The 115,343-nt window shown below is 35.4% G+C and carries 129 protein-coding genes, 2 tRNA genes and 1 pseudogene (2 of these 132 running past the window's edge); 117 read left to right on the top strand and 15 right to left on the bottom strand.

What is annotated here, in order from left to right; all coding sequences use genetic code 11:
* Positions 1 to 444, top strand: the final stretch of a protein-coding gene (gene tsaD / locus PGC14_RS07730; protein ID WP_271628580.1) for a tRNA (adenosine(37)-N6)-threonylcarbamoyltransferase complex transferase subunit TsaD. 567 nt of this gene lie to the left of the window's left edge; the window shows 444 of its 1,011 coding nt (coding positions 568–1,011); the start codon falls outside the window, past its left edge; the stop codon is at positions 442 to 444.
* 12 nt (positions 445 to 456) lie between these two features.
* Here the strand turns inward: tsaD and PGC14_RS07725 are convergent, their stop codons facing one another.
* Entirely contained in the window at positions 457 to 1,509 is a 1,053-nt protein-coding gene (locus tag PGC14_RS07725) for an HD-GYP domain-containing protein (protein WP_271628579.1), read from the bottom strand.
* A 254-nt stretch (positions 1,510 to 1,763) separates the two neighbouring features.
* Between PGC14_RS07725 and fusA the strand changes: the two genes are divergently transcribed.
* Positions 1,764 to 3,848: an elongation factor G gene (fusA, locus tag PGC14_RS07720; protein WP_271628578.1), complete on the top strand. Its 2,085-nt coding sequence runs from the start codon at positions 1,764 to 1,766 to the stop codon at positions 3,846 to 3,848.
* A gap of 126 nt (positions 3,849 to 3,974) precedes the next feature.
* Entirely contained in the window at positions 3,975 to 4,271 is a 297-nt protein-coding gene (locus PGC14_RS07715) for a zinc-ribbon domain containing protein (protein ID WP_011917876.1), read from the top strand.
* Between the two features lie 42 nt (positions 4,272 to 4,313).
* Here the strand turns inward: PGC14_RS07715 and PGC14_RS07710 are convergent, their stop codons facing one another.
* Positions 4,314 to 5,288 (bottom strand): polysaccharide deacetylase family protein, encoded by a 975-nt coding sequence (locus tag PGC14_RS07710; protein ID WP_271628577.1) that lies wholly within the window; start codon positions 5,286 to 5,288, stop codon positions 4,314 to 4,316.
* A 169-nt stretch (positions 5,289 to 5,457) separates the two neighbouring features.
* On the opposite strand from PGC14_RS07710, the gene PGC14_RS07705 reads away from it, so the two are divergent.
* Genes PGC14_RS07705 through PGC14_RS07690 form a run of 4 tightly spaced genes read left to right on the top strand, consistent with a single transcriptional unit; the run spans position 5,458 to position 9,975 of the window.
* The gene (locus PGC14_RS07705; protein WP_011917874.1) at positions 5,458 to 5,916 is read left to right on the top strand and encodes a CtsR family transcriptional regulator; all 459 of its coding nucleotides are present in this window, start codon (positions 5,458 to 5,460) and stop codon (positions 5,914 to 5,916) included.
* Between the two features lie 43 nt (positions 5,917 to 5,959).
* A complete protein-coding gene (locus tag PGC14_RS07700) occupies positions 5,960 to 6,472 on the top strand; it encodes a UvrB/UvrC motif-containing protein (protein ID WP_307742510.1) in 513 nt (170 codons plus the stop codon).
* Between the two features lie 8 nt (positions 6,473 to 6,480).
* Complete coding sequence (locus PGC14_RS07695; protein ID WP_039764728.1) at positions 6,481 to 7,467, top strand: protein arginine kinase; 987 nt, start codon at positions 6,481 to 6,483, stop codon at positions 7,465 to 7,467.
* 15 nt (positions 7,468 to 7,482) lie between these two features.
* On the top strand, positions 7,483 to 9,975 hold the full coding sequence (locus PGC14_RS07690; RefSeq protein WP_271628575.1) for an ATP-dependent Clp protease ATP-binding subunit: 2,493 nt from the start codon (positions 7,483 to 7,485) through the stop codon (positions 9,973 to 9,975).
* Between the two features lie 93 nt (positions 9,976 to 10,068).
* Here the strand turns inward: PGC14_RS07690 and PGC14_RS07685 are convergent, their stop codons facing one another.
* The 4 genes from PGC14_RS07685 to PGC14_RS07670 form a co-directional block, all read right to left on the bottom strand.
* Positions 10,069 to 11,316 carry a 6-phosphofructokinase gene (locus PGC14_RS07685; protein WP_271628574.1) on the bottom strand — a complete coding sequence of 416 codons (1,248 nt, stop codon included), beginning with the start codon at positions 11,314 to 11,316 and terminating at the stop codon, positions 10,069 to 10,071.
* A gap of 65 nt (positions 11,317 to 11,381) precedes the next feature.
* Positions 11,382 to 13,139, bottom strand: coding sequence for an Rqc2 family fibronectin-binding protein (locus PGC14_RS07680; RefSeq protein ID WP_039764736.1), 1,758 nt, complete (start codon positions 13,137 to 13,139; stop codon positions 11,382 to 11,384).
* Between the two features lie 2 nt (positions 13,140 to 13,141).
* A complete protein-coding gene (locus tag PGC14_RS07675) occupies positions 13,142 to 14,530 on the bottom strand; it encodes an O-antigen ligase family protein (RefSeq protein ID WP_039764738.1) in 1,389 nt (462 codons plus the stop codon).
* 550 nt (positions 14,531 to 15,080) lie between these two features.
* Positions 15,081 to 15,599 carry a DUF4330 domain-containing protein gene (locus PGC14_RS07670; RefSeq protein ID WP_039764742.1) on the bottom strand — a complete coding sequence of 173 codons (519 nt, stop codon included), beginning with the start codon at positions 15,597 to 15,599 and terminating at the stop codon, positions 15,081 to 15,083.
* Between the two features lie 160 nt (positions 15,600 to 15,759).
* Between PGC14_RS07670 and PGC14_RS07665 the strand changes: the two genes are divergently transcribed.
* The 24 genes from PGC14_RS07665 (at position 15,760) to PGC14_RS07550 (ending at position 41,579) form a co-directional block, all read left to right on the top strand.
* The gene (locus PGC14_RS07665; protein WP_039764745.1) at positions 15,760 to 16,926 is read left to right on the top strand and encodes a glycosyltransferase; all 1,167 of its coding nucleotides are present in this window, start codon (positions 15,760 to 15,762) and stop codon (positions 16,924 to 16,926) included.
* Positions 16,919 to 18,199, top strand: coding sequence for a nucleotide sugar dehydrogenase (locus PGC14_RS07660; protein WP_307742509.1), 1,281 nt, complete (start codon positions 16,919 to 16,921; stop codon positions 18,197 to 18,199). The genes PGC14_RS07665 and PGC14_RS07660 overlap by 8 nt, the downstream gene beginning before the upstream one ends.
* A gap of 302 nt (positions 18,200 to 18,501) precedes the next feature.
* Complete coding sequence (gene rpsB / locus PGC14_RS07655; protein ID WP_039764748.1) at positions 18,502 to 19,269, top strand: 30S ribosomal protein S2; 768 nt, start codon at positions 18,502 to 18,504, stop codon at positions 19,267 to 19,269.
* 43 nt (positions 19,270 to 19,312) lie between these two features.
* Positions 19,313 to 19,927, top strand: a complete 615-nt coding sequence (gene tsf / locus PGC14_RS07650) for a translation elongation factor Ts (RefSeq protein ID WP_271628572.1) — start codon at positions 19,313 to 19,315, stop codon at positions 19,925 to 19,927.
* A gap of 129 nt (positions 19,928 to 20,056) precedes the next feature.
* Positions 20,057 to 20,776, top strand: coding sequence for a UMP kinase (pyrH, locus tag PGC14_RS07645; RefSeq protein ID WP_039764752.1), 720 nt, complete (start codon positions 20,057 to 20,059; stop codon positions 20,774 to 20,776).
* A gap of 1 nt (position 20,777) precedes the next feature.
* Positions 20,778 to 21,332 carry a ribosome recycling factor gene (frr, locus tag PGC14_RS07640; protein ID WP_011917860.1) on the top strand — a complete coding sequence of 185 codons (555 nt, stop codon included), beginning with the start codon at positions 20,778 to 20,780 and terminating at the stop codon, positions 21,330 to 21,332.
* A gap of 98 nt (positions 21,333 to 21,430) precedes the next feature.
* The gene (locus PGC14_RS07635; protein ID WP_271628571.1) at positions 21,431 to 22,177 is read left to right on the top strand and encodes an isoprenyl transferase; all 747 of its coding nucleotides are present in this window, start codon (positions 21,431 to 21,433) and stop codon (positions 22,175 to 22,177) included.
* Positions 22,178 to 22,194: 17 nt separating this feature from the next.
* Positions 22,195 to 22,980, top strand: coding sequence for a phosphatidate cytidylyltransferase (locus tag PGC14_RS07630; RefSeq protein WP_039764754.1), 786 nt, complete (start codon positions 22,195 to 22,197; stop codon positions 22,978 to 22,980).
* 27 nt (positions 22,981 to 23,007) lie between these two features.
* Positions 23,008 to 24,174: a 1-deoxy-D-xylulose-5-phosphate reductoisomerase gene (locus PGC14_RS07625; protein WP_271628570.1), complete on the top strand. Its 1,167-nt coding sequence runs from the start codon at positions 23,008 to 23,010 to the stop codon at positions 24,172 to 24,174.
* A complete protein-coding gene (gene rseP / locus PGC14_RS07620; RefSeq protein ID WP_271628569.1) occupies positions 24,171 to 25,223 on the top strand; it encodes an RIP metalloprotease RseP in 1,053 nt (350 codons plus the stop codon). The genes PGC14_RS07625 and rseP overlap by 4 nt, the downstream gene beginning before the upstream one ends.
* Complete coding sequence (gene ispG / locus PGC14_RS07615; RefSeq protein ID WP_039764758.1) at positions 25,220 to 26,272, top strand: flavodoxin-dependent (E)-4-hydroxy-3-methylbut-2-enyl-diphosphate synthase; 1,053 nt, start codon at positions 25,220 to 25,222, stop codon at positions 26,270 to 26,272. Before rseP ends, ispG begins: the two co-directional genes overlap by 4 nt.
* A 9-nt stretch (positions 26,273 to 26,281) precedes the next feature.
* Positions 26,282 to 26,950 carry a glycosyltransferase family 2 protein gene (locus tag PGC14_RS07610; protein ID WP_039764760.1) on the top strand — a complete coding sequence of 223 codons (669 nt, stop codon included), beginning with the start codon at positions 26,282 to 26,284 and terminating at the stop codon, positions 26,948 to 26,950.
* Complete coding sequence (locus PGC14_RS07605) at positions 26,947 to 31,155, top strand: PolC-type DNA polymerase III (RefSeq protein ID WP_271628568.1); 4,209 nt, start codon at positions 26,947 to 26,949, stop codon at positions 31,153 to 31,155. Before PGC14_RS07610 ends, PGC14_RS07605 begins: the two co-directional genes overlap by 4 nt.
* Positions 31,156 to 31,186: 31 nt before the next feature.
* On the top strand, positions 31,187 to 31,822 hold the full coding sequence (locus PGC14_RS07600; protein WP_271628567.1) for a thiamine diphosphokinase: 636 nt from the start codon (positions 31,187 to 31,189) through the stop codon (positions 31,820 to 31,822).
* 63 nt (positions 31,823 to 31,885) lie between these two features.
* Complete coding sequence (locus PGC14_RS07595) at positions 31,886 to 32,161, top strand: GlsB/YeaQ/YmgE family stress response membrane protein (protein ID WP_011917851.1); 276 nt, start codon at positions 31,886 to 31,888, stop codon at positions 32,159 to 32,161.
* A 197-nt stretch (positions 32,162 to 32,358) separates the two neighbouring features.
* Positions 32,359 to 33,471, top strand: a complete 1,113-nt coding sequence (locus PGC14_RS07590) for an ABC transporter ATP-binding protein (RefSeq protein WP_011917850.1) — start codon at positions 32,359 to 32,361, stop codon at positions 33,469 to 33,471.
* Between the two features lie 135 nt (positions 33,472 to 33,606).
* Positions 33,607 to 34,701 (top strand): PucR family transcriptional regulator, encoded by a 1,095-nt coding sequence (locus tag PGC14_RS07585; protein WP_271628566.1) that lies wholly within the window; start codon positions 33,607 to 33,609, stop codon positions 34,699 to 34,701.
* A 22-nt stretch (positions 34,702 to 34,723) separates the two neighbouring features.
* Complete coding sequence (gene ftsE / locus PGC14_RS07580) at positions 34,724 to 35,443, top strand: cell division ATP-binding protein FtsE (protein WP_039764770.1); 720 nt, start codon at positions 34,724 to 34,726, stop codon at positions 35,441 to 35,443.
* Positions 35,400 to 36,284, top strand: coding sequence for a permease-like cell division protein FtsX (ftsX, locus tag PGC14_RS07575; protein WP_271628565.1), 885 nt, complete (start codon positions 35,400 to 35,402; stop codon positions 36,282 to 36,284). The genes ftsE and ftsX overlap by 44 nt, the downstream gene beginning before the upstream one ends.
* Positions 36,285 to 36,320: 36 nt before the next feature.
* Positions 36,321 to 37,460 (top strand): murein hydrolase activator EnvC family protein, encoded by a 1,140-nt coding sequence (locus PGC14_RS07570; RefSeq protein WP_307742486.1) that lies wholly within the window; start codon positions 36,321 to 36,323, stop codon positions 37,458 to 37,460.
* 15 nt (positions 37,461 to 37,475) lie between these two features.
* Complete coding sequence (locus PGC14_RS07565) at positions 37,476 to 38,654, top strand: S41 family peptidase (protein ID WP_271628563.1); 1,179 nt, start codon at positions 37,476 to 37,478, stop codon at positions 38,652 to 38,654.
* A 20-nt stretch (positions 38,655 to 38,674) separates the two neighbouring features.
* A complete protein-coding gene (locus PGC14_RS07560; protein ID WP_271628562.1) occupies positions 38,675 to 39,967 on the top strand; it encodes a PDZ domain-containing protein in 1,293 nt (430 codons plus the stop codon).
* Between the two features lie 219 nt (positions 39,968 to 40,186).
* The gene (locus PGC14_RS07555) at positions 40,187 to 40,975 is read left to right on the top strand and encodes a hypothetical protein (RefSeq protein ID WP_039764775.1); all 789 of its coding nucleotides are present in this window, start codon (positions 40,187 to 40,189) and stop codon (positions 40,973 to 40,975) included.
* Positions 40,976 to 41,012: 37 nt separating this feature from the next.
* Positions 41,013 to 41,579: a hypothetical protein gene (locus PGC14_RS07550; protein ID WP_039764776.1), complete on the top strand. Its 567-nt coding sequence runs from the start codon at positions 41,013 to 41,015 to the stop codon at positions 41,577 to 41,579.
* A 66-nt stretch (positions 41,580 to 41,645) separates the two neighbouring features.
* On the opposite strand, the gene PGC14_RS07545 is transcribed toward PGC14_RS07550, so the two are convergent.
* Positions 41,646 to 41,906: a hypothetical protein gene (locus PGC14_RS07545; RefSeq protein WP_039764778.1), complete on the bottom strand. Its 261-nt coding sequence runs from the start codon at positions 41,904 to 41,906 to the stop codon at positions 41,646 to 41,648.
* Between the two features lie 164 nt (positions 41,907 to 42,070).
* On the opposite strand from PGC14_RS07545, the gene PGC14_RS07540 reads away from it, so the two are divergent.
* On the top strand, positions 42,071 to 42,988 hold the full coding sequence (locus PGC14_RS07540) for a M23 family metallopeptidase (protein ID WP_271628561.1): 918 nt from the start codon (positions 42,071 to 42,073) through the stop codon (positions 42,986 to 42,988).
* 37 nt (positions 42,989 to 43,025) lie between these two features.
* Here PGC14_RS07540 and PGC14_RS07535 read toward each other — a convergent pair whose 3' ends face one another.
* Positions 43,026 to 44,138, bottom strand: coding sequence for an MGDG synthase family glycosyltransferase (locus PGC14_RS07535; RefSeq protein ID WP_271628560.1), 1,113 nt, complete (start codon positions 44,136 to 44,138; stop codon positions 43,026 to 43,028).
* 127 nt (positions 44,139 to 44,265) lie between these two features.
* Here PGC14_RS07535 and PGC14_RS07530 point away from each other — a divergent pair, with 127 nt between their 5' ends.
* The 32 genes from PGC14_RS07530 to PGC14_RS07375 all read left to right on the top strand — a co-directional run bounded on the left by PGC14_RS07530 (position 44,266) and on the right by PGC14_RS07375 (position 73,049).
* Positions 44,266 to 44,823, top strand: a complete 558-nt coding sequence (locus PGC14_RS07530) for a cell wall hydrolase (protein ID WP_011917840.1) — start codon at positions 44,266 to 44,268, stop codon at positions 44,821 to 44,823.
* A 55-nt stretch (positions 44,824 to 44,878) separates the two neighbouring features.
* Positions 44,879 to 46,279 (top strand): germination protein YpeB, encoded by a 1,401-nt coding sequence (gene ypeB, locus PGC14_RS07525; RefSeq protein ID WP_271628559.1) that lies wholly within the window; start codon positions 44,879 to 44,881, stop codon positions 46,277 to 46,279.
* A 79-nt stretch (positions 46,280 to 46,358) separates the two neighbouring features.
* Entirely contained in the window at positions 46,359 to 46,532 is a 174-nt protein-coding gene (locus tag PGC14_RS07520) for a small, acid-soluble spore protein, alpha/beta type (protein ID WP_011917838.1), read from the top strand.
* A 134-nt stretch (positions 46,533 to 46,666) separates the two neighbouring features.
* Positions 46,667 to 47,650: a GPR endopeptidase gene (gpr, locus tag PGC14_RS07515; RefSeq protein WP_271628558.1), complete on the top strand. Its 984-nt coding sequence runs from the start codon at positions 46,667 to 46,669 to the stop codon at positions 47,648 to 47,650.
* Positions 47,651 to 47,742: 92 nt separating this feature from the next.
* On the top strand, positions 47,743 to 48,882 hold the full coding sequence (gene spoIIP / locus PGC14_RS07510; RefSeq protein ID WP_271628557.1) for a stage II sporulation protein P: 1,140 nt from the start codon (positions 47,743 to 47,745) through the stop codon (positions 48,880 to 48,882).
* Positions 48,879 to 49,202 (top strand): hypothetical protein, encoded by a 324-nt coding sequence (locus tag PGC14_RS07505; RefSeq protein WP_271628556.1) that lies wholly within the window; start codon positions 48,879 to 48,881, stop codon positions 49,200 to 49,202. Before spoIIP ends, PGC14_RS07505 begins: the two co-directional genes overlap by 4 nt.
* Positions 49,203 to 49,255: 53 nt before the next feature.
* A complete protein-coding gene (locus tag PGC14_RS07500) occupies positions 49,256 to 49,819 on the top strand; it encodes a hypothetical protein (RefSeq protein WP_271628555.1) in 564 nt (187 codons plus the stop codon).
* 43 nt (positions 49,820 to 49,862) lie between these two features.
* A complete protein-coding gene (gene xerD, locus PGC14_RS07495; protein WP_039764254.1) occupies positions 49,863 to 50,738 on the top strand; it encodes a site-specific tyrosine recombinase XerD in 876 nt (291 codons plus the stop codon).
* 76 nt (positions 50,739 to 50,814) lie between these two features.
* On the top strand, positions 50,815 to 52,155 hold the full coding sequence (locus PGC14_RS07490; protein WP_271628554.1) for a MurT ligase domain-containing protein: 1,341 nt from the start codon (positions 50,815 to 50,817) through the stop codon (positions 52,153 to 52,155).
* A 20-nt stretch (positions 52,156 to 52,175) separates the two neighbouring features.
* Positions 52,176 to 52,889: a type 1 glutamine amidotransferase gene (locus PGC14_RS07485; protein ID WP_083931420.1), complete on the top strand. Its 714-nt coding sequence runs from the start codon at positions 52,176 to 52,178 to the stop codon at positions 52,887 to 52,889.
* A 183-nt stretch (positions 52,890 to 53,072) separates the two neighbouring features.
* The gene (locus tag PGC14_RS07480) at positions 53,073 to 54,095 is read left to right on the top strand and encodes a BMP family lipoprotein (RefSeq protein WP_271629869.1); all 1,023 of its coding nucleotides are present in this window, start codon (positions 53,073 to 53,075) and stop codon (positions 54,093 to 54,095) included.
* 104 nt (positions 54,096 to 54,199) lie between these two features.
* Positions 54,200 to 54,934 (top strand): S-methyl-5'-thioadenosine phosphorylase, encoded by a 735-nt coding sequence (locus PGC14_RS07475; RefSeq protein WP_271628553.1) that lies wholly within the window; start codon positions 54,200 to 54,202, stop codon positions 54,932 to 54,934.
* A 19-nt stretch (positions 54,935 to 54,953) separates the two neighbouring features.
* Positions 54,954 to 56,465, top strand: a complete 1,512-nt coding sequence (locus tag PGC14_RS07470) for an ABC transporter ATP-binding protein (protein ID WP_271628552.1) — start codon at positions 54,954 to 54,956, stop codon at positions 56,463 to 56,465.
* Between the two features lie 7 nt (positions 56,466 to 56,472).
* The gene (locus tag PGC14_RS07465; protein WP_271629868.1) at positions 56,473 to 57,546 is read left to right on the top strand and encodes an ABC transporter permease; all 1,074 of its coding nucleotides are present in this window, start codon (positions 56,473 to 56,475) and stop codon (positions 57,544 to 57,546) included.
* Position 57,547: 1 nt separating this feature from the next.
* Positions 57,548 to 58,477, top strand: a complete 930-nt coding sequence (locus PGC14_RS07460) for an ABC transporter permease (protein WP_039764259.1) — start codon at positions 57,548 to 57,550, stop codon at positions 58,475 to 58,477.
* A 20-nt stretch (positions 58,478 to 58,497) separates the two neighbouring features.
* Complete coding sequence (locus PGC14_RS07455) at positions 58,498 to 59,229, top strand: GntR family transcriptional regulator (protein ID WP_271628551.1); 732 nt, start codon at positions 58,498 to 58,500, stop codon at positions 59,227 to 59,229.
* A gap of 4 nt (positions 59,230 to 59,233) precedes the next feature.
* Positions 59,234 to 59,641 (top strand): cytidine deaminase, encoded by a 408-nt coding sequence (gene cdd / locus PGC14_RS07450; RefSeq protein WP_011917824.1) that lies wholly within the window; start codon positions 59,234 to 59,236, stop codon positions 59,639 to 59,641.
* A gap of 39 nt (positions 59,642 to 59,680) precedes the next feature.
* A complete protein-coding gene (locus tag PGC14_RS07445) occupies positions 59,681 to 59,851 on the top strand; it encodes a XapX domain-containing protein (protein WP_011917823.1) in 171 nt (56 codons plus the stop codon).
* A gap of 33 nt (positions 59,852 to 59,884) precedes the next feature.
* Positions 59,885 to 61,210, top strand: a complete 1,326-nt coding sequence (locus tag PGC14_RS07440) for a pyrimidine-nucleoside phosphorylase (protein ID WP_011917822.1) — start codon at positions 59,885 to 59,887, stop codon at positions 61,208 to 61,210.
* 23 nt (positions 61,211 to 61,233) lie between these two features.
* A complete protein-coding gene (deoC, locus tag PGC14_RS07435) occupies positions 61,234 to 61,896 on the top strand; it encodes a deoxyribose-phosphate aldolase (RefSeq protein ID WP_271628550.1) in 663 nt (220 codons plus the stop codon).
* A 38-nt stretch (positions 61,897 to 61,934) separates the two neighbouring features.
* Entirely contained in the window at positions 61,935 to 63,104 is a 1,170-nt protein-coding gene (locus tag PGC14_RS07430; protein WP_271628549.1) for a phosphopentomutase, read from the top strand.
* A 37-nt stretch (positions 63,105 to 63,141) separates the two neighbouring features.
* Positions 63,142 to 63,957, top strand: a complete 816-nt coding sequence (locus PGC14_RS07425) for a purine-nucleoside phosphorylase (RefSeq protein WP_271628548.1) — start codon at positions 63,142 to 63,144, stop codon at positions 63,955 to 63,957.
* A 124-nt stretch (positions 63,958 to 64,081) separates the two neighbouring features.
* A complete protein-coding gene (locus tag PGC14_RS07420) occupies positions 64,082 to 64,435 on the top strand; it encodes a response regulator (protein WP_127352164.1) in 354 nt (117 codons plus the stop codon).
* 16 nt (positions 64,436 to 64,451) lie between these two features.
* Positions 64,452 to 66,374 carry a chemotaxis protein CheA gene (locus PGC14_RS07415; protein WP_271628547.1) on the top strand — a complete coding sequence of 641 codons (1,923 nt, stop codon included), beginning with the start codon at positions 64,452 to 64,454 and terminating at the stop codon, positions 66,372 to 66,374.
* Positions 66,375 to 66,378: 4 nt separating this feature from the next.
* Complete coding sequence (locus tag PGC14_RS07410; protein ID WP_127351531.1) at positions 66,379 to 66,861, top strand: chemotaxis protein CheW; 483 nt, start codon at positions 66,379 to 66,381, stop codon at positions 66,859 to 66,861.
* 25 nt (positions 66,862 to 66,886) lie between these two features.
* Entirely contained in the window at positions 66,887 to 68,437 is a 1,551-nt protein-coding gene (locus tag PGC14_RS07405) for a methyl-accepting chemotaxis protein (protein ID WP_271628546.1), read from the top strand.
* A gap of 157 nt (positions 68,438 to 68,594) precedes the next feature.
* The gene (locus tag PGC14_RS07400) at positions 68,595 to 69,149 is read left to right on the top strand and encodes an ECF transporter S component (RefSeq protein ID WP_271628545.1); all 555 of its coding nucleotides are present in this window, start codon (positions 68,595 to 68,597) and stop codon (positions 69,147 to 69,149) included.
* Positions 69,146 to 69,898, top strand: a complete 753-nt coding sequence (locus tag PGC14_RS07395; protein ID WP_271628544.1) for a DUF6873 family GME fold protein — start codon at positions 69,146 to 69,148, stop codon at positions 69,896 to 69,898. Before PGC14_RS07400 ends, PGC14_RS07395 begins: the two co-directional genes overlap by 4 nt.
* A gap of 88 nt (positions 69,899 to 69,986) precedes the next feature.
* Positions 69,987 to 70,880 (top strand): putative sporulation protein YtxC, encoded by an 894-nt coding sequence (gene ytxC, locus PGC14_RS07390; RefSeq protein ID WP_271628543.1) that lies wholly within the window; start codon positions 69,987 to 69,989, stop codon positions 70,878 to 70,880.
* A gap of 99 nt (positions 70,881 to 70,979) precedes the next feature.
* Complete coding sequence (locus PGC14_RS07385; protein WP_039764275.1) at positions 70,980 to 71,282, top strand: YerC/YecD family TrpR-related protein; 303 nt, start codon at positions 70,980 to 70,982, stop codon at positions 71,280 to 71,282.
* Between the two features lie 6 nt (positions 71,283 to 71,288).
* On the top strand, positions 71,289 to 72,404 hold the full coding sequence (locus PGC14_RS07380; RefSeq protein ID WP_307742485.1) for a class I SAM-dependent RNA methyltransferase: 1,116 nt from the start codon (positions 71,289 to 71,291) through the stop codon (positions 72,402 to 72,404).
* 48 nt (positions 72,405 to 72,452) lie between these two features.
* Positions 72,453 to 73,049 (top strand): tropomyosin, encoded by a 597-nt coding sequence (locus PGC14_RS07375; protein ID WP_271628541.1) that lies wholly within the window; start codon positions 72,453 to 72,455, stop codon positions 73,047 to 73,049.
* Between the two features lie 79 nt (positions 73,050 to 73,128).
* Here PGC14_RS07375 and PGC14_RS07370 read toward each other — a convergent pair whose 3' ends face one another.
* Positions 73,129 to 75,003, bottom strand: coding sequence for a hypothetical protein (locus PGC14_RS07370; RefSeq protein WP_271628540.1), 1,875 nt, complete (start codon positions 75,001 to 75,003; stop codon positions 73,129 to 73,131).
* Between the two features lie 23 nt (positions 75,004 to 75,026).
* A complete protein-coding gene (locus PGC14_RS07365) occupies positions 75,027 to 76,139 on the bottom strand; it encodes a S1C family serine protease (RefSeq protein ID WP_011917811.1) in 1,113 nt (370 codons plus the stop codon).
* 221 nt (positions 76,140 to 76,360) lie between these two features.
* Between PGC14_RS07365 and PGC14_RS07360 the strand changes: the two genes are divergently transcribed.
* From PGC14_RS07360 to PGC14_RS07335, 6 genes are all read left to right on the top strand, one after another.
* Positions 76,361 to 76,564, top strand: coding sequence for a 4Fe-4S binding protein (locus PGC14_RS07360; RefSeq protein ID WP_039764279.1), 204 nt, complete (start codon positions 76,361 to 76,363; stop codon positions 76,562 to 76,564).
* A 9-nt stretch (positions 76,565 to 76,573) separates the two neighbouring features.
* Complete coding sequence (locus PGC14_RS07355; RefSeq protein WP_011917809.1) at positions 76,574 to 76,831, top strand: metal-sensitive transcriptional regulator; 258 nt, start codon at positions 76,574 to 76,576, stop codon at positions 76,829 to 76,831.
* A gap of 194 nt (positions 76,832 to 77,025) precedes the next feature.
* On the top strand, positions 77,026 to 77,250 hold the full coding sequence (locus PGC14_RS07350; protein WP_011917808.1) for a sulfurtransferase TusA family protein: 225 nt from the start codon (positions 77,026 to 77,028) through the stop codon (positions 77,248 to 77,250).
* A gap of 12 nt (positions 77,251 to 77,262) precedes the next feature.
* Positions 77,263 to 77,739 carry a DsrE/DsrF/DrsH-like family protein gene (locus PGC14_RS07345; protein ID WP_011917807.1) on the top strand — a complete coding sequence of 159 codons (477 nt, stop codon included), beginning with the start codon at positions 77,263 to 77,265 and terminating at the stop codon, positions 77,737 to 77,739.
* Positions 77,740 to 77,866: 127 nt separating this feature from the next.
* On the top strand, positions 77,867 to 79,477 hold the full coding sequence (locus tag PGC14_RS07340) for a B12-binding domain-containing radical SAM protein (protein WP_039764281.1): 1,611 nt from the start codon (positions 77,867 to 77,869) through the stop codon (positions 79,475 to 79,477).
* A gap of 20 nt (positions 79,478 to 79,497) precedes the next feature.
* Positions 79,498 to 79,698 carry a DUF6485 family protein gene (locus PGC14_RS07335; RefSeq protein WP_011917805.1) on the top strand — a complete coding sequence of 67 codons (201 nt, stop codon included), beginning with the start codon at positions 79,498 to 79,500 and terminating at the stop codon, positions 79,696 to 79,698.
* Between the two features lie 57 nt (positions 79,699 to 79,755).
* On the opposite strand, the gene PGC14_RS07330 is transcribed toward PGC14_RS07335, so the two are convergent.
* Positions 79,756 to 80,970: an Nramp family divalent metal transporter gene (locus PGC14_RS07330; protein WP_011917804.1), complete on the bottom strand. Its 1,215-nt coding sequence runs from the start codon at positions 80,968 to 80,970 to the stop codon at positions 79,756 to 79,758.
* 209 nt (positions 80,971 to 81,179) lie between these two features.
* Here PGC14_RS07330 and PGC14_RS07325 point away from each other — a divergent pair, with 209 nt between their 5' ends.
* Complete coding sequence (locus PGC14_RS07325) at positions 81,180 to 82,607, top strand: aminopeptidase (RefSeq protein ID WP_271628539.1); 1,428 nt, start codon at positions 81,180 to 81,182, stop codon at positions 82,605 to 82,607.
* 86 nt (positions 82,608 to 82,693) lie between these two features.
* Here the strand turns inward: PGC14_RS07325 and PGC14_RS07320 are convergent, their stop codons facing one another.
* Both PGC14_RS07320 and PGC14_RS07315 read right to left on the bottom strand, forming a co-directional pair.
* Complete coding sequence (locus tag PGC14_RS07320; protein WP_011917802.1) at positions 82,694 to 83,851, bottom strand: MFS transporter; 1,158 nt, start codon at positions 83,849 to 83,851, stop codon at positions 82,694 to 82,696.
* Positions 83,852 to 84,202: 351 nt separating this feature from the next.
* Positions 84,203 to 85,594, bottom strand: a complete 1,392-nt coding sequence (locus PGC14_RS07315) for a phosphoglucomutase/phosphomannomutase family protein (protein ID WP_011917799.1) — start codon at positions 85,592 to 85,594, stop codon at positions 84,203 to 84,205.
* A gap of 160 nt (positions 85,595 to 85,754) precedes the next feature.
* Between PGC14_RS07315 and PGC14_RS07310 the strand changes: the two genes are divergently transcribed.
* Together PGC14_RS07310 and PGC14_RS07305 are read left to right on the top strand one after the other, a co-directional pair.
* Entirely contained in the window at positions 85,755 to 86,459 is a 705-nt protein-coding gene (locus tag PGC14_RS07310; protein WP_039764286.1) for a response regulator transcription factor, read from the top strand.
* The gene (locus tag PGC14_RS07305) at positions 86,443 to 87,810 is read left to right on the top strand and encodes a sensor histidine kinase (protein WP_271628538.1); all 1,368 of its coding nucleotides are present in this window, start codon (positions 86,443 to 86,445) and stop codon (positions 87,808 to 87,810) included. Before PGC14_RS07310 ends, PGC14_RS07305 begins: the two co-directional genes overlap by 17 nt.
* A 13-nt stretch (positions 87,811 to 87,823) precedes the next feature.
* Here PGC14_RS07305 and PGC14_RS07300 read toward each other — a convergent pair whose 3' ends face one another.
* A complete protein-coding gene (locus tag PGC14_RS07300) occupies positions 87,824 to 89,002 on the bottom strand; it encodes an HD-GYP domain-containing protein (protein ID WP_127351549.1) in 1,179 nt (392 codons plus the stop codon).
* A 215-nt stretch (positions 89,003 to 89,217) separates the two neighbouring features.
* Between PGC14_RS07300 and PGC14_RS07295 the strand changes: the two genes are divergently transcribed.
* From PGC14_RS07295 to mnmA, 41 genes are all read left to right on the top strand, one after another.
* A complete protein-coding gene (locus PGC14_RS07295; protein ID WP_011917795.1) occupies positions 89,218 to 89,724 on the top strand; it encodes a ferritin-like domain-containing protein in 507 nt (168 codons plus the stop codon).
* 59 nt (positions 89,725 to 89,783) lie between these two features.
* A complete protein-coding gene (locus tag PGC14_RS07290; protein ID WP_011917794.1) occupies positions 89,784 to 89,945 on the top strand; it encodes a hypothetical protein in 162 nt (53 codons plus the stop codon).
* A 331-nt stretch (positions 89,946 to 90,276) separates the two neighbouring features.
* Complete coding sequence (gene rpsJ / locus PGC14_RS07285) at positions 90,277 to 90,597, top strand: 30S ribosomal protein S10 (RefSeq protein WP_011917792.1); 321 nt, start codon at positions 90,277 to 90,279, stop codon at positions 90,595 to 90,597.
* Positions 90,598 to 90,601: 4 nt separating this feature from the next.
* Positions 90,602 to 91,234, top strand: coding sequence for a 50S ribosomal protein L3 (gene rplC / locus PGC14_RS07280; RefSeq protein WP_039764288.1), 633 nt, complete (start codon positions 90,602 to 90,604; stop codon positions 91,232 to 91,234).
* 29 nt (positions 91,235 to 91,263) lie between these two features.
* Positions 91,264 to 91,890: a 50S ribosomal protein L4 gene (gene rplD / locus PGC14_RS07275; protein WP_039764290.1), complete on the top strand. Its 627-nt coding sequence runs from the start codon at positions 91,264 to 91,266 to the stop codon at positions 91,888 to 91,890.
* 1 nt (position 91,891) lies between these two features.
* On the top strand, positions 91,892 to 92,182 hold the full coding sequence (gene rplW, locus PGC14_RS07270; RefSeq protein WP_011917789.1) for a 50S ribosomal protein L23: 291 nt from the start codon (positions 91,892 to 91,894) through the stop codon (positions 92,180 to 92,182).
* Between the two features lie 34 nt (positions 92,183 to 92,216).
* Complete coding sequence (gene rplB / locus PGC14_RS07265) at positions 92,217 to 93,047, top strand: 50S ribosomal protein L2 (protein ID WP_271628537.1); 831 nt, start codon at positions 92,217 to 92,219, stop codon at positions 93,045 to 93,047.
* A 35-nt stretch (positions 93,048 to 93,082) separates the two neighbouring features.
* Positions 93,083 to 93,367 (top strand): 30S ribosomal protein S19, encoded by a 285-nt coding sequence (gene rpsS, locus PGC14_RS07260; RefSeq protein WP_011917787.1) that lies wholly within the window; start codon positions 93,083 to 93,085, stop codon positions 93,365 to 93,367.
* Positions 93,368 to 93,423: 56 nt separating this feature from the next.
* Positions 93,424 to 93,792: a 50S ribosomal protein L22 gene (rplV, locus tag PGC14_RS07255; protein ID WP_011917786.1), complete on the top strand. Its 369-nt coding sequence runs from the start codon at positions 93,424 to 93,426 to the stop codon at positions 93,790 to 93,792.
* Between the two features lie 22 nt (positions 93,793 to 93,814).
* On the top strand, positions 93,815 to 94,483 hold the full coding sequence (gene rpsC, locus PGC14_RS07250) for a 30S ribosomal protein S3 (protein ID WP_011917785.1): 669 nt from the start codon (positions 93,815 to 93,817) through the stop codon (positions 94,481 to 94,483).
* Positions 94,483 to 94,926: a 50S ribosomal protein L16 gene (gene rplP, locus PGC14_RS07245; RefSeq protein WP_039764296.1), complete on the top strand. Its 444-nt coding sequence runs from the start codon at positions 94,483 to 94,485 to the stop codon at positions 94,924 to 94,926. The genes rpsC and rplP overlap by 1 nt, the downstream gene beginning before the upstream one ends.
* The gene (gene rpmC, locus PGC14_RS07240; RefSeq protein WP_011917783.1) at positions 94,913 to 95,131 is read left to right on the top strand and encodes a 50S ribosomal protein L29; all 219 of its coding nucleotides are present in this window, start codon (positions 94,913 to 94,915) and stop codon (positions 95,129 to 95,131) included. Before rplP ends, rpmC begins: the two co-directional genes overlap by 14 nt.
* A gap of 25 nt (positions 95,132 to 95,156) precedes the next feature.
* Positions 95,157 to 95,417, top strand: a complete 261-nt coding sequence (gene rpsQ / locus PGC14_RS07235) for a 30S ribosomal protein S17 (RefSeq protein WP_039764298.1) — start codon at positions 95,157 to 95,159, stop codon at positions 95,415 to 95,417.
* A gap of 42 nt (positions 95,418 to 95,459) precedes the next feature.
* On the top strand, positions 95,460 to 95,828 hold the full coding sequence (gene rplN, locus PGC14_RS07230; RefSeq protein ID WP_011917781.1) for a 50S ribosomal protein L14: 369 nt from the start codon (positions 95,460 to 95,462) through the stop codon (positions 95,826 to 95,828).
* A 20-nt stretch (positions 95,829 to 95,848) separates the two neighbouring features.
* Complete coding sequence (rplX, locus tag PGC14_RS07225; protein WP_011917780.1) at positions 95,849 to 96,181, top strand: 50S ribosomal protein L24; 333 nt, start codon at positions 95,849 to 95,851, stop codon at positions 96,179 to 96,181.
* 27 nt (positions 96,182 to 96,208) lie between these two features.
* Positions 96,209 to 96,751 (top strand): 50S ribosomal protein L5, encoded by a 543-nt coding sequence (gene rplE, locus PGC14_RS07220; RefSeq protein WP_011917779.1) that lies wholly within the window; start codon positions 96,209 to 96,211, stop codon positions 96,749 to 96,751.
* Between the two features lie 26 nt (positions 96,752 to 96,777).
* Entirely contained in the window at positions 96,778 to 96,963 is a 186-nt protein-coding gene (locus PGC14_RS07215; RefSeq protein ID WP_011917778.1) for a type Z 30S ribosomal protein S14, read from the top strand.
* A 26-nt stretch (positions 96,964 to 96,989) separates the two neighbouring features.
* Entirely contained in the window at positions 96,990 to 97,388 is a 399-nt protein-coding gene (gene rpsH / locus PGC14_RS07210; RefSeq protein WP_011917777.1) for a 30S ribosomal protein S8, read from the top strand.
* A 33-nt stretch (positions 97,389 to 97,421) separates the two neighbouring features.
* Positions 97,422 to 97,970 (top strand): 50S ribosomal protein L6, encoded by a 549-nt coding sequence (rplF, locus tag PGC14_RS07205; protein ID WP_011917776.1) that lies wholly within the window; start codon positions 97,422 to 97,424, stop codon positions 97,968 to 97,970.
* A 16-nt stretch (positions 97,971 to 97,986) separates the two neighbouring features.
* Positions 97,987 to 98,355, top strand: coding sequence for a 50S ribosomal protein L18 (gene rplR, locus PGC14_RS07200; protein WP_039764309.1), 369 nt, complete (start codon positions 97,987 to 97,989; stop codon positions 98,353 to 98,355).
* 20 nt (positions 98,356 to 98,375) lie between these two features.
* Positions 98,376 to 98,882: a 30S ribosomal protein S5 gene (gene rpsE / locus PGC14_RS07195; protein ID WP_039764310.1), complete on the top strand. Its 507-nt coding sequence runs from the start codon at positions 98,376 to 98,378 to the stop codon at positions 98,880 to 98,882.
* A 17-nt stretch (positions 98,883 to 98,899) separates the two neighbouring features.
* Complete coding sequence (gene rplO, locus PGC14_RS07190) at positions 98,900 to 99,343, top strand: 50S ribosomal protein L15 (protein WP_039764311.1); 444 nt, start codon at positions 98,900 to 98,902, stop codon at positions 99,341 to 99,343.
* 1 nt (position 99,344) lies between these two features.
* Positions 99,345 to 100,652: a preprotein translocase subunit SecY gene (gene secY / locus PGC14_RS07185; protein ID WP_039764312.1), complete on the top strand. Its 1,308-nt coding sequence runs from the start codon at positions 99,345 to 99,347 to the stop codon at positions 100,650 to 100,652.
* 38 nt (positions 100,653 to 100,690) lie between these two features.
* A complete protein-coding gene (locus tag PGC14_RS07180) occupies positions 100,691 to 101,338 on the top strand; it encodes an adenylate kinase (RefSeq protein ID WP_271628536.1) in 648 nt (215 codons plus the stop codon).
* 17 nt (positions 101,339 to 101,355) lie between these two features.
* Complete coding sequence (gene map, locus PGC14_RS07175; RefSeq protein WP_271628535.1) at positions 101,356 to 102,099, top strand: type I methionyl aminopeptidase; 744 nt, start codon at positions 101,356 to 101,358, stop codon at positions 102,097 to 102,099.
* A gap of 12 nt (positions 102,100 to 102,111) precedes the next feature.
* Positions 102,112 to 102,381, top strand: a complete 270-nt coding sequence (locus tag PGC14_RS07170) for a KOW domain-containing RNA-binding protein (protein ID WP_011917769.1) — start codon at positions 102,112 to 102,114, stop codon at positions 102,379 to 102,381.
* A 14-nt stretch (positions 102,382 to 102,395) separates the two neighbouring features.
* Positions 102,396 to 102,614, top strand: coding sequence for a translation initiation factor IF-1 (infA, locus tag PGC14_RS07165; protein WP_011917768.1), 219 nt, complete (start codon positions 102,396 to 102,398; stop codon positions 102,612 to 102,614).
* 27 nt (positions 102,615 to 102,641) lie between these two features.
* A complete protein-coding gene (gene rpmJ / locus PGC14_RS07160; protein ID WP_011917767.1) occupies positions 102,642 to 102,755 on the top strand; it encodes a 50S ribosomal protein L36 in 114 nt (37 codons plus the stop codon).
* Positions 102,756 to 102,778: 23 nt separating this feature from the next.
* Positions 102,779 to 103,153 carry a 30S ribosomal protein S13 gene (gene rpsM / locus PGC14_RS07155; RefSeq protein WP_011917766.1) on the top strand — a complete coding sequence of 125 codons (375 nt, stop codon included), beginning with the start codon at positions 102,779 to 102,781 and terminating at the stop codon, positions 103,151 to 103,153.
* 19 nt (positions 103,154 to 103,172) lie between these two features.
* Complete coding sequence (gene rpsK, locus PGC14_RS07150) at positions 103,173 to 103,565, top strand: 30S ribosomal protein S11 (RefSeq protein WP_011917765.1); 393 nt, start codon at positions 103,173 to 103,175, stop codon at positions 103,563 to 103,565.
* A gap of 23 nt (positions 103,566 to 103,588) precedes the next feature.
* Positions 103,589 to 104,215, top strand: coding sequence for a 30S ribosomal protein S4 (gene rpsD / locus PGC14_RS07145; protein WP_127351555.1), 627 nt, complete (start codon positions 103,589 to 103,591; stop codon positions 104,213 to 104,215).
* 57 nt (positions 104,216 to 104,272) lie between these two features.
* Positions 104,273 to 105,247, top strand: coding sequence for a DNA-directed RNA polymerase subunit alpha (locus tag PGC14_RS07140; RefSeq protein ID WP_039764316.1), 975 nt, complete (start codon positions 104,273 to 104,275; stop codon positions 105,245 to 105,247).
* Positions 105,244 to 105,585, top strand: coding sequence for a 50S ribosomal protein L17 (gene rplQ, locus PGC14_RS07135; RefSeq protein WP_011917762.1), 342 nt, complete (start codon positions 105,244 to 105,246; stop codon positions 105,583 to 105,585). The genes PGC14_RS07140 and rplQ overlap by 4 nt, the downstream gene beginning before the upstream one ends.
* A gap of 150 nt (positions 105,586 to 105,735) precedes the next feature.
* Positions 105,736 to 105,809, top strand: a tRNA-Gln gene (locus tag PGC14_RS07130).
* A 4-nt stretch (positions 105,810 to 105,813) separates the two neighbouring features.
* Positions 105,814 to 105,889: transfer RNA gene (locus PGC14_RS07125), tRNA-Glu, on the top strand.
* A 262-nt stretch (positions 105,890 to 106,151) separates the two neighbouring features.
* Positions 106,152 to 106,391 carry a type II toxin-antitoxin system Phd/YefM family antitoxin gene (locus PGC14_RS07120; protein ID WP_039764317.1) on the top strand — a complete coding sequence of 80 codons (240 nt, stop codon included), beginning with the start codon at positions 106,152 to 106,154 and terminating at the stop codon, positions 106,389 to 106,391.
* Positions 106,375 to 106,752, top strand: coding sequence for a type II toxin-antitoxin system VapC family toxin (locus PGC14_RS07115; protein WP_051109287.1), 378 nt, complete (start codon positions 106,375 to 106,377; stop codon positions 106,750 to 106,752). Before PGC14_RS07120 ends, PGC14_RS07115 begins: the two co-directional genes overlap by 17 nt.
* 250 nt (positions 106,753 to 107,002) lie before the next feature.
* Positions 107,003 to 107,455, top strand: a complete 453-nt coding sequence (locus PGC14_RS07110; protein WP_011917759.1) for an RrF2 family transcriptional regulator — start codon at positions 107,003 to 107,005, stop codon at positions 107,453 to 107,455.
* Between the two features lie 64 nt (positions 107,456 to 107,519).
* Complete coding sequence (gene nifS / locus PGC14_RS07105) at positions 107,520 to 108,704, top strand: cysteine desulfurase NifS (protein ID WP_039764319.1); 1,185 nt, start codon at positions 107,520 to 107,522, stop codon at positions 108,702 to 108,704.
* Positions 108,705 to 108,706: 2 nt separating this feature from the next.
* Positions 108,707 to 109,090, top strand: coding sequence for a Fe-S cluster assembly scaffold protein NifU (gene nifU, locus PGC14_RS07100; RefSeq protein WP_039764320.1), 384 nt, complete (start codon positions 108,707 to 108,709; stop codon positions 109,088 to 109,090).
* A 24-nt stretch (positions 109,091 to 109,114) separates the two neighbouring features.
* Positions 109,115 to 110,200, top strand: a complete 1,086-nt coding sequence (mnmA, locus tag PGC14_RS07095; protein ID WP_039764321.1) for a tRNA 2-thiouridine(34) synthase MnmA — start codon at positions 109,115 to 109,117, stop codon at positions 110,198 to 110,200.
* A 4-nt stretch (positions 110,201 to 110,204) separates the two neighbouring features.
* Here the strand turns inward: mnmA and PGC14_RS07090 are convergent, their stop codons facing one another.
* A complete protein-coding gene (locus PGC14_RS07090; RefSeq protein WP_039764322.1) occupies positions 110,205 to 111,005 on the bottom strand; it encodes a histidinol-phosphatase HisJ family protein in 801 nt (266 codons plus the stop codon).
* A 131-nt stretch (positions 111,006 to 111,136) separates the two neighbouring features.
* Between PGC14_RS07090 and PGC14_RS07085 the strand changes: the two genes are divergently transcribed.
* The 3 genes and pseudogenes from PGC14_RS07085 to PGC14_RS13485 form a co-directional block, all read left to right on the top strand.
* The gene (locus tag PGC14_RS07085) at positions 111,137 to 112,321 is read left to right on the top strand and encodes a CCA tRNA nucleotidyltransferase (RefSeq protein ID WP_039764323.1); all 1,185 of its coding nucleotides are present in this window, start codon (positions 111,137 to 111,139) and stop codon (positions 112,319 to 112,321) included.
* 30 nt (positions 112,322 to 112,351) lie between these two features.
* The gene (locus tag PGC14_RS07080; RefSeq protein ID WP_271628534.1) at positions 112,352 to 113,371 is read left to right on the top strand and encodes a 2-oxoacid:acceptor oxidoreductase family protein; all 1,020 of its coding nucleotides are present in this window, start codon (positions 112,352 to 112,354) and stop codon (positions 113,369 to 113,371) included.
* A pseudogene (locus PGC14_RS13485) lies at positions 113,368 to 115,343 on the top strand (thiamine pyrophosphate-dependent enzyme); it runs 233 nt beyond the window's last position. Before PGC14_RS07080 ends, PGC14_RS13485 begins: the two are co-directional and overlap by 4 nt.

Here is a 115,343-nt window from a genome sequence, read left to right as displayed (position 1 = left end):
GGAGATGAAGAAAAATATAAGTACCCTTTAGCTGATGTGGGAGGGTACAATTTTAGCTTTAGCGGGCTAAAATCTGCTGTTATAAACCATGTGCATACTTTAAACCAGCGTAGAGAGAATTTTAAGGTAGAGGATGTAGCAGCATCATTCCAAAAGGCAGTGGTTGACACTTTGGTAGAAAAGACAATAAAGCTTTCTCTTGAATCAAACATAAAAAGAGTTGCAATTGCAGGTGGAGTTGCTGCTAACTCAAAACTCAGGGAAGAACTTTCAAAAAGATGTAGTGAGCATCAAATAGAATTTTACGTCCCTGATTTTAAGTACTGTACAGACAATGCAGCGATGATAGCCTCTGCAGGGTATTTTAAATTGATAAAAGGACAGACCTCAAGCTATACCACAAATGCAGTACCTTATATCAGTCTTGTTAGCAAAAAGGAATAAAAAAAGATTGTATTAGTAATTTATAACATCAATAATCTCTCTCTTTTGGTCCTGGGCAAGGTCTATGTAGTATGGGGTGAGTACTGGTGGGCCTTCCTTTCGTGCAACCACTTTTACAATAGGCCTTGTTTTATTGAATGGATTTTCTTCATACACGATTGCAATTTCACCTGTGTTAAGAACAACAAAACATCCAACAGGGTATTTCACAACCATCTTCAAAAACTTTTGTACAATCTCTTTGTCAAACTGAACTCCTGCATATTTTAAAAGGTAATCAGCTGCTTTAGTGGGCACCACCTTTTTCTTGTAAACTCTGTCAGCTGTAAGAGCATCATACACATCTGCAATTGCTATAATTCTTGCAAAAATAGGAATCTTATCACCTTTTAATTTTAGTGGATAGCCTGACCCGTCAAGCCTTTCGTGGTGTAAAAGTGCTACTTCTGCAATCTCTTCTGAAATCCCTTCCATATTTTTGACCATTTGATATCCATAAATAGTGTGCTTTTTCATTTCTTCAAACTCTTCATCTGTAAGTTTTGCCGGTTTATTCAGAATTTCTGGAGGAATCTTCATCTTACCAAAATCATGTAGCAAAGCTGCTAAGGCTAAATCTTCTATCTTTTTTCTCTCAAAACCTAAAAGCTTTCCTATTATTGCAGAAAAGATGCTAACATCTACTGAATGAAAATATGTATAATTATCAACATCTCTAAATCCAACGATCTTCAAAAATACATCCTCTTCTTGAATTATCTCGGCAACAATATCATTAACAATCTCACGAGCAACAAAGGGGTCAACAATTTCACCTGTCTTTGCTGAGACCATCAAATCTTGAATTGCAATAAATGTTTCATGATAAATAATCTCTTCCTTTACGTAATTTTTTGTTATTTCATCTTCAACATAAACACTGTCAATATTGTATTCCTTTAGTTTTTCAATAAATGAGGGCTTTATGATAAATCCTTCGGGGAGCAAAAGTTTGCCATTTTCAGTAAACACATCTCTTGCAAGCTTCATACCTTCTTGCAATTCATCAATTGTGACTTTTCTCATCTTTTTTACTACTCCTTTTCAGTATTTTATTGATGCAAATCAAGATGTTTCTAATTAAAATTTTACAGAAATACTTTTATTTAATCAACAGTGTTTTTGTATAGTATTTTAAAATTTGTTTTGTTTAAAGCATTGTACTTTTTCAAAAATGTCTATGAGAATATCAAGTTTAAAAAGGATTTTCGTTTTTGATGTAGAATATCTTATTAATATCTACAAATTTCTCATAGTCAAAATTCAAGGGGGAATGTAATATGAAAGAATATGCTCCGCAGTATATTAAAAATGTAGTTTTACTTGGACACGGCGGAGATGGAAAGACAATTCTGACAGACAGCATGCTTTTTAATGCAAAGTGTATTGACCGAATTGGCAGAACAGAAGACGGTACAACCACTTCTGACTTTGACCCTGAGGAGATAAAAAGACGAATCTCTATTTCAATGACAGTTGAGCCACTTGAGTGGGGAGATTACAAAGTAAATGTGCTTGACACGCCAGGTTATTTTGACTTCGTGGGTGAGGTTTGTGAAGCTATACATGTGGCAGAGTCTGCAGTTTTGGTAATTGGTGCAAAAACAGGTGTGCAAGTTGGTGCAGAAAAAGGATGGGAGTTTGCAGAAAACAAAAAGTTGCCAGTTTTAATTTTTGTAAATAAGATGGATGAAGAGAATGCTGATTTTGAAAAGGTACTAAAAAAGATTGGTGATGTTTTGACTCTAAAGGCAATTCCAATTCAGTATCCAATAATTGAAAATGGAAAATTTGTGGGCTTTGTAGACATCATTTCAAAAAAGGCATATGTGTATGAGAACAACTCCGCAAAGGAAGTTCCAATTCCGAGCGGGTTGATTAATAGAGTTGAGGAGCTCAGAAATAATTTAATAGAGGCGTCTGTAGAAAACGATGAAGAGCTTATGGAAAAGTATTTTTCAGGTGAGGAGATTTCAACAGATGAAATTTTCAGGGGATTGAAGCTGGGTGTACTTTCAAGATCAGTATTTCCAGTCATGTGTGGCTCAGCTTTGAAAAATTTGGGAGTTAAAGAGCTTTTAGATGCAATTGTGAGACTTCTTCCTTCTTCAGCAGAAAAAGAATTCAAGGTAAAAGATGTAAAAAACAATAGTGAAATTGTGTTAAAACCAGACACAAGTTTGCCAGCTTGTGCATTTGTGTTTAAAACAGTTGCTGATCCATTTGTTGGCAGAATTACATTTCTCAAGGTTTTAACGGGGACCCTCAGACCTGATATGACCCTTTACAATACCTCATCAGACAGACAAGAAAAGATTTCTCAGCTTTTTATTATAAGAGGCAAAAAACAAATACCAACTGCAGAGCTGAAAGCAGGTGATATAGGAGTTGTGACAAAGCTGCAATCTACGCTTACAAATAGTACTTTGTGTGACCCATCCAAGTTACTCCAAGTTGAGACAATTGAATTTCCACGTCCATGGCTTATGCTTGCAATTGAACCAAAGGCAAAGGGCGATGAAGAGAAGATTTCAAATGGGCTTCATAGGTTGATGGAGGAAGATTTGACATTTAAAATAGAAAAAAACAATGAAACAGGCCAGAATATCATATACGGAATTGGCGAGCTTCACATTGATGTGATTGTAAATAAGCTAAAAAATAAATTTGGTGTATCTGTTGTATTGTCTGAGCCAAAAGTGCCATATAGAGAGACCATCAGAAAAAAGGTTAAAAGTGAAGGAAAGTACAAAAAACAAACAGGTGGGCATGGTCAGTACGGACATGTATTTATTGAATTTGAGCCAAGTCCGGTAGAAGATTTAGTGTTTGAGGAAAAGATCTTTGGTGGAGCCGTGCCAAAACAGTATATACCAGCTGTTGAAAAAGGATTGAGAGAATGTATTAAAAAGGGTGTTTTAGCAGGTTATCCTGTCATGAACCTCAAAGCAACACTTGTTGATGGTTCATACCATCCAGTTGACTCCTCAGAGCTTGCCTTCAAGGTTGCGACCTCTCTTGCGTACAAGAAAGGATTGGCACAGGCAAACCCAGTGCTTCTTGAGCCTATCATGAATGTCAAAGTTGTTGTACCAGAAAGTTACACAGGCGACATAATGGGAGATTTGAACAGGCGAAGAGGGAGAGTTTTAGGAATGGAGCCTGTCGATAAGAACATGGAAAAGATAGAGGCAGAGGTACCGCTTGCTGAGATGTTCAAGTATGCCACAGATTTGAGGTCTATGACACAGGGCAGAGGCTGGTTTACAATGGAGTTTGTAAGATATGAAGAGGTGCCAAGCCATATTGCTCAGAAAGTAATTGAGGCAGCAAAAGCTCAAATGACCGAGGAAGAAGAGGAGTAAAAAATTTTTTCAATTTGCTATTTACAAATAGAGAAAATGGGGTTATAATTAAAAAGACGTTGGTTGTTCAGGGTGAACAATAGACGTCAGAAAAATCTAAATCCATGAAGTGAGGGGAATTTTAGAATGTATCAAGACAAGGTATTAGTTTGCAAGGATTGCGGAAGAGAGTTTGTGTTCACAGCAGGTGAACAAGAATTTTATGCGCAAAAAGGGTTCAAGAACGAACCAACAAGATGCAAAGAGTGCAGAGACCAGAGAAAGGCTATGCAAAGAAGAGAAGGTAGACAAGAAAGAAGACGTGAACTTTACGATGCAGTTTGCAGCGCATGTGGAAAAGAGACAAAGGTTCCGTTCAAGCCAAGAAATGACAGACCCATATACTGCAGTGATTGCTTTTCTAAGATAAGAGCAACAAGGTAAAATTGCTGCAGGTTAAAATAAAATGGGGCTAAATAAGCCGCATCAGTGTAACGATGCGGCTTTTGTTTTTGTTTTAAATTGCAAAGGTTTTGGCATTTTGTCTACTGTTTCAAACACATAACCCTGAGATTTTAAAGTTTTTATTATATAGGGCAAAGCTTCAATGACATTTTTCTTTGTAGGACTGTCGTGCATAAGAAGCACTATTTGATTTTTATTCTTTATACTTGCAAAAGTCATTTTGATTATATCTTTATAAGTGAGTTTTTCATGATTCTTTGATGAATCACCGGTTATAGCATTCCAGTCAATGTATATTACCTTGTTTTTGTCAAAAAACTTTTTTATTTGAGGTGATACCTTGTTTAAAGACCCGCCAGGGAATCTATAATATTTTGGCATTATCCCTGTAATTTGATATATCACATCTTGGGCTTTATTAAAGTCGTCAGCAAAATTTTTGAAACTTTTGTAAATTACTTTATACTTGTGCGAGTACGAATGATTGCCAATTAGATGGCCTTTTTGATAAATTTGCTTGAGAAAATTTGGATATTTTACACAGTTGTATCCAACAACAAAGAAAGTAGCTTTTATACCTTCTTTTTCTAAAATCTCAAGAATCTTAGGTGTCTCAGATGATGGTCCGTCATCTATTGTTAGGTATATAACCTTTTTAGAGATGTTTTTAATATTTGATGTATCATGTAGATCTAATACCGGACTAAAAGGTTTAGTTGTCTCATAAACTGATCTGGTTACTGGCTCTAGAAATTTTTGTGCTTTGCTTTTATTTGTATTGCTTACCTCATTTAAATTTTTTGATATAATATTAAAGGGCTGAATCTTAAAATTTTTTTGAGCAAGAGAAGATGGAGGGGCAGTTTTTTCAGCATTGTGATGGCTTTTTAAAATCACACTTGTGAGTATTTGCTCAGTTTTTATAGCTACAGATGTTACCAGGGCAATTGCAAGTAAAGTAAGCAAGATCACTGCCAAGATTTTTTTGAGTTTCAACGGCTTGATGGTCCTTTCTTTTTAGTATTTTATACAAGACATTATAATATATTTATCACATTTTAACAACAAGAAATATCTTGCATTTCAAAAGAAAATATATTAAAATATAATTGCAAGGTCAAAGATAGTCAAAGTCAACACGGGTCTTAAGACGGGGGAGGTTTTTATGCCAAGACTGTCCGATATCATTGAGGAATTTATAAAGCAGCTAATTGAAAAAAAAGATGGTGAGGTTGAGATTCAGAGAAATGAGCTTGCAAACTTTTTCAACTGTGCACCGTCACAGATAAACTATGTTCTTTCAACACGTTTTACAATCGAAAGAGGATATTATATAGAAAGCAAGCGCGGTGGTGGCGGTTCAATACGTATAGTAAAGATAAAGTTTGAAAATAGTTCAAATCTGCTTGAGAATATCCTAAATAACATAAATTCTCCTGTTACTCAGCATCAAGCAAACGAAATTATTGAGTGCTTGTTGGAAAACGGTGCTATAACTCAGAGAGAAGCAAATTTGATGAAAGCAGCGCTGAATGACAAGTCTCTACCCATAAATCAACCTTTGAAAGATACTTTAAGGATGTTAATTTTAAAAGCTATGATAATTTCTCTTATGAATGGGTAATATTTATAAGTAGAGGTTTTCGTAAAGGATGGTGAGTTTTATAATGCTTTGCGAAAATTGCGGCAAGCGACCAGCAACTGTTCACTATACGCAGATTATAAACGGCGTTAAGACAGAGATGCATCTTTGTGAGGTATGTGCAAAGCAAAAAGGCACCATAGAATTTGATACACCTTTTTCGGTTACTAACTTTTTAGCCGGAATTTTAGAACCAGCTTTTGGCAGTCAGGTAATAAAACCTTCTTTTGAGATACAAATTACATGCAAGGGTTGTGGCATGACTTTTGAAGAATTTAAACGAACAGGTAGATTTGGCTGTGCAATGTGTTATAACTCTTTTTCAGAAAAACTCTATCCTATTTTCAGAAGAATCCATGGCAATACAAAGCATGTTGGAAAGATTCCCACTAAGATGGGTGAAAATATTGCAATCAAAAGGGAGATTGACAAGCTTAAGATAGAGTTAAATATAGCTATAAAAAATGAAGAGTTTGAGAAGGCCGCAGAGATTAGAGACAAGATAAGAGAACTTGAGAAGAAACTTGCTCGGGAGTGATTTGTAAAATGGACGAAGTTGTTGTAACAAGTAGAATTCGACTTGCAAGAAATCTTTCAGATGTTCCCTTTACTATAAAAATGAACGATTATGATGCTGGTCTTGTAATAGATAGGGTAAGAGATGTGATTTCAAGAAATAAGCAATACAAATTTGATTTTTATGAAATAAGAAAATTGCCGCTTTTAAAAAGACAGGTTTTGATTGAAAAACACTTAATATCACCTGCTTTGGTCTCGTCAAAGATAAAAAGTGCTGTTGCAATTGACCAGAATGAAAATATAAGCATCATGATAAACGAAGAAGACCATTTAAGAATCCAGGTGTTGTACAGAGGACAGAACATCCAGATGGCCTGGGAGGATGCAAATAGGATTGATGACTTTTTAGAAGAGCATCTTCCATATGCTTATGACGAAACATGGGGATATCTTACATCCTGTCCCACCAATGTTGGAACAGGACTGAGAGCGTCTTTCATGCTTCATCTTCCGGCACTTACCCTTCTTGGCTATATGAAAGAAATCATTGAGACAATAACGAAACTTGGTATTGCTGTAAGAGGTTTTTATGGTGAGGGAAGTGAGGTTGTAGGGAATCTTTATCAGATTTCGAACCAGATTACATTAGGGCAGCCAGAAGAGGACATTATTGCAAATGTTATTTCAATCACAAACCAGATAATTGAGCAAGAACGTCAAGCAAGACTAAAACTTTTGAATGAGAACAGAGCATTTATCGAAGATAAGGTATACAGGTCTTTTGGAATTTTGAAATATGCGAGAAATATCTCATCGAACGAGGCACTAAAATTAATCTCAGATGTGAGAATGGGCATCAGTATGGGTATTATAAAAGAGGTTACAATTGATAAGATAGATGTGCTTCTTAACTTGATTCAACCAGCTATGATACAAGACTATTTTGGAAGGGAAATGACACCCGAGGAAAGGGACATAAAAAGAGCAGAGCTTATAAGAAAAATTTTAGACTGAAGGAGGTTTTAAAAAATGTTCCAAGGAAGATTTACAGAAAGAGCAGAAAAGGCGATAATGCTTGCGCAGCAATCTGCTGCCGAGCTTGGTCATAACTACGTTGGGACAGAACATCTACTTTTGGGATTGATTAGAGAAGGTGGCGGTATTGCGGCAAGAGTTTTGCAAAGCCAGGGTGTTACTGAAGAAAAGGTGATTGACGAGATAGAAGAGCTAATTGGCAGAGGTGATTATCAGCTTCCGCAGCCGCCAACAGGATTTACACCCAGGACAAAGAGGGTGTTTGAAATTGCGTTTATGGAAGCACGAAGGCTTGGCAGCACATATATTAGCACAGAACACATTTTGCTTGCTATTATGCGCGAGGGCGAAAGTGTTGCTGTTAGAATATTAATGGATTTGGGTGTCGACCCACAAAAATTGTTTGAAGAAATCATGAAACTTTTGAACGAGGATGCTAAAAATATGGGTGGGGTATCGCCTCAACAGCAGATAAATTTCCAAACCCAAAATACACCTACGTTGAATCAATTTAGCAGGGATTTGACACAGCTTGCACTTGAGGGTAAGATTGATCCTGTTATTGGACGTGAAAAAGAAATAGAAAGAGTTATCCAGATTTTGTCGAGAAGGACAAAAAACAACCCATGTTTAATTGGTGAGCCCGGTGTTGGTAAAACAGCAATAGTTGAAGGGCTTGCCCAAAAGATTGTCGAAGGAAATGTTCCGGAACTTTTGAGAAACAAAAGGGTTGTTGCTTTGGATCTTTCTGCAATGGTTGCAGGGTCAAAGTTCAGAGGCGAATTTGAAGAAAGGCTAAAAAAGGCAATGGAAGAGGTTAGAAAAGCAGGAAATGTTATTCTCTTTATTGATGAGATGCATACTATCATTGGTGCTGGTGCGGCAGAAGGGGCAATTGACGCATCAAATATTTTAAAACCAGCTCTTGCACGTGGTGAGATTCAAGTAATTGGTGCAACAACGCTTGACGAGTACAGAAAACATATAGAAAAAGATGCAGCTTTAGAGAGAAGATTCCAACCCATCTTGGTTGGTGAGCCAACACCAGAAGAGACTGTACAAATACTAAAAGGACTTCGCGACAAATATGAAGCTCATCATGGTGTGAAGATAACAGATGAGGCTATAAAAGCTGCTGTTGATCTTTCTACAAAGTATATTACGGACAGATACTTACCAGACAAGGCAATAGACCTTATTGATGAGGCCGCATCGCGTGTGAGACTTAAAATGTACACACTTCCGCCTCATGTAAAAGAGCATGAAGAGAAGATTGAAAAGCTTGAGAAGGAAAAAGAAGAGGCAATCAGGCTTCAAGAATATGAAAAAGCAGCAAAGATAAGAGACGAAATTATAAAACTTCGCCAAGAACTTGAAAAGGTTAAGAATTCGTGGACTAACGATCAGCAAAAGGCTCAGCCAATTGTGACTGAAAATGATATTGCGTACATTGTCGCAAGCTGGACAGGTATTCCTGTTAACAAGCTCACAGAAGATGAATCTGAAAGACTGTTGAAATTAGAAGAGGTTTTACACAAACGTGTGGTTGGGCAGGATGAAGCTGTAAGAGCTGTTGCAAGAGCGATAAGGCGTGGAAGAGTTGGTCTGAAAGACCCAAAAAGACCAATTGGTTCGTTTATATTCTTAGGTCCAACCGGTGTTGGTAAGACAGAGCTTTGTCGTGCGCTTGCTGAAGCATTGTTTGGAACAGAGGATGCTCTTATTCGAATTGACATGTCAGAATATATGGAAAAATTCAATGTATCAAAGTTAATTGGTTCTCCCCCTGGATATGTTGGATATGAAGAAGGTGGACAGCTTACAGAAAAGGTTAGAAGAAGACCATACTCGGTTGTCCTGTTTGACGAAATAGAGAAAGCTCACCCTGATGTTTTTAACCTCCTTTTGCAAATACTTGACGATGGTAGACTTACCGACTCTCAGGGCAGGACTGTAAGTTTTAGAAACACAGTAATTATTATGACATCAAACATTGGTGCACAGCTTATTACAAATCCGAAAAAGTTAGGATTTTCAACATCCGAGGACGAAAAACAGAGAACATATGAGCAGATAAAAGAAAGTGTTATGGGTGAGCTGAAGAAGACTTTCAGACCAGAGTTTTTGAACAGAATAGACGAAATTATAGTATTCCATCCATTGGATGAGGAAGATGTCAAAAAGATAGTTGAAATCTTGCTCAACAACTTAAAAGAAAGAATTAAATCAAGCGAGTATTATGCAGAATTTACACCTGCGCTTGTTGATGCAATAGCTAAGAAAGGGTTTGATCCGCTATTTGGTGCAAGGCCACTTAAAAGAGCTATCCAGACCATGGTAGAAGACAAGATTTCAGAAGCTATTTTAGAAGGGCAGATAAAACAAGGGGATGAGTTTATAGTTGATTATGTAGATGACAAGACTGTAATAACCAAAAAAGAGAAAAGCAGCAGCTCTGAAACCACTCAAATAGAACAAGCAAAGTAGAGAGTTAAATAAAAAAAATGGGTGCACCTCGGTGATATTTCCCGAGGTAGCACCCTTTTGTTTTTTTATTTCAATTTAGTACTTTTTCAAAGTTTATACAACCTTTTTTGGCACCATTATCTTTCTGAGCTTTGCATATCGAGGAAGTCCCTTTTCAAATTTGATTTCAACCTCGCCTTCGATTAGAGGCTGGATGTAATTGAGAACTTCTTCTTTTACATAGTTTCCGTCATGAGAAATCCATGCAAGAGGTACTAATTTCTCTGCGTTTGCAACTTTATAAAGCTCTACAAGTTCTGTTGAACTGGAATATGGACTATCACTGTCACGCTTAATTGCAACCATGTATCCACTTGCACCTTCAACTGCATATTTTACAGCCATTCTTCCAACCATGTATGCCTCTTCAACATCAGTCTTTGACATGATATGAGCTGCACTTCTCTGCAGAACATTGAACTGGATTGCTTTTACTCTCTTTTCCACTTCTTCACGGATTATGTTTTCTAAAACAAACGCTGCACCACCAAGTTGTACATGCCCAAATGCGTCTATTCCAAACTTGTGGCTCATGTCAGCAATGTACTTTCCATCTTTGTCCTTGATACCCTCTGATACTACAATTGTAATTTTCCCTGTCTTCTTGTGTATATTTCTGACATCATCTAAGAACTTGTCAACAGAAAACGGTACTTCAGGTAGGTAAATAAGGTCAGGTGCACCAATATCTTTCGCAGCCAAGGCTGATGCAGCAGCAAGCCACCCGGCATTTCTTCCCATTACTTCAATTATTGTAACAATATTTGTTGGATATACAACAGCATCTCTTGCTATTTCCATGACAGACGTTGCAATGTACTTTGCAGCACTACCAAAGCCAGGGCAGTGGTCTGTCATGACAAGGTCGTTGTCAATTGTCTTCGGAATTCCTATTATGCATATATCATAACCAATCTTTTTTGCATAGCGTGTGAGCTTGTCAGCAGTATCCATTGAATCATTTCCACCAATGTAAAAGAAATACCTTATATTGTGTGCTTCAAAAACATTAAAAATCTTAACATAGTCTTTTTCATCGTGCTCAAAAGGCTTTAGCTGATATCGACAAGAACCCAAGGCCGATGAAGGTGTAGTTTTTAAAAGCTTTAACTCTTCAGGGTCCTCCATTCTGAGGTCGTAGAGTTCCTCATCAATAAGACCAATTATCCCATTTTTTGCACCATAAATAGCCCTTATTGGATGTTGCTTCATCGCTTCTTCAATTACACCTAAAAGCGAGGCATTGATAACAGCAGTTGGTCCCCCCGATTGCGCTATTACACAATTTCCCTCTTTTGGCATTTTAGATCCCTCCCGCTTTTGTTAAATTTTCAGTTTATCTTAATGTTAAAAATTGAAGCCGTTTCTCATTCTACTTTTTTAAAGTCATCTATGTCTGTAGGTGAATCCACAATTATAGTCTTAAAGTTCTCGTATATAACAAACCCTGGTTTTGATTTGGGCGGTTTTCTAACATACTTTACATAAGTATAGTCAACAGCTACCTTGGTTGAGTTTTTCGCTTTACTAAAATACGCAGCAAGTAGTGCAGCTTCCAGCAAAGTCCTATCAGGCACGCTTCTGTTGTTTGTTCTGATTATGACATGTGAACCTGGGATTTTTTGGGTATGGAGCCAGATATCATTGCTTGATGCAAATCTTAATGTGAGATAATCGTTTTGGATATTGTTTCTTCCTACATAGATGTCAAAACCATCTGAGCTGACAAAATGATGAGGATTTGGTTTTTTGGAATCTTTCTTTTTTTCATTTTTCTTAGCATCTGGCTGGGTTTTTACATATCCTTCCTTTTCCAACTCCTCTTCAACACTCAAAAGGTCTTCCATCTCTACACTTTTTTCAAGCAAAGCTTCTAAGCTATACAAAAATTCCAGTTCAGTTTCAATCTCTGATATTTCAGCTTTAGCGTATTCTTCAGCTTTCTTTAATTTGTTATAAAGTTTATAATACCTCTCTGCATTCTGCTTCAGGTCTTTGTCTTTTTCAATTGGAATTTTAATTTGCGGCAAATCCTCGCTGTAGTAGTCAATAACTTCAATGAAGTCTTCAGATGTGGGTTTTAGTTGATATAGGTTTGCTAAGATTAGGTCGGCGTACTTCTTGAAAAGCTCAGCATTTTTTGCCTCATCTATTTTTTGCAGGTTTTGTTCGTACCTCTGACTTAGCTTTTTTAAATTTTGCTCAATTATCTTTTGAAGATATTGTTTTTTTTCAATGAAAATGGTATGTTCTTCTTTTTTTGAATAGTATTCATCTATACATCTGTTGAGGCTTGTAAAAAACCTTTTTGAAAAGTTTGAATAGCTCTTCAGATCAATTACATAAAAATCTACTACATTTCCTTTATCTGTGTACAATGTTGGTAGAATTTCACCTTTTTCTACTATACAATATAATAATTCTTTTAAAGATTCAAAAATCCTTTTGATAACTTCGTTTTTTTCAACACTTTCTTTAAAAACTTGTGCATGCAACATGACCTCGTTTACAAACTGTTTGCTAATTCCTGACAAATTGTCAATAAGAATGTTTTCATAAGATTTGTTAGAGTTCTCAAAAAATGAAGAGAATTCTTCAAATGTAACTTCAAGAGGATTTTTCTTTGTTAACACTGGTGGCAATACATATTTAGCTCCTGGCAAAATAGTACGTGGAGAAATTTCAAAAGACATCCTCTTTATTGCGTCAATAATTCTGTTATTTGAGTCCACTAAAAATATGTTGCTATGTCTCCCCATCATTTCAAATATAATATATTTTTTCTCGATATCTCCAAGCTCATTTTTGGTTTCAAATTCTATTTTAACAATTCTTTCCAAACCTTCTTGATAGATGTTCGTAATTTTTGCACCAAGTAGATTTTTGCGAAGAATCATACAAAAATTTGGTGCAACCTCAGGATTTTTCTTTTGTTTTTCTGTAATATATATTTTTGGAAGCGACGGATTTGCAGAGATTATGAGTTTTTTTGTCATGCCCAGTTTGTAGATATAAAGATTTATTTCAAACTGATTAGGTTGATAAATTCTTTCAACCTTTCCTTCAGTAAGTTCAAGCGTAAGCTCTTTTTTAAGTCTACTAAGAACAACTCCGTCAAATGGCATCCTTAGCTTCCCCCGTCTTCAAGTAAGTAATCTTCTTTAGAATGTGTAATATTTTCAGAGTCAATATATTTTAAAGCAAATAAAAATCCCAAAAACAACCAAAAATAAGTGGTCATCATTGGAACTTCAAAGATATTTTCAACAACGTTGTGTATCAAAACAGTTGCAAGGCCAATTAAAATGCCACTACCTATTTTTTTGAGTTCTTTTGACTTTAATTGTTTAATCACTCTTGCTGCTAAAACCAGTCCCATCACAAATGTCAATATCATGATGATGACCCCAATAATTCCCATTTCAACAGCACTTTTAAGATAGAAATTATCAACGTAAAATGCATCTGCGATATTTCTCTTTGCAACAGCTCCTCCGAATCTTCCAAAGCCAACACCAAACAAGAGGTTTTCTTTTAAAATCTCAAAAGCCTTTGTCCATCTTGCAATTCTACCTGCTCTTGCACTGCTTTTTGCGTACTGGCTGCTTAGCATATAAAGTATTCTCATCAATATTGAAGGAGCAAGAATTGGAACTAACACTATTATTGAAAACAGCAGTGCTAAAACTCTTTTGTCGATAAAAAATCCATATAAAATCATGGATACTAAAAATGCAAGCCATGCACCTCGTGAAAATGTAAATCCAAGACAAACAATCATTGAAATTAAAACTACAAGGTAGTAAATCCTTCTTGAAATACTCTTTTCGTATAGCACAAAAGGAATAACAAAGGGTATAGACATTGCGAGTAAGCTTCCTAAAACATTTGGGCTTCCTATGATTGAGTAAACTCGTGTTCTTATATACGTCTCAAAACTACTATCAATCCAACTCGACGGAATTTCAACTCCAATTATATACTGGTAAATACCATACAAAGATATCAAAAACATCATAAAGATGTAAACAGAAATAAATCTTTTAAACTGGCAAATATTTTTAAGTAAATTCAATCCTACAAAAAACCAAAGAGCGTATTCGGCATATACTCTAAATCCTTCAATTGCAATTCTCATATTTGGAGAATTTTTTAACAGCAGGAAAATGCAAATGAGTAAAAAGACAATGATATATATATCTAATGGTGATACTCTCAGTTTAGGATTGTTATTCAAAGTTGATTTTAGGATGAACGCAAACACAATCAATATAAAAAACATCTCATCCCATATTGATGCAAAACTTCCAAGGACACCTACTTTTCTAAAAATAAAATCAACAAACGCATAAAGTACAACACCATACAAGAGCTTTGATGGGTCTTCAAATATAATTAACACAAGTAAAAATAGAGCAAGTGCCAAAAGTGCAATTTTCGACGATACCAAACTTCCTATAAGCCCCAGTAAAAATATCAAAAAGGCGGTAGTGTACAAACTCTTTCTTTCAACCATTTTTATTTCACCTTTCAATAAATTTCTTTTAAGAAAAAATTTCTTTAAAGAACTTCAAGATTAAGCTATTTTGTACATATTTGCTACTACTTAGTTGAAAATTTAGAAAATTTATGAGTAGCAAAACAAATAATATTACAAGTTTAGTTAGAGAGAGTCTATTTTTGATTGCCTCACCAGTGAAAAAACCAAGGTAGAATACAAAGATGTAAAAAGTAAAGACGAAAATAGGGCTTTTTCTAAAAAGAATTATTTGACTTTTAAGTAATTTTAGCAAAAAGCTATTTGACCAAAACCCTTTAAATTTTTGAAACACATTGAAGGATTTTGTAATGCAAAAGCTATAGAAGTTTTTCACAGCCCTCAAGATAAAAGAGCTGCTTATGTATTTTTGTTTTTCCTCTTTTCCTACAAGCTCAAATACTATAGAATATTGGGAAAAGTAGAAGAGCTTGGATACAAGTTCATAAATCCTGCTTTCCCTTAAATATCTATAAAGGAATATCACTATTTTATAAGCAATACTTTCTCTTATCATCATTTCACATCCCTATTCTTTTACAATTTTAACACCAGTTACAACACCAACAAGCTCGGTAGTTTTTGTCTTGACATAAAAGGTTTTACCAACTCTCACTGTTTGCTTGTCTAATTTTATGGTAGCCCCTTCAAGTGTCACATACCCATAGATTGTAACATAGACATCTTTTTTATACGGATGAGTTGCAACAACAACTTTGCCTTCTTGTGATGTTCTTTCATAAACTCCTTCTTTTATCTGGACATCTCGTATATACGATTTTGTCAAGGTATTTTCAGACACCAGAAAATCGTTTTTGTGTAAAGACTCAGCCATCACAGGGTCAACAAGAGGAATCTTCACATTGATAATTGCTTCGCCATATTTGATTTCTACAAATTCGTCTTGTGATGCATTTTCAGATGCCTTTCCATGCGATGAAATTTTGACAAACCCTACCCATGCAATAGCTGCAATCAGCACAATTAAGATAAGGTCTACAATGTTGATAATCCCGAATAGCCTACCCTTCTGATCTACAATCTTCATTATTTTCTCCCTCCACATTAGATTTATCAAAACCATAGTATTACAAATCATTTTGGTTGGTCAAGAGATTTTATAATTTTTTGTTGACTATTTTGTCAAAAATATTGTATCTTAAAATCTGTAATGAAAATACTATTATAAGCCTTAAGGATGATAAGAGATGATTGATATTATTTGTTTTTCAACAACACCGTGGGATCCGATACCTACGCGAAAGCAACAGATAATGAAAAGAATGCCGGAAAGCTGTAGAATATTTTACTTAGACCCACCAGTAACTTATATAGGGCCGTTAAAAGATCCAAGCCTGAAGCCGTATTTGACCAAGTTTAGAAAATCTCCCAAGAGAGTTAAAGAAAATCTATTCGTCTTTGCCTTGCCTCCAATTATGCCTTTTTACAACAGAAAAAGGTCAATTAATAAATTCAATCAAAAAATGATAGCAAGGTTTGTGAAAGAGGTTATTTATCAGAACTTTGATCTAAAGTCACCCATTATTTGGACGTATATGCCAAACACAGTTGACCTTTTGGAGTATCTTCCTTATGGATTTTTAGTGTATGACTGTATAGACAAACATTCAGAGTTTCAAGGTTTTATTAACAAACAGGTTGTAGAGGAAATGGAAGATGAGCTTGCTAAAAAGAGCAATGTGGTTTTTACAACAGCAGAAGGTCTTTACAACAAACTCAAGAACCTAAATCCAAAAACATACCTTGTACCAAATGGAGCAGAGTTTGAGCATTTTAATAAGGCAGCAACAAAGGCTCCTGTGCCAGAGAGTATGAAAAATATTCCTCATCCTATCTTTGGCTTTGTAGGAGTCATTCATACATGGATTGATACACAGCTGATAGAGTATTTGGCATCCAAAAGAAAAGATTGGTCGTTTGTCTTGATTGGTCCTGTTGGTGCAGGCGTGAGTGTAGATAACCTTAAAAAATACAAAAATGTGTATATGTTAGGAAGAATAGATCATCAAATCTTGCCCCAGTATGTTGCGCAATTTGATGTTTGTTTGAACCTTTTTAAGATTAATAAATTATCAGAAAATGTAAGTCCCCTTAAGTTCTATGAGTATTTAGCTACTGGAAAGCCAATTGTTTCAACCTCAATGCCTCAGGTTGAAGAGTTTCCGGATGTTGTTTATATTGGGAAAGATTATGATGAGGTATTGCAAAAGTGTGAAGAAGCAATTTCAGAGCTCAAAGACGGTAGCAATGAAAAGATGTTAAAAAGAGTAGAGTACGCAAGGCTTACCTCATGGGATAGTAGAGTAAGCCAAATAATTGAGATACTAAAGAGGGAAGGGATATATGTTGAATAACGTTTGTGTAATTGGGCTTGGATACGTAGGACTACCACTTGCTCTATCTTTTGCAATGAAAGGTTATAAAGTTTATGGGGTTGACAGCAATCCAGAGCTAATTAGTGAGCTTCAAAGAGGGGAAACTCATCATTTAGAAAGTTATAAAGGAAGGACAATTCAAGAGATTTTAAAAGATCACCTACAAAATGGAAACTTTGTACCAATGCTTGATTATAAAGAGGCAATGCAAGCCTGCGATGATATTATAGTTACCGTGCCAATCCCAGTTTATGGAGGGAAACCATATTACGAATATTTGATTTCTTGTGCGAAAGAGATAAAGAATAACTTGAGAAAAAATCAACTTATTGTTCTAAGGTCAACTGTTGTACCTGGTACAACCAGAAATGTGTTTCTTCCTATATTGGAAGAAAGTGGCCTAAAGTGTGGCAAGGACTTTTATTTAGCTTACGCGTCTGAGAGAATTGCAGAGGGCAGAGCCTTTGAAGAATTTGAGAACATGCCCACAGCTCTTGCTGGTTTTTGTGAAGTCAGCACAAAAAGAGCTGTTGATTTGATAAAAGTGATTTGCAAAGAAGAGGTTGTTGTTGCATCTTCGGTTGAGGTTGTGGAGACGGCTAAAGTACTAGAAAATCTTCAAAGAGATATAAACATTGCAATGGTGAACGAATTTGAAAGATTTACAAAGGCTATGAATTTAGATATATTTGAGGTCATCAAGGTTGCAAATACACACAAAAGGGTGAATTTGCTTTATCCAGGCCCTGGTGTAGGTGGTTTTTGTATACCAAATGCTTTTTATTATCTGAATGCAAAGGCAGAGGAGATGGGAGTGGAACTCAAGCTATCTAAGACTGCAAGAATGTTCAACCAAGGAATTCCCGCCTATATCTCTGACCTTGTGATAAGGACAATTGAAAAGTATGGAGCTAAAAAGAAGGTTGCTGTGCTTGGTATTGCGATGAAAGATTATTCTTCGGACGATAGGCTCAGTCCTGCACTTGAAATTGTTGAGATTTTACGACAACGTGGTGTTGAGGTAAAAGCGTTTGACCCTGCTGTGAAAAAAGAATATGATTTTAAAGTAAAGAGTTTGAAAGAAGCCTTAGAGGATGTTGAGATTGTTCTCATTTTAGCACGACAGCATGGAATAGAATTTGATAAGATTTTTGAATATATTCCCCCTTCAAGAGCCATCGTAATTGACACAAGAGATGTATTTACCCAGCAGGATGCAAAGGAAAAAGGGTTTATTCTGGAGAAGATATAGAATAGCTGCTATGGCTAAAAAATGGGGTCTTGGCAAAATGGCCAAGACCCTTTTTTGGATATAGACTTTCAAAATAAAATTTGGTGGGTTTTGCAAACAAGATTATAACAAAATTTTTTAAGCATGTTAATATTCATTTGTCCATCTTCTTATTAAATAATTTTTCTTGTTACATTTAAAATGATATGCTATAATAATGTGGGCTTTGTAAAAAAACAGAGTCGGAAATCTTCGGTGGAAGGCAAGATTGCCTTCTTTCTATCCGACTCGAAGAAAAACCGAATTGAGGGAGGTTGAAAAAGATGCCAGTTTTAACTATGAAACAGCTCTTAGAAGCAGGTGTTCACTTTGGTCATCAGACACGCAGATGGAATCCCAAAATGGCAGAGTATATCTTTACAGAAAGAAATGGTATTTATATCATCGACCTTCAAAAGACTGTAAAGAAAATGGACGAGGCTTATGAGTTTGTAAAATCCCAAGTGCAGGAAGGAAAGATTATTCTCTTTGTTGGAACTAAAAAACAAGCTCAAGAGACAATCAAAGAAGAAGCAGAAAGATGTGGTATGTACTATATCAATCAAAGGTGGCTTGGTGGGCTTTTAACAAACTTTAGAACAATAAAAACAAGAATTGAAAGGCTAAAAGAGCTTCAGAGAATGGAAGAAGATGGCACATTTGATGTTCTACCAAAGAAAGAAGTGAATCTTTTAAGAAAAGAGAAAGAAAGACTTTTGAAGTACCTTGGTGGAATCCAGAATATGCCAAGAATTCCTGATATCTTGTATATTGTTGATCCGAGAAAAGAGAGAAATGCAGTGCTTGAGGCAAGAAAACTTGGGATACCAATAGTTGCTATTGTTGACACAAACTGTGATCCTGATGAAATTGACTATGTTATTCCTGGAAATGATGATGCAATAAGGGCAGTAAAGCTCATTACCTCTAAGATTGCGGATGCTGTGATTGAAGGAAGAGAAGGGGAACAGTTTGCACCTGCTTCAGAGCAAAAGGAAGAGGTTAAAGCTCAAGAGGTTAAAGATAGTAATGATGATGTTATAGATGAATAACCTTTTTGTTCCTTTAGTATAACTTTTAGGAGGGATTTTTGATATGATTAGCGCTGAAATGGTAAAAGAGCTAAGAGAAAGAACTGGTGCTGGAATGATGGACTGCAAAAAGGCATTAGAAGATGCCAATGGCGATATGGAAAAGGCAATTGAGCTTTTAAGAGAGAGAGGTCTTGCAAAGGCAGCAAAGAGGGCTTCAAGAGTTGCTGCAGAAGGCATTGTAGAAAGCTATATCCATGGCAATGGCCGAATTGGTGTTTTGGTTGAAATCAACTGTGAGACAGACTTTGTTGCAAGAAATGAAGAATTTAGACAATTTGCAAAGGATATTGCAATGCAGATTGCAGCTGCAAATCCTAAGTATGTTTCACGAGAGGAAATTCCACAGGAGGTTATCGAAAAAGAAAAGGCGATATTAAGACAGCAGGCACTAAACGAAGGAAAGCCTGAAAATGTTGTTGACAGAATTATTGAAGGAAGACTTGAAAAGTTCTTTGAGGAGGTATGTTTGCTTGAGCAGCCTTGGATTAAAAACCCTGACATGAAAATAAAGGATTTGCTTGCAGAGAAGATTGCTAAGATTGGAGAGAACATTGTCATAAGAAGATTTGCAAGATTTGAGAGAGGAGAGGGAATTGAGAAGGCTGCTTCTTGCTAATTTTTAAATAATAGCAAGGGAAGGGAACACTATTTTTTAAAGTGGTGTTCCCTTTTTTTGAGCAAAAACTCTTGATAAAGATGTGCTTTTATTTGTAAAATATTATCATAGAGAAGGAGAAGATAAAAAATGGTTGAACCTAAGTACAAAAGGGTAATATTAAAATTAAGTGGGGAAGCATTGGGAGGAGAAAAGGGTTTTGGAATTGATTGGCAGGTTATTGAATCTATTGCTGAAGAAATAGCAAAAGTAAGAGAGCTTGGTGTTGAGGTTGCCATAGTTGTTGGTGGTGGCAACTTCTTCAGGGGAAGAAGTGCTGAGCATATTGACAGGGCAACAGCTGACTACATGGGAATGCTTGCGACTGTTATTAATTCACTTGCACTTCAGAGCATCCTTGAAAAAAGAGGAATACCTACAAGGGTCCAGAGTGCAATCGAGATGAGGCAGATTGCAGAACCGTATATCAGACGACGTGCAATCAGGCACTTAGAAAAGGGCAGGGTTGTAATTTTTGCATGTGGAACAGGTAATCCTTTCTTTTCAACAGACACTGCAGCAGCACTGAGAGCTGCTGAAATTGATGCTGAGGCAATACTTCTTGCTAAAAAAGTTGATGGCGTTTATGATAGTGACCCTAAGAAGAATCCAAATGCTAAAAAGTACGACTTTATAACCTACTTAGATGTCATCAATCAGCGACTTGAGGTAATGGACTCAACAGCTACATCTATGTGCATGGATAATCAAATTCCAATTGTGGTATTTGAACTTGCAAAGGGGAACATTATCAAGGCTGTGATGGGTGAGAACATTGGCACATTAGTAAATGTAAAGGAGGAAAGGTGATATGCCAGAGCCTATTCAAATTGCTGAAGAAAAAATGAAAAAGGCAATTGAAACTTTAAAAGAAGAGTTTGCAACAGTCAGGGCAGGAAGAGCAAATCCTCATATCTTGGACAAGGTTATGGTAGACTACTACGGTGTTCCAACTCCAATTCCTCAGCTTGCGAGCATTACTGTACCAGAAGCGAGAATGATTGTCATCCAGCCGTGGGAAGCAAGAATGCTCAAAGAAATTGAAAAGGCAATTCAGAAGGCAGACCTTGGTGTAAATCCTGCCAACGACGGTAAGGTAATAAGGCTTATATTCCCTGAACTTACTGAAGAGAGACGAAAAGAGCTTGTAAAACAGGTTAAAAAGATGGCAGAAGACGCAAAGGTTGCAATCAGAAACATCAGAAGAGAGGCAATTGATGAGTACAAGAAGATGAAGAAAAACAATGAGATTACAGAGGATGACCTGAAAGACGCTGAAGAGGATGTACAAAAGCTGCACGACAAATACATAGAACAAATTGAAAAGCTTTTAAGTGCAAAGGAAAAGGAGATAATGGAGGTATAAATTTAAAAAGATATTTGGCGGGGTTTTTCAAAATCCCCGTTATTTTTTTAGATAAAAAAGAGTTTTGCAAAAATGGAAAGAGAGGGCTTTTAATAAAGATGTTTGATTTTTTTAAAAGGAAGAAAATTCCAATTGACAAAGAAAAAATGCCAAGACACATTGCAATTATCATGGATGGTAATGGTAGATGGGCAAAAAAAAGAGGACTGCCACGTTCAGCTGGTCACAGATTCGGTGCGCAAAAGTTGAGAGAGATAGTCTTGTTTGCTGATGAAATTGGTTTAAAATATATTACTGTGTATGCTTTTTCGACAGAGAATTGGAAAAGGCCGAAGGATGAGGTTGAAAATCTTATGAATCTTCTTCGAGAGTTTTTTGACACAGAGATAGAGAATCTCATTAATAAAACGCAAATAAGAATCAGGGTAATAGGAGATATTTCAAAGCTTGATAAGGATATTCAAGAGAGAATTATAAGTGCCGAGGAGAGGACAAAAGATAAAACAGGACTTTGTGTAGTTATAGCTTTGAACTATGGGGGTAGAAGCGAGATTATAAATGCAGTAAAAAATTTGGCTTTAGATATCAAGAGTGGTAAAATTGATATCGAAGCTATTAATGAAGAGCTTTTTAAGAACTATCTTTATACAAAGGATATTCCTGATCCTGACCTTTTGATTCGACCAAGTGGCGAGATGAGGGTCTCTAATTTTCTTTTGTGGCAGATATCTTATACCGAGTTTTGGTTTTCAAATGTGCTTTGGCCAGACTTTAAAAAGGAACATCTTTTAAAGGCTATTGAAGACTATCAGAAAAGAGAAAGAAGATTTGGTGGTGTAAAATAGGTTTTGGAGGAAAGGTTATGAAGCAAAGGATATTTACAGCTATTTGGGGTATAGCTTTAGTTGCTGCAGTAAATATCTTAGGTGGTATTCCACTCAAAGTTTTTGGAATTGTTGTTGCAGTGGTTGGGATTTATGAGTTTTTGTCTGTTTATAAAATCGAAAAGTACATGATGTATCTGAGCATGCTTGCGAGCATTATTTTTTTTATAATTCCAGTTGATTTTTCGAAGAAAACTTTTATACTCTTCATTACTCTGTTTTTATTTGCGTTTATAGAAAGTTTCAAAAATGAGGTTGCGGCAAAGAGCATAGTATATTCTATTTTTTCCTTTATATATGTGTTATTACCTATTTTCTTTTTGGTGTCCCTTTATGATTTTGAAAATGGCAAGAAACTTATTTGGCTTCCCTATCTTGTGTGCTGGGCAACTGACACTTTTGCGTATTTTATTGGTATAACATTCGGCAAACGAAGAGTGTGGAGCAGTATAAGCCCCAAAAAGAGCTTAGAAGGATTTATTGGTGGAATGATTGGTGGTATAATTGCCGTTTGGTTTTATTTAAGTATTTTGTGCTACGCGAAGTTTGACTTTAAAGTTTTTATAACTGGTTTGATTGCAGGTGGAGGTCTTTCTGTTATTGCTCACACGGGTGATTTGTTTGCTTCTATGCTAAAAAGAGAGCAGAACAAAAAAGACTTTGGCTATATTTTACCAGGACATGGTGGTATTCTAGATAGGTTTGACAGCTTAATAATGGTTGCACCAGTAATATACCTTCTTGCTAAGATAGGAATATTTTGATATTACTTTTTAGAAGGAGCGAAGAATATGACAAAAAGAATTTGCATCTTAGGGTCAACTGGTTCAATTGGACGTCAAGCAGTAGATGTTGCAAAGAGGTTAGGAATAAAGGTGGTAGGACTTTCTGCATATATGAATATTGAAATGCTAATATCCCAAGCAAAGGATCTAAACCCTGAGATTCTTTGCATAGGTGATGAGAGGTATTATACTATTTTAAAAGAGCAATTTCCTAATAAGATAGTTGTAGCAGGTCAAAAAGGACTGATTGAGCTTGCAACTTATGAAAATGCTGACCTTATTTTAAACGCATTAGTGGGAATATCAGGGTTAGTTCCAACCATTGAAGCAATAAAAGCAGGTAAAAAGGTTGCACTTGCCAACAAAGAGACGTTAGTTGTTGGGGGAAAAATTATAAAACAGATGATCAAGGACAAATCAAATGAAAACCAAGACTACATTTTGATTCCTGTTGATTCAGAGCACAGTGCTATCTTCCAGTGTCTTATAGGTGAGGACAATAAAAATGTGAGAAGAATAATATTAACAGCCTCAGGCGGACCATTTAGAGGTAAGAAATTAGACCAACTAAAAAATGTCAAAATAGAAGATGTACTTTCGCATCCTACATGGAGAATGGGGAAAAAAATAACAGTTGATTCTGCAACGCTAATTAACAAGGGTTTTGAAGTTATTGAAGCAATGTTTTTCTTTGACAAAAAAACTGATGAGATTGATGTTGTAATACATCCCCAAAGTATTATACATTCAATGGTGGAGTTTGTTGATGGCTCTATAAAAGCTCAGATTTCAAATCCAGATATGCGACTTCCAATTGAATACAGTTTAACATATCCCAAAAGGGGTATCTGTTTAATAGAGCCTCTTGACTTTAGCAAATTAAAGCAGCTTACATTTGAAGAGCCTGATTTTGAGACGTTCTTTTTGCTCAAGCTCGCATATGAATGTGCACAAAAAGGGGAAAGTTATCCAGTTGTTTTAAATGCGGCTGACGAAGAAGCAGTTAAATTTTTCTTGGAGGGGAAGATAACATTTGTTGATATGATGAATTATGTAGCAAAGGTTGTTGAGAACCACAGGCCACAACAAATCAATTCAATTGAGGACATCTTAGAGGTTGATAAAATAGCAAGGATGGAACTCAAAAAAATAGTGGAAGGTGAGATGTCTTGATAAATCTTTTGATAGCTTTAATTGTCCTCACAATTGTGATACTTATTCATGAATTTGGTCATTTTATTGTTTGCAAATTATCAAGAGTACTTGTAGAAGAGTTTGCCATTGGGTTTGGTCCAAAGATTTTTAGCATCAAAGGTAAAGAGACAGAATATTCTGTAAGAGCTTTTTTAATAGGCGGCTATGTAAGACCTCTTGGTGAGGACCAGGAAGTAGACCATCCACGTGCACTAAATAAAGCAAAAGTTCATAAGAGAATTTTGATGGTGTTAATGGGTCCATTGATGAATTTTGTCCTTGCAATTGTCATCATGATGGGTATAGGCTATTTTGTTGGTTTTGGAACAAATATAATTGGTAAAGTTGAGCCTACTATGCCTGCATATCAAGTAGGAATAAAACCAGGAGATAAAATAATTGAGCTTGATGGCAATCGTGTATTTGTATGGGACCAGGTGAGCTTCTATTTAGCAGTTCATAATATGCTCTACAAAGACAAACCTCTTGAAGTTAAAGTTTTAAGAGATGGTCAGGAATACAGTTTCTTTGTTACTCCAAAATATGATCCTAATACAAAGTCAAAGCGAATAGGTATATCACCCAAAATTTCACAGAAGAATTTTTTAAATAGCGTCTATTATAGCATATTTGCCACATATGCTGAGATTAAGGAGACTATTTATGGAGTTGTTTTAATATTGTCGGGCAAGGTATCTGGGTCTGAGGTAATGGGACCTGTTGGAATAGTAAAAACAATTGGGCAGGCGGCAAATGCTGGGTTTAAGCAAAACTTTATAAGCGGGCTTTTAAACATTTTGTGGCTTATGCAGCTCATTTCAGTAAACCTTGGTGTTATAAACCTCATTCCGTTCCCTGCGCTTGACGGAAGCAGACTTGTGTTTTATTTATACGAAGCAGTAGTGGGAAGGCCATTTAACAGGGAAAAGGAAGCGCTGATTCATACAATTGGGTTTGTGCTGCTCCTTTTACTACTTGTAATTGTCACTTTTAATGATATCAAAAACATCATAATGCCTGGAAGGTGACATGTTTGACAAGAAAGATAAAGATTGGCAATCTTTATATTGGTGGCGGTGAGCCAATTAGGATTCAGTCAATGACAAATACAAAGACAAAAGATGTTGAAAAGACAGTTGAGCAGATACTCAGACTTGAAAGTTTGGGCTGCGAAATAATAAGAGTTGCAATACCTGATATGGAAAGTGCAAAAGCTATTGAAAAAATCAAGGCTAAGATTCATATTCCGATTGTTGCTGATATTCATTTTGATTATAAACTTGCACTTGAGGCTATTTACAATGGAGCTGATAAGATAAGGATTAACCCTGGTAATATTGGAGGACCTGAAAAGGTAAAGAAAATAGTTGATGAAGCCAAAAGATATGGTATTCCTATCAGAGTTGGGGCAAACTCAGGTTCTCTTCCGAAAGAGATATTGGAAAAATACAAATCACCAACGCCTGAAGCAATTGTTGAGGCAGCCCTCAACCAGGTAAGACTTTTGGAAAGTTTTGATTTTGACAATATTGTAATATCTGTAAAGTCATCTGACGTTTTGACAACTATCAAAAGTTATGAAATTTTGTCAAGAAAGACAAGCTATCCACTTCACGTTGGACTTACAGAAGCAGGGACATTTATTGCAGGGTGTGTAAAGTCAAGTATTGCAATTGGTCATCTGCTTCTTCAAGGTATTGGAGACACAATAAGGGTGTCTCTTACTGATGATCCTGAAAAAGAGGTAACTGTTGCAAAAGAGATTCTAAAGGGGTTAAAATTAAAAAAGGGTGTGAATATAATCTCATGTCCAACATGCGCAAGGTGTAACGTAGATTTAATCAAGATTGCAAATGAGGTTGAAAAGAGAATTGGAAATTTGGATTTGGATATTAGCGTTGCAATAATGGGCTGTGCAGTAAATGGTCCTGGTGAGGCAAAAGAAGCTGATATTGGAATTGCCTGCGGCATTGGAGAGGGACTTTTGTTTAAAAAAGGAAAGATTGTAAAGAAGGTAAAAGAAGATGATCTTGTTGATGAGCTGATACGAGAGATTTATTCTCTTTATAAAACATGAGGTGAAATGATGAATAATAAAGTGGTTTGTTTGATTCCTGCGTACAATGAGGAAAAAAGGATAGGGTCGGTTATAGAGGTTGTGAAAAAGTGTACGCTTGTTGATGAAATTTATGTGATAGACGATGGCTCTGAGGACAAGACAGCAGAGGTTGCAAAAGAAAAGGGTGCACATGTTTTAAAACTATACCAAAATATGGGTAAAAGCTATGCAATCTTCTACGGTGTTGAAAACACTCAAAGTGACGTAGTTTTAATGCTTGATGCTGACCTTATAAATCTCAAAGTTGAAGATGTTGAAAATCTTATTTTACCTGTTTTAGAAGATAAAGCTGATATGACAATAGGGATATTTTCAGAAGGTAGATTTTCTACAGATTTAGCTCAGAAAATTTCACCCTTTTTGTCTGGTCAAAGATCAATAAAAAGATGGGTTTTTGATAAGATATTAGAATCAAGAAAAGACATTAAAGATTTGGGCTATGCAATTGAGATTATCTTGACAGAATATGCAAAAAAACTGAACTTAAGAGTTTTGACAGTTGAACTGCCCCATGTTTCCCATGTTATGAAAGAGGAAAAGCTGGGATTTTTCAAAGGTGCTCAGCACAGAATGAAAATGTATAGAGAAATTATTAAAGGATATGTCAATCTCAAAAAAAGTAGGGATGAGGCATGAGTGAGGTGGCTTATTTACCACTCAAACCTGTCAAGGTTGAATTTGACAAAGCGAATAAGTTTCTGAAAATATACATTGATGATATTAAGGGGTTAGATGAAATAAATTTAATTGAACTTGAAAGTAGATTCAAAAATTCCTTGGATATTTGCGAAGATGTAGAGGTTAAACTTCTGAATAACAAGGTTGCGAATATAAAAGAACTTTTACAAAAACACAAATGGTTTTTGGTCTATAAGATATCAAAAAAGTGCAATGGGCTCAAGGCATTTTTAAAAGAGTGCGAGATTACTTTAGAAGGTGACAAGCTTGTATTTTTAGTGCCAAATGGAATTAGAGATATAATGCTTGAAAGAAAGTTAGATGTGCTTGTCAGGGATATTTTAAGTGAAGAGTTTGGCTGCAAGTGTGATGTAGAGTTTAGGATTAAAGACTTTTATATTCACTTTGACTTTGATAGTGAAATTGAAAACTATTTGAAAGAGTCTGAAGAGAAGAGAAAGGAAAAAGAAACGAAAGAAGCCGATAAAAAAGATATTCAGCAAGATCCAGATGTCATATTTGGCAAAAGAATTAACGAAAAAGAAGAAATAACTCCTATTTCTTTAATAAAGGTAGGCAGCAAGTGTATAATTGAGGGTGAAGTTTTCAATATTGAGATAAAAGAGACAAAAAACCAGAATATACTCATTTACAAACTGTATGTCACAGATTACAACACATCTACCTATGTCAAAATTGTTGCAAAAAAAGACAATATCCCAACTTCAATTTCTGTGGGAGATTATATAAAAATTGAAGGAAACGTTGAGTTTGATGAGTTCGAAAAGGCAATTGTTGTAAATGCAAAGAATGTAAACAGAGCTGTGAAACCTGAAAGGCTTGACACAGCTGAGGTAAAAAGGGTAGAACTTCACGCCCACACAAAGATGTCTACTATGGATGCTGTGTGTTCAGCAGAAGAACTTATAAAGACTGCTGCAAAATGGGGGCACAGGGCAATTGCAATTACTGACCATGGCGTTGTACAAGCATTCCCAGAAGCCCAGGAAGTGAGTAAAAGTGAAGATGTTAAGGTCATATACGGAATGGAATGCTATCTGATTGACGACGGTGTGCCTGTTGTATATAATCCGAAAGAAAACCAGAGCTTAGACACTACTTTTGTAGTTGTTGATATTGAGACAACAGGTTTTGACAACCAAAAAGACAGGATAATTGAGATTGGAGCTGTGAAGATAGAAAACGGTGAGATTGTTGATAGATTTTCAACATTTGTGGACCCGGAAGGAAAGATTCCTATTAGAATATCTGAACTAACAGGTATTTACCAGAATATGGTAGATAATGCTCCAAAGCTTTCAGATGCTATACTGGAATTTGAGAAGTTCTGCAGTGGAGCCATTTTGGTTGCACATAATGCACAGTTTGATATTGGATTTTTGAAAAGGTCTTATCAAGAGTGCGGCCTTATCTTTGACTATACATATATAGATACGTTAGAGCTTTCAAGAAGAGTGCTTACAGATTTATCCTCCCATAAGTTAAACAAAGTGGCAGAATTTCTAAATATTGAACTTAAACATCATCACAGAGCAGACTCTGATGCTGAAACTACTGCAAAGATTTTTATAAGTCTGATTGAAAAGCTAAAAAGTCGAGGATATAAATATTTAAGAGAACTTAATACTATTGAAACAAATACAAAAGCAGATTTGAAATCGCATAGCTACCATGCCACAATACTTGTAAAAAATCAGCAGGGGCTAAAGAACCTCTATAAGCTTGTTTCATATTCTCATCTTGAGTATTTTTATAAACGACCAAGAATTCCCAAAAGTGTTTTAATACAGCTAAAAGATGGTCTTATTTTAGGAAGCGCATGTGAGTCAGGAGAAATTTTTAGGGCAATTATGGAAGGGAAGAGCGATGAGGAGCTTGAGAAGATAGCATCACTTTACGATTTTCTTGAAATTATGCCTATTGAGAATAACTCTTTTTTAATTAGAGAAGGATATTTAAAGGATGAAGAGCAGCTCAGACAAATCAACAAAAAGATATATCAGCTTGGGAAAAAACTAAATAAGTTGGTTGTTGCAACGTCTGATGCGCATTATTGCCATCCTCATCAGAGAATCTTGCGGCAAATTCTAAAGCACAACCAAGGTTACGATGACGTAGAAACTGATCCATATTTATACTTTAGAACAACTGATGAGATGCTGAAAGAGTTCGAATATCTTGGCAAAGAAGCAGCATATGAAGTTGTTGTTGAGAACACCAATAAAATTGCTGATATGATAGAGGATGTAAAACCAATACCTGATGAGACATTCCCGCCAAAGATTGAAGGCGCTGAAGAAGAGATTTACAACATGACAATGAAAAGGGCTCATGAGATATATGGAGAACCGCTTCCAGAGATTGTTAAGCAGAGACTTGAAAAAGAGCTAAATTCTATTATAAAAAATGGGTTTGCTGTGATGTATTTGATTGCGCAAAAACTTGTGTCAAAGTCGTTGTCAGATGGATACTTGGTTGGTTCACGTGGTTCTGTTGGTTCATCACTTGTTGCTACAATGTGTGGAATTACAGAGGTAAATCCACTGCCACCGCACTATGTTTGTCCAAACTGTAAGTATTCTGAGTTTGTGACAGATGGAACAGTTGGCTGTGGTTATGACCTTGAGGACAAAGACTGTCCAAGGTGTGGTACAAAACTTAGAAAAGACGGGCATGATATACCATTTGAGACTTTTTTAGGTTTTGATGGTGACAAAGAACCTGATATAGATTTGAACTTCTCAGGTGAATATCAGCCCATTGCACATAAGTTCACAGAAGAGCTTTTTGGACAGGGTTATGTTTTCAGAGCAGGGACAATCTCAACAGTTGCTGAAAAGACTGCACATGGGTTTGTTACAAAGTATGCAGAGGAAAAAGGACTGAGCTTGCACCCGGCAGAGGTTTTAAGACTTTCGCAGGGCTGCACAGGTGTTAAACGTACAACAGGCCAGCACCCAGGTGGGCTTATGATTGTTCCAAAAGACAAAGAGATTTTCGACTTTACACCAATTCAGCATCCTGCAGATAGCGAGGACAAAAGTGTAATTACAACCCACTTTGACTATCATGCAATCTCTGGAAGATTATTAAAACTTGATATACTTGGTCATGACGACCCTACAGTTATAAGAATGCTTCAGGACTTAACGGGAGTTGACCCGCGATCAATCCCACTTGATGACAAGGCTACTTTGTCAATCTTTACAAGTACAGAAGCGCTTGGAATTTCTCCTGAGGATATTGACTGTGAAGTTGGGACTTTTGGCATACCAGAATTTGGTACAAGATTTGTAAGACAGATGCTGATAGAGACAAAACCAAAGTCGTTTGCTGAGCTTGTTAGAATATCAGGGCTTTCCCATGGAACAAATGTGTGGACAAATAACGCACAGGATCTTGTCAGAAACGGCATTGCAACGTTAAAAGAGGTAATCTCAACTCGTGACGATATAATGCTATACCTTATTCAAAAAGGTGTTCCGCCGAAAGACAGTTTTAGAATAATGGAGGATGTTCGAAAAGGGAAGGGTTTAAAACCAGAAGACGAAGAGCTTTTGAGAGGCTACGGTGTGCCAGAGTGGTATATAGAAAGCTGTAAGAAAATCACATACATGTTTCCAAAGGCTCACGCTGCTGCTTATGTCATGATGGCATTTAGGATTGCCTACTTTAAGGTTCATTATAAAGAAGCTTTCTATGCAACATACTTCACAGTCAGAGCAGATGACTTTGATTATGCAACCATATTAAAGGGAAGAGAGTTTATAAGACAAAAGATAAGAGACATGGAGAATAGAATGAATACTCTATCTCAAAAGGACAAAAACCTTCTGACAGTGCTTGAGATAGCAAATGAGATGTTAGCAAGAGGTCTTAAGTTTTATCCTGTTGATTTGAACGAATCAGATGCAGAAAAGTTTATGATAAAAGATGGTGGACTTTTGATTCCATTTAATGCCTTGCCGAACGTTGGAATTGCTGCTGCACGAAATATTGTTGAGGCAAGAAAGGAAGGAAAATTTTTGTCCATTGATGACCTTCAGAGAAGAGCAAAACTAAATAAACAGGTAATTGAGATATTGACACAGTACAAGGTTTTAAAGGATTTACCTCAGACAAGCCAGCTAAGTTTCTTCTAAATATTGGAAAAATATGGAAAGGGATATTGAGATGAGAGCGATTATTATATCAAACGGCAGTGTGGAAGATAAAGCTTTTTATGAAGAATATCTAAAAACGGCAAATTTTATTATTTGCTGTGACGGCGGTGCGAATGTTGCATACAACTATGGTTTTTTGCCAGACTTGATATTAGGTGACTTTGACTCTATTGACAAAGATGTTTTGGAATATTTTAGAATTAAAAATGTAGAAATTTTGGAATTTCCTCGTGAAAAAGACAAAACTGATACCCAGATTGCGGTTGAGTACTTAGCTGAAAGAGGTTTTGATGAGATAGTGATGCTTTCTTGCACAGGAAGAAGGATTGACCATGTGCTGGCAAACATCACACTTTTATATTATCTACTTGAACGCAATATAAAAGGTCTTATTGTTGATAATAATAATATCATTACAATGACAAAAGACAAGATAAAAATAGAAGGAAAAAAAGGACATATTCTATCTTTGCTACCATATACAAAAACAGTAAAAGGCATCTCAACTAAAGGTTTGTATTATACACTAAAAGATGGTAGCATGGAATTTGGCAATCCCTATGGTGTATCAAATGTTATTATAGAAGATGAAGCAATTGTTGAGGTAGAAGATGGGGTATTATTGGTAATATTATCAAGTGATTAAATTCGATAAAAGTAATCATACTAAAGAGTAGAGGTGCTATTTTAAAAAAGGGGGTCAAAGCTGATGCTCGGATTTATAATGACCCTGATTGTTGCAGCAATTGCAGGTTATATTGGTGATGCACTAACCAAGTACAAGATGCCAGGTGGTTTTATTGGAGCAATGATTGCAGGGCTTGTTGGTTCATGGATTGGAGCATATATCCCATTTTTCAGAAAACTTGGTCCTGTTATAGCCGGAATTCCGATTATTCCAACCATACTTGGCGCTGCGATATTCATCTTTGTGTTAGGACTGTTTAGAAAAGGTGCTGAAGAGGCAACCAAATCACAACAATAGTAACAATTGGCTGATAAGGTACAACTCCTTATCAGCCTTTGTTTTTGGTAAGATAGTTTAGACATGTTATCTAAAAGGTTTTTGAAAAGTTTGTTTAAAAAATCAATAGTTTTTAGTCGCAAATAATTGTATAGTCTATATTAGAAGAAAATTTTTGCGAATTAATATACAAATACTGTGTAGGAGGTAAAAGAAAAGTGGCAAGTGTAAGATTAAAAGGTGTTTATAAGAGATATCCTGGTGGTGTTACAGCTGTTTCTGATTTTAACCTTGACATTGAGGACAAGGAATTTATAGTATTGGTTGGACCATCTGGTTGTGGTAAGACAACAACTCTTAGAATGATTGCTGGACTTGAAGAGGTCACAGAGGGCGAAATCTACATAGGGGACAAGCTGGTAAATGACGTTCCTCCAAAGGACAGAGATATTGCGATGGTTTTCCAGAATTATGCTTTGTATCCGCACATGACTGTTTTTGAGAATATGGCATTTGGTCTTAAACTCAGAAAATTTCCAAAAGATGAGATAAAGAGACGTGTTCATGAGGCAGCAAAGATTTTGGGAATTGAGCACTTACTTGACAGAAAGCCAAAGGCTTTGTCTGGTGGTCAGAGACAGAGAGTTGCGCTTGGTCGTGCTATTGTCAGAGAGCCAAAGGTATTCCTGATGGATGAGCCTCTTTCAAACTTGGACGCAAAACTCAGAGTCCAGATGAGAACAGAGCTGTCTAAACTTCATAAGAGACTTGGAACAACATTCATCTACGTTACACACGACCAGACAGAAGCTATGACAATGGGTACAAGAATTGTTGTTATGAAAGATGGATTTATTCAGCAAGTAGACACTCCACAAGTTTTGTATGAGCAACCTGCAAACTTGTTTGTTGCTGGCTTTATTGGTTCACCTCAGATGAACTTCATTGAGTCAAGAATTGAGCAAAAGGATAAGAACTTGTACGTTGTATTTGGTAACAATGCAATAAAACTTCCAGAAGGAAAGGCTAAGAAGGTTGAGGAGCTTGGCTATGTTGGTAAAGAGGTTATAATGGGTATCAGACCTGAGGACTTACACGATGAAGAGATATTCCTGCAGACAGCTCAGGATGCTGTTGTTGATGCCCATGTTGATGTTGTTGAGATGCTTGGTTCTGAAACACTTCTCTATGTAGTTGTTGATGGTCTTAACCTCATTGCAAGAGTTGACCCAAGGTCAAAGACAAAAGCTGGTGACAAGATTAAACTTGCATTTGATGCAAACAGAATTCACCTGTTTGACAAAGAGACAGAAAAGGCAATTGTTCACTAAGCAAAAGAAGAATAAGCCCTTGCCAACATTTAAAAGTGGCAGGGGTTTTTTGTTTTCAAAAACCTTTTACAATCGCAAAGAAAAAAAGTATAATAGATTTATAAAATACTATGGAAAAGGGTGAGGTATAACGTTATGATGACACAAAAGGTAATTGATGTGTTAGAGCAAGCAAAAGATATCATCGAGGATGAATTCGGATATATAGAGGCTGATGGAAGAGTTGTTTATAGTTCAAACCCACTTTCTCAAAATAGAATCAACACTGTTGCTATTGACTTGATAAAAACAGACACAGATCTTGAAATCTTTGAAGGACGCACATATAAGGTTTTTAGAACCCAAACAGACACATATGTACTGTATATAAACAACACAGAACCACATGCTGAAAAGCTTTTGGACATGCTTAACCTTGTTGTGATGAAGGCAAAAGAGCCTGCTTCTGCTTATGATAAGAAATTGTTTATCAAGAATCTATTGTACGACAACATTTTACCAGGTGAAATTTACACAAAAGCAAGAGAACTGCATATCGCAACAGGTGCGACACGGGTTGTTTTTGCTATATATATTCCAAATGCAAAAGAAATCAAAGATATTAATGTTGGAGAGATTTTGACAAGCATCTTTCCAAAGAGCACGAAGGATTTCATTATTCAGCTTGACAATAACATACTTGTGTTCATAAAAGAGCTAAAGCCTGGTTCTACTGATGAGGATGCCTATAAGGTAGCAAGGATTATACTTGATACTCTTAACTCTGAACTTCTTTTAAAAGCGTATATCGGAATTGGCTCTGTTGTTGATGATATCAAAGAGCTTTCAATGTCATACAAAGAAGCTGAAGCAGCGCTAAAAATTGGTTATATATTTGAAAAGGACAAATATATAGTAAGCTATCACAAACTTGGGCTTGGAAGGCTCATATACCAAATGCCAACAAAGCTTTGTGAGATGTTCTTAGAAGAAGTCTTCAAGGACGTAAAACTCTCTGACTTTGATCCAGAGCTAATACAGACTGTTGAGATGTTCTTTGAGTGCAACTTAAATGTCTCAGAAACAGCAAGACAGCTTTATATCCACAGGAATACCTTGGTATACAGGCTTGATAAAATTGAAAGAATGATAGGGCTTGATTTGAGAAAGTTTGAGGATGCTATTATCTTTAAGATGGCTATGCTTGTGAATCAATATCTTGAATATACAAAGGGGAATATAACATTTTAGAGAATATTGCAGGTGAATTTAGATGGTAAAGTTTATAAATGTGAGCAAAAGGTATCCTAATGGGGTACTTGCGCTCAGTTCAGTAAACCTGACAATAGAAAAAGGAGAGTTTGTATTTATAGTAGGTTCAAGTGGTGCGGGGAAATCTACGTTGGTTAAACTTCTTTTAAAAGAGATTGAACCAACCGAAGGTGAGATAATCGTTGGCGAGTACAATCTGAATAAACTTTCTAAGAGAGAAATACCTTATTACAGAAGAAAGATTGGCATTGTATTTCAGGATTTTAGGCTTTTACCGAACAAGACTGTGTATGAAAATGTTGAGTTTGCTATGCAAATAACAGGGGCACCTTCAAAGCTTATCAGAAGGCAAGTTCCTTTTGTACTGTCGCTTGTTGGGCTTGCGCACAAGGCAAAATGTTACCCGCACGAACTTTCAGGTGGTGAGCAGCAGCGGGTTGCCTTGGCGCGAGCAATTGTCAACAAGCCTTCGTTGCTAGTTGCTGATGAACCAACTGGAAATCTTGACCCTGATACCTCGTGGGAGATAATGAGACTTTTAGAGGATATAAATAAAAGGGGTACAACAGTTTTAGTTGCAACACATGCAAAAGAGATTGTGGATAGCATGAGAAAAAGAGTTATTGCAATTGACAACGGCAGGATTGTCAAAGACCAACCTAAAGGGGTTTACAGCTATGAGACTTCAGACGTTCAAGTACTTTTGCAAAGATGGATTTAAGAATATATTTTTAAATAAGACCATGGCTGCTGCTTCTATCTCAATAGTGGTAGCAGCCTTAACTGTGGTTGGGGTTTTCATTGCAATTGCGTTGAATTTAGGATATATTTCAGAGCAAATAGAAAAGACTGTTGATATAAGAGTAATTCTCCAAAAAGGTCAAGAAGATAAAGTACCTGTGATAGAAGAGTTTTTGAGAAAGAATGCACAGGTTCGAAGTTATGATTATATAAGTCCTGAAATGGCGCTTGAAGATTTCAAAAAAAAGCTTGGGAAGAATTCTTTTCTTTTGGAGGGACTTGAAAAAGACAATCCTCTTCGGGGTTATTTTATTGTAAGACCTGTAAAAATAGAATACACAAAAGAGCTTGCAAAAGCATTAGAAAATTTGCAAGGAGTTGCTCAGGTTTACTTTCCGTCTCAAACGGTTGATAGGTTAAAGAGGATAATGAAAATACTAAATCTCTTGTGTGTAGCTTTGATTTTAGGTCTGTATATGGTAGCAATATTTATAATAGCAAATACAATAAAGATTACCCTTTTTGCAAGAAGGAGAGAAATTTCTATAATGAGATATATTGGTGCAACAAATCGGTTTATAAGCGGTCCTTTTGTTGTTGAAGGCTTTATAATTGGAATACTGGGAGCAACTTTTGCATATGCTGTAGTGCTTTTAATATATCATTACTCGATAAAATATCTCTCACAAACAATTACCTTTGTAGATTTTGTAAATATCTCTACTTATAAGTACAAGATATTAGGATTGTTTATTCTAACTGGAAGTATGGTTGGCATTTTAGGAAGTCTAATTTCGCTAAGAAGATATCTCAAAGCTTAATATAGCCTCTTTTTTCTGAAGAGGAGGTTTTTTACTTTGGTGAGAAAACTTAAAATTGTAATTTTATTTTTGGTTTTTGTTTTGTTTTTTGAAAGTGCTATATCTGATACACTGAAAGATTATCAGAACAAACTCAAATCTGTTGAGAAAAACAAAAAGAAGACTCAGCAAAAGATTACTGAAATAAAAAATAAACAGCAACAGGTTTTAGATCAGATAGATGATATTGACAAGGAGATTGACAAAACAAAAAGCCAAATTGATTTGTTAAAAAACAATATTCTTATTGTTGAGAACAGGATTAAAGATACCCAAGAGCAACTTCAACATGAGCAGGCAAAAAAGGAGGCATATTACCAAAAGTTCAAAGACAGAATCAGAGCAATATATGAGATAAACAATGTTTCAGTTTCGTACATAGAGATTTTGCTTGACTCGAAAAATTTGTCTGACTTTTTTACAAGAATGTATCTTTTTAACGATATAATTGAGTATGATAAGCAAATACTAAATGAGTATACAAAATCTATTGAGAATATAAAAAAGAAAGAAGCAGAATTAGTTTTACTAAGACAAGATTTAAACAACAAAAAAGCAGAACTTGAAAAATATCAAAATTCGCTCATTGCTGAGCAACAAGAAAAGAAAAAGCTTTTGTCTGACTTAGAAAAAGAGCAGGACAAGTTAGAAAATATGCTTGATGAACTGGAAAGAGTTTCGAATGAACTTTCCAAAAAGATAAAAGAGATTTTGGCAAGACAAAAGACAAAACGAATATATTCAGGTGGAAAGCTTTTATGGCCACTTGATGGTTACTATGATATATCATCATATTTTGGGATGAGATTTCATCCTATTTTGAAAAAGAACAAGATGCATACAGGGATTGACATTGCTGCACCTTATGGTACAAGGGTTTTAGCAGCAGCTGATGGTGATGTGATCTTAGCTGGATGGGTTTCTGGATATGGGAAAACCATTATTTTAGACAATGGAAGTGGTATTAGTACGCTTTATGCTCATCTTTCTTCAATAAATGTCTCTGTTGGGCAAAAGGTGAAGAAAGGCGAATGCATAGGTAATGTTGGTTCAACCGGATATTCGACAGGTCCACACCTTCATTTTGAAGTGAGAATCAACGGCGATGTTGTCGACCCATTGAATTATCTGAAATAAGGGGCTGAAGAAAACATGAAAAAAAGACTCAATACTATAGCAATAATTTTGATAACTGCAGTGGCAACATACATTTTCACAACATATCTTTACTTTGGAAGTCCACTTTATACCAATAATTTGGTAACAAATCCCAAGCTCTCTAAGGTTATCTGGCTTTTGAAAAAGTACTATTATGAACCAAAGGATATTAGCGACCAAAAATTAATAGATGGTGCAATTGATGGGATTGCTGCAAGTGTGAATGACCCTTACACCGAATACTTTACAAAAAAAGAATTTAACGAGTTTGTGATTCAGAGCAAAGGAACATACTTTGGAATTGGTGTTACAATAGAGCCAGGTGAGCATTATATAGAAGTTGTAACCTCTTTTGAGGGCTCGCCTGCATATATGGCAGGTATAAAACCGGGTGATAAGATTATAAAGGTAAATGGCATTAGTCTAACTGCAAAGGATATTGACAAAGCAGCTAGTCTTATGAGAGGACCCAAAGGCACACCTGTTACTGTTACAGTTCTTCGCGATGGCAGTTCAAAACCAATAGATTTTAAGATAGTTAGAGACGAAATAAAGATAAAGACAGTGAGTAGCAAAATCTTTGATAATACCATAGGGTATATAAAGATAACAAACTTTGACGAGAACACTCCACAAGATTTTATGGCCGCGTATGATAAACTCAAAAGTAGCGGGTGCAGAGCTCTTATTATTGACCTTAGATTTAACCCTGGTGGACTTTTAGAGTCTGTTGTTGATGTTGCAAGCAACTTTCTCAAAAAAGGGCAGCTTATAGTCTATCTTAAGGATAGATATAATAACAAGCAGTATTTTAAATCGTATAAAAATGGAGACACTGTAACACCTCTTGTTGTCTTGACAAATAGATATTCAGCCTCTGCTTCAGAGATTTTAGCCGGATGTTTAAAGGACCAAAAAAGAGCTAAAATTGTAGGTGAGAAGACTTTTGGAAAAGGTGTAGTTCAACAGGTATTTGAACTTGGTGATGGGTCAGCAATAAAGATAACAGTTAGTCAATACTTGCTTCCAAGCGGTGCGTATATCAACAAGAAAGGGATAAAACCTGACATTCAGGTTTTACAGCCCAAAGAGTATCAGGACAAAATGAACGTGCCACTGAATAAGGACTTGCAGCTTAAAAAGGCAATTGAAATTCTAAAAAGTAGCATTTGAGAAGATTTGAGGTGCAGTTTATGTTTAAGTTTTTCTGGCAGATATTTGAGCTAACAGGGCTTAACATATTTAGCCTTCTTTTTAGTTGGAATTTCTGGGTAATAATTATTTTAATTGCGTTTTTATACAAAAGAGAGCAAGAATTTGAGCAAAATGTGTTGGGCTATAATCGAAGGACATTAATTTACAAAGTGATTGAATCATCTATTGCAGGGCTTGTAGGTGGGTATATAGTGAGCTTAATTGTTCTATTTTTTGGAATAGTGGTTGATGTAGATAGCTTTCTTTATCTTTGGTATATTGCATTGATTCTTGCTCTTATAAATCCAAGGTATCTTTGTTTTTCATATTCAGCAGGAATTATTTCAATAGTATCTTTGATATTTAAAAAACCAGCTGTAGATATTTCTGGGATACTATTAATTGTTGCAATTTTGCATTTTGTTGAGAGTCTTTTAATATTTTTAGACGGTTTCAGAGGAGCAATACCTGTTGTAATAAAACGAAGAAAAAAGGACGAATCTACCGGGTATTTAGATAACCATTCGATTACAGGCGCTTACCTGATGCAAAGGTTTTGGGGTATTCCGATGGTTATTATTGCGCTTAACTTTCAGGTATCTGCACCCACAGTAAAAATTAATTTGTTTGAACCTTCATGGTGGCCTTTGTTCAAACCCCAACAGGTAACTCCTACTACTTTGCTTCTTTTGACACCTATTGTAGCAGCACTTGGTTATGGCGATTTGGCTGTTTCTGATGAGCCACATGTGATTAGCAAAAAGAGTGCTTTTACCTTAAGTATATTTAGCATTGTACTTTTTGTTTTAAGTGCACTTTCATATAGAATCTATGCTTTTAAATGGATTGCAGCTTTATTTGCACCTATTGCTCATGAGAGCATAATACTTTTTCAGCAAAAAAAGCAAAAAGAGGGAAAATCAATATTTGAGGTAGAGGAGAATACAATCAAGGTGTTGTATGTTGAAGAAAATAGCGTTGCTGAAAAGATGGGAATTAGACCAGGTGACACATTGATTTCAATAAATGGTATTTTAATTCAATCAGAAAACGAACTTGAGAGGATATTTTCAGATGCACAGATTTATATGTGGGTGAAGGTAAAGGATAAAAGAGGAAAAATTAAAGAGCTTTACTATCAGGATTATGAAAATGGGATAAGAAACCTTGGTATAATAGTCATTACCAAAAATGTGATGCCAAACTATGAAATTGACACTGAGGGTTATTTTATATTTATTAAAAGTATAGCCAGCAAAATAAAAAGGTTTTTGTTCAATAAGACAAATTGATAATTCAAAATTTAATTATTTTTGGTTAATTTATACATTGATTTTTTTTATTATTAAAATAACATTACATGGTAATAAAGGGGTGATTCAATTATGTCATAAGTTTTATTCAATCAATGTTGATAAAAAGTAAATTTAACTTTAAGTTAGCAAGAAAAAATGTTACCAGCTGTTTAGTTAAAATCAAACTACAATAGCTGAAAGGAGGTTTTAAGTGATATGAAAAGAATGTATAGGTTTATAGGAGTTTTTATGTTAATATTATATATCGCTGGAATTTTTAAAGAACAAACAATTTTAGGGAACCCGACGATAAGTAAAAATGAAATTTTAAATTATGCAACATTTGATAAGTCAAAAATACGGGAAAATGATACAGTTACAAAAGCAGTTTATGAGAAAAATCCTTATTTTAATTCAATTCTAAAAAATAACATTTTGAGCAATAAATTAATAATAACACCAAATTATACAGATCCTGGTGAAGGTTCAATAAACATTACGTATACTCCTCGATGGTCAAGTGGTATTCTCTATAAAGATGAAGAAAAAGACGGCATTTTTTCAACGATTGCTGAAGAGTTATTGAGCATAGCTGAAGCAAATTATTATGTCAAAGTAGCGAGTTTGATATACGAAGTTGCATCTATTGCGTTTAATCTTATGCCGCAGGATATTGCAGTAACAGGATATGGAAAAGCAGCATTATATCATTCTTACTCATACTATAGTAAAATTGCCCAGGTTTATTACAGTAGCAAAAAAGAGTGGATTACGAAGGTAGATGTTGAACGTAAGGAAACCTATAGACATGCTTTAGTTTCATTTACAGATAAAAACGGATTTACGCGTACAAAGTCATATGATTTTATTCCAGCAAATGGATATGGCCCTATTGCTTCAGAAGTTTACAGTAGTTACTATTGGCAAGACAGTATAATGTATCAAGAAGCTTATCTTCGTTATTTATGGTCAAAACCAGCTTTGGTTCTTGCGTGGACTCATTGATAATGCTATTTTATAAAAGTTTTTGTAGGTGATAGAATTGTCAAAAAAAAGGTTTATTTCAATATTCGCGCTGGGTATAGCGGTGGTTATATTGATAGGAATGGGGATTTTAAACATTGTAGAAAGAAATATACAAAAAGATAAATCCATTGAGAAATCTAAGTTATTAGGCTACAGAAAGTATAATCCATCAATTTTTAAAACAGAAGCTGAGGTTATAATTCAAGAAGTTAAAGAAAGCAAAGATTATTTAAGATTCATAATAAGTGTCAAAATTGTTCCAACTAAAATTCCTTGCTCGTATAAAGGAATAATAGTCAAAGGCACATTGGACAAAAGTTTAAAAAAATATTTTCCTCCTTGGAGGCAAAACCTTGAATTTGGATACGATTTTAATACAATCCCAAATTATGTATTAGATGGCATCAAGAATAGAGGGATAGATGTCGGGTTAGCCACATTTATTCCTAAGATTACAACTGATAGTAATAAACTCAAAAGTTTATTTGTGAAAGACATACATGTGGAGATTAAATGGGTTGGGGGTTATGCCACTTTTACAATTCCAGCAGAGGACGTTAACTTTGTATACAAAAAACTGTAGTTTTAGTAATAAATATTATGATGAATAAAAGGAGGGCAAGGCTGAATTTCAAAATAGCTTTGCCCTTTAATTTTTTGTCTTTGCCAAGTAGTCAATTATGATTGCAGCTGCCAACCCTTCTATGAATATGTAAAGCGAATTTTGCAAAAGTCCCTGTGACAAAGTTTTTAAATCAATCTTATCAGACACATAGTGCAAAGATAGAAAATAAAATTTTATACCAAACAAAAACATTATGATAGAAATTGTTCCTATGATTAACAAAATCTTCTTTGAAACAGATGAAATCTTTCCAAATAGTCTTTTCTTTGTATTTCGCCTTTCCATTATTTGCACCTCATTCTAAGTTGACATAACTGATTTTTAAATAAATCATATCAAATCCTCTTCTAATATTCAAAGAAAAAATATGGATATTTAAGCTGTTATTTATGTATAGTTTGAGAAATAGCTGGCAAGAATATTTATATGGAAGGAGGTGCAAAGTCAAGATGAATAAAAAGGATTGGAAAGAAAGATTGATAAACTTTTTTGACACCAAAGGATTTTATATAATTGTAGTTGTTTGTCTTTTTATAATTGGTTTTTCAATTTATACAATTGCAACTACTGATTTTACGAAGTATGAGATTGAAGAAAAGCAAGATAATAATGTAAGCCTGAACAATAGCGATACCTCTAATGCAATTCCACAAGTTGGTGCGCAAGAGGTGACCAAACAAGATAAATTAAAAAATAACCCTGTAACCTCTGAAAAATCAGGAAATGAAAATGTACCTCAAAAGGAATCAGAAGACAATACCCAAAGTATTTATGGTTCAAACTCAGTTTACAGTTCAAAAAAGAAAGAAAACACTTTGACAACTAAGAATGACACTGCAAACAATAAAAATGAACGACAACATCCACAGAAAAAGTCCAATACAACTGCAAAGAAAAATCAGGGGGGAAATAGTTTAGTAGGAGACGAAGTAGAAGTAATGAATCCCCTTGTGTTCAAACCCATTTATCCTGTTTCTGGCAAGATAATCAGAGAGTTTTCTGACCAGTCACTTGTGTACTCTAAAACCTTAGATGAATGGACAGAACATTCAGGGATTGATATTCAAGCAGAAGAAGGTAGCGATGTGAAAGCTTGCTTTGACGGGACTGTAATTGACTTAGGTGAAGACCCTCTTTATGGAAAATATGTTGTAATTGACCATAGTGATGGATATATTTCAAAATACTTTAACTTGACAGATTTAAAATATGTCCAAGTTGGAGATATAGTTAGGCAAGGGCAAAAAATTGGTGAGGTGGGGACAAGCTCTAATATAGAATATATGGACCCACCACATTTACACTTTGAGATTTTATACAACGGTGAGAACCAAAACCCAGTAAAGTTTCTGCCACAACCACAATAAAAAAAGAAAGTCTTTATAGAAAGGGGAATGGAGCCTTTTAAAGCACCATTCCCTTTATAAATTCCACAATGTCATTTGATGAATTTGGCTTTGCTAAAAATGAACACGCAAGTTTCATGTGTTCAAGCCTTTGAGGGTTATTTATTATTTGGTTAAAAACTATATCAAAGCTTTCAATATTTCTTACATAGGCAGCAGCGCCGTTATTTATAAGATAAAAAGTATTTCTTTCTTCTTGCCCTGGAATTGGTGATATCAAAATCATTGGAAGTTTGCAAGAAAGTGCTTCAGCACAGGTAAGACCACCAGGCTTTGTAATCAAGATATCACTTATTGCCATGAGCTTGTCTATAAAACTGATAAAACCAAATACAACAACCTTTCTTCCAAAATTTCTTTCCTCCAATGACTTCTTTAATGTTTTGTTTTTCCCAGTAACAACAATTATTTGATAACTCTCGTCACATATGTGGCAAACCATTTCAACTATATCCTCAATATTTCCAAGCCCTAAACTTCCACCCATAATTAAGATTGTTGGCTTATCTTCGAGGTTTAACTCAGATAAGATTTCTTTTTTTTCATAATTTATTGAGAAAGAAGGATTAATGGGAATACCAAGAGGTATTACTTTTTTTCCTGGAGCTCCTTTTTTAACCGCTTCATAAACCAAATTCTCATGATGGACAATTATATAGTCTGCATATTCGTTAATCCAATAAGGGTGTATTGTAAAATCTGTAACTATGCTGATGATAGGGACATTTATGTTTCCACGTTTTTTTAGCTGACTTACCATATCAATTGGTGACGGATGAGTTCCAATTATTACATCAGGGTTTAGTTCAGAAATAATGTTGTAAAGCTTATAAAATGCAAAATAAAATTTTTCATAAATTGCCTTGCTAAAGCGTGTAGGTGGGTCTTTGTCTGTTGAATCATAAACAAGGCCATATATAAATGGAACTGTTTTAATAGCTTTCAAATATGTTCCAACGGCCAACTTGTCCAAGATTGGACTTATAATCTTAAGGGTGTCTACAATTTCAACTTTTGCTTGGGGATCTTTTTGCAAAAATGCAGTTTTCAATGCGTTTGAAGCAGCAAAATGTCCACCACCGGCATCAAGGCTCAGTATCAAAATGTTCATGTTTTCTCTTACCTCGTTTTTTTATCGAAAACTTAATTTAAATTTATTTTATCACAAAGCTGAATAATAAACACAAGCTTACAAAAAATAATTTTAAAAAGAATTTTGACTTGGGGGTTTTGGAAAGGTGAGCAAGCTACTAAAAAAGTATACCATTTTCATCATCTTATTGATAATAGGGTTTCTCTTAAGTGTCTACTCAGCAAAGTTTATTTATGATATTAAAAGAACAAATGATGAAAAAATTGAAAAAAGACTCGAAAAAGCCCTTGAAAAAAGTGAAAAAGAGGTTCGACAGGATTCCATTGCAACTCAAGCATCAACAAATTATCAAAACAAAGATTTATATTTATTAGCAAGAGTTATAAATGGTGAGGCAAGAGGTGAGCCATATATTGGTCAGGTAGCAATTGGAGCGGTTATAATCAATAGAACAAAGCATCCGGGTTTTCCAAAGACAATAAGTGGTGTAATTTACCAACCTGGTGCCTTTACATCTGTAACAGATGGGCAAATTAATGCAAAGCTTGAACCTACTGCTCTAAAAGCTGCAAGAGATGCACTAAATGGTTGGGATCCAACAAATGGATGCATTTATTACTACAATCCTGCAAAGACTACAAATAGATGGATATGGAGTAGAAAGGTTGTGCTTGTAATTGGTAAACACAGATTTGCAAAATAACAGGTTTAAACTCCATAGATTCAAATTTTATAAAACTTAAAGAGGTGAGTTTGATTTGAGTATTTTAGGTGGATATAAGGAATTAAGAGAAAGACTTAAAAGTGTGAGACTTTGGAGTATTATGGCAGTTGTAATTGGAGTTTTAGTGATTGTAGCCCTTTGGGGGGTAAATCAGTATCGAGGTAAAGCAAACTATCACAATTACCTTACTAATATGTGGCATAGGGCCTTTTTTGATATGGTAGGGTATGTTCAAAATATCCAAGCACTTTTGTCAAAGGCTGAAGTATCAAACGATGACAGACAAAGAGCAGCTTTATATACAGAGGTTTGGAGAAACGCCTTTGCTGCCCAGGAAAACCTTGGCCAGCTTCCAATAGAAAACAACGTTGCACTTGAGAGAACAGCAAAGTATCTGACCCAGGTGGGTGATTTGAGTTTTTCACTTTCTAAACAACTTATGAGCGGCAAAAAGGAAACTAAAGAACAAAGAGCACAACTTGCAAAACTTCGCAGCTACGCTGATAAGCTTAGTAAAAACTTAAATGAACTTGCAATTGAAATAAGCCAGGGCAGACTCAGATGGGGTGAGGTCAGAACAGTTGGAACGTCAAGGTTTAGAAGGATTAGCCAAAATGTCACAAGTAGTCGTATGCTTGCAGTGGAAGCAGGTTTTAAAGACTATCCAACGCTGATATATGATGGACCTTTTTCTGACCATATTGCAAGACAGGTGCCAAGAGGACTTCCAGAGAGTGTAATCAATAGGGATGAGGCAAAGAAAATTGCACTTGATTTTTTGAATATCAAAAGAGCTGACATGATTAGCTACTTGGGACTTTCAGGTGATAAGATTAAAACCTTTAACTTTGAGATAATCCCTGACAGAATGGCAAGAGATAGAACCATTACAGTAGCAGTTTCTAAAAAAGGTGGCAAAGTCATCTGGATGATAGATAACAGAGCTACTTCTGCACCAAAGATTGGTGTTTCAAGAGCAAAAGAAAATGCTTTGAGATTTTTAAAGAGCAAAGGATTTACCAATATGGTAGATACTTTTTATCTAAAACAGGACAACACAGCACTTATAAACTATATCTATCAGCAAAACGGTGTAAAGATATATCCTGACATGGTCAAAGTACGAATAGCGCTTGATACAGGACAGGTGGTTGGCTTTGATGCAACAGCATATTATATGTCTCATACCAACAGGAAGATTCCAAAACCAATAATAACTGAAGCACAAGCAAGGAAACTTATGAGCAAGAACTTTGATATTCAGAGTGTGTCACTGAGTATAATTCCACTTGAGTCGGGAAGAGAGGTTTTCACATATGAATTTATGGGAAAATATGACAGAAAATATTTTGCAGACTATATTAATGCAATTACTGGTAAGGAAGAAAATATCTTAGAGATAATAAAAGACCCCAATGGTATCTTATCAATGTAAGAAAATGTATTAATAAAAAAGATGTTTACTGGGGTATATTAAAGATTGCGGTGACAAAACCGCAAAGGGGGTTATTGGCTTGGCAAGGCAAAAAGTTATGTCAGAAGAACTTAAAATGGAGATAGCAAAAGAACTTGGAGTGTACGATGTAGTCACAAAGTATGGTTGGGGCGAGGTAAAATCGCGCGACTGTGGTAACATCGTCAGAAAAGCCATAGAGATGGCAGAAAGAGCCTTGAAAGAAAAGCAATAACCCCTTTTTAAAAAAGGGGAACTGTGGCAAAACATTTTGCTACAGTTCCCTTTTGAGATGTTTTTAAGGTTTAATAATTTCAAAAATGTTGATAATAATATTTCAGGATAAATTTTTGTAAAGGAGAGCGATCGATGTTTAAAATTCATACTGACCTTGCACTTGAAACAAGAGAAATTGTTCAAAAAGGTTTGGGGAGAGAAATTGAAGGTGTTGAAGTTGAAGAGAGAAAAGAGTTTGATGATAAAATAAAGGTAACCAAAGTGAAAATAAACTCAGTCAAAGGTGAGGCAATTTTGCAAAAGCCCATGGGAAACTACATTACAATTGAAGCAGATGGATTGCGTGATGAGGATTTTGAAGTGCAAGAAAAGGTATCAAAGATATTAGCTGAGGAGTTAGAAAGCTTAATAAGATTATCCCAGAAGAGCACAATTCTTGTTGTTGGGCTTGGTAACTGGAACGTGACACCTGATTCACTGGGGCCAAAAGTTGTTTCAAAGGTTTTAATTACGCGTCATTTATTTGAATTTGTACCTGAAAAAGTCCAAGACAGGCGTATTCGTTCTGTGTGTGCCATTTCTCCAGGTGTTTTGGGTATTACTGGAATTGAAACAAGCGAGATAATTCACGGGATTGTTCAAAAAATCCATCCTGATTTGATAGTTGCCATTGATGCTTTGGCGTCACGCAGACTAGAAAGAATCTCAACAGCTATACAGATAGCAGACACTGGCATTTTTCCTGGTTCAGGAATTGGCAATGAAAGAAAAGGCATTACACAGCAGACAGTGGGTGTTCCGGTTGTTGCTATAGGTGTTCCTATGGTTGTTGACGCTGCAATTATCGCAAATGATGCAATAGACCTTTTACTTGAAAGACTTAAAAATGAAACAGAGAAATCTTCGCCTTTGTACTTGCTTCTTGAGAGCATACCTGATGAAGATAGGTTTAATCTAATCAAAGAGGTTATATTTCCATATTATGGAAATTTATTTGTCACTCCCAAAGACATAGACAGGATTGTTGAGAATATCTCTACAGTAATTGCTGATGGTATCAATATGGCAATTCATCCAGAGGTGAAAGAGAATGACCAGTTTAGATATGTCAATTGAGGTTTTTACCAAGAAGGAATAAATTCTTTTTTATGTGAATAGAGATTTTACAAGAAAGTTTTTATCTCACGCTTTTGAGGAGATTTGTATTGATGGTGAAGGTTATTGATTTGAAAAGATTTTGGTATGTTGTTTTTATTGCCATATTATTGGTTATAGAACTTTTAGTAAATAAGTTTGTTTTTTCAAATAGAGAGTTATTAGATCTTTGCTTCAAATATTCTAAGCAACTAATTATTTTTAACACACCTTTTTTGGCAAGCAAAACGGATATTAGTAATTTAATCAAAATAGAAAATTTGATGAGGTTTTCTCATCCACTTTTTGCTTCTTTCAATAGAACTCAAACATTTGAAGAACAAAGTTTTTATGAAGACGATGCTATTGTAATAAATTATGACCAAGAAAGGCAAGATAATTCTAAAGCATCTGAAGAAAATCAAGCTGATGATAATATAGAGTTTCAAAAATATCTAAAGAATATTCGGCCAAATGGCTCTATTTCCTACAACATTGAGGTTATGAATCAAACAGAATATAGAATAGATATAACTAAGTTTCTTAACACAAAATTTAAGATTTATGGCAAAGTAAAACCCTCAATTCTTATTTATCACACACATACAACTGAAAGCTATGAGAACCCCTCAAAAAATCTTATTTACACCCGGGGAACAACTGATAGAACCTTAGATTTTAACTACAATGTGGTTAGAGTGGGGGAAGAGCTCAAAAGGATTCTTGAAAAAGACTATGGTTACAAGGTTTATCACAGCAAGGACATAAATGACTATCCTGAATATAAAGGCTCTTATGCAAGGTCATTGAAAATAATTGAAAGATATAAAAAAGAACATCCTGATATAAAGATTTTCATAGATTTGCACAGGGACGCAATAGGAGATGGCTCAAAAAAAATAAAAGTCTCAACAGTTGCATTTGGGCAGGAGTTAGCAAAGGTTATGCTTGTTGTGGGTACAGACAAGCTCGGACTTTACCATCCTTTTTGGCGAGAGAATCTTACTTTTGCAGTTCATCTTCAAAAGAATCTCATGAAAGTTTGCCCGCAGATTACAAGACCAATAAATATTTCGGCAGCAAGGTATAACCAGCATATATCACCATATGCATTAATAATTGAAATTGGTAGTAACGGCAATCTGCTTAATGAAGCTTTAAAAAGTTGCCAGATTGTTGCGAAAGCTCTTGATGACACTATTATGGGAAGGTGAAACTTTTGAGAAAAAGTAGATACAAAAGATACCTTCAGCATAAGTACTTTGTCAGAACAGCAAGAGCAGGTATATTGCTGCTTTTAGTGGTTTTTCTCATTCTTTTTTTGACAGTTGAGTTTCGCAAACAGTTTTTTTTACCAGAAGACAAATATATGGTTAAGGTTCTCTTTAAGTATGATGGGACTATTTTGAAGTTATATAATGGTAAAATAACACTAAGGATTGATAAAAAGATTATAAATGGTTTCTACAAAAGTATAAACTATTTTTATTTTAAATCTAAAGGTTTTGTTTTCTCATTAGTAGGTAATAACTGACTTGTAATTGACATATTATTTTACTATAAATAAGCGCAAGCAAAAATAAGAAAATGGGGAAAAAAGTAAAATTACTATTTTTTGCTATTTTAACACTTTACTTAGGAGGCGTAATTACCGGTATAAACTTCTATTTTTTGCTCAGCCAAGCTCGAAGAGACGAGCTCAAAAATTTTATAGTACTTTCAATAAACAGTGCGAAAACTCCAGATAATTTGTACTGGAATAAAGTAATCTTTTTTTCGATATTTGCTATTTTATTGTATCTTACAATATGGGGACTATCAAATTTAAATAAATACTTGCAAATTTTAAATATAGGCATGATTATTTTAAAAGGATTTGTGTTTGGGCTAACAATAGGTGCTTTTTTCACTATCTACAAGTTTCATGCTATAGGTTTCTTTTTCACTTACATATTACTAAAAGAATTGATTGTTTTAATATTTTTGATTATACTTATTCTGTACTCATTTACCAACTATTTAATTAGGGATAGATTGTTCAAATTTGAAAAAAGATTTAATATTGTGGTAGGTCTAATAGTGGTATTATTAATATGTGGCATAGTTGTGATAGATGCTTTTGTTTCGAGGTTTGCATGCAATTTGATTTAAGATCTATAAATGGAATTTATGTATAGAGGGGATTTGAAAATAGATGAAGATAGTAGAGGCTTTTTATGAACATCTATGCCAAAAACAGAGATTTTCACAAAATACAGTTATGTCTTATTTGAGAGATATAAAGAAATACATAGAGTTTTTGGATAACATCGGGATGAAGATTGAAGATACGTCACAGGCTACTATAATCACATATATTATCAATATGCAAAAAAGCGGAAAGTCAAACAGCACAATAGCAAGAACAATTGTTTCACTAAAGGTATTCTATGAATTTTTAAAGGACCGGAACATTGTAGACATAGGGAAAATAGAGATTAACCCGCCTAAACTTGAAAGAACACCTCCGCAAATTTTGACAAAAGATGAGGTAGAAAAGCTTTTGAGTTGTCCGCGAGAAGATGATATAAAAGGTATAAGGGACAAGGCAATGCTTGAGCTTTTGTACGCAACAGGTATAAGGGTAAGTGAACTAATTAGTCTTAATCTTTCTGACATTAATCTTGAGCATGGCTATATTATATGCAGAAATAAAAAAAGAGATAGGATAATTCCAATTGGTTCGTATGCAATTGAGGCAGTAGAGAAATACTTGAACTACTCAAGACCATACCTTGCAAGAAATAAAGAACAGGAGGCTCTTTTTTTGAACTTCAATGGGGCAAGGATGACAAGGCAAGGATTTTGGAAAATTGTAAAATTCTACGCTAATGTGGCAGGTATAAATAAGGAAATAACTCCGCACATATTAAGGCATTCTTTTGCAACACATCTAATTGAAAATGGAGCAGATGTGAGAGCTGTCCAGCAGATGCTTGGGCATGCTGATATTTCAACTACTCAAAGATATCTTCAGGTTGCGAATATCAAGCTAAGAGAGGTTTATCAAAAAGCGCATCCTCGGGCTTGAAAATAATGGAATTAGCAAGGCAAAGCCTTGCTTTTTTATCTTTATGAAGTAGTTGTGGACAAGGGGATGAAAAATATTGAAAAACTTAAGATTTTATTTAGCCACTTTTGCAGGAACTACAGCAAAATTTTTTCTAAAGCTTTTAAGAAAAGATGCAACAAGTGCACCTGGCAAGATTGCCTATAAAATCTGCCCAGATATTTTAAAAGAGATTGACAAAAGGTGCAATTTTAAAATACTTGTATCTGGTACAAATGGTAAAACAACAACTAACAACCTTATAAACTGGATAATAAGTCCTGACAAAACCATTCTTTCAAATCTAAAAGGTTCTAACATGGTAAATGGGATAATAAGTGCGTTTATAAATAACCTCAAAAAAAGCTATGAGATAGCCTGTTTTGAGGTTGATGAGGGATCACTACCTGTTGTTACAAAGGATTTAAAAGCGGATATATTTGTGACAACAAATGTTTTTAGAGACCAGCTTGACAGGTATGGTGAACTTGACAGAGTAAAAGATCTAATATTGAGCCATATAAATGGAGCTTTGGCAGTTATCAATGCAGATGATCCAAATTTAGCAAGTTACAGCGGAGAAAAAAAGGTATTTTATAGTGTTGATGAAAATGCGCTCAGCAGGTTAGCAAATGTTACACTTGATTCATGGTTTTGCCCAGTTTGTAATAGCCAGCTTGAGTATACGTTTTATAATGTTGGACATCTTGGAAAATACATTTGTTCTCAGTGCGGATATAAAAATCCTGAAAGCAGGTTTTTGATTACGAATATAAAGTCTGAAGATGGCAGTTTTGTATTTGACTTTATGGATAGAGAAAATGGCACAAAAATTCAAGATATTAGATGGAAAGTAGGGGGCATTTATAACCTTTACAATGTCTGTGCAGCAATGTCTGTGGCTATGTTGCTTGGAATAGAGACAAATAAAATAAAAGAACGGGTTGAGGCTTTTACAAACAAACTTGGCCGCATGGAAGAAATAGAAGTGTATGATAAAAGAGTAGTCATATCTCTTGTCAAAAATCCAATTGGTATGAGTGAGACACTGAAAGTAATAGCAGATGACCCTTGCCCTAAAGCAATTGTCTTTATTCTCAATGACAACGCTGCTGATGGGAAAGATGTCTCATGGATTTGGGATGCCGATTTTGACATATTAAGTGAAGTTAAAAATATTAGGACTTTATTTTTTGGTGGAAAAAGGAAAGAGGATATCGCACTGAGAGTTAAATACAGTAGTTTTGAGCTAAAAGACTTCGAGTTTATTGATTTTGAAAAAGATTTAAAAAAAGTAATTTCACTGAAAGAAGCTTACAAGATTTACATTCTTCCCACATATACAGCTTTGTTTAAGACAAAGAAATTAGTAGAGAGTTTGAAAAAAAGCATGAGGTGATTGAATTGGAGCTAAACATTGTGAATATGTTTCCAGAAGCTTTAAATTTATATGGTGATAGGGGTAATATCATTACGCTGCAAAAAAGATGTGAATGGAGAGGTATAAAAGCAAATATAGTTGAATATAACTTCAATTCTAATGTAGACATTTTAAAAACTGCAGATATAATCCTACTTGGAGGGGCCTCTGACAGGGAGCAAGGAATTATGTTTAGCCATTTGCTAAACTTAAAAGACCTGCTTAAAAGTCTGATTGAAGATGGAGTTTGCCTGCTTGCAATTTGTGGAGGGTATCAGCTCTTAGGGGAGGCTTATATTGATGCAAACCAAAATGTAATAAAAGGACTTGGGATATTGGACTTTTATACTAAGTCTGAAAACAAAAGACTAATTGGGAATATAGTCATTGAAACAACATTAGATGTTTTTCCGAAAACAGTAGTAGGTTACGAAAATCACGGTGGTAGGACATATCATGGTTATCAACCTTTTGGCAAGGTCCTAAAAGGTTTTGGCAATAATGGAAATGACAGGTTTGAGGGGCTAATTTATAAAAACGTTATAGGTACTTATTTGCACGGTCCTCTTCTTCCTAAAAATCCACATGTTGCAGATTATATACTCGAAAAAGCTCTTGAAAGAAAGTATGCTTTTGATGCTTTGGAATTCGAGAAGTTAGATGACACTTTAGAGTACATGGCTCACGAGAAAGTAAAGGAATTGTATATGTAAAACAATGATTGTAGCAAGGGGCTGCGACACAATAAAGCAGCTTTTTATATTATAATTCACAAATTTACAAATTTTCATATTGACTTTTTTGAACAAAGATTATAAAATAGTAATGTCAGATGTCAGATGTTAGATGTCTGACATCTAAAAAATAAAAAGGGAAGTTTGCTTTTTATGAAGAATATGAAGAAAAGGCTATATGCAGTGTTAAGTCTTGTTATTATTGCGGCGCTTTTGCTAAGCTTAAATGTATCTTGGAACATGGCAAGAGGGTCTACACCCCAAAAAACTTTTAAGGTAGGTCTTGTCACTGACGTGGGTGGCGTCAATGACAGAAGTTTCAACCAGTCGGCATATGAAGGTTTAAAGAAGGCAGAGAAAGAACTCAAAATCAAAACAACTCTCATTCAATCAAAGCAGATGACAGACTATATTCCGAATTTACAAAAACTTGCAAAAGCTAATTATGATTTAATTATTGCAGTTGGTTTTCTAATGCACGATTCAGTTGTGACAGTTGCAAAGCAGTTTCCAAAGACAAAATTTTTAATTATTGACTCTGAGATCTCTAATCTTCCTAATGTTGCCTCGGCTATGTTCAGAGAAGAACAAGCAGGCTACTTAGCAGGTGTTGCAGCAGCTTCGCTTGAAAAAGCTAGATTTGGCAAAACAACTGGAAAGAATGTATTTGGAGTTGTTGGTGGTATGAAGATTCCACCTGTTGACAGATACATCGCAGGTTTTAAAGCTGGGGTTTTGAGAGAGATTCCAAAGGCAAAGGTTATAATCAAATATACTGGTAAGTTTGATGACCCAGCATCAGGTAAACAAGTAGCCCTTTCTATAATAGCACAGGGTGCAGATTTTGTATTCCAGGTAGCTGGGCAGACAGGTTTTGGTGTTATCCAGGCTGCAAAAGAAAAGGGAGTTTATGCAATTGGTGTAGACTCAGACCAAAACTATGTGGCACCAAACACTGTTGTTACCTCTGCAATGAAGAGAGTTGATGTCGCAACATATAGTGTTATAAAAGATACATTAAATGGTAAATTCAAGAGTGGTATTATTTACTTTGATTTAAAGAACAACGGTGTTGGACTTGCCCCATTTATGAAAGGTGTTCCAAAGAGTGTAAGTGACAAAATAAACAAAGTAATTGCTGAGATAAAGGCTGGTAAGATAAAGATACCAACAGAGGTAAAGTAATACCATGTAAGTTTTAAAGGCCTGCTGGGCAATAGCTAATATCACAGCAGGCCTTTCGACAATATACAGGTTTATGACACGAATGGAAAGGAGATCTAATCCATATGATAGGGATAATAGGTGGTTCTGGATTTTACTCTTTTTTGGAAAATGTTGAAGAGATAGAGATTGAAACCCCGTATGGCAAACCAAGTGATAAAATAGTAATTTCAAAAGTAGAAGGTAAAGAAGTTGCGTTTATTCCGAGGCATGGTAAAACCCATATTTACCCTCCTCATAAAGTGCCATATAGGGCAAATATATATGCATTAAAAGAACTTGGTGTTGATAAGATTATTTCAACAACAGCGTGTGGAAGCTTAAAAAAAGAGATTATGCCGGGTGATTTTGTAATTGTTGACCAGTTTGTTGACAGAACATGGGGACGAGAGGATACATTTTCGGATATTGGAAATGTAAAGCACACCTCCATGGCACAGCCTTATGATGAACAGATGAGAAAAATTGCAATCAATGTTTTAGAAGAACTTGGATATAGATTTCACAAAAGAGGTACATGTGTAGTTATTCAAGGACCGCGATTTTCTACCTTAGCTGAGAGCAGATGGTATTCCAAAATGGGATTTGACGTTATTGGAATGACTCAGTATCCTGAAGTGGCATTAGCAAATGAGCTTGGAATAAAGTATTTAAATATAACTATTGTAACAGATTATGATGCTGGCCTGGAAGATGACCCGAATATAAAACCTGTTTCACATGAAGAGGTTTTGAGAGTGTTTTCTGCAAATATAGAAAAACTCAAAACTGTTATTATTGAAATAATAAAAAGATTGTAAAGACAGGTGGGGCGTGAAAATGGAATATATTTTAGAAGTAAGAGGTATTTCAAAAAGATTTGGTAATATTCTTGCAAATGATAATGTGAATTTAGATGTTAAAAAAGGCGAAGTACATGCCATCCTTGGTGAGAATGGGGCAGGAAAGTCTACTTTAATGAATATAATCTATGGGCTTTATGAACCTGATTCTGGAGAGATATATTTTGAAGGACAAAAACTTGATATCAAAGGTCCTCATGAAGCAATCGAAAAAGGAATAGGAATGGTTCATCAGCATTTTATGTTGATACCTGTATTTACGGTGGCTGAAAATATTGTTTTGGGATTTGAGCCAAAAGGTTTTAGGTTTAATGTTCAGGAAGCTGAGAAGAAAATTCTTGAAATTTCAAAGAAATACAATTTAGAAATTGACCCAAAAGCAAAAGTTGGAGATTTAAGTGTAGGTATGCAGCAAAGAGTAGAGATATTAAAGGCTTTTTACAGAGATGCAAGGCTTTTGATACTTGATGAGCCAACGGCAATGCTCACACCTCAAGAGACAAGAGAGCTTTTTAAAATTATAAATAACCTCAAAGCTCAGGGAATATCCATACTGTTTATAAGCCACAAGCTTGATGAGGTTATGGAAATTTCGGATAGGGTTACTGTTATGAGAAGAGGAAAGACAATAAAGACCTTGAATACAAAAGAAACCAACGAACAGGAACTTGCAAATTTGATGGTTGGAAGAGAGGTTAAACTTGTTGTTGAAAAAAATGAGCCACAGTTAGGTGAGACTGTACTAAAGGTTGAAAACCTTTCAGTTAAATTAAAAAGCGGTATTGAAAAGGTCAAAGATGTAAGTTTTGAAATAAGAAAAGGAGAGATTTTTGGCATAGCAGGCGTTGATGGAAATGGTCAAAATGAGCTTGTAGAAGCTATTGTTGGACTTATTCCCTCGACAGGAAAGATAATTTTCAATAGCCAGGAGATTCAAAACCTTCCCACACGCAAACGTTATGAAAAAGGAATTGCTTATATTCCAGCAGACAGGCAACAGGATGGACTTGTTTTGAACTTTACAGTTGCAGAAAATATTGTGCTTAAAAGATACTACAAAAAGCCATATTCAAATAGAGGATTTTTAAATTATAAAATTATAACTCATGAGGCTGATAAACTCATTCATGAATTTGATGTGCGTCCACCAGATTTTAGACTATTTGCAAAGAATCTTTCAGGTGGCAATCAGCAAAAAGTAATTTTGGCAAGAGAGTTTTCAAGCAGCCCAGACCTTTTAATTGCTGTTCAACCAACAAGAGGAATGGATGTGGGTGCGATTGAGTACATCCACAGAAAGCTCATTGAGCTTAGAGACAGTGGTAAGGCAATACTACTTGTTTCTTTGGAGCTTGACGAGATTTTGAACCTGTCTGACAGGATTGCTGTGATGTACTCTGGAAGAATTATGGATATATTAGATAGCAAAACTGCAACAAAAGAAGATATAGGACTTTTGATGACAGGCAAGAAAAAGAAGGAGGCTTAAAATGGTGATGGTAAAAAAAGCTTTACAGAGTATTTTAATGCCACTTATTGCTATTTTTATATCAATGATTGTAGGCGGGATTGTGATATTAATCACAGCAAAACAAAATCCCATTTATGCGTACATAGCACTTTTTAGCGGAGCATACGGAAATCTAATGAACTTTGCAACAACGTTGACAAATGCAATACCACTAATAATAACAGGCCTTGGTGTTGCGATAGCATTTTCCTCTGGGCTTTTTAATATTGGTGCTGAAGGACAGTTTTGGATAGGTGCAATTGTTGCGACTTATCTTGGGTACCAGATAAAAGGTCTTCCATGGTATCTGCACATTCCTTTAATAATTGTCTGTGCTATGATAGCAGGTGCACTGTGGGGTGGACTTGTTCCGGGGTTGGCAAAGGTTTACACTGGTGCTCATGAGGTTATTACAACTATGATGATGAGCTACATTGCTATCTATTTTAGCCACTATCTATTAGAAGGCGGGCCGATGATGGACAAGGGGACAATACCTCAATCGCCGCTAATTCAAGACAGTGCAAAGCTAAGTATTTTAGTGCCAAATACACAGCTGTCAGGTGGACTTTTCATTGCAATTTTAGCAGTTGTGGTGGTTTATGTTCTCATGTACAAAACCACAATAGGTTATGAACTCAGAGCAGTAGGTTTTAATATGAAAGCTGCGAGATATGCAGGTATAAATGTTGCGAGAAAACTTGTTTTAGCTATGGGACTTTCAGGTGCATTTGCAGGTCTTGCAGGAGCTGTTCAGATAATGGGTGTGCAGCACAGACTATATGATAGCTTTACATCAGGATATGGTTATACTGCTATAGTTGTTGCGCTTCTTGCAAATAACAACCCAATTGGTGTTGTGATAGCAGCACTTTTCTTGGCAGGACTTTCAACAGGCGCGCAGGAGATGCAGATGCAAACAAATATTTCCGGCCAGCTTGCTGATGTTGTGGTGGGGCTTATAATCTTCTTTATTGCAATTGAAGAGCTTTACAGGATTATTATGGAAAAGATAAAAACCAGAAAATCAAAGTTGGAACCGGTAGGAGGTCAAGAGTGAAATGAATTTACTCAGTATTTTTACAAATCCATATTTGTGGGCATCAACCATTGCAATGGCAGTGCCGCTTGCACTTCCGGCAATTGGCGGAACTTTTTCTGAACGAGCTGGTGTTGTTAATATTTCTATGGAAGGGATAATGCTAATTTCTGCATTTGTTTCTGTTGCATTTTCGGCATACTTTCACAATGCATGGCTTGGGCTTTTAGCTGGAGTAATCTCAGGTATTTTGGTAGCATATGTATTTGCGTGGGCGGCTGCAAAAATGTACGCAAACCAAATAGTTCTTGGTATGGCTTTTAACATATTTGCATCAGGTATTACTGCTTATCTTTTCAATGCAATATATGGTCCTGAAGGAACGCCATTTGATACACCAAAACTTCCTGATGTTAAGATACCTGTTATTGATAAGATTCCTATAATTGGTCAGATTTTAAGCGGTCAAAATGTGATGGTTTATATAATGTTTGTTTTGATAATACTTAGCCAGTGGTTTTTGTTCAAGACAACTGTTGGGCTGAGACTAAGAGCTGTTGGTGAAAATCCAGAAGCTGCTGAAACAGCTGGTATAGATGTTGTAAAAATGAAGTATCTTGGTGTAATTCTTGGTGGAGCATTTTCAGCCCTTGGTGGGGCATATCTTTCAATTGGGGTTTTGAACAGTTTTTCACCTGAGATGTCGTCAGGAAGAGGTTATATAGCTTTAGCTGCTATGATTTTTGGTAAATGGACACCTGTTGGTTCATTTTTAGCATCACTTTTATTTGGTTTTGCAACAGCCCTGAGCTATACTTTGCAAGAATCATCAATTTCAAAAAACATTATCATGATGTTACCTTATGTGGTTACAATCTTGGCATTGATTGGAATAGGTGGCAAAAGCGTTGCCCCGGCAGCTGACGGTATACCTTACAGACCTAAAAAATAAGGGAAAGGAGTGGGTGGACTGTGGAGAGTGCAGAGAGCGTTGTTTATCCACCCAGGTATGAATTGGTGTTGCGAAAATTAAAGCACCTTATCGAAGAAAAATTCAAAGAGGGAGATAAGCTTCCGTCTGAGGTAGAACTTGCAAAATTTTTTGGTGTCAGTCGGGCTACTTTAAGAGAGGCAATGAGGATATTAGAAGAGGAAGGATATGTTATTAGAAAACATGGAATAGGCACTTTTGTTGCATCAAGACCAATTTTACAAACAGGTATGGAAGAACTACAAAGCATAACAAAACTTATGGAAAAGCAGGGGTATCAACCACATACAAAAGATGTAATTATTACACGTACTTATCCAAATGCAAAAGAAGCACATATGTTGAAAATTGGTCAAAATGAAGAGATTATAAAAATTGAACGTGTAAGACTTGCCGACAACATACCAGTTGTATACTGCATAGATAGACTTCCTGCTAAGCTTTTTGGTGAGAAATTTGAATTTAAGGGAGAGTCACTTTTTGACTATTTAAATGATAATTTGGGAATATATATTGCATATGCAGTCTCTGATATAATTCCAATGCTTGCTGAAAAAAATGGGATATATAAAAAGTTGGAGCTTGAAAAAAACGATGTTGTACTTTTGCTTGACCAAATACATTTTGACCAAAGTGATACTCCTATATTATATTCTTCAAATTTCTTTTCACCCAAAAAGTTTAGATTCTACATTGTAAGAAAGAGGGTATAAAAAGATGAAATACTTAACCGAGATTGATAATACGTTAAAGAGTATTTTGAATTTAGCAAAAGAACAGCAAAGTAGGGCCTATGCACCCTATTCAAACTTTAAAGTTGGGGCGGCGGTTTTAACACAAAGTGGAAAAATGTATTTAGGCTGTAATATTGAAAATGCCTCCTATTCTCTGACAATCTGTGCTGAAAGAGTTGCTCTTTTCAAAGCAATTTCAGAGGGCCACAAAGATATTAAGACTATTTTTGTAATCGGCCCTCAAAATGAACCCATTTCGCCATGTGGTGCGTGTAGGCAGGTTATGCTTGAGCTTGCAAAAGATGCTACAATATATCTTTCAAACTATGATATGACTAAAATCATTGAAACTTATGCAAAAGAGCTTTTACCCTATGGCTTTGATTTATAAATTATCGAACAAAATGATTTTCAGGAGGGAAGACAAAGGTTGAAGGCAATACTTCTTTCGCTTCTCACAGGTTTTATAGTTGGAGCAATATTTAAGATTCTCAAGCTACCTATTCCTGCACCAAATGCTCTGGCAGGTATTGCGGGTATTTTTGGGATTTTCTTAGGTGCTTTTGCTATAGAGCAGCTCTTAAAATTGTTTACAAAATAAATCTTTAAAGATGAATAAGAAGGTGAGATTTTTATGTTGATAACTGAAATTATACGCAAAAAGAGAGATGGGTTTGAGCTTAACAAGGATGAATTAGAGTTTCTAATAAATGGGTATATTAATGATGAAATTCCTGATTATCAAATGGCAGCATTTTTGATGGCAGTTTATTTTCGAGGAATGTCAAAAGAAGAGCTGACTACTTTTACAATGCTGATGGCTCAGTCAGGTGAGATGGTAGACCTGAGTAAAATAGAGGGGATAAAGGTTGACAAACATTCAAGCGGTGGGATAGCTGACACAACAACTCTTGTACTAATACCTCTTGCAGCATCAGTTGGAGTAAAGGTTGCTAAAATGTCAGGTAGAGGACTTTCACACACAGGTGGCACAATTGACAAGTTAGAATCAATCCCTGGGTTTAGAACAGAACTTTCTAAAGATGAATTTATTGAAGCTGTCAACAGAGTTGGAGCGGCAATTGTTGGACAGTCGAAGGACCTTGTTCCTGCTGACAAAAAGATTTACGCTCTGAGAGATGTTACAGCAACAGTTGAGTCAATTCCACTCATTGCATCCTCTATTATGAGCAAAAAGATAGCAGCAGGGGCTGATAAAATAATTCTTGATGTCAAATTTGGAAAAGGTGCTTTTATGAAAAGCTACGAAGATGCAAAAGAACTTGCCAAAACTATGGTTGAAATTGGCAATTTGGCTGGCAGGGGAACAGTGGCATATGTGACTGATATGAATCAGCCGCTTGGACTGATGATAGGGAATTCCTTAGAGGTTATTGAAGCAATAGAAGTATTAAAAGGAAGAGGACATGAGGATTTGAGAAACCTTTGCATTGAATTTGCAACAGAGATGATGATTTTATCGGGTGTTGAGAAAGATAGAGAAAGAGCAAAAGAAAGACTTATTGAAAGCATTGAAAAAGGCTGGGCACTCAAAAAATTTGAAGAGATAATTCAAAACCAAGGTGGAAATCCTGAAGTTGTTAATGATTATTCACTGCTACCCCAGGCAAAATATGTTTATGAACTGAAATGCGAAGAAGACTTATATATAAAGGATATTGATGCGTTAAAACTTGGAATAGCTGCTTTAAAACTTGGCAGCGGTAGACAGAAAAAAGAAGACGTCATAGACTACTCAGTTGGAATTGAGCTGTTTGGCAAGATAGGTAGCAAGATTGAAAAAGGCAAGCCTTATGCGCGGATTTATGCAAACGATGAAAGAAAACTAAATGAGGTCATATCAGATGTGGAAGATGCCTTTACGTTCTCACGAGAATATGTAGAGAAGAGAAAGGTCATATTTGCTAAAATAACAAAAGATGGTATATATGAAATGTAAGATTTTATAAGGAGTGGTTAGAAATGACAAAAAAAGAAATAGCAAAGTTTATTGATCATACGCTTTTAAAATCAAATGCTACTCATGCAGACATAAAAAAGCTTTGTGATGAAGCGCTCAAATATTCTTTTGCCTCAGTTTGTGTCAATCCATACTATGTAAAGGTTTGCAAGGAGTATTTAAAAGACTCACCGGTTAAAGTTGCAACTGTGGTAGGTTTTCCACTTGGTGCAACTTCCATGAAAACTAAGATATTTGAAGCAAGAGAAGCATTTGAAGATGGAGCAGATGAAATAGACATGGTTATAAATATTGGAGCTTTGTTAGAAGGAAATGTAGACTATGTATACGAAGAGATAAAAAATATTGTTGATATTGCAAGGGGGTATAAAAATAAGATTGTAAAAGTGATTATTGAAACATCTGAGTTAAGTGACCAACAGAAGATAGAAGCATGTAAAATAGTGATGGCTGCAGGAGCTGATTTTGTAAAGACTTCAACAGGCTTTTCCAAAAGTGGTGCCAAGTATGAGGATATACTTTTGATGAGAAAAGTGGTTGGTGACAAAATAAAGATAAAAGCTTCAGGCGGTATTAGAACCTATGAAGATGCACTTAAAATGATAGAAGCAGGTGCAAGCAGGATTGGTACAAGTTCTGGTATTGCAATTGTTTCAGAAGATTAAACTGAATTTTTACTTTTCTGGGAAGGGGATTTTCTATCATGAAGGTAGTCCTAATTGTACTTGACAGTGTAGGTGTTGGTGAGTTAGAAGATGCAAAACTATACGGTGATGAGGGAAGCAATACACTTTCAAATACTTCATATGCTGTTGGTGGCATAGAGCTCAAAAATATGTATAAGCTTGGAATAGGAAATATTACAGACATAAAAGGCACACCCCCGAATCCAAATCCAATTGGCGCTTTTGGCAAGAGCAAGGAAAAATCAAAAGGTAAAGATACAATTACAGGGCATTGGGAAATAGCAGGGGTTGTGTTGGAAGAACCATTTAAAACTTTTCCTAATGGGTTTCCAGAAGAACTTATTGAAGAGTTTGAAAGACAAATTGGCAGAAAAGTGCTGGGAAATAAAGTGGCATCTGGTACTGAAATAATAAAAGAGCTTGGAGAACAGCATATGAAAACTGGCTACCCTATTGTGTATACCTCGGCAGATTCTGTATTTCAGATTGCTGCTCATGAAGATGTCATTCCTCTTGATGAGCTTTATAGAATATGCGAGATAGCAAGAAAAATGTTGGTTGGTAAATGGCTTGTTGCAAGGGTTATTGCAAGACCTTTTATTGGAAAAGACAGAAACAGTTTTGTCAGAACTTATAACAGAAAAGACTTTGCAGTTGAGCCACCTTATGAGACACTGCTCGATAATGTAAAAGAAGCTGGACTTGAAGTTGTAGGTATTGGCAAGATTGAAGATATATTTGCAAAGAGAGGCTTGAGCATGAGCATTCACACAGAGGGGAATATGGATGGGGTTAATAAAACCCTCCAGGCAATGGATGAGGTAAAAGATGGGCTTATATTTACTAACCTTGTAGACTATGACATGCTCTATGGGCATAGAAATGACCCAATAGGGTATGCTAAGGCCTTGCTTGAGTTTGATGAAAGACTTCCTGAGATTATTGAAAAGCTTGAAAAAGACGATATTCTTATAATTACAGCTGACCATGGGTGTGACCCAACAACGCCCAGTACAGACCATTCACGTGAGCATGTGCCAATATTGATATATGGTCAAAAAATTAAAAAAGGTTATAATCTTGGAACAAGGGAGAGTTTTTCTGATATTGGTCAGACAGTTGCTGAGTATTTGAAAGTTAAAGCCTTGCGAAACGGAGAGAGCTTTTTAAAAGAAATTTTGATATAATTTTAATTGGAATTTTTATAAAAATTGAGGTGATTTTATGTATTACCAAAAGGTCAAAGAGGCTGCTGAATTTATTCAACGTCACCTTCCTCAAGTTCCAGAGATTGCAATAATTTTGGGAAGTGGCCTTGGAGAGTTTGCAGAGACAATTGAAGATAAGATTGTATTAAAATATTCTGAAATTCCTTATTTTCCTGTCTCGACAGTAAAGGGACATAAAGGGAACTTGATGTTTGGAGATGTCAAAGGTAGAAAGGTTTTAGCGTTTCAAGGGAGATTTCATCTTTATGAGGGGTACAAGGTTGAAGAGGTTGTGTTTGGAGTAAGAGTTGCAGGCTTGCTTGGGGTGAAGAATCTAATTGTGACAAATGCAGCAGGTGGGATATCACAATTTTTATCACCTGGGGATTTAATGGTAATAAAAGACCATATCAATCTTTCTGGTGAAAATCCAGCAATAGGTGAGGATGCTCAGTATTTTGGTGAAAGATTTTTTGACATGACATATGCATATGACAAAGAGACAATTGAAAAGGCAAAGGATGTTTACAAGAAAAATGGAGTTGACTACAAAGAAGGAGTGTACGCATTTTTAAAAGGTCCTTCATATGAAACACCCTCAGAGATAAGAATGCTCAAAATACTGGGTGCTGATGCAGTTGGCATGTCAACTGTTCCAGAGGTCATTGCTGCAAGACAGATGGGAATTAGGGTTTTTGGTATTTCGTGTATAACAAACATGGCTGCTGGGATCTTAGACAAAAAGCTTTCTCATGAAGAGGTAATTGAAGTATCAAAGGCAGTTGAAGAAAAGTTTATAAAAATAATTAGAGATATAATTGAGATAATGTAAGAAAAAGATAACAGCTCCTACATCGCAAACTAAAAGCGGTGTAGGATTTTTTTGTTTGTTATACAAATAAGCTGGGTAAATATTAAAATAGGGAATTTTTTGCTGCGGGGAGGTAGTTAGGTTCATGAAAAAGGTTTTGATTGTAGATGACGCAGCATTTGTTAGATATTCGTTAAAACATACATTAGAGAAGTATGGATTTGAAGTTGTTGGCGAGGCTTGTGATGGGAAGAGCTGTTTAAGAATGTTTTCTGAGCTCAAGCCTGACATTGTCACACTTGATATTACTATGCCGGAGATGAATGGGATAGAGGTTTTAAAAAAGATTATGGAAATTGACAGAAATGCAAAAGTGGTTATGATAACAGCGCTTGGACAGGAAGAAAAAGTAAAAGAAGCGGTTCTAAACGGGGCAAAGGGCTTTATTGTGAAACCCTACAAGGAAGAACATCTTGTAAAACTGCTAAACTCTCTGTAAAAAAGAAGGTGGCAGTGTGAATGAGTTAAATAAAGACCCTATGTTTGAGATATTTATTTCTGAAGCAAGGGAAATTATAAATGGTTTAGAAAAGGTATTTGTAGAACTTAAAGAAGGAAATATAGAATTTAAATCTGCTGTTGAAGAAGCGTTAAGACTATTGCATACCTTAAAAGGCTCGTCAGCCATGATGGGTTATCAAGATATCTCAGAGGTTTGCCACAAGGTAGAAGACATCTTTGTAAATCTAAAATCTTCAAGCATTTTAACATTAAATATCGATAAATTTATTTTGAGTATGTTAAAAATTATTGATTTTATGAATTCGCAAGTTGCCTCAATTGAAAATACATTACCACTATCTTCTTATGAAGATATTGAAAACGTTTTATTAGAATTAGAAGGTATTTTACAAGAAACTGAACAAAAGGCAAAAAGTGAGAAAGGCCAAAGGTACTCAATTGTTATGTGGTTTGAAGATGGCTGGGAAATGGAGAATTTGCGTGCATTTTTGATTGTTCAGAAGCTAAAAGAATATGTAAATGTTTTAGAGTATTTTCCACCAAATATAGAGGTTGATGCTTCAACTGCTGAGATGATAAAAAAAGAAGGTTTTAAAATAGTAATTGAAACCTCACTTAGTAAAGATGACATTTTATGTCTTTTTAATGATTTTGTGTGGATTAAAGACATTAGGGTAGAGGAAAAGACAAAAGATGCAAAGAATATTTCTGAAAAGAATCATGAAAAGGAAGAGTCTACTATAAAGAACGTACAGTCAACAGGGCGGCTTATCAATGTCAATGTCGAAAAAGTAGATAGGTTAGTTGATCTAATTGGTGAGATGGTTGTAACATTTTCTATGTTAACACAGCATCCTGATATACAAGAGATAAAGAGTGAGGGTTTTAAAGGTATAACGTTGCAAATGTCAAAGCTTATAAGAGACCTGCAGGAAATAGCTATGTCTATGAGAATGGTACCTCTTTCTAATACATTTCAAAAGCTAAAGAGAATTGTAGTTGAGATGTCTGCAAAACTAAATAAGCAGGTTGAGGTACAGATAAGTGGTGAGGAAACAGAGCTTGACAAGGTTTTAATTGAGTATTTGACAGACCCACTAATTCACATAATCAGAAATGCAGTTGACCATGGTATAGAGGAAAAAGAAGAACGACTAAAAAAAGGTAAATCACCACAAGGCAATATCTTTATAAGTGCTAAAAGTAGTGGCTCTGATGTTTTAATAACTATTGAAGATGATGGAAGAGGACTTGATAAAGAAAAGATTATAAAAAAGGCTTTAGAAAGAGGACTTATCTCTGAGAAAAGCGATGTGGATGATCAGCTTGTATATGACTTGATCTTTCAAACAGGCTTTTCTACTAAAGAAGAGGCAACTGAATATTCAGGTAGAGGAATTGGCCTCGACATTGTTAAGAACAATATTCAGAAGATAGGAGGCAGAATATTTGTAGACTCTCAAAAAGATATAGGTACCAAGTTTACTATTAGAATTCCACTCACTTTAGCAATTATTGATGGGATGCTTGTAAAGGTAAATGAACAAATATTTGCTTTACCTCTGTCTACTATTGTAGAGACATTTAAAGTTGAAAAAAAAGATATTGTTACTGAAGGGTATAATCAATTTATATACAAAAGAGGAGCTTGTTATAATGTTGTTGACTTGCGAAGAGTCTTCTACCACAAAGAAGCCTTAGCAGACGAAAGACCATTTTATTTGGGAGTTATGGTGAGCAATGGGAGCAAGGTGGCTGTGCTATTGGTTGACCAAATGGTTTCTCAGCAGCAAGTTGTTATAAAATCACTTCCTCAAATCATTGGTGAGGTAAGAGGAATTTCAGGATGCACACTTTTGGGGAATGGTGGTATTGCTCTGATTTTAGACATTGATAGTTTAATAGAAAGGTGGTGAAAATATGCAAGACCAGGCAATAAATATAGAATTAGAGGAATTAGAAGAGGGTATGAAAGATAAATACCTTATATTTATGGTAGATGAACAATACTATGGGATTGAAATAAAATACGTGATAGAGATTATAGGTCTTTTACCTATTACCTATGTCCCCCATCAGCAAGAGTACATCAAAGGAATTGTCAATTTAAGAGGAAAAATAATACCTGTGGTTGATGCAAGAATAAGATTAGGGAAAGAATATAAGGAGTATCACGAAAGAACGTGTATAATTGTTGTGAGCATAGCTGATTTTCAGGTTGGAATCATTGTTGACCATGTTAGTGAGGTTGCAATTATAAAAGAAGACGAGCTTGCACCTCTTCCAGAAGTGGAAATGCAGGCTGCCGAGAGATTTGTAAAAAGTGTAGCAAATTCTTCTGGGAGACTGATTCTCTTGCTGGATTGCGAAAAATTTGTCAATCCGAACAAAATCGGAATTTAAAAATAAAAGGAAAGGATGTGAATGTATGAAGTTTTTTAGAGATATGAAAATCTCATTAAAGATTTTGGCGGGGTTTTTTGTGATTTTAGTTTTGATTTCTATTATGGGGGCTGTTGCAGTAAATAGCTTAAACAAGATTCATAATTCTTACATGACAATGTACGAGAACAACGTAAAGGCATTCGTGTATATTAGTGGTGTATTAGAAGGATTTGAGAGACAGAGAGTAAACTACAGAAATGTTTTGTTGTCCCGAAATGCTAATGAGTTGCAATCTTATCTGCAAAAGGCGGATGAAATAAACAACTATTACAAGTCCAACTTACAAGAATTTTCAAAGATAATAAAAGAAAAAGAGATCATTGATGAGTACAAAAAACTAGTAAATTATCTTGAACAGTATGACCAGCTTACAAATCAAATATTAGAACTTGCTAAGACAAATAAAAAAGAAGCAATTAACCTTCTGTTCAAGCCAAGTTCTGCTCAGCTTGTGACAGATGTTCAGAATTCAATAAACAACTTATACGACATGGAACGAAAATACATTGAAGGGTTAAATGCCCGAAACAACAAGTTAGCTTTTCAAACAAAAGCTCTTCTAATAGTTGTTATTGTAATCTCAATAGGTGTTGCAGTAATCTTAGCTTTACTTATCTCAAATGTAATTAGCAGACCTCTAAACAAAATGGTTTTTGTTGCCGAGGCAATAGCAGATGGTGATTTGACAATTGAAGTGGAAAATGGTTCTAAAGATGAGATAGGAAAGTTAGCTGGAGCATTTGATAGAATGGTAAAAGGTTTAAATGAGCTTATACACGGGATTAAGACCTCTGCAGAGCAGGTTGCAATTGGTGCAAAACAGCTGGCTGATGCCTCACAAAACCTTGCCCAAGGTGCAACAGAGCAGGCAACTGTTATTGAGCAGCTTAATGCCTCGGTTGAAGAAGTATCAGTTCAGACAAAACAAAATGCACAGAATGTTGAAGAAGCATCGAAGTTTGCGAGTCAGATAAGGGAAGATGCCAAAATAGGTATGGAACAGATGGAACATATGATGAAGGCAATGGAAGAGATTAGCTTGGCATCATCAAATATATCAAAGATTATAAAGACAATCGATGAAATAGCATTCCAGACAAACATATTAGCCTTAAATGCAGCAGTTGAGGCAGCAAGGGCAGGTAGTTATGGCAAGGGATTTGCAGTTGTGGCTGAAGAGGTGAGAAACTTGGCAACGCGAAGTGCAAATGCTGCAAAAGAGACAAGTAGCCTGATAGAATCTACTATAAAGAAGATAGAAGCAGGTGATAGCATAACAAAACAAACACACGCGGCTCTTGACAAAATTGCAAAGAGCATTGACAAGATGGCAATGATTATGAACGATATTTCCTATTCATCAAAAGAACAGTCAGAGGCTATAGCCCAAATTACAGAAGGTATAAATCAGGTGGCAAATGTTGTCCAGAGCAATTCAGCAAATTCTCAGGAGACTGCTGCTGCCTCAGAAGAGCTTTATAGTCAAGCAGATACACTTAAAAACCTTGTTGAAAGGTTTAGAACGAAAAACTAAGAGTAAATAACGATCTGTTTGAAGGGCTGTTGTAAGGCAAAACTTAGAACAGCCCTTTTAATCTTTTGTATCGATACAGATAGCTAATGGAGTTTTGATTTTTATTTTTTATGATATAAAATTGTTGTGGGATAAATTTCTTTGTTGAGGTGAGAATATGGACAAGAAAACTAAGTTTTGGATATTTTCAGGAATATTGATAGGAGCTGTTTTTGTGTTAACCTTTACAATTAAAATACCTTTGCTAACAGGCTACTTTAATATCGGTGATGTTATTATTATGCTTGCATCTATTTTGTTTGGCAAGGGAGTAGGGTTTTTATCGGGTTCTTTTGGTTCTGCTCTTTCAGATATAGCTTCTGGTTATTTAGTCTATGCTCCATTTACATTTATCATTAAAGGATTGGAAGGGTATATATGTGGTCTTACATTTGAAAAGTTAGAAAAAGATAAAAAACCAAATCTTGGTTTTATTGTAGCAACCGTACTCAGTGGTATTTGGATGGCAGTTGGTTATTTTTTGTCAGAAGCTTTTGTGTTAAAATATGTGTCATCAGCATTAAATGTTAATAGAGACCTGCAGTTTGGATTTAAAACGGCGCTTGTAAATCTTCCGTTTAATTTGTTGCAAGGGATATTGTCAGCTGTAATTGCTATAGTATTAATTGTGCCACTTTATAAGAATAAATTTATTGGGAAGATGAGAACTTGAGATATATAAAATTTCCGCATTTGCCAAGTAGAAAAGTCACCCATGTTTTGATTGATAAAAGAGCTTATAATAAGACAGTCTATATGTTAGAAGATTTAAAGATTGAAGCAATTTTTTGCGAAAAATCAAAAGATGTATATAATGCCATTTCATCTCATCCAGACATATTTTATTTTCACTATGAAGATAATATAATATTTGCCGCTCCCAACTCACCAAAGAAAACTACAGACGAACTTTGTAAGTTGGGATTCAATATAATGTTTGGTGAAAGGAATATATCTAAAGAGTATCCAGGGGACATTGGTTATAATTTAGCAAGGATTGGTAACTTCGTCTTTCACAATTTCAGATTTACTGATAAAATTATTTTAAAGTACATTGAAAAAGATAACTTAAGGAAAGTACATGTAAACCAAGGATATTCAAAGTGTTCAATATTAATTATAAACGAAAGGGCGATTATAACCTCAGACAAGAAGATTTACAAAAAAGCTCTTGAAAATAACATAGATGCACTTTTAATAGTACCCGGGTTTATAAAATTAGAGGGTCTAAACTACGGATTTATTGGTGGTTGTGGAGGATTGATTGACAAAGATGTTTTAATTTTTAATGGTGATATATCAAAGCATCCAGATTATAGCAAAATAAAAGAATTTCTAAAGAAATATAAAATTGAATGCTTGTGTACAGAAGGCTTTGAGCTTTCAGATATAGGTTCAATCATTCCTTTGTGTCAGCAGTAACAAAAAGAGCATACTTAAAAAGAATTTTTGCGGGTATATTTATTATAGTCCCTTTGCTCAAAGAATATTATTCAGGGATGTGAAAAAGATGCAAATATTGAGTTTGGGAGTGGCAGAAGAACCTTTCTTTGTATATAATAGATTAAAAAAACAATTTGATGAACTTGAAAATATAAAAAGGCTCTCGATAGAGCAAGGGCAGAGCGGAGAAATAACCTTTTATGGAATATTTTTGAGTGATGAGGAAATAAAGAAGAACCTTGATTTATACACATATGAAAGAATAAAATATTTCATTGCTGCAGCTCTGTGCAATGTGATAATTGATTATACAAAGGAGAAGCTGATTTGCAAATTGGTAGATGAAAACTACTATTTTTTGGATGGTATAGAAAAAGAAAAGATTTTGTTTGAAAGTAGAAAAAGAATGGATGAGATAGTTGAAAGCAGCGGATTTTCAAATATTAGATATGAGATAATTAAAAAGGTTTTAGACTTTCTTGATTATAACTTTGAATTTAATTTTGAAGGCTTTTTGACATTTAGATTAAAGGAATATCTTAAAATCATAAACAATATCATTGAAGATGCAGCAAGCAAGTACTTTTTAGAAAGAGAGTATATCCAGTTTATAAACTTGTTGAAATACTTTTTAGATCTCCAAAATACAAAAATAGATTTAGTCCACATAGTTCCTGATGAAGAAGCGTATATTCTATATGACAAAGAACTTAAAGAGATAAAAGACGAGTTTTTTGAAATGTTATCAAGAAATTTGAAGTTAAATCTTAGCAAAGAGGATATATTGCTCAGCAGATTAATATCTCTTTCGCCCCAGCAAGTTATCTTTCACAGACATTACAGCTCCAATCTCTCTCAGGATATTTTAGAGATACTTTCTCTTGTATTTGAACAGAGAATTCGCTTTTGTGATGAGTGTGAGATTGAAAAATCAAAGACTATTACCAAAAGTGAGGAATAAATCCTCACTTTTTTTATGCTGGTGTCAAACAAAGTTTACTTCAGCTATTTAAAGTGATATAATTTTAAAGGGAATAACCTCGAAGAGGTGCAAAAGGGTATGAATCAAAAGCTAAAAAATAAGATGACCGACCATCTTTTTGAAGCCATACTGGAACTTAAGACAATAGAAGAATGTTATAACTTTTTTGAAGATTTGTGTACTGTAAAAGAGATTCAGGAACTTTCGCAACGATTTGAAGTTGCAAAGCTTTTATTTGAAGGTGCAAAGTACAGTGAGATAACCCAAAAAACAGGGGCTTCTCCTGCTACAATAAGCAGAGTAAATAGATGTTTAAATTATGGAGCAGATGGATATAGAACTGTATTAGAGAGAATAAAAAGAAAAAACAAGATTGGATGAGCAAAAGTGATGGAACTTTTTATAGCAACAGCCTTTGGTGTTGAATCTGTAACAAAAGAGGAATTGATAAGATTAGGATATAAAGATTTAAAAGTTGAAAATGGAAGAATATTTGTTCGAGGAGATATAGAGGATATTCCAAGGCTTAATATAAATCTTAGGACTGCAAATAGGGTTTTTGCCATACTTAAAAAATTTAAAGCAGAGACGTTTGATGAGCTTTTTAGTGGCATTTATGATTTTGAGTGGCAAGAAATTCTTCCCAAGGATGCTCATATTCTTATAACAGGCAGGTCTGAAAAGTCCAAACTTTTTAGTATAAGCAGCTGCCAGTCTATAACAAAGAAAGCTATAATTGAAAAGTTAAAGAAAAAGTACAGTGTATCATGGTTTGAGGAGACAGGGAATCTCTATAAGATTGAGATTGCTCTTTTGAATGATACAGCATATGTACTTTTTGATACAACAGGTGAGTCTCTTCACAAAAGAGGATACAGAAAACTTCAGTCACTTGCGCCTTTAAAAGAAAATATAGCAGCGACATTGGTAATTTTGAGCAGGTGGAGACCTCAACAGGAGGTTTTATGGGATCCCTTTTGTGGTTCGGGAACAATTCCTATTGAGGCAGCTATGATTGCTAAAAATATTGCACCTGGTTTAAATAGGACATTCTTAGCTGAGCAAAATAGTTTTGTGTCTCAAGATTTATGGAACAAGGCAAGACTTGAGGCTATTGAAAAAATTGATTATAAAAGTAAATTTAATATTTTAGCTTCTGACATAGATGAAAAGATGATTTATATTGCAAAGACTAATGCAAAAGCTGCAGGGGTTGAAAAGGATATAAGATTCTTTAAAGCAGATAGCAGAAAAATCAAAAAATCTTCTGACAAAGGCATAGTTATTACAAATCCACCTTATGGAGAGAGGATAGATAATAGTGACATTTTTAATCTTTATAGGGATTTTGGAAAATGTCTAAGAGATTTTAGTGGCTGGAGATTTTTTATTTTATCTGGCTATGATAAGTTTGAAAAGGCGTTTGGCAAGAAGGCAGACAAAAATAGGAAACTCTACAATGGGAAGATTAAAACTTATCTTTATTTTTATATTCAAGTATGATAAAATTAAGAAAAAAGTTCCACAATTTATAAGGAGTGCAGAACAAAGATGAGTGATAACAATGTTTTAGAACTTGTAGTATCTTCTTTACAGACTTTAAATGCGTCGTTTGAAAACGTGGGGAAAAGACTTGAAAATATTGAAAAGCAACTCGAAGGTATGGGGAAACGGATAGATAGCATGGAAAAACGACTTGATAGCGTGGAAAAACGACTTGATAGTGTGGAAAAACGACTTGATAGTGTGGAAAAACGACTTGATACCATGGAAAAACGATTTGACCAGTTAGAAAAGAGATTAGATAGCTTAGAGCAAAGGCTGGATAGAGTGGAACAAAGACTTGATATGGTAGAGCAAAGATTGGATAGAGTAGAGCAAAGATTAGATAATCTTGAAATGAGGGTCACAAGATTAGAAAATGAAGTAGGAGAACTCAAAGATAATGTGAAAGAACTTAACAGAAGAATGAATGCAGTATATGACCAGGTTGCATTCTTAACAGAATTTAGGACGGAGGTTTTAATATTCAAAGATGAGACAAATAAGAAATTTGAAAAAGTCACCAAAGAGCAAGAAGCAATAAAGGATTGGTTAAAGGACCAAGAAGTTGAAATAAGAACCTTAAAGCTTGCCCAAAATCAGTAAGAACAAGAGTGTACATAGTGAGATAAGAAAGTTAAAAGGGCTGCTGCTTTTTTAAATGCCGTGCAGCCCTTTTGAATTTTTATTCATTGTTTTTTTTCTTAAACTTTTCTAAATCTTCATTGGCAAATTTCATATTTAGTTTAGAGAAGTTTATTTTGTCAATCTTGATTGTATTTATCGACTTTACAAAATTGTCTAAAGTAATACTATTCCAATAAAGAACAGGCACAGATAAATCAATAGTATAGTAGTACTGCTTGTACTTTATCATGTATATTACCCTGTTTTGAAGACTTAAGAAATTAAAGTCTCGATTAGGATTTCCCTTTGCTAAGTTTGGTAGTTTGCTTAGGTTGTATACATAAGTGAACTTGTAAATTGTAAGTTCACCAGTTGAGTACTTTTGAAGGCTCATATCAACTGTTTTACTTTTATATTCATTGCTTTCAACCCAAGCTTGCATAGCATTTTTTATAATTTTCTCAGCTGGATCGAGATTAATGCCACCGTTTATTGTTAAAGTTGAATATGGTGTATTGTAAAGTGTGATTGTTTCGACATCTGATATTCCCTGAGAAATTGGAAGAGCAGTTGCATTTATTACTTGAGTGTAATAACTGTAATAATAGTATGGAATATTTGTTTTATAATCTTTAGATATATTCATTTCAAATGGTGCTTTGCTGAGCTTTACAGTTTTAGAAGTGCTTTGTGGTTTTAAATCACCCGTCCAAAGTATAGAATCAAGGTATTTGCTTTTTGCTGGTATTGGTTTGAATGAGTTTATAATCCTATCATATTTTTGTTTGTCTTTGTTATATTTGTCCTCTTTGACATAAAGCTTTACAAAATATTTGTTGTTATTGAAGTCCACATACATTCTTTTTTCAACGAAATTTTTCTGGAGGCTCTTTCTTATATTGAGCTCAAAGAGTTTGGCTTTTGCACCATTTATATTTAAAGTTTTAGAAGAAATTATCTTGCAAAGAGATTTGTTATAAAGCTCAACGTTTTTCATCTCAAGTTCAACCCACTTGTCAAAACTTACATTTGAATTAGCAACAAAACTGACAGAGAGATATTCGTCATACTCTTGCTGCTCACCTTGTGGTGGCGTTGTAACTACATCTTGCTGTTTTTGAGTATTTAACCCCATTTCTTCATCTGTATAAAGTGGGGCAAAAGACTGGGTTGATGAGTTATATTCAAGGTTATAAATGTCAGTTGATTTCCAATAAGGTGGCAGGTCAATCTGCCAGCCATAACTTGTATTTTTATGAACTCTCCAGCTTGTTACGTTGTCTGCTAAATCCTTTATATTAGGGTTTTTTGAATCAAACTGAAGTTCAAATGAATCAGCTATTTTATACAGAAGATTTTTATGCTCGGTATAAAAGTTTAAGTCCATGCTGATTGTGAGTCTATAAATGTAGTTATACTTCTTGTTTTTGCTAAGATAAATACGTGTAAAATTAAAGGTGCCAGAACTTTCTTCTTCATCTACAAAAACGTAAAAAGAATCTGTATAGACACTTGTGATTTCAATGTACTCTTGCCCATTTTTATCTTTACCTTTTTTCAACGAATATATTTTAGAAACCGAGCCATAATTATTTATAATGTCTGAGCCGTACAACAAAATTTCATCTAAGGAAGAAAAGCCTTCTTTGTTTAGAATTGCTTCAACACTTATATTTGCTTTATAGCTACTGCTAGACATTGAAAAATAACTTCCTTTTGGGTCTTTGTTAATATAAGCATCTTGGGGCATGTATATTGACCAGTTGTAAATGCTATTTCCAACTCTATTTTTGTTGACATCATCTTTTGAAAAAACTGTGTAAAAGTCAATAACTCCATCATCATCCTGAGCAAAACTAAAAGGAGCAACCAAAGAGATCAGAAAAGTGACAAGTAGGGAAGCTATTAAAAATCTTTTTAATTTCTTTACCATCAAATATCATCCTTTCTATGTTTTTATTTATTTTCTGGATACTCTTTTAGCACTACTTCTTTTTCAATTACCTTTCCGTTTCTCTTGATATTAATCTTTACCTTATCACCTGGAAGATATTTCATAAGGGTTTGATTATACTCTGCAATTGAATTGACAGGATAATTGTCAATTGACACAAGTATATCATTTTCTTGAATAAATCCTTTTAAAGGACTATCTTCTTTCACATCAATTATTTTCAATCCAAGAGTAGATGGCAAACCAACAATAGAAAGCCAGCTGTCTTCAAATTCAAGTCCTAAATAACATCTTTTTATTTTACCAAATTTTTTATAGTGGTTCAAAAAATAGAGAATATTTTCAGCAGGAATTGCAAAATTAATTCCCTGAAAATATTCAATACCTAAGGTATTTATGCCGACCAACTTCCCTTGCATATTTACAAGAGGACCTCCACTATTTCCAGGGTTTATAGCTGCATCTGTTTGCAAAAATGTATAAGTTTCATCTACTGGTCTGTTTAATCCACTGATTATTCCTTTTGTTACACTGTTCTGCCAACCCAAAAAAAGTGGAGTTCCAATTGCTAATACTTCTTGTCCCACTTTTATATTTTTGGGGTCTTCGATTTCGATTGGATTTATATTGGTACGATTTACTTTCAAAAGAGCCAAATCTATGTCTTTATTTCTATACAATACTGTTGCTTTATATGCTTTAGCATCATAAAAAATCACATAAGGTTGTTTCATGTCTTCTACAACATGGTTGTTTGTGAGGATTAAACCGTTTTTGTCAATGACAACACCAGACCCGTGCGTAAGCCCTGCAGGTATCTTGCTGTAGTAAAAGTCATCTGCTTTTATCTTTTTGCTGTCACCAATTATTGCTACAACAGATTTGTTAACTTTATCAATTACTTCGCTTATAGATAAGTCCTTTTTTTGAATGGTCACTCCATCTTGGGATTTTACATAATCAAAACCGAAAAAATCTTTCAAAGAGTCTAAATCCACATACATTTTGCCATTAATTACTTTTGGAGTTACTTTAATTGACTGAGCAAATGCCACGTTGAAAATGAGCAAAAAGACAATAAAAAAAACCAGATACATCTTACATAGCTTTTTCATTATAAAACCTCCCGTGTATAAATTTGTTACTATTTAATTATAACATATTTTATCAAAAGATGTTATACCCTAAGAAAGAGGTTTTCAAACTTTCCTTTTTGGGATTGATTATTTTGCATTTTTGAGTTATAATAAACTTGAAAATTGAAATACACCCCCATGGTATAGGGGTTACAAATAGAGGTTGCAAAACATTTTGAGAAAGGAGCAAAAGATAGAAAATGAAAAAGGCAGTACTTAACAAAAATCTATGTGATAGGTCGCCGTTTTGCCCAGCTTCACGTTCGTGCAAGTTTGGAGCAATAAAGAGAAAAGTGCACGGTTTTTTTGATGTTGAGATTGAAATAGACAAAGAAAAGTGTACAGGATGTGGGGGTTGTACAAGGTATTGTCCTCAAGGTGCAATTGAAATTGTTGAAGAGTAGGTGTTTGAAATGCCTGACAAGGAGAGAAAAGAAGAGATTCTAAGTAGACTAAAAAATATTAAAGGTCACATTGATGGTATTATTAAAATGGTGGAAGAGGAAAAAGAATGCGAAGAGATTATGCTTCAAATAGCTGCAGTAAAAAACGCAATAGAAAAAGTTGGTTATTTTATAATCGAAAGTCATGCTGCAGAGTGCTTGTCAAGCGTAGGAAACAAAGATGATATCCAAAGGATTTTAAATATAATGATGAAGTTTTTGGGGTAAAAAAACTCCTAAAAAGTCAAGAGTGTCTTTCTTTTTTTAAACTCATTTGAGACATTGTATTTTGTGTAAAAGTGTTATTATTTTAACAAAGTGTTTTGTAAAGAATTTTATTGTGTGCTTTTGTTAAATAAATCCTATTGCTAAGGGGTAACAATATAAAAAGTTAAAAATAAAGTTTTTGGAGGTGTGTGATTGTGGCAGAATATTTTATTGATGCAAAGGGTCTTCAGTGTCCGGGGCCTATTACTCAACTTTTTAAGCAGATGAAAGAAGCTCAAAGTGGTGACATAGTCACAATTGAGGTGACAGATCCAGCATTCAAAAGAGATGTGGAGAGCTGGTGTAAAAAGACAAAAAATGAACTTTTGTCTTTAGAAGAAGTAAATGATGTTATAAAAGCTAAGATAAAGAAAGCTTAAAGGGTGATTTGTATGAGAGAGGATAAGAAGACCATTATTGTCTTTAGCAATGACATGGACAAGGTGATGGCTGCATTTGTAATTGCAACTGGTGCTGCTGCGATGGGCGATGAAGTGACAATGTTTTTTACATTCTGGGGTTTGAATGTTCTAAGAGATGCTAAAAAGAAAGCACAGGGAAAATCATTTTTAGAAAAAATGTTTGGTGCTATGATGCCAAAAGGGGTTGAAAAGCTTCCACTTTCAAAGATGAACTTTTTAGGGATTGGTCCAAAGCTTATGAAATATATGATGAAAAAGAAAAACGTGATGATGTTACCTGAGATGATAAAACAAGCGCAAGAGCTTGGTATAAAGATGGTTGCATGTTCAATGTCAATGGATGTTATGGGGATAAAAAAAGAAGAGTTAATTGATGGTGTTGAAATTGGTGGTGTTGCCACATATCTTGGTGAGGCAAGCGAAGCAGGTGTGAATCTGTTTATCTAAGTTAGGGGAATCTTAACTAATAGAGGCAGGAAAAACCCTGCCTTTTTGTTTTTTAGCTCTTTTGAAATAAAAACTGTGATATAATAATGAGACAATAATTAATTATTATTCAGAAAGGAAAATCGCTATGATCCTGCTTGTTGCAATAAACTCAAAGTATGTTCATACAAATTTAGCAGTCAGATACCTTTATCAGCTCTGTAAAGAAAACTATCCATGCGAATATGTTGAGTTTAATATCAATCAGTCTTTGCATGATGTGCTCTATGAGATTTTGAGTAAGAAACCTGAATATGTTGCAATTTCAACATATATCTGGAACAGAAGCTATGTCGAAAAACTTGTTGAAGGATTAAAAAAGGCAAGGAAAGACATAAAAATAATTCTTGGCGGGCCAGAAGTGTATTTTGACAGCCTTGATGAGTGGAAGTTTGTTGACATAATAATCAGAGGAGAGGGAGAGTACCCTTTTTTAGATTTATGTGACCATATTGCGGCTGGCAGGCAATATACCCAAAAAGAGTATCCGCCGTTTGATTTGAACAAACTTCCTTTTGCGTACAAGGACGAGAAGTTAGACCAAAGCAGAATCTATTATTATGAAAGCAGCAGAGGCTGCCCTTTTAGATGTACGTATTGTCTTTCTTCTATTGAAAAAAGTGTTAGATTTGCGTCTCTTGAAAAGGTGTTCGAAGAGCTTGACTATCTTTTTAAAAAACAAGTAAGACTTATAAAGTTTGTTGACAGGACATTTAACGCAAACAAAGAAAGAGCAATAAAAATAATAGAGTTTTGTAAACAAAAGTCGCAAGCTACCCAAATACACTTTGAAATAGACCCAACACTTTTAGATAGTGACATTATCACTGCAATAAATACTTCAAAAGATAATCTCTTCAGACTTGAAATAGGTCTTCAGAGTTTCAATCCACAAACTCTTGATGCAATTGATAGATTTTATGATATAGATAAAATAGATAAAAACTTGAAAGAGCTTATGGAGAACAAAAAGGCCATTGTTCATCTTGACTTGATAGCAGGCTTGCCATATGAAGATTTTTTGAGTTTTAAAAGAAGTCTTGATAAAACTATATTGTATTTTGCGGACGAAGTTCAACTTGGATTTTTGAAGATGTTAAAAGGAACAAAGATAAGAGAAGAAGCAGCTAAATACAATTATGAGTTTTTCAAAGATCCGCCGTATGAGGTTATCTCAAATAGCTTTATTAGCTTTGAAGAGATTTATGAGCTTAAAAAAATAGAAGATTTGATAGACAAAGTTTACAACAGGCAGTACCTCTATTTTACTTTAAGATACATCTTTCAAAAAATTTCTCCTTCTGAATTTTTTGAAAAGCTCTCAAGCAAAGTGAATAGCAATTTAAACACAAGGGAGTTTATAAAAGAGCTTTACAGAGCCATAAAAGAGAATTTTGATTTTGACAAGGCTGTATTTGATAACTTGTTCAGATTTGACATTCTAAGAAGGTTTCCGGAAGAATTTTTGCCAGAGGAATTGGCAGTGTCGAAAGAGGAAAAAGAGAAAATTAAACAAGCAATATACAGAGTCAGCCCAGAATACCAAGATATCGGAGAACCAAAAGAGATTATTAGAAGATCAAGGGCTTGCATATTCGGATTTGACATTGAAAGGTTTATAGAAGATAATAAAATTGAAAATGGAGATTTTTTATACATCTTTTTCGAAGAGAAAGTAAAGAAAATAAAACTTCAGTAAAAAGGGGGAAAAAGGGTAATATGGAGTGCACACTTTCAAAAAACCTTTCAATCTGCACATGTACTTATGAACCGTGTCCAAGAAAAGGAAGATGCTGCGAGTGTTTGCACTATCACAGGAAAAATGGACAGCTTCCTGCTTGCTATTTTTCAAAAGAAGCAGAAAGGACATATGACCGTTCAATAGAAAACTTCATTCGTGACTATTCTTCAAGGAAGTAAAAAAATAAAGAAGTGGGCAGGCAAAGTGTTTTTCTTTTCATCTGCCCACTTTTATTTTTATAAAGTAGTTATGAGCAGAAAAACATCAAGTCCTATTACTAAAGCTGCCACAATTCCAAGAATTATCTTATCTGCTAAAGAGTTTGCGAATTTACCCATGACTTTTTTGGATGACGTCAAATAAATTTGAAGAATGATTGTGATTGGTAGCTGGATACTCAATAGCATCTGTGAGAGTATTAAAGCTCTGAACGGATTTGAGATAAAAACTATGATGATAGATGCTAACACCAATGGAATGATAATTCCAACTTTAGTTGGCAGCTCTTCTATGTTGTAAGGCCTTCTATAAAACCCTGCCATGATTGTTCCACCTGTATATGCAGCTGTTATGCTTGAGGAGATGCCAGAAAGCAATAGAGCAAATGCAAAAATTGTTGCAGAGAAATTTCCCAAAATAGGCTTTAACATCTGCTGAGCCTGTGGTAGCGATTCAACAAAGATACCTTTTGTGTAAAAGGTTGTGTGAGCTATTATAATCATGCTGCTGTTAATTAAAAATCCTATAAACATTGAAAAAAGTGTATCAACAAACTCAAATTTGAGCTGATGTTTTATTACCTTTTCGTCTTGAGTGTTCCACTGCCTGCTCTGAATTATTTCAGAATGTAAAAACAAATTGTGTGGCATGACAACCGCACCAAGTATTGAAAGAACAACAATTAGTGAACCAGAAGGTATGCTTGGAGTTATCCAGCCAATGACCACATCTTTTACAGGGACCTTCACAAGAAAAAGCTCTATCAAAAAGGAAAGACCTATCAGCGACACAAACGCAATTATCCACCTTTCAACCTTTTTATATGAGTTAGAAAACAAGAAAAACATGGTAAAAGGCAGGATGATTAAACACCCAAGCTTAATAGGAATTTTAAAAAGCATCTCAAGGGCAATTGACGCTCCTAAGATTTCTGCCATAGCAGTTGAGACTGTTGCCAGCATGGCAGATGAGAGCACCACTATGGCAAGAGATTTATTAAGATAGATTGAAGTTGCTTCAGCCAAGCAAAGACCTGTTGCAATGCCAAGATGAGCTGCGTTGTGCTGAAGTACTATCAAAATTATGGTTGATAGTAAAACTACCCACAAAAGTTTTAAACCAAACTGGCTTCCTGCAGCCACGTTTGATGCCCAGTTTCCAGGGTCGATAAATCCCACTGTGACAAGAAGTCCTGGTCCTATATATTTGAGTATTTCCCTTGCGTTTTGCATTTTGTGCTGCCTTTCACACCTTTCTTCTCAAGTAATTTTATGAAATATCTTCTAAAGTGGTGAATGATAAATAGTAAATCTTATCTCAAGCTCTTATATTAAAATTAATACCCAAAAAAAGATGATTGTGATATCATAGTTTGTATGAAGCTAAAAATATTTAAATGGGAACTGGACATTTTGAACACTAAAATATTGGAGGTAGAACAATGATCGAAAAGTCTTACGGCCAAGAGCTTTACGAAAAGCTATCCTACACTTCTAAAAATGCATGGGAAGTTTTAAAAGAAGAAGAAAAGCCTTTTGTTTTTGATTTGGCAGAAAAGTATAAGCACTTTTTGAACTGTGCAAAGACAGAAAGAGAGGTTGTTGAATATTTCATAGAAAGAGCTAAAGAAAAAGGATATAAAGAATTTAACAATAATATCCAAGAATTAAAGCCAGGTGATAAAGTATATTTTATTAACAATAACAAAAGCATATTGCTTGCTCATATAGGCAAAAAGCCTTTAAAGGAAGGGTTTAATCTGATAGGTAGCCATATAGATTCTCCACGACTTGATTTAAAACCAAAGCCACTATATGAGTCAAGTGAGCTTGCTCTTTTGAAGACACACTACTATGGTGGTATTAAAAAATATCACTGGGTAAATGTACCACTTAGCATCCACGGAGTTGTTGTGAAAAGTGATGGTTCAAAAGTAAAGATTACAATTGGTGAAGATGAAAATGACCCTGTTTTTTATATAACAGACCTTCTTGTTCACTTGTCTTCTGATCAGCTTCAGAAAAAAGCAAGCGAGGCAATTCCCGCTGAGAACTTGAATGTGCTCATAGGAAGTATGCCGTTTAATGATGAGAAAGTGAAAGAAAAGGTAAAACTTAATGTCTTGAAGATTCTGAATGAAAAATATGGTATTACAGAAGAGGATCTTATTTCAGCTGACATTGAGGTTGTGCCTGCTGCAAAAGCACGTGATGTGGGGCTTGACAGAAGCCTAATTGGCGCATATGGTCAGGATGACAGAGCATGCAGTTTTTTAGCAGCAGAAGGCATCTTTTCAATAGATGAAACTCCGGAAAAAACTGCGCTGGTCTATTTGGTTGACAAAGAGGAAATAGGAAGTGTAGGAATATCAAGCGCTGAGGCAAGCTTTTTTGATGTATCAGTTGCAAAGCTAATGAAAGCATTGGGTGAGTACGAGAATAGCCTTGATTTGGCTCTTTGCTTTGAAAACTCAGCAGCAATTTCTGGCGATGTTGCAGCAGCACTTGACCCAACATATGAAGGTGCTTATGATAAGCTCAATTCCACGTTAATTGGCCACGGTGTTACTATTGAAAAGTATACAGGAGTTAGAGGCAAATACAGTGGTTCTGAAGCAACAGCAGAGTATGTAGGCAAAATCAGAAACTTTTTGAATTCAAATAACATCTGCTGGCAGACAGGGCTTTTAGGTAAAGTTGACCAAGGCGGTGGCGGCACAATTGCTATGTTTATTGCAAGAAAAATGATAAATGTAATAGACTCAGGCGTTCCAGTTTTATCTATGCACTCAACATTTGAAATAACAAGCAAGGTTGATGTTTATATGACATACAAGTTTTATAACCAGTTTTTGAGAAAGTTTGAATGAAAGTTTTGCGAGACTACAAATTATTTGTGTAGTCTCGCTGTTTAAAAAGATTTTGTGTATTATTTTATTTACCGTGCTGAAGTATTTCATGATAGTTTTTTTAAATTAATAAAATAAACCATTCCTATTAATGCAATGCTAATTCCGCTGGTTAAGAAAATTGTCTTAACAGATATAGTATTAGATATAATTCCTCCAATTAATAATGAAATAATTGAGGAGATATTTCCCACGATTGAATTAAAGCTAAAAACTCTTCCTAATAGTTTCTTGTTACAATTTTCTTGGATTATAGTAGTTCGAGCAATAGCATAAAATGAATTACATATTCCATTCACAAAATGGATGAAAAGAGCAAAGACAAAAATATTACTTAATGAGAATAAAGTAGTAGAAATACCAATACCTATTACTCCTGTTAAAAGGAGGGTCTCATTTTTTATTGTTTTTATATATTTATAAACATAAAGTGAGGTAATAACCATTGCAGTTCCTTTTGATGTCAGAATAAAACCATATCCTTTTGAATCAGTATGTAAATAGTTAATCACATAAACGATTAACAGTCCGTTTAGAATTCCTGCAAATAAACCAATCAAACCATTGAGAATTATTAAACTTTTTATGATAAAGTTAGATTTCAAATATTTTAAAAATTCCAAATATCTTATATTTCTACTTTTATTTTCAGTGCTTTCATATTTATGGTACGAAATCTGAGAAACAAAAATGGCAGAAACAAGAAAGGTAAATGAATCAATAAAAAAACAATATTTCAAATTAAGATAAGAAGTTAATAACCCACCTATTGAGGGACCAATAACCATCATAATGGAATTTAATGAGCTACTGAGACTGTTAATTTTACGTATTTCTTCTTTGGTGGTTAGTTCTGGTATAATACTATTTCTTGTATTTTCATAAATAGCGGTGACAGAAGATATAATAAACACAATCAAAAACACATAATTGGTGAAATATGGCACTAATATTACTAATAACGCTCTCGAAATATCTCCAAATACCAAAATTGTTTTTTTGTTTGATAAATCAATTATTTTCCCAAATGGAATACCAAATATAATAGCAGGTGATAATATTAAAATAGAAAGAATAGACATTTGTAAACTTGACTTACTAACGTTATACACTAATGTAAGTAAAGCAACCCTATCAATCCAATTTCCAATCTCTGATATAAATTGAGAGCATAACAAGTTAATAGCATTTCTATTGTTTTTCATTCTTTAGTATCTCCCTGAATTAGAATGTTTTTCTCTAATAAAATATTACAAAGTTACCCATTTGTGTATTAGATAAATGTATTCTTTCAGATTTGACCAATCAGTTATAAAATTGTATATCTAATACAATTAAACTTATTTATCACTAAGTATTGATTATGAATATTTATTATGCCAACATCAGCTGTTTTACTATTTGGTTATTTATTTATCAAATTTCCCTTATTCCTTTTGCTGCAAGGATTAGGCATTAATATCTAATAAAACTATATTTTAACATCACAGATTAAAAAAAGAAAAAAGCAAGAAAACAGAATACAAAGTACATAATTGACCAATTATTAAATCTTTTTATTTCATTTCCTCTATCAACTTCACAGCCTCATCTAAAAGCCTTTTGACCTCGTCTTTGGTGAACTGTTCTGTGTATACTCTCAAAACAGGTTCTGTGCCAGATGCTCTGAAGAGTATCCATGAGCCATCTTCAAAGATATATTTATAGCCGTCTAATGTTTGAATCTCTTTAATCTTTCTGCCTGCAAACTCTGTGTTTTGGGAAATCATCTTCAACGTCTTTTCTTTGATTTCGATTGGCAAATGCAGGTCAACTCTGTCATAGTAGTGATAACCTATTTCTTTAAAAAGCTCGTCAAGTATTTGACTGATTGGTTTTTGATAATAAGCCATAATCTCAAGGAGCAGCAAGCTACATAAAATTCCATCTCTTTCAGGTATATGATTTTTAATTCCAATACCTCCGCTTTCCTCGCCACCAATGAGAATGTCTTCTTTTAAGAAAAGTTCGCAGATATATTTAAAGCCAATCGGTGTTTCATAGATTTTGAGTCCGTACTTGTTTGCCAAAATAGGAACCATATTGGTAGTTGAAAATGTTTTTACAACACCACCCTTTAAACCTTTTGCTTCAACTAAATGTCTCAGAAGCAGTGCATATATTCTGTGTGAATCAATAAACTCTCCTTTTTCATCAACAGCCCCTACCCTGTCTGCATCGCCGTCTGTTGCAAGGCCAATGTCTGCGTTGTTTTGGACAACAGTATCAATCAATTTTCCAAGGTTTTTATAAATAGGTTCTGGATTGACTCCTCCAAAGTACGGGTTTCTTTCATCTCTTATCTGGATGTGTTTGATTCCATATTTTTCTAACAAGGTTTTAACATATCCAACTCCAGCACCGTGCATTGGATCGATTATTGCAAAAGGTTTGAATTTTGCAATAAGATTAAGGTCTACAAGCTTTTCAATGTGTTCAAAATAGTCCTTGTCAGCATCTATAAAGGAAAAGAGACTGCTTTCTTCAGGTTCAACAAACTTTACCTCATTTTTATAAAGATGTTTTTCAATTTCAGCAATTATAGACGGTAGTGCAGACCCACCATAATCGCCTTTGAACTTTATCCCATTCCATTGTGGTGGGTTATGGCTTGCTGTAATCATTATAGCTCCTGCTAAATTCATGTTCTTGACAGTAAATGATACAACAGGTGTTGGTGTTGGCTTTTTTGTAAGATATGTCTTTGTGCCGTTTGCAACAAGAACCCCTGCGCAAAGCCGAGCATACTCTTCTGACATAAATCTTGTGTCATATCCTACCAAAACAGGTCTTTTGTCATCAATTTCTTTGATATAGTCAGCAATTGCTTGGGCGACAATCTTTACATTGTCAAAAGTGTAATCCTTACTGATTACTGCTCTCCAGCCGTCTGTTCCAAACTTTATCATCTTGTTTCACCTCCTGCAAACAGTGCATAAAATGTGCTATAATGAATCTTAGAAATAGTCTTATAAATCCTGACAATTATATAGTATACAAAAGTTTCAAGAATTTTTCAAACAAGACAAGATATTTTTTGAATTATTCAAAAAAGAGAGGAAAATCACAATGTCAAGATACCTTGTATATGTTGTCGATGATGAAAAAGATATTTTGGACATTATCTATCAGTATCTGATAAGCAGAGGTTACGAGGTTAAAACATTTGAAGATGCTTCGAGTTTTTTAAAAGAGTTTGAGGAAAATGAGCCTGACATAGTTATATTAGATATTATGCTCCCAGACATTGATGGATATGAGCTGTGCAAAAAAATAAGGAAAAGTAGCAATGTGCCAATTATAATGCTCTCGGCTAAAGGTGAAGAGTTTGATAAAGTTTTGGGACTTGAGCTTGGCAGTGATGATTACATATCAAAACCGTTTTCACTACTTGAGCTTGAAGCAAGAATTAAGAAAATTTTACGAAGAGTGGGTAAAGATACTCTTAAAGTTGACAATGTCTTAGAATTTTTTGGAATAAAGGTTGATTTAAATCAGAAGAGTGTATTTTACAATAATGTAAAAGTGGACCTTTCGCCAAAAGAATTTGAGACATTTTTACTTCTCTTTAGGGAGCACTCCAAGGTACTCAAAAGAAGCTACATATTAGAGCAGGTATGGGGAGCCCCGGCTTTATATGATGAAAGAATGGTAGATGATGTGATAAAAAGGTTGAGAAAAAAGATTTTACAGTATAAACTTCCCATCGAGATAAAGACAATGTGGGGACTTGGATATAAACTCGAGGAGAAGAAAGATGAAAATCAGAACTAAAATCTATCTTTCATACTTAGGTCTCATAGTGTTCATATTTGCTACATTTTCGATAATTTTTTATGCTACTTTTAAAAGTAACTTAATAGAACAGGTAAAAACAGATAATTTAAGATTTGCAAAGCTTGTTGAATCCTTTTTTATAAATCAAAGTAAAAATATTAAAAATCTAAAAAAATTTGAGTCATATTTTGAAACATGGGGATATAAATTTCTTCAGGACTATATTGTAATAGTTACTAATGATGGCTCAATTGAGTATTCAAATAAAGAGCTGGATGTTGAAGCGCGAGTAAAAATAATGAAGTTATTTGATGAGAATAAGGAGTTTTCATATAGTTTTGAAATTGGACAATTACAGGAGAAACCTTATTTGTTTACTTTGTATAAAAGTAAATCAAATACACATTTCTTTATCCTTATTATCAGTGACTTAGAAAGAATTTCAATTTTTCAAAAGAGGTTTTTTAGTCTCATTTTCCAGATTGCAATCTTTACTGCGCTCTTGGCAGCTGCAGTTAGTGTGTTTGTATCTAAGCAAATAATTCAGGGTCTTCTGAAGTTAAAAGAAGGAATAATAGAAGCTTCAAAGATGAGGTTTAATAAAAAGGTTGAGGTAGGTTCAAGAGATGAAGTTGGTATGATTGCACATGAGTTTAACAAGCTTATAGAAAAGATTTCAGAGTATAACCAGGCACAGATTAGATTTCTGCAAAACATCTCTCATGAATTGAAAACACCGCTTACTTCTATTCGTGGGTATGCAGAAGTTCTGAAAATGGGACTTTTAGATGTAGAGAAAGCCAATCACGCAGCCGACAGGATAATTGAGCATGTAGATAGGCTAAAGATATTGATAAACCAGATTATAGACCTTACTAAGATTGAGTCTGTTGAGAACTATTTTGTATTTGAAAAGAACAATCTGGAAGATATCCTTTTTGATGCAGTTTTAGACAATGAAGGGTACGCTCTTTCAAAGGGAATTGAAATAGTATTTGAGCCTAACACCAAAATTCCAGTTTTGTGTGATAAAGAAAAGCTAAAAGAAGCTTTTTCTAATATAATTTCTAATTGTATAAGGTATGCTAAAAGTAAAGTAGTGATTGAAATTAAACTTCAAAAGGACGAATTTGAAGTTAGAATAGAAGATAACGGAGAAGGTTTCAAAAATGATGAAATTGACAAAATCTTTGAAAGATTTTTTAAAGGGAAAAGAGGAGAAATTGGCTTAGGACTTTCAATTGCCAAAGCAATCTTTGACAAGCATGGCTTTGCAGTAGAAGCTGAGAATGCTGAACCAGTTGGTGCAAGATTTGTTATCAAAGGCAGTAGCTATAAAGAGCAGTAGTAAAGTTTTCTCTTTATACCACTGCTCTTTTGAGAAGTTCAAACTCTTCCTCTAAAAATAGTTCATTCTTCACCATATCATAAATAATACTTAGTGCTTCTTTTTGACCCAATCCTTTTCGGTATGGTCTATCTTCAATGAGGGCTTGGTATACATCGCATATTCCCACTACTCTATCTAAAAGAGAAAGTTCATCTTTTCCAAGTTTTTCAGGATATCCACTTCTATTTACCCTTTCGTGGTGATTTCCTGCCCAGTTGGAGATTTCGCCTTTGAACACAGGGATTTGGTCTAAAATTAGCTTTGTGTAGTACGGATGTGACTTTATTATGTAAAATTCCTCTTTTGTAAGCTTTCCCTCTTTGTTTAGTATCTCATTTGGTACAACCATCTTGCCCAAATCATGTAAATAGCCAGCAATTTTTAGTTTATATGAAGTTTCATCATCTAATCCCATTATTTTGGCAATTTCAAATACTACCTCTGACAACCCCTGGGAATGAAGATGGGTAAACTTGCTTTTATTGTCAATCAAAAGAGCAATTGCTTCGGAGAATTTGAGCATAGTTTGTATGTTAAAGTAAACCTCATCATCTGGTAAAAGTCCTAAGATGATCTGCCTCAGTTGAGGGTTGTAAAGGTCTAACCAAAATTTATCCTTATCAGTAATATCTAAAAATGCATCAACTATAAATGGATTAAACAAAATGCCTTTATTTTTCCCCACCCACTCTTTTAAATCATCAACCTGTAAATAGTAAGGCTTTGACCAGTTCATGCTTATGTCTATCTGGTCAGCCAGATTTATAATCTGAGAGGCCAATGGCAAAACTCTATAGTCGTATCCGAATGCACCAGAGCCGTTGTAAAAGTCATGATGGTATTTAATGATTTCTGAAATCTCTTCATCTAATGGGAGCTTTCTAACAAACTCATATCCTAACAGGCAATGTTTTTTTGCGAGTTGAATATCCAAATGTGAAGCATAAAAATTATTATCAGAAACAGTGATACCAATATCATGCAGAAATGATGCGTAATAAATCTTTTTTATCTCACCTTTTTCGACTTGTAGTTGTTTTGCAATTTGCAAAGATATATATGTAACCTTTGGTGCATGTTCCTTTCTGCCTTGGGCGATGTCTATTAAGTATGAGATTGATAAGAGAAGATTTCCCACACCTATTTTCATAAATCTTTTCCACCACCTTAAACTACTTTGAAACTTCTTTACTTTAAGCTAATTATACATCAAAACCTCAAAAAGTTTTACCAAAGTTTTTTGATAAATTATCCGTCCTTTTAGGAAGTTTTTCAAAATGAAGTCTGAAAAGTAGCAAAAATTGCTTTCAAAAATATAATGTATTAAAAGCCCAATAAAAACTTTTGGGAGGTAATAGGTTAAAAATGGATTGGACTAAGTTTGCATATGATGCACCATATCCAGAGCCAAAAGTTGAAGAGCCAAACAGGCACTATGCAGAGATTTTGCTTGATGACTATGCAGGATATGCAAGTGAATTTACAGCAATTGCACTCTATTCTTACCAGCATTTTATAAGTGATGTAAGAAACAAAGACTTTGCAGAGCTGATTATTGGAATTGCTCGGGTTGAGATGAAACACTTGGACCTTCTTGGTACTACAATTTACCTACTTGGTGCACTGCCAAAATATAGGGGTTCTTACACAACATATGGTCAGTACTGGAACGGGTATTTTGTAAACTACGACAAAGATTTAAAAGACATGATAAAAATTGATATACAATCCGAAAAGGAGGCAATCAAAAATTACAAGAGGCACATTGAAATGATAGATGATAGGTACATCAGAAAGCTTTTAGAAAGAATAATACTTGACGAAGAGAAACATATCAAATTGTTAAAAGATTATCTTGATAGAAAATTTTGATTTGTGGGTATTAAATAAATAACAAGGGAAGTAAAATATACTGAGGAGGTAAAATGAATATGCAAGAAAAATATGTCTGTGGAATTTGTGGTTATGAGATTGTTGATTTAAATTCTCCGTGTCCATATTGTGGTGCTGAACCAAATCACTTTGTAAAGGCGGATGAGGTTGACGTTGAGCTAATTAAAAAAATCTATCAAGAAGGCGGAGCAACTTATTAAAATTTCTCTTGCAAACCGCCTTTTTTTATTATAAAATTATAAAGTCGTTGTGTGGGTAAAAGAAAAAACTACTTAAAAAGCTTGCGATGAGGCAAAAGGTTGCTGCAAAGGTAAAGGACTTTGCAGGGAATTTTTGCTGAGTATGTCTTGTCCTTTGAGACGGGCGACACGGGGAAGGTATGAAAGAATATTTCATGCCCGGTGTTTTTATGCCCGAAGATGGAAAACTCCGGGTATTTTTATATAAAAAGTTCTGACACACACGGCTAAGTTGCCAAGTTCCCCTGTCGCAGATAAAATAAAATAACACTATTTTTAAGGAGGGGAATACATGTCAAAGGCACAAAGAATGCGAATCAAGTTAAAATCGTTTGATTACAAGCTTTTAGATCAGTCAGCAAGGAAGATTGTTGAGACAGCAAAGAGTACAGGTGCAGAGGTATCAGGACCAGTACCACTGCCAACAGACAGAGAGGTAATTACAATTATCAGGGCACCACACAAGTATAAGGATTCGCGTGAACAATTTGAAATCAAAACTCACAAAAGACTTATTGACATTATCAAGCCCACACAGAAAACAGTCGATGCACTTATGAGAGTTGAACTTCCTGCAGGTGTTGACATCGAGATTAAGCTAAAGGAGGTGTAAGCACATGACAAAGGGTATACTTGGCAAAAAAATAGGTATGACACAGGTTTTTGATGAGGCAGGGAAGGTAATACCTGTCACAGTAATTGAAGCAGGGCCATGTGTTGTTGTTCAAAAAAAGACAGTTGAAAAAGATGGTTATGCAGCTATTCAAGTGGGTTTTGAGGATATAAAAGAAACCAAACTAAACAAGCCTTTAAGAGGTCATTTTGCAAAACACGGTGTAAAGCCGAAGAGATATTTGAGAGAATTGAGGCTAAAAGATGCAGATAAATATGAAGTTGGGCAAGAGATAAGGGTTGACATCTTTTCACCTGGCGAAAGAGTAGATGTAACTGGTATTTCAAAAGCTAAAGGATTCCAAGGTGTTATCAAAAGACATGGTCAGCAAAGAGGTCCTATGAGCCACGGTTCTATGTATCACAGAAGAGTTGGTTCAATGGGTTCTAATACATTCCCTGCAAGAACATTCCCAGGTAAAAAGATGCCTGGTAGAATGGGTGGTCAGAGAGTGACAGTTTTGAACTTGCAGGTTGTAAGGGTTGACCCAGAAAGAAACCTGCTTCTTGTAAAGGGAAGTGTTCCAGGAAATAAGAATTCACTTTTAATAATCCGAGACTCAGTTAAGAGCAAATAAGCTTTAAGTTTTAGGAAGGAGGAAAAAGAATGCCAAAGGTTCCGGTTTACAATATAGAAGGGCAACAGATTGGTGAGATTGAGCTTAATGACTCAATCTTCAATGTTCCTATAAATACTCATGTTTTGCACCAAGCTGTTGTTGCACATCTTGCAAACAGACGTCAGGGGACATTTGCTGCAAAGACAAGAGCAGAAGTCCGTGGTGGTGGTAGAAAGCCATGGAGGCAGAAAGGAACAGGTAGAGCAAGACAAGGTTCTATCAGAGCTCCCACATGGAGAAAAGGTGGCGTTGTATTTGCAAAAAAACCAAGAGATTTTTCAATAGACCTTCCAAAGAAAGTAAGAAGACTTGCTTTAAAATGTGCACTGTCTTCCAAAGTCAAAGAGAACAATCTCATTGTGCTTGACAAATGGGATATGAACCAGTATAGAACAAAAGAGGTAATCAGGGTTTTAAAGAATTTAGGGCTTGAGAATGAAAAAGCCTTGATAGTAATTCCTGAAAGGAATGAATATTTACAAAAGTCAACAAAGAACATTCCGGAAGTAAAGACATTGCAGGTAGGAAACTTGAATGTGTTTGATATACTAAAATATGACAAGTTTATTATCCTCCAGGACGCTGTAAAGAAAGTAGAGGAGGTGTACGCATAATATGTTGCCAGAAGAGATAATTAAAAGGCCAATAATAACAGAAAAGAGCATGAGCATGATTCCACAGAAAAAATACACATTTGAAGTTGATAGAAGAGCTAACAAAATTGAGATAAAGAAAGCTGTTGAGCAGCTGTTTGGCGTTGAGGTTGAAAAGGTTTGGACAATGAATGTAAAACCAAAGAGAAAGAGAGTAGGAAGATTTGAAGGAAGAACGAAGGCATGGAAAAAGGCCATTGTTAAACTTACAGACAAGAGCAAGACAATAGAGTTTTTTGACAGCTTAATTTAATTGAGCATAAATGCTAATAAGGAGGGGAAAAAAGGTGGGTATAATAGTCTACAAGCCTACATCGCCAGGCCGCAGAAATGCATCAGTTTTGAACTATAAAGAGATCATTACAAAGACAGAGCCTGAAAAATCCTTAGTATTTACAGAGAAGAAATGGGCAGGAAGAAACAATCAAGGAAGAATTACTGTTCGTCATAGAGGAGGCGGACATAAGAAAAAGATAAGAATTGTTGACTTTAAAAGGGATAAGGATGGTATTCCTGCAAAGGTTGAGGCTATCGAGTACGACCCAAACAGAACAGCATTTTTGGCACTCTTATGTTATGCAGATGGTGAAAGAAGATATATCTTAGCACCTGAGGGCTTAAAAGTGGGAGACACTGTTATGTCAGGTCCTAATGCAGATATTAAAGTTGGTAATGCTTTGCCACTTAAATATATTCCTGTTGGTACAATGATACACAATATTGAGCTATATCCCGGCAGAGGCGGTCAGCTTGTGAAAAGTGCAGGTGCAGTTGCACAGCTCATGGCAAAGGAAGGCAAATATGCTCTTATCAGACTTCCATCTGGTGAACTCAGATATGTAAGCCAGGAGTGCAGAGCTACAATAGGTCAGGTTGGAAACTTAGACCATGAGAATGTCAGAATAGGAAAAGCTGGACGTAAAAGATGGATGGGTATCAGGCCAACAGTTAGAGGTTCTGCAATGAACCCTGTTGACCATCCACATGGTGGTGGTGAAGGTAAAGCACCAATTGGTCATCCAGGGCCACTTACACCGTGGGGCAGACCAACATTGGGTTACAAGACAAGAAAGAAGAATAAACCATCAGACAAATTCATTGTCAAGAGAAGAAAATAATATAAAAGCAGCTTTATAAGTGAGGAGGGATAAGCGTGGGCAGATCTTTAAAAAAAGGTCCTTATTGTGACCCAAAGCTTTTAAAAAAGATTGAAAAACTAAACCAGAACAATGAGAAAAAGGTTATCAAGACATGGTCTCGAAGGTCAACAATTTTGCCTCAGATGGTGGGTCATACAATAGCTGTCTATGATGGAAGAAAGCATGTGCCTGTGTATATAACAGAAGAGATGGTTGGACATAAGCTTGGCGAGTTTGCTCCAACAAGAACATTCAAAGGACATGGGCATCACACAGAAAGGTCAACTGCGCTGAAATAAAAATTATTGTGGTTTTAGGATTTTAGTGTTCAATTGTTAGAAGGGAGGAGAAGCTTGTGGAAAAGGCTGTAAATACAAATACTGAAGTGAAAAAGGCAACAGCTACCTTGCGCTATGCAATGATATCGCCACGAAAGGTCAGAATAGTTATTGATCTTATCAGAAATAAACCTGTTCAAGAAGCTTTGAATATATTGAAATTTATACCAAAAAGAGGTGCAAGGTTTGTTGAAAAGCTCCTAAAGTCAGCGATTGCTAATGCAGAAAATAACCATAACATGAATGTTGATAAACTCTATATAGCAGAGATTTATGCAAACGGTGGACCTATGCTAAAAAGAATAAGACCGAGAGCACAAGGAAGAGCCTTCTTGATTAGAAAAAGAACAAGCCATATTACAGTTGTACTCAAAGAAAGAGAGTAACTTTTGATAAGGAGGGAAATAAATGGGTCAAAAGGTTCATCCAAAGGGGTTTAGGCTTGGGATTATCAAGGACTGGGATTCAAGATGGTTTGCAAATGACAAAGATTTTGAAAAGTATTTACTTGAAGACTACAAAATCAGACGTCATATTAAGGAAAAACTCTACAATGCAGGAATTTCAAGAATTGAGATAGAAAGAGCTGCAAAGAGAATAAAAGTTATAATTCATACAGCAAAACCGGGGATTGTTATAGGAAGAGCAGGTTCTGGTGTTGAGGCTTTGAGAAAAGAGCTTGAAAAGATTACAGGTGGAAAGACAATTTCACTTGATATAAAGGAGATTAAGGTACCAGAGCTTGATGCACAGCTTGTTGCAGAGAATATTGCTGCTCAGCTTGAAAAGAGAGTTTCATTCAGAAAGGCTATGAAACAAGCAATGGCAAGAGCACTTAGAAGTGGTGCAAAAGGTATCAAGACGATGGTATCTGGCCGACTTGGCGGTGCTGACATTGCAAGAACTGAGTGGTATAAGGAAGGAAGAATTCCTCTCCAGACTTTAAGGGCAGACATTGACTATGGATTTGCAGAGGCTCATACCACATACGGAAGAATTGGTGTTAAAACGTGGATATATAAAGGCGATGTGTTGCCGCAAAAAGGAGCAGCTGCTGAAAAAGGAGGAGATAAATAATGCTTATGCCAAAGCGTGTCAAGTACAGAAAACAACAGCGTGGCAGAATGAAAGGAAAAGCAACAAGAGGCAACTTTGTTGCATACGGTGATTTTGGTATTATGGCATTAGAGCCAGGTTGGATTACGAGCAATCAGATTGAGGCAGCCAGAGTGGCTATTGCAAGACATATAAAAAGAGGCGGTAAGGTTTGGATAAAGATATTTCCTGACAAGCCTGTGACGAGAAAACCTGCAGAGACACGAATGGGTTCTGGTAAAGGTTCGCCTGAGTACTGGGTTGCAGTAGTAAAACCAGGAAGAGTTATGTTTGAGGTGGGCGGTGTTGATGAAGAGGTTGCAAAAGAGGCTTTAAGACTTGCTATCCATAAACTACCAATAAAGTGTAAGATAGTTTCAAGACAAGATGTGGAAATGGGTGGTGAGGTAAATGAAGGCGTCTAAGATTCGTGAGATGACAAATCAAGAGCTTCACAATGAGCTAAAGAAGTTGAAAAATGAACTTTTTAACTTGAGATTTCAGCTTGCAACAAACCAGCTTGAAAATCCAATGAGAATTAGAGAGGTTAAAAGAACAATTGCAAGAATAAAGACAATCCTAAGAGAAAGAGAACTTGAACAAGAAAAAGCGAATAAAAATGCAAAATAAAGTAGATTCTGAGGAGGGAATTTAAGTGGAGCAAAAGAGAGGCATGAGAAAGACAAGAATTGGCGTTGTTGTTAGCGATAAAATGGACAAAACCGTTGTAGTTGCAGTAGAAACTTTGGTACAGCATCCTCTTTATAAAAAGACTATAAAAAGAACAACTAAATTTAAAGCACATGATGAGAACAATGAATGCAAAGTTGGTGACAAGGTTTTAATAATGGAGACAAGACCGCTTTCTAAAGAAAAGAGATGGAGAGTTGTGCAGATTTTAGAAAGAGCAAAATGATTAAAACCAAACCTTAGGTTTTAAAAGGAGGGAAATTGAGTAATGATTCAACCACAATCAAGGTTAAAGGTTGCAGATAACACTGGCGCAAAAGAGGTTATGTGTATAAGAGTGCTTGGTGGTTCAAATAGAAAATTTGCTAACATAGGTGATATTATAGTTTGTTCTGTTAAAGATGCAACACCAGGTGGCGTTGTTAAAAAAGGTGATGTTGTAAAAGCTGTTATTGTCAGAACAAGAAAAGGTATCAGAAGAGAAGATGGGACTTACATCAGGTTTGACGACAATGCAGCAGTTTTGATAAGAGAGGACAAAACACCAAGAGGTACACGTATATTTGGACCTGTTGCAAGAGAGCTCAGAGACAAAGATTTCATGAAGATTGTGTCTCTTGCACCAGAAGTTCTATAAGCTTTTAAGGAGGGAAAGCCATGCCAAACAAGGTTCATGTAAAAAAAGGGGATACAGTTGTAGTAATTTCAGGCAAGTACAAAGGAAAACAGGGCAAAGTTCTTACTGTTTTACCAAAAGACAAAAAAGTTGTTGTTGAGGGTGTTAATATTGTTAAGAAGCATGTAAGGCCAAATCCTAAGATGCCGCAAGGTGGTATTATTACTCAAGAAGCACCAATTTGGGCATGTAAGGTAATGCTTGTATGTCCAAAGTGCAACAAACCAACACGCATAGGTCACAGGTTCATTCAAGAGGGAGAAGAAGAGAAGAAAGTTAGAACATGTAAAAAATGTGGTGAGATTATAGATTAATAGCCAAAGTGAGGGGAGGTAACATTTATGGCACCAAGGCTTAAAGAAAAGTACTACAAAGAAGTTGTTCCTGCGATGATGCAGAAGTTTGGATACAAGAATGTTATGCAAGTGCCAAGGCTTGGCAAGATTGTAGTAAATATTGGACTTGGCGAGGGCAAGGATAATCCGAAGGCATTAGAAGCAGCTGTGAACGATCTGATGGCAATTACTGGCCAAAAACCAATTGTCACTCGAGCAAAGAAGTCTATTGCAAACTTCAAATTGAGAAAAGGGATGCCAATAGGTTGTATGGTGACATTAAGAGGAGATAGAATGTATGAATTTTTAGATAAAATGATAAACCTTGCATTGCCAAGGGTGAGAGACTTTAGAGGCGTGTCTGACAAATCATTTGACGGAAGAGGAAACTATTCAATAGGTTTTAAAGAACAGCTTGTTTTCCCTGAAATTGATTATGATAAGGTTGATAAGATTAGAGGGCTTGAGGTAACAATTGTCACCTCGGCAAAGACTGATGAAGAAGCAAAAGAGCTTTTAAGACTTTTAGGTATGCCATTTGCAAGTTAACTTTTAAAAGATAAGGAGGGTAATTAATGGCAAGAAAGGCGCTGATTATAAAACAACAAAGGCCTCAGAAATTTTCAACAAGGTATTACAATAGATGCAAAATTTGTGGGAGACCAAGAGCGTATTTGAGAAAGTTCGGCGTTTGCAGACTTTGTTTTAGAAAGCTTGCTCATAATGGAGAGATACCGGGTGTTAAGAAAGCGAGCTGGTAATTTTTAATTAGGAAGGAGGTAATAAAATGTACGTAATAGACCCAATTGCAGATATGCTCACACGTATTAGAAACGCGAATAATGCTCGCCATGAAGTTGTTGATATTCCAGCATCAAAGATGAAAAAGGCTATTGCTCAGATTTTGTTAGAAGAAGGCTTTATAAAAGAATATGAAATTATTGACGATGGAAAAAATGGAATTATAAGAATAAAGTTGAAATATGGTCCTAACAAGGAAAGAGCAATCACAGGTCTAAAGAGAATTTCAAAACCCGGAAGAAGAGTATATGCAGGTAAAGATGAGCTTCCAAAAGTGTTAGGAGGACTTGGAATAGCTATTATTTCTACATCTAAAGGCATAATGACGGATAAAAAGGCAAGAAAAGAAGGGGTTGGCGGAGAGGTTCTCTGCTACATCTGGTAATAATAAGACTTTATTTTTGTTGGAGGTGAAATGATGTCAAGAATAGGAAAAAAACCTATTGATATACCAAGCGGTGTTGAAGTTAAAATAGATGGCAATGTCATTACCGTAAAAGGTCCAAAAGGAAGCTTGACAAAAGAGATTCATCCTGAGATGATAGTTAAGATAGAAAATAATCAGATTTTAGTGCAGAGACCTTCTGATGAAAGACACCACAAAGCACTCCATGGTCTTACAAGAACACTTATTGCTAACATGGTTGCGGGTGTTACAAAAGGGTACGAAAAGGTATTAGAAATTGTTGGAATAGGTTACAGAGCACAAAAACAGGGGAAAAAACTTATTTTAAACGTTGGTTATTCTCATCCTGTTGAGATTGAAGAGCCAGCGGGAATAACTATCGAGGTTCCTGACCAGAACAGAATAGTGGTAAAAGGAATTGACAAGCAGCAAGTTGGCAACTTTGCTGCAAATATAAGAAAGGTACGTGAACCTGACCCATATTTGGGTAAAGGTATTAAGTATGCAGATGAAGTATTAAGACTCAAAGAAGGAAAAGCCGGCAAAGGCGGTAAGAAATAGAGGGGAGTGATTGGGCTTGTATAAAAAGGTGAATCGTAATGAAAAAAGGCTAATACGTCACAAAAGAATTAGAAAGAAGGTTTTTGGCACAGCTGAAAGACCTCGTCTTTGTGTCTACAAGAGCTTGAAATATATATATGCTCAGATAATTGACGATGAGAAAGGTCACACCTTAGTTGCAGCGTCATCACTTGAACCAGAGATTAAGTCAAGATTGACATCTACAAAATCTATCGAGGCAGCACAGTATATTGGAAGAGTTATTGCAGAGAGGGCAAAAGAAAAGGGAATAACAAAGGTTGTATTTGACAGAGGCGGTTACCCATATCATGGAAGAGTAAAGGCATTAGCTGATGCCGCAAGAGAAGCTGGTCTTGAGTTTTAATTTTGAAGGAGGGATAGAGCTTGGTTCAAAAGAGAATTGATCCAAAGGAATTAAATTTGAAAGAAAGAGTTGTTAATATAAATAGGGTTGCAAAGGTTGTAAAGGGAGGTAAGAGGCTTAAATTTTCAGCTATAGTGGTTGTTGGTGATGAGAACGGTCATGTTGGTGCAGGACACGGCAAGGCAGCTGAGATACCTGATGCTATAAGGAAGGCTATTGAAGATGCTAAAAAGCATCTTATTGAAGTACCAATTGTAGGTACAACAATACCACATGAAGCAATTGGCGATTTTGGAGCATCAAAGGTATTGATTAAACCTGCTCCAGAGGGTACTGGAGTTATTGCAGGCGGTGCTGTAAGAGCTGTTTGTGAGCTTGCAGGAATTAAAGATATTAGAACAAAAAGCCTTGGATCTAACAACCCGGCTAATGTTGTACATGCAACAATTGAAGCTTTAAAGCAGCTCAAAAAACCTGAAGAGGTTGCAAGACTTAGAGGAAAGACCTTAGAAGAGATACTCAAATAAAAAGGAGGGCAAGCTTTATGAAACTTTTTGAACTGAAACCTGCGCCAGGTGCTAAGAAAAAGCCAAAAAGAGTTGGAAGAGGCGAAAGCTCTGGTCATGGTAAGACATCAACAAGAGGTCATAAAGGTCAATGGGCTCGTTCAGGCGGCGGTGTCAGACCAGGTTTTGAGGGTGGACAGATGCCGCTTACCAGAAGAATTCCGAAAAGGGGCTTTAAAAATATAAATAAAAAGGTGTATACTGAAGTTAATGTAGAAAAACTTGAAAGATTTGAAAATGACACGGTGATTACACCTGAGCTTTTACTCAAAGAAGGAGTTATTAGCAAGATAGAGAAGGACGGAGTGAAGGTACTCGGTAAAGGAGATCTCACAAAGAGGCTGATTGTAAGGGTGCAGAAGGTGTCAGAAGGTGCAAGAAAGAAGATAGAAGCAGCTGGAGGAAAGGTAGAGGTGATTTAAAGTGTTTGAAACAATTAAAAATGCGTGGAGACTACCTGACCTGAGAAGAAAAATCCTCTTTACACTCTTTATGCTACTCATTTTCAGACTGGGGGCGTTCATCCCAGTCCCCTATATAGATAGGGATGCTTTAGCAAAGGTTATTAACGACCTTACTATGCTTGGTTTTTTTGATGTTGTTGCTGGCGGAACATTTAAAAATATGAGTATATTTGCGATGAGTGTAACACCATATATCAACTCTTCTATTATCATGCAGCTTTTGACAATTGCTATACCGGCTTTAGAAGAGCTTGCAAAACAAGGCGAAGAGGGCAGAAAAAAGCTTGCTGAATGGACCAGATATGGTACAGCAATCTTGGCATTTTTACAGGCGGTTGGTATTTATTTTGGACTCAAGAATGCAACAGGCTTGACAGGTGGAGTTCCTGTTATCACAACACAAGGTCAGGGATTTTTAGGATTTATAACAATAACACTTGCTTTAACAGCTGGTACAGTATTCTTGATGTGGATTGGTGAACAGATAACAGAAAATGGTATTGGTAATGGTATATCGCTTTTGATTTTTGCTGGAATTATTTCGAGAATTCCAAATGGAGCAGTATCGCTTTGGAACTATGTCGCAAAGTTAAATGAATTTTCGCTGACAAGTATTATTGGCGTGCTTTTATTCTTAGTTATGGCATTGGCAATAATTGTTTTTATAATTGTAATCCAAGAGGGAGAGAGAAGAATTCCAGTTCAGTATGCAAAAAGAATAGTTGGAAGAAAAGTATACGGTGGACAGAGCACTCATATTCCTATTAAGGTAAATATTGCAGGGGTAATACCAATAATCTTTGCAATATCACTTGTTATGTTACCGACCACAATAGCTCAGTTTTTCCCAAATTCTGGCTTTTACAAATTTGTAAAAGCGTATTTCTCATCGGGGTCATTTTGGTATACATTTTTCTATGCTTTATTCATAATAGGCTTTACTTATTTCTATACAGCAATAGTTTTCAATCCAGTGGAGATTGCTAATAACTTGAAAAATAATGGAGGATTTATACCTGGTATCAGACCAGGAAAGCCAACAGTGGATTTTATTACACGTGTGCTTTCTAAAGTGACTTTTGCTGGCGCACTGTTTTTAGCATTTATAGCTATTTTGCCAACCTTAGTTGGGCTTATGTTCAGACACCAGCTAAATATATACTTTGGTGGAACGAGCTTGTTGATTGTTGTAGGTGTGGCACTTGAGACGATAAGACAAATGGAAGCTCAAATGCTCATGAGACACTACAAGGGATTCTTGAGTTAAAATGAGTTCATTTTAAACTGGTGGAGGTAATAAAAACAATGAGACTTATAATCTTAGGTGCACCAGGTGCAGGCAAGGGTACACAAGCAGAGTACCTTAGCAGCAGATTTGGGATTCCACACATTTCAACAGGGGATATTTTAAGAGAGAATGTGAAAAACCAGACAGAACTTGGCAAAAAGGCAAAGGAATATATGGATAAAGGTCTTCTTGTGCCAGATGAGATAGTAATTGAAATTGTCAAGAATAGACTTATGCAAGATGATTGCAAAAATGGCTTTTTGCTTGATGGATTTCCAAGGACAATTGCTCAGGCTGGAGCTTTAGAAAAAGTTTTAGCTGATCTTGGGCAAAAGATTGACAAGGTTTTAAATATTGAAGTACCTGATGAAAAAATCTTAGAAAGAATGTCAGGAAGAAGAATCTGTAAAAGCTGTGGTGCGAGCTTCCATGTTATCTATAGGCCACCCAAAAAAGAAGGTATTTGTGATATATGTGGTGGGCAACTTTACCAGAGAGAAGACGATAAAGAAGACACAGTAAAAAAGCGTTTAGAGGTCTACCATGCACAGACTCAACCTTTGATAGAATACTATAAAAATAAGGGTTTGCTTGTTACAGCAGCAGGTCAAGAAGAGATTGCTGACACAACAAAAGAAGTGTTGAAAGCTCTTGGAGTTGAATAAGGAGTAAGGGACAGAAAATGATTACTATTAAGTCTGAGGCTGAACTTGATAGTATGAGATGCGCAGGTAAGATTGTTGCAAAGGTATTAAAAGAGTTGGAGAATTTGATAAGGCCTGGCGTTACTACAAAAGAGCTTGATGAATTTGCTGAAGAGTATATAATTAAAAATGGCGGGATACCATCATTTAAGGGGCTGTATGGGTATCCTGCCTCTATATGTACTTCAGTCAATGATGAGGTAGTTCATGGAATCCCAAGTATGAGAAGGCTGGAAAGTGGAGATATTATCAGTATAGATGTAGGAGTTTGTGTAGATGGCCTTCATGCTGATGCAGCAAGGACCTTTGCTGTGGGGGAGATTTCCGAAACAGCAAAGCTACTTATAAAAACTACTGAAGAAAGTTTTTTTGAAGGTATCAAAAACGCGGTTGCTGGCAAAAGAGTGGGAGACATATCAAATAGTATTCAAAGGTATGTAGAAAGCCGTGGCTTCAGTGTAGTAAGGGATTTGGTGGGGCATGGGATTGGAAGAAAATTTCATGAGTCACCTCAGGTCCCTAATTTTGGTAAGGCTGGAGTTGGGATAAGGCTTATCAAGAACATGACCTTAGCAGTCGAGCCAATGGTAAATGAAGGAACGTTCAAGGTTTACACAGCAGAAGACGGGTGGACTGTAAAGACTCTTGATGGTAAGCTCTCTGCCCATTATGAGAACACTATCATAATTACTGAGGGCTTACCAGAGATAATTACATTATGAGGTGTTTTTCAAATGGATCTTCAAATAGGGCAGATAGTTCTGTCCAAAATGGGGAGAGATAAAAATAGGTTCTTTATTATATTTGACGTAACCGATGATGGTTATGTGTATCTTGTAGATGGGAAATTGAGAAAGATTAAAAAGCCCAAGAAGAAAAAGATTAAACACATTGCACCTACCAAGTTTGTCTCCGAAGAGATAAAAGAAAAGATACTAAAGAAAAAGTTGACTGATGCGGAGGTTGCGAAGGTGATAGAGGAATTTGAGAATAGAAAAGAGTAGGGGGTTGATAAGCCTTGTCCAAGGAGGATGTAATTGAATTAGAAGGGACTGTTATTGAAGCATTGCCGAATGCTATGTTTCAAGTCCAGCTTGACAATGGGCATAAAGTTCTTGCTCATGTCTCTGGTAAGCTGAGAATGAATTTTATTAGAATATTACCGGGTGATAGAGTTGTTGTACAGCTATCACCTTATGACCTGACACGTGGCAGAATTGTGTGGAGGTCAAAATAAACTCTTTTTGAAGAAGGAGGAGAAAAAATGAAGGTAAGACCGTCTGTAAAACCTATTTGCGAAAAATGCAAGGTTATCAGAAGAAAGGGTAAGATAAGAATAATTTGTGAAAATCCAAAACATAAGCAAAGACAAGGTTAATTTTTTGGAGGTGAATTTTTAAAATGGCAAGAATTGCAGGTGTAGATTTACCAAGAGAAAAAAGAATTGAAATTGCACTGACATATATATTTGGTATAGGCTTATCTAGGTCAAAGCAGATTTTGAGAGATACAGGTGTTGATCCAAACAAGAGAGTAAAGGATTTAACTGATGATGAGGTCGCTAAGATAAGAGATTATATTGATAAAAATTTCAAGGTTGAGGGTGAACTTCGTGCCGAGATTGCAAGAAACATTAAAAGATTAATTGATATTAGATGTTACAGAGGTTTAAGACATTTAAGGGGACTGCCTGTTCGTGGTCAGCGAACAAGGACAAATGCAAGGACCAGAAAAGGACCAAGAAAAACTGTTGGTGTTATGAGAAAGAAATCATAAAAGGGAGGAGTAAATAAGAATGGCAAGACCAGCAAGAAGAACAGTTAGACGTTCTGAGAGAAAAAATGTAGAAAAAGGTATTGCTCATATACATTCAACATTTAACAATACAATTGTTACAATTACTGATCCATCAGGAAATGCAATTGCATGGGCAAGTGCAGGAACATGCGGTTTTTCAGGAACAAAAAAAGGAACTCCGTTTGCCGCTCAGCTTGCAGCTGAGAAAGCAGCAAAGATGGCAATGGACCATGGGATGAGGACAGTTGAAGTTTACGTAAAAGGGCCAGGTGCAGGAAGAGAAGCTGCGATTAGAGCACTCCAGGCAGCAGGGCTTGAGGTAACGCTTATAAAAGATGTTACTCCAATTCCTCACAATGGCTGCAGGCCACCTAAAAGAAGAAGAGTATAAAATTTTATAGGAGGTGCTTTGTCTTGTCAAAGTATATTGGACCTGATTGCAGACTATGCAGAAGAGAGGGAATGAAATTATTTTTAAAAGGTGATAGATGCTATACAGAAAAGTGTGCGTTTGCAAAAAGACCATACCCCCCTGGTCAGCATGGTCAAGAGAGAAAGAAGCTTTCTGAGTATGGTATGCAGCTTAGAGAAAAACAAAAGGTAAAGAGAATCTATGGTGTTTTGGAAACTCAGTTTAGAAGATATTTTGAGATGGCTGAGAAGATGAAGGGTATTGCAGGTGAAAATCTTTTGTCTTTACTTGAAAGAAGACTTGACAATGTGGTGTATAGATTGGGTTTTGCATCATCACGTGGTGAGGCACGAGTACTTGTATCGCATGCACACTTTAAAGTAAATGGTAAGACTGTAAATATTCCGTCTTATCTTGTTGATGTTGGAGATGTAATTGAAGTAAAAGAAAAAAGCAAGTCAAAACCAAGATTTATTGAGATAAAAGAGAAATATGCAAAGAGACCATCACCAAAATGGCTTGAAAAGGACGTTGAAAACCTTGTAGGTAAAGTAATTGCTTTACCAACAAGAGAAGATATTGATATGCCAATCAAAGAGCACTTGATTGTAGAGCTCTACTCCAAGTAATAAATGCCCTCACTAAAGCAGTTTGTGGTGTATTATTTTTAAGGAGGGTATATTGAGTTGATTGAAATTCAAAAACCCACAATTAGATGTGAAGAGTTAAGCCAGGACCAAAAGTATGGTCGATATGTCATTGAACCCTTGGAAAGGGGTTATGGAATCACAATTGGTAATGCACTTAGAAGAACGCTTTTATCGTCTTTGCCTGGTGCAGCTGTGACAGCGGTAAAAATAGATGGTGTTCTCCATGAGTTTTCTACTATTCCAGGAGTATTAGAAGATGTTCCAGAGATTATTCTTAACCTAAAAGGGTTAGCAATCAAGATGTCATCACCCGGTCCAAAGGTAATGTATATAGAGGCACAGGGTGAGTGTGAGGTAAAGGCAAAGGATATAAAAGCAGATGCTGATATAGAGATTTGCAATCCTGAGCATCATATTGCAACGCTGAATGAAGACGCACGACTTTTTATGGAAATAACAGTGAATCAGGGCAAAGGCTACGTTCCTGCAGAGAGAAACAAACAATCAAACCAGCCAATAGGTGTAATTCCTGTTGATTCAATCTACACCCCTGTTACTAAGGTAAATTATAAGGTTGAGAATACAAGAGTTGGTCAGGTTACAGATTATGACAAGCTTACAATGGAGATTTGGACAAATGGTACTATCAGGCCTGATGAGGCACTAACAGTTGCTGCAAAGATTTTGATTGAGCATTTTAACCTGTTTACTGATCTTTCAAATATTCCGACAAAGATCGAGACAGTTGTAAAGCAAGAACCACCAAAAAGGAATAAACTTCTTGATATGACTATAGAAGAGCTTGAGCTTTCAGTCAGGTCGTATAACTGCCTCAAAAGAGCTGGTATTAACACTGTTGAAGATTTAGTCAACAAGACAGAAGAAGAGATGATGAAGGTAAGAAACCTTGGTAAAAAATCATTAGAAGAGGTCATTCAAAAGCTTCACAGCTTAGGACTGAGCCTCAAAAAGAGCGATAGCACGCCGAAGGAGGAGGAAGAAGAGAAATGAACAAATTGAGAAAACTCAAACGCGATACAGACCACAGACAGGCTCTTATGAGAAACTTGGCAACATCGTTGTTCAAGCATGGTAGAATAATGACAACAGAAGCAAAGGCAAAAGATTTGAGAAGAGTAGCTGAAAAACTCATCACCATAGCTAAAAAGGGCGACCTTGCATCATATAGAAGAGTGTTAGGGTATCTTTACGAAGAAGATGTGGCTTATGATTTGTTCCAGAAGATTGCGCCAAGATATCAAGGAAGAAATGGCGGTTATACAAGGATAATCAAGGTTGGTCCAAGAAAAGGTGACGGCGCAATGATGGTTTATATAGAACTGGTGTGAGGTCAAAGAGGCAAAGTCCTCTTTGACCTTTTCATTTAATAGTAATCTGCAATAGCGTAATTATTCGAATCCATGTAATAACAACGAATATATTTTTGCTATTTACAAAGTGCAAGATATCTGCTAATATAATATATGCTTTTTGATTGTTGCGGGATGGTGTAATGGTAGCACAGGTGACTCTGGATCACCTTGTCTAGGTTCGAGTCCTAGTCCCGCAGCCAAAATGGCCCTATCGTCTAGAGGCCTAGGACACCGCCCTCTCACGGCGGAGACAGGGGTTCGAATCCCCTTAGGGCTACCATTTATATCCACAAAAGAATATACTTCGTCTGTCTAATGGCTTTGAAAAGTAGGACAGACGATTTTATTATTTTTGAAAAGTGCAATCAGGCTCTTTGTCAAGAATTGGGGTGGGTATTTTGAATGCCCACCTTTTTAGTTTTGCCATATATCATTTTATACGACAGGTAAAGAAACCATTCAAGTGGTCAAAATACGATTTACAACAATGATTATTTTGTGTTACGATAAAAATAGCTAAGCTTTAAGATGAGGTGATAGCTATGATTGTGAATGCGACAGAATTTAAAATGAGAGTAGGGAAATATCTGAAACTTGCTGAGAAAGAAGAGATTATTATTACAAAAAATGGTAGAAAAGTAGCAAAGCTTACACCGATTAGAAAGAGTGATACCTCTGCTGTGGATTTTTTATATGGTTTGATGGAGAATTATGGTAATAAAGAGATAGATGTACAACAAATAAGGAATGAGAGGCTAAAAAAGCATGAAGGTGTTAATTGACACTAATGTTATTTTGGATGTTTTATTAAAAAGAGCACCATTTGACACTGATTTGTATACAGTGTTAAAATACTGTGAGCAAAACGTTGTGGAAGGGTATATTCCTTCTTTTGCTGTTACAGATATTTATTATTTTATCTCCAAGAATTTAGGGAATGAAAAAGCGCGTCAAGGTATTGAAGCATTACTTAGCATAGTAAAACTTGTTGGTATAACTAAAAAGGATGTAGAAGATGCTTTGAGAAATCCAGCTATAAAGGATTTAAGGGATGCTTTACAACTTCAATGTGCCAAAAAAATCAAAGCAGAGTGGTTAATAACAAGAGATGATAAGTTTAAAAAGCTTATATCAAAACAATAACTCCTTTTGATTTTGTTCATACGATTATCAAGCCATAGACAAGTTCTCAAGGTAGCAGTTATAACACTACTCTCTTTTGCAAAAGTATTAAGAGAGTAATAGAAGGATATAAAAAGCGATAACAAAAACTTAAAAAAGTCCATCTAAAAAAGATGGATTTTTTTATTTAGCAAAAGTATTGACAAAGACAACTTCAACATGTTATCATAAAATAAAACCGAGTATACAAGTCGGAATTGGAGAGATAAAAATGTTTAGGTTGTCGACAAAAGGAAGATATGGTGTAAGAGCAATGTTTGATTTAGCACTGCATTATGATGAAGGACTTGTTTCACTCAAAAGCATTGCCGAGCGTCAAGAAATCTCTGAACATTATTTAGAGCAGCTAATTGCAACTCTAAAAAAGGCTGGACTTGTGAAGAGTATAAGAGGTGCTCAAGGTGGGTATATGCTGTCTCGAGAACCGTCGAAAATAACTATAGGAGAGATCTTACGGGCGCTTGAGGGGTCACTCTCGCCTGCTGAGTGCATAGATGATATAGAAAAAGTGGATTGTCCAAGAGCGGACTTTTGCGTTACAAAAAAAGTTTGGGAGAAGGTAAAAAAAGCAATCGAAAGTGTTGTGGACTCAATAACGTTGCAAGACTTAGTTGATGATTATAAAAAGATGACAGCAAATGAGTCTTATATGTTTTATATTTAAAAATGAGGGTATAATAGATGTAGATACTCTACTATAAAGATAAAAATAATAGGAGATGATATAAATGCATGAAAGAATTATCTATTTTGACCATGCAGCAACAACCCCACTAAAAAAAGAAGTTTTAGATGAGATGATGCCATATCTCACAGAGCAGTATGGCAATCCGTCAACCATATACAGACTTGGCAGAGAAGCAAAGAAAGCAATTGAGCTTGCAAGAGAAAGGGTTGCTAAGGCTTTAAATGCAGAGGTGCAAGAGATATTTTTCACCTCTGGTGGGACAGAGTCAGATAACTGGGCATTAAAAGGTGTAGCCTTTGCAAATAAAGATAAAGGTAAGCATATTATAACAACAACCATTGAGCACCATGCAGTTTTGCACCCACTAAAATATCTTGAGGGTTTAGGGTTTGAAGTGACATATGTTCCTGTTGAGCCAAATGGTATTGTGGATCCTCAAAAAGTCAAAGAAGCAATAAGAGAAGATACTATATTGGTTTCTGTAATGCTCGCAAACAATGAAATTGGTACAATTCAGCCAGTTAAAGAAATAGCAAAAATAGCAAAAGAAAGAGGAATAATTGTTCATACAGATGCTGTTCAGGCAGTTGGTCAAATTCCTGTTGATGTAAAAGATTTGGGTGTTGATCTGCTATCACTTTCTGCTCACAAGTTCTATGGACCAAAAGGGGTTGGAGCACTGTATATAAAAAAGGGAACGAAGATTCATCCGTTTTCACATGGAGGAGCTCAAGAGAGAAACAGACGTGCAGGAACAGAAAATGTTGCTGGAATTGTTGGGCTTGGCAAGGCGATAGAGCTTGCAATTCAGAATCTCTCTGAGTATGCTGCAAAACTTCAAAAGCTAAGAGATAAGCTTATTGATGGGGTTTTGAGCAAGATTGATTATGTTCGTCTAAATGGTGATAGATACAACAGGCTTCCAAATAATGCTAATTTCTCATTTGAGTTTATTGAGGGAGAGAGTTTGCTTTTGATGCTTGACATGAAAGGAATTGCGGCATCAAGCGGTTCTGCTTGTACATCAGGGTCTTTAGACCCATCACATGTGCTGTTGGCAATAGGGCTTGAGCATGAGGTAGCGCATGGTTCGTTGAGAATAACCTTAGGTGAAGACAACACGGAAGAAGATATAGATTATCTTTTAGAGGTCTTGCCAGAAATCGTATCAAGGCTCAGAGAGATGAGTCCACTCTATGAAAAGGTGAAAAAAGGGGGCAGATAAAGATGTATAGTGAAAAGGTTTTGGATCATTTTATGAATCCTCGAAATGTTGGTGAGATTGAGGATGCGAATGGTGTTGCTCAAGTAGGTAATCCAAAATGTGGGGATATAATGAAGATGTATCTTAAGATAGAAAATGGTATAATAGTTGATGCAAAGTTTAAAACATTTGGGTGTGGTGCTGCTGTTGCAACAAGTTCAATGGCAACAGAAATGGTAAAAGGAAAGACTATTGAAGAAGCCTTACAGATTACAAACAAGGCTGTAGCAGAGGCGTTAGATGGTCTTCCAGCAAACAAACTTCACTGTTCTGTTTTGGCTGAAGAGGCAATCAAGGCTGCAATAGAGGATTATTTGAGCAAGCAGAAGCAGCAAACACAAAACTAAATTGGTATAAAAGGGTGAGATTTTTTGAAGAAAAAAGTCCTTGTTGCAATGAGTGGAGGTGTTGATTCTTCTGTTGCTGCTGCAATCTTAAAGGAAGAAGGATATGAGGTATACGGTGCTACTATGCAGATTTGGCAAAACGAGTGTGGAGAGGATCTAATAACGGGAAAGAGTTGTTGTTCAATCTATGCAGTGGATGATGCTCGCAGAGTTGCTAATATACTTGATATTCCATACTATGTGTTCAATATGAAGGATGATTTCAAGAAAATGGTAATTGATTATTTCATTGATGAATATATAAAAGGTAGGACTCCAAACCCTTGTATAATGTGTAATAGAAAAATTAAATTTGAACTTTTTTTAAAAAAAGCGATTGCTATTGGTATGGACTATATTGCCACTGGTCATTATGCAGTTATAGAATATGACAGTAGTTTGAACAGATACCTTTTGAAAAGGTCTAAAGCAAAAGAAAAAGACCAGACATATGTGTTATATAACATGACGCAAGAGATGTTATCTAAAACTCTTTTTCCTTTAGGAAGATTTTCAAAGGATGATGTTCGCAAACTTGCAGAAAAATTTAAGCTCCCTGTTGCAAAAAAGCCAGACTCACAGGAGATTTGCTTTATTCCTGACAATAACTATGGCAAGTTTATTGAAAAAGAAACAGGGATTAGAGAAGATGGTGTGTACGTAGACACAGAGGGTAAAATCCTTGGAAAAAGCAGAGCTTATTACAATTACACTATTGGACAAAGAAAGGGACTTGGTATTTCAACTGGCAAGAGAATGTATGTAGTTGCTATAAAGCCAGAAGAAAACAAGGTTGTTTTAGGGGATGAAGATAAGATATTTGCAGATGCGCTTATTGCGACTGATTTGAATTTTATCCCATTTGACAAATTAGAATCTGAAATAGAAGTTACGGCAAAGATAAGATATACAGCTAAAGAGGCGAAAGCCAAAATCGTACCTATGGAAAATGATAAAGTACTTGTCAAGTTTTATGAAAAACAGCGTGCAATAACACCTGGCCAGTCTGTGGTGTTTTATAATAATGATATTGTGGTTGGTGGTGGTATAATAGAAAAGGCCCTCGTGTGAGGGCCTATATTTTTATAAATACTGGTTCTAAGTTTTCAAATTTTGCTAAGTATTTAAAACCAATCTCTTTTAGCAACTCAATGGTTGGTTTAAACATGTAAGCGATAAAATTTGGTGAGTGAGCATCAGACCCAATTGTGACAATTTCTCCACCCAGCTCATAATACCTTTTCAAGATCTTGGGTTCAGGATGAGGCGTCTGAAGGCCATATCTATAACCTGAAGTGTTTACTTCAATTCCCTTCCCCTTTTGTGTGAGTAATTTTAAAATCTCATCTATAAGGTCCCAATATTCTTTTCTGTCCAATTCTTTATTTTCATAATTTCCATAGCGTTTTACAATGTCAAGATGACCATAGACACAAAACTTATCGAACATTTTTATAAGATTTAATGTTTCTTCAAAATATCTCAAAAAAGCTTGTTCTTTGGTTTTGCCTGTATAAAAAATGCCATCTGCCAAATCTTGAAAGTCTACAACATGGGTTGATGCAATAATGAAATCAAACTGATAGCTATTTAAGATCTCCAAACTTTTTTCTATAGAATGTGGTTGCAAACCAACTTCAGCACCTAATTTAATCTTAATTCTGCCTTTGTATTTTTCCTTGACAGAATAAAATTCTTTCATGTACTCCTCATAGTCTATGTCCCAAATAGGATATGAAACTGGCGGGTATAAAAGGTCCATGTGGTCAGTAAAAACTACCTCATCAAGGCCAAGCTCTAAAGCTTTTTTGATAGCATCTTCCATGCTCATATTTGAGTCGGATGAGAAGTTTGAATGAATATGATAGTCAAACATTTTATGTCATCTCCTTTTTAATAGAGTTTTTGGCTTTCAATTAAATTTGGAAACAGGCTATAGTTTTTGCGTATAATCAAATTGTATGATATTTTATTGACAATGACAATAATGTAAAAAAGGGTGATTTTATGATAAAGCTAAAGGATGAACCAATGCAAGTGATAAAAAGGCTAAATCAGCACAATTTCAAAGCATACTTAGTGGGAGGATGCCTAAGAGACTATTTGCTTGGTACCACTCCACAGGATTTTGATATTGCAACAGATGCAAAGCCAGAAGATGTGATGAGACTTTTTGAAAAGACAATTCCAACAGGGATAAAACATGGAACAGTGACAGTCATAATAAACAATGTGAAGATTGAGGTTACAACTCTTAGAATAGAAAAAGAATATCAAAATCATAGATGGCCTACGGTAGAGTTTACAAACAGTCTTTATGAGGATCTAAAGAGAAGGGATTTTACGATAAACGCCTTGGCATATCACCCAGATGAGGGCCTTATTGATTATTTCAACGGACTTGATGATTTAAAAAATAAAATTGTTCGCTGTGTTGGAAATCCTCACCAGAGATTTTTTGAAGATGCTCTTCGAATTCTGAGGTGTATAAGGTTTGCAACTCAGCTTAATTTTAGCATAGATGAGAAGACATTTGAAGGTGTTGTGCTCTTAAAAGACCTTTTGAAAAAGATCTCTAAGGAGAGAATAAATGCTGAACTTTCAAAGATTCTCAGCAGCAAAAACTCTTTATATGGTATAAAACTGCTTTATGAAAGTGGTGTTGGAGAGACTGTGATTCCAGAATATATAAAAATATACAGCTTTCTGCATTCAACAGAGTTTGATTTGATTCCTTCTGAGTTCAAAATTCCGGCATTTTTTGCTTGTTTCCAAGATCCAAAAAAGGTGGAAGATATAATGAGAGATCTCAGATTTGATAAAAAAAATATCACTCTTGCAACAAAGCTATGTAACTATCTAAGTTCTGAATATGCCACAGAGTACCTCGTAAAAAAGGTATATTTTGAAGAAGAGAAGATGCCAGAAGGAATAATTTCTACACTTTCAATTTTAAAGGAAGATAAAACAATGATGGAACTGTTTAGTACTTTAAAGGCCCAAAATAAGCTTGTTAGCAAAAAGGATGTTAAGATAAAGGGTGATGATTTGTTAAAGCTCGGGTTAAAAGGCAAAGAATTGGGGAACGTATTACAGATAATATATGAATATATTCTTCACAATCCTGAGAAAAATAATAGAGATGAAATTTTAAAACATGTTAATTCATATTTTAAACAGGGTAAAAATTAATAAACAAATATTTAATTGAGGAGATGAACAATGCTACCAACCACAAATGAACTTGGATACTACGAAATTCGACTTGAAAGTATCGGCGGACTTGGGGCTAATGTTGCGGGAAAAATCTTAGCCGAGGCAGGAGTTGTTGGAAGTGAACTTAATGCTTTGAATTTTGCAAGTTACGGTTCTGAGAAAAAGGGCACACCTGTAAAATCATATATTAGATTTGCGCCAAAGGAAAAGCAAATAAGAATCAATTCGCCCGTTGTAAAACCTCATTTGGTAGCTATATTTCATGAAAATATGGTAAATACAAATCCTGTCACTCAAGGGCTTCAAAAAGACGGTATAGTCATTCTGAATACAAGTAAAGATGTGTATGCAGCTCGTGACTTTTTAAAACTTGCAAGCGGCACTGTTGCAGTTATTGATGCCATTAAAATAGCTCTTGAACAAAAGACAAGAATTAATATGGTAATGCTGGGTGCAATAGTAAAAATGCTTGGATTTATAAGTTTAGACAGCGTAAAGGAGTTGGTTAAAGAGGCTTTTGAGAAAAAATATCCTCAAACAATACCATCAAATCTTGCTGGACTTGAAGCAGGTTATAAAGAAGTAAAATCTGAATATTTTGAATATGATGGAAAATATCCTTATGTGGAATATCAAGAAGAGAGACGTCCAATAGGCTACAAAAATGCGCCAATTGGTGGGACGATTATTGAATATGCAAATACTATTACGAAAAACAACATTACAAGTAGAGTAGGCAAAATTCCTATCTTTATAAAAGAAAAGTGTATCCATTGTGGTCTTTGTGAAACAACATGTCCTGATTATGTCTTTGTGTGGGATAGAATTCCAGAAAACGGTAAAACTAAAATGTTCAACTTAGGACCAGACTATCAATATTGTAAAGGATGTTTGAGATGTGTAGATGTCTGTCCAAGCGGAGCACTTGTTGAAGGAATTGAAAGAGAACATGACATTGAGAAAATTTCTGCCAAGCATGATTTTGATGTATATGAGAAATGGTATGAGGATGGTGAAAATTCATGATAAAACCTCAGGAAACAATTTTTGAAAGCGGAAATGAAATGGCGGCTTTGGCTGCATCGCAAATAAATTATCATATCATGGGATATTACCCTATAACACCATCAACCCAAATTGCAGAAGAACTTGACCAGATGAGAGCAGATGGTCAGCATGATATCTTGCTTATTGCAGCAGATGGCGAGCATGGGGCAGCAGGAATTTGCTACGGAGCAAGTTTAGGCGGTGGAAGAGTTTTTAATGCAACAAGTGCCAATGGTCTTATGTATGCATTAGAGCAGCTGCCTGTTCAATCTGGTACAAGATTTCCAATGGTTTTGAATTTAGTTACAAGGTCAATTTCCGGACCTTTAGATATAAAAGGTGATCATAGTGACTTGATGTTTACATTAAATACTGGGTGGATAATTTTGCTTGCTAAAGACCCTCAAAGGGTTTATGACATGAATATCATGGCAGTAAAAATTAGCGAACATCCTGAGGTTAATTTGCCTGTTATTGTTGCGTATGATGGATTTTTTACAAGTCATCAAAAAAGAGTTGTAAGTTATTTTAAGAACAAAGAAGATGTTCAAGAGTTTGTAGGGAAAACTCCACCACCCCGGATTGTTGCAACAGACCCTGAAAATCCTGTGACAATTGGTCCATACATGAATGAACCTGACCTTATAAATAACAAATATCAACTTAGCAAGGCGATGGACAAAGCTTATGAGGTCATCCCTAAGGTATTTGATGAATTTTATGAAATAAGTGGTAGAAAATATACTTTGGTTGAAGGTTACAAAATGGAAGATGCTGAAGTTGCAATATTCGTGTTGAATTCCAGCTATGATACCGTTTGCGAAGCTGTTGACCTTTTAAGGCAAAAGGGTCTCAAAGTTGGTGTGGCAACAACAAACGTGTTGCGGCCCTGGCCTAAAAAAAGAAATCCAAGAGCTGCTCAAAAATGTAAAATACCTTGCTGTATTAGATAGACAAGAAAGTTATGGTGCAAAAGGTGGCAATATGACAATTGAGGTAAAAGCTACCCTGCAAGAGCTGAGGACAGATATAAAAGTAATTAGCAGGATTTATGGGCTTGGTGGGAAAGATTTCTTTTTAGATGATGCCATTTCTATTTTTGAGGATTTATATTTAGCATACGAGGATAAGAAACAAATACCAGATTTTGATTATATCGGAGCGTATGCAGGAGATGAGAACTATAAGCCCAGAAAATACATGGAGCCAATAAAGGCTGAGTGGACAAAAAATATTGCATTAAATACTCGCGACTTGACAGCAATGCCCAAAAGAATTGTTCCTGGGCATGGGGCATGCCCAGGATGTGGAATCTTTCCAAACTTGAATCTTCTTTTAAAAGGTATTGAAGGGGATGTAGTTTTACTTTTTCATACAGGCTGTGGTATGGTTGTAACAACTGCTTATCCTCAAACAGCATTCAGAACAACTTATATCCACAATCTATTTCAAAATGGGGCTGCTACTTTATCAGGACTTGTAGAGATGTATCATCAGCGTCAAAAAAGGGGAGAAATACCAAACAGAGAACTTACTTTTATTCTTGTCACAGGTGATGGTGGCAACGACATAGGTATGGGGCCCACAATTGGAGCTGCTCTGAGAAATCACAAGATGATTATATTTGAATACGACAATGGTGGATATATGAATACAGGTTATCAACTTTCATATACAACTCCCTATGGAGCCTCAAGTTCAACTTCACATGTTGGCAAAACTCAGTTTGGAAAGTCAACATTCCATAAAGATACCCCACAGATAATGGTTGCAACAAATATTCCATATGTGGCTACTGTTGCTGAGTCAGATCCCATAGATTTTGTAAAAAAAGCAAGAAAGGCACAAAAGATTATGAGAGAAGAGGGACTTGTTTACATTAAAGCTCTGTCAGCATGTCCACTGAACTGGGGAGATGAACCATCTAAAGAAAGAAGAGTAATTAAAGCAG

The organism is Caldicellulosiruptor sp. DIB 104C, assembly GCF_028198085.1.
GTDB lineage: Bacteria > Bacillota > Thermoanaerobacteria > Caldicellulosiruptorales > Caldicellulosiruptoraceae > Caldicellulosiruptor > Caldicellulosiruptor saccharolyticus.
This window is presented reverse-complemented; position numbering and strand designations above follow the sequence as displayed.

Coding starts and splice junctions, on each gene's coding strand:
- PGC14_RS07725 (WP_271628579.1), bottom strand. CDS start 1,509: ATGAGAAAAGTCACAATTGATGAATTGCAAGAAGGTATGAAGCTTGCA.
- fusA (WP_271628578.1), top strand. CDS start 1,764: ATGAAAGAATATGCTCCGCAGTATATTAAAAATGTAGTTTTACTTGGA.
- PGC14_RS07715 (WP_011917876.1), top strand. CDS start 3,975: ATGTATCAAGACAAGGTATTAGTTTGCAAGGATTGCGGAAGAGAGTTT.
- PGC14_RS07705 (WP_011917874.1), top strand. CDS start 5,458: ATGCCAAGACTGTCCGATATCATTGAGGAATTTATAAAGCAGCTAATT.
- PGC14_RS07700 (WP_307742510.1), top strand. CDS start 5,960: ATGCTTTGCGAAAATTGCGGCAAGCGACCAGCAACTGTTCACTATACG.
- PGC14_RS07695 (WP_039764728.1), top strand. CDS start 6,481: ATGGACGAAGTTGTTGTAACAAGTAGAATTCGACTTGCAAGAAATCTT.
- PGC14_RS07690 (WP_271628575.1), top strand. CDS start 7,483: ATGTTCCAAGGAAGATTTACAGAAAGAGCAGAAAAGGCGATAATGCTT.
- PGC14_RS07685 (WP_271628574.1), bottom strand. CDS start 11,316: ATGCCAAAAGAGGGAAATTGTGTAATAGCGCAATCGGGGGGACCAACT.
- PGC14_RS07680 (WP_039764736.1), bottom strand. CDS start 13,139: ATGCCATTTGACGGAGTTGTTCTTAGTAGACTTAAAAAAGAGCTTACG.
- PGC14_RS07675 (WP_039764738.1), bottom strand. CDS start 14,530: ATGGTTGAAAGAAAGAGTTTGTACACTACCGCCTTTTTGATATTTTTA.
- PGC14_RS07670 (WP_039764742.1), bottom strand. CDS start 15,599: ATGAAGATTGTAGATCAGAAGGGTAGGCTATTCGGGATTATCAACATT.
- PGC14_RS07665 (WP_039764745.1), top strand. CDS start 15,760: ATGATTGATATTATTTGTTTTTCAACAACACCGTGGGATCCGATACCT.
- rpsB (WP_039764748.1), top strand. CDS start 18,502: ATGCCAGTTTTAACTATGAAACAGCTCTTAGAAGCAGGTGTTCACTTT.
- tsf (WP_271628572.1), top strand. CDS start 19,313: ATGATTAGCGCTGAAATGGTAAAAGAGCTAAGAGAAAGAACTGGTGCT.
- pyrH (WP_039764752.1), top strand. CDS start 20,057: ATGGTTGAACCTAAGTACAAAAGGGTAATATTAAAATTAAGTGGGGAA.
- frr (WP_011917860.1), top strand. CDS start 20,778: ATGCCAGAGCCTATTCAAATTGCTGAAGAAAAAATGAAAAAGGCAATT.
- PGC14_RS07635 (WP_271628571.1), top strand. CDS start 21,431: ATGTTTGATTTTTTTAAAAGGAAGAAAATTCCAATTGACAAAGAAAAA.
- PGC14_RS07630 (WP_039764754.1), top strand. CDS start 22,195: ATGAAGCAAAGGATATTTACAGCTATTTGGGGTATAGCTTTAGTTGCT.
- PGC14_RS07625 (WP_271628570.1), top strand. CDS start 23,008: ATGACAAAAAGAATTTGCATCTTAGGGTCAACTGGTTCAATTGGACGT.
- PGC14_RS07610 (WP_039764760.1), top strand. CDS start 26,282: ATGAATAATAAAGTGGTTTGTTTGATTCCTGCGTACAATGAGGAAAAA.
- PGC14_RS07605 (WP_271628568.1), top strand. CDS start 26,947: ATGAGTGAGGTGGCTTATTTACCACTCAAACCTGTCAAGGTTGAATTT.
- PGC14_RS07600 (WP_271628567.1), top strand. CDS start 31,187: ATGAGAGCGATTATTATATCAAACGGCAGTGTGGAAGATAAAGCTTTT.
- PGC14_RS07595 (WP_011917851.1), top strand. CDS start 31,886: ATGCTCGGATTTATAATGACCCTGATTGTTGCAGCAATTGCAGGTTAT.
- PGC14_RS07585 (WP_271628566.1), top strand. CDS start 33,607: ATGATGACACAAAAGGTAATTGATGTGTTAGAGCAAGCAAAAGATATC.
- ftsE (WP_039764770.1), top strand. CDS start 34,724: ATGGTAAAGTTTATAAATGTGAGCAAAAGGTATCCTAATGGGGTACTT.
- ftsX (WP_271628565.1), top strand. CDS start 35,400: ATGAGACTTCAGACGTTCAAGTACTTTTGCAAAGATGGATTTAAGAAT.
- PGC14_RS07565 (WP_271628563.1), top strand. CDS start 37,476: ATGAAAAAAAGACTCAATACTATAGCAATAATTTTGATAACTGCAGTG.
- PGC14_RS07560 (WP_271628562.1), top strand. CDS start 38,675: ATGTTTAAGTTTTTCTGGCAGATATTTGAGCTAACAGGGCTTAACATA.
- PGC14_RS07555 (WP_039764775.1), top strand. CDS start 40,187: ATGAAAAGAATGTATAGGTTTATAGGAGTTTTTATGTTAATATTATAT.
- PGC14_RS07545 (WP_039764778.1), bottom strand. CDS start 41,906: ATGGAAAGGCGAAATACAAAGAAAAGACTATTTGGAAAGATTTCATCT.
- PGC14_RS07540 (WP_271628561.1), top strand. CDS start 42,071: ATGAATAAAAAGGATTGGAAAGAAAGATTGATAAACTTTTTTGACACC.
- PGC14_RS07535 (WP_271628560.1), bottom strand. CDS start 44,138: ATGAACATTTTGATACTGAGCCTTGATGCCGGTGGTGGACATTTTGCT.
- gpr (WP_271628558.1), top strand. CDS start 46,667: ATGTTTAAAATTCATACTGACCTTGCACTTGAAACAAGAGAAATTGTT.
- spoIIP (WP_271628557.1), top strand. CDS start 47,743: ATGGTGAAGGTTATTGATTTGAAAAGATTTTGGTATGTTGTTTTTATT.
- PGC14_RS07500 (WP_271628555.1), top strand. CDS start 49,256: ATGGGGAAAAAAGTAAAATTACTATTTTTTGCTATTTTAACACTTTAC.
- xerD (WP_039764254.1), top strand. CDS start 49,863: ATGAAGATAGTAGAGGCTTTTTATGAACATCTATGCCAAAAACAGAGA.
- PGC14_RS07480 (WP_271629869.1), top strand. CDS start 53,073: ATGAAGAAAAGGCTATATGCAGTGTTAAGTCTTGTTATTATTGCGGCG.
- PGC14_RS07475 (WP_271628553.1), top strand. CDS start 54,200: ATGATAGGGATAATAGGTGGTTCTGGATTTTACTCTTTTTTGGAAAAT.
- PGC14_RS07470 (WP_271628552.1), top strand. CDS start 54,954: ATGGAATATATTTTAGAAGTAAGAGGTATTTCAAAAAGATTTGGTAAT.
- PGC14_RS07465 (WP_271629868.1), top strand. CDS start 56,473: ATGGTAAAAAAAGCTTTACAGAGTATTTTAATGCCACTTATTGCTATT.
- PGC14_RS07460 (WP_039764259.1), top strand. CDS start 57,548: ATGAATTTACTCAGTATTTTTACAAATCCATATTTGTGGGCATCAACC.
- cdd (WP_011917824.1), top strand. CDS start 59,234: ATGAAATACTTAACCGAGATTGATAATACGTTAAAGAGTATTTTGAAT.
- PGC14_RS07440 (WP_011917822.1), top strand. CDS start 59,885: ATGTTGATAACTGAAATTATACGCAAAAAGAGAGATGGGTTTGAGCTT.
- deoC (WP_271628550.1), top strand. CDS start 61,234: ATGACAAAAAAAGAAATAGCAAAGTTTATTGATCATACGCTTTTAAAA.
- PGC14_RS07430 (WP_271628549.1), top strand. CDS start 61,935: ATGAAGGTAGTCCTAATTGTACTTGACAGTGTAGGTGTTGGTGAGTTA.
- PGC14_RS07425 (WP_271628548.1), top strand. CDS start 63,142: ATGTATTACCAAAAGGTCAAAGAGGCTGCTGAATTTATTCAACGTCAC.
- PGC14_RS07420 (WP_127352164.1), top strand. CDS start 64,082: ATGAAAAAGGTTTTGATTGTAGATGACGCAGCATTTGTTAGATATTCG.
- PGC14_RS07410 (WP_127351531.1), top strand. CDS start 66,379: ATGCAAGACCAGGCAATAAATATAGAATTAGAGGAATTAGAAGAGGGT.
- PGC14_RS07405 (WP_271628546.1), top strand. CDS start 66,887: ATGAAGTTTTTTAGAGATATGAAAATCTCATTAAAGATTTTGGCGGGG.
- PGC14_RS07400 (WP_271628545.1), top strand. CDS start 68,595: ATGGACAAGAAAACTAAGTTTTGGATATTTTCAGGAATATTGATAGGA.
- ytxC (WP_271628543.1), top strand. CDS start 69,987: ATGCAAATATTGAGTTTGGGAGTGGCAGAAGAACCTTTCTTTGTATAT.
- PGC14_RS07385 (WP_039764275.1), top strand. CDS start 70,980: ATGAATCAAAAGCTAAAAAATAAGATGACCGACCATCTTTTTGAAGCC.
- PGC14_RS07375 (WP_271628541.1), top strand. CDS start 72,453: ATGAGTGATAACAATGTTTTAGAACTTGTAGTATCTTCTTTACAGACT.
- PGC14_RS07370 (WP_271628540.1), bottom strand. CDS start 75,003: ATGGTAAAGAAATTAAAAAGATTTTTAATAGCTTCCCTACTTGTCACT.
- PGC14_RS07365 (WP_011917811.1), bottom strand. CDS start 76,139: ATGAAAAAGCTATGTAAGATGTATCTGGTTTTTTTTATTGTCTTTTTG.
- PGC14_RS07360 (WP_039764279.1), top strand. CDS start 76,361: ATGAAAAAGGCAGTACTTAACAAAAATCTATGTGATAGGTCGCCGTTT.
- PGC14_RS07355 (WP_011917809.1), top strand. CDS start 76,574: ATGCCTGACAAGGAGAGAAAAGAAGAGATTCTAAGTAGACTAAAAAAT.
- PGC14_RS07345 (WP_011917807.1), top strand. CDS start 77,263: ATGAGAGAGGATAAGAAGACCATTATTGTCTTTAGCAATGACATGGAC.
- PGC14_RS07340 (WP_039764281.1), top strand. CDS start 77,867: ATGATCCTGCTTGTTGCAATAAACTCAAAGTATGTTCATACAAATTTA.
- PGC14_RS07335 (WP_011917805.1), top strand. CDS start 79,498: ATGGAGTGCACACTTTCAAAAAACCTTTCAATCTGCACATGTACTTAT.
- PGC14_RS07330 (WP_011917804.1), bottom strand. CDS start 80,970: ATGCAAAACGCAAGGGAAATACTCAAATATATAGGACCAGGACTTCTT.
- PGC14_RS07325 (WP_271628539.1), top strand. CDS start 81,180: ATGATCGAAAAGTCTTACGGCCAAGAGCTTTACGAAAAGCTATCCTAC.
- PGC14_RS07320 (WP_011917802.1), bottom strand. CDS start 83,851: ATGAAAAACAATAGAAATGCTATTAACTTGTTATGCTCTCAATTTATA.
- PGC14_RS07315 (WP_011917799.1), bottom strand. CDS start 85,594: ATGATAAAGTTTGGAACAGACGGCTGGAGAGCAGTAATCAGTAAGGAT.
- PGC14_RS07310 (WP_039764286.1), top strand. CDS start 85,755: ATGTCAAGATACCTTGTATATGTTGTCGATGATGAAAAAGATATTTTG.
- PGC14_RS07305 (WP_271628538.1), top strand. CDS start 86,443: ATGAAAATCAGAACTAAAATCTATCTTTCATACTTAGGTCTCATAGTG.
- PGC14_RS07300 (WP_127351549.1), bottom strand. CDS start 89,002: ATGAAAATAGGTGTGGGAAATCTTCTCTTATCAATCTCATACTTAATA.
- PGC14_RS07295 (WP_011917795.1), top strand. CDS start 89,218: ATGGATTGGACTAAGTTTGCATATGATGCACCATATCCAGAGCCAAAA.
- PGC14_RS07290 (WP_011917794.1), top strand. CDS start 89,784: ATGCAAGAAAAATATGTCTGTGGAATTTGTGGTTATGAGATTGTTGAT.
- rpsJ (WP_011917792.1), top strand. CDS start 90,277: ATGTCAAAGGCACAAAGAATGCGAATCAAGTTAAAATCGTTTGATTAC.
- rplC (WP_039764288.1), top strand. CDS start 90,602: ATGACAAAGGGTATACTTGGCAAAAAAATAGGTATGACACAGGTTTTT.
- rplD (WP_039764290.1), top strand. CDS start 91,264: ATGCCAAAGGTTCCGGTTTACAATATAGAAGGGCAACAGATTGGTGAG.
- rplW (WP_011917789.1), top strand. CDS start 91,892: ATGTTGCCAGAAGAGATAATTAAAAGGCCAATAATAACAGAAAAGAGC.
- rpsC (WP_011917785.1), top strand. CDS start 93,815: ATGGGTCAAAAGGTTCATCCAAAGGGGTTTAGGCTTGGGATTATCAAG.
- rplP (WP_039764296.1), top strand. CDS start 94,483: ATGCTTATGCCAAAGCGTGTCAAGTACAGAAAACAACAGCGTGGCAGA.
- rpmC (WP_011917783.1), top strand. CDS start 94,913: ATGAAGGCGTCTAAGATTCGTGAGATGACAAATCAAGAGCTTCACAAT.
- rplN (WP_011917781.1), top strand. CDS start 95,460: ATGATTCAACCACAATCAAGGTTAAAGGTTGCAGATAACACTGGCGCA.
- rplX (WP_011917780.1), top strand. CDS start 95,849: ATGCCAAACAAGGTTCATGTAAAAAAAGGGGATACAGTTGTAGTAATT.
- rplE (WP_011917779.1), top strand. CDS start 96,209: ATGGCACCAAGGCTTAAAGAAAAGTACTACAAAGAAGTTGTTCCTGCG.
- PGC14_RS07215 (WP_011917778.1), top strand. CDS start 96,778: ATGGCAAGAAAGGCGCTGATTATAAAACAACAAAGGCCTCAGAAATTT.
- rpsH (WP_011917777.1), top strand. CDS start 96,990: ATGTACGTAATAGACCCAATTGCAGATATGCTCACACGTATTAGAAAC.
- rplF (WP_011917776.1), top strand. CDS start 97,422: ATGTCAAGAATAGGAAAAAAACCTATTGATATACCAAGCGGTGTTGAA.
- rplO (WP_039764311.1), top strand. CDS start 98,900: ATGAAACTTTTTGAACTGAAACCTGCGCCAGGTGCTAAGAAAAAGCCA.
- PGC14_RS07180 (WP_271628536.1), top strand. CDS start 100,691: ATGAGACTTATAATCTTAGGTGCACCAGGTGCAGGCAAGGGTACACAA.
- map (WP_271628535.1), top strand. CDS start 101,356: ATGATTACTATTAAGTCTGAGGCTGAACTTGATAGTATGAGATGCGCA.
- PGC14_RS07170 (WP_011917769.1), top strand. CDS start 102,112: ATGGATCTTCAAATAGGGCAGATAGTTCTGTCCAAAATGGGGAGAGAT.
- rpmJ (WP_011917767.1), top strand. CDS start 102,642: ATGAAGGTAAGACCGTCTGTAAAACCTATTTGCGAAAAATGCAAGGTT.
- rpsM (WP_011917766.1), top strand. CDS start 102,779: ATGGCAAGAATTGCAGGTGTAGATTTACCAAGAGAAAAAAGAATTGAA.
- rpsK (WP_011917765.1), top strand. CDS start 103,173: ATGGCAAGACCAGCAAGAAGAACAGTTAGACGTTCTGAGAGAAAAAAT.
- rplQ (WP_011917762.1), top strand. CDS start 105,244: ATGAACAAATTGAGAAAACTCAAACGCGATACAGACCACAGACAGGCT.
- PGC14_RS07120 (WP_039764317.1), top strand. CDS start 106,152: ATGATTGTGAATGCGACAGAATTTAAAATGAGAGTAGGGAAATATCTG.
- PGC14_RS07115 (WP_051109287.1), top strand. CDS start 106,375: ATGAAGGTGTTAATTGACACTAATGTTATTTTGGATGTTTTATTAAAA.
- PGC14_RS07110 (WP_011917759.1), top strand. CDS start 107,003: ATGTTTAGGTTGTCGACAAAAGGAAGATATGGTGTAAGAGCAATGTTT.
- nifS (WP_039764319.1), top strand. CDS start 107,520: ATGCATGAAAGAATTATCTATTTTGACCATGCAGCAACAACCCCACTA.
- nifU (WP_039764320.1), top strand. CDS start 108,707: ATGTATAGTGAAAAGGTTTTGGATCATTTTATGAATCCTCGAAATGTT.
- PGC14_RS07090 (WP_039764322.1), bottom strand. CDS start 111,005: ATGTTTGACTATCATATTCATTCAAACTTCTCATCCGACTCAAATATG.
- PGC14_RS07085 (WP_039764323.1), top strand. CDS start 111,137: ATGATAAAGCTAAAGGATGAACCAATGCAAGTGATAAAAAGGCTAAAT.
- PGC14_RS07080 (WP_271628534.1), top strand. CDS start 112,352: ATGCTACCAACCACAAATGAACTTGGATACTACGAAATTCGACTTGAA.